This window comes from Streptomyces sp. 147326 (assembly GCF_045000215.1).
Taxonomy (GTDB): Bacteria; Actinomycetota; Actinomycetes; order Streptomycetales; family Streptomycetaceae; genus Streptomyces.
This window is the reverse complement of record NZ_CP134201.1, coordinates 1,238,839-1,354,181: the sequence shown is the minus strand read 5'-3', so window position 1 is coordinate 1,354,181 and position 115,343 is coordinate 1,238,839. Positions and strand designations below refer to the sequence as shown.

The following is a 115,343-nucleotide window of genomic DNA, read 5'->3' as shown; positions in this document are numbered from 1 at the left end:
ATCAGGCTGACCAGGGTGGAAACGAACAGCAGCGCGACCAGGGCGAGTGTCACCGAGGCCAGCACGTAGACGGGGGAGCCAACCGCGCCGCCGATCTTGAGCGTCTGCCCGGCGCTGACCCACACGGCGGTGAGCCGGCCGGAGAGGCTCGTCGGAGCGCCACGGTCGGCCCAGACGAGCACGGTGCTCGCCGGGATCACGACGGCGAGGCAGGCCAGGGCGAGCCAGCCGATGAGTGCGGTCGTGCCCCCTGCCACCAGATTGTCGAACCGGTACCGCAGGCGCAGGCGCAGGGACTTCGTGTGGTGCTGTGCCATGCGGACTCCCTCGTCTTCGCGCTGCTAACCCACAGGAGTGCTCCCGGTTACGGGTGAACCCCCCTCGGCATCGGAGCGGGCGGCCGGCGCCCGCTTAGGAAGGGGACCGCAGGGCCGCGATGACCTCGTCGGTGCTGCTGACCTTGCCGATGCGCGGGAAGATCTTGCCGAAGGTGTGGGCGTGCGAGTCGGGGTCCGTGTCGGCGGTGGCGTCCTCCGCGAAGACCAGGTCGTAGCTGAGTTCCCACGCCGTACGGGCGGTGGACTCGACTCCCGCGCTGGTGGAGATGCCGGCCAGGACCATGCGGTGGATGCCGCGGCGGCGCAGCTGGAGGTCGAGCTCGGTACCGGTGAAGGCGCCCCAGTGCCGCTTGGTGACGACCGCGTCGCCGAGGGCGGCGAGTTCCGCGGGGATCTCGGAGAACGCGGGCGGCGGGGCGGCGGCCGGACCGGGACGGTCCACGTTGGCGGTGGGCAGATCGCCGCCGTCGGGGGACCAGGCCACTTTGACCAGGACCACGGGCAGCCGGTGGGCGCGGAACGCCTCGGCGAGCGCGATGCCCTTCTTGAGGATCTCGGGGGCGGGCCTGGCGATGGGCATGCCCAGGATGCCCGTCTGGAGGTCGATGAGGACCAGGGCCGTGTCCTCGCCGAGGGTGAGGCGGTTCGGGTCGTCGGTCATGGGGCCTCCGTCGGGGCGACTGGACTGGACATGTCCGAAGATAAGGGACATTGCGTGGAACCTATGGGTTGGCTCCATGGTTCCGCCGCCGTGTTCACCACCCGCCCCGCGCCCCTAGGATAGGAACGTGAGTACGAATACAGGGGAATCCAGGCCGACCCTGACGGCGGAGCTGGCCGGGACGGAACTGCTGCGCTGGTACTGGACGCTGGCCGAACTGAGCGCGCTGGCACGTCGGATGGGCCTGTCCGCCGGGGGCGGCAAGGCCGCCGTCACGGCCCGGCTCGCCGCCGCGCTCGACGGTCTCCCCGTGCCCGCCGCCCCGGCGGCCCCCGCGCCCCGCCGCGCCGGGCACCGGCTCGCCGCTCCCGTCGACGGTTCGACCGTGATCCCGCAGGGGCAGCGGTGCAGCCAGGTGCTGCGGGAGTACTTCGTACGGGAGATCGGTCCCGCCTTCCATTTCGACGCGTTCATGCGGGAGTACGTCGCCCAGCACGCGGGGCACACCCTCGCCGAGGCCGTCGCCCACTGGCACGCCACCCGCGCGCAGGCGGCCGAACCCCGGGAGTTGGGCGCCCAGTTCGAGTTCAACCGTTTCCTGCGCGACTGGCATGCCCGGCACCCGGGCGGAGCCCGCTCCGGGGCCCTGGCCGCCTGGCAGACCCACCGGTCCCGCCCCCGCGACTGACGCGGACGGATCCCGAGGTCCCCGCAGGGCGTTCGGGCAGACGCCGGGAGCCTACGGGCGGCCGTAGTGCAGGAGCACGACGCCGTTGCCGAAAGTGTGGGTCTGTTCCAGGCGCAGGGGCACCGGGCCGCCGTCGACGGGCGGGAAGAGCGGTTTGCCGCGGCCGATCCGCACCGGGTGCACGAGGATCCGGTAGGCGTCCACCAGGTCGTGGCGCAGGAACGACGCGGCGAGGTCCGCCCCGCTCAGGACCAGGTCGCCGCCGGGGGCGGCCTTGAGCGCGGCGACCTCCGCCGGTACGACGTCCCGCACCACCGTGGTGTTCCAGCCGGCCTCCCGCAGGGTCCGCGAGTACACGTACTTGGGCATGGACCGCCAGATTCCGGCGAATTCGGCCTCGGGTCCGCTGCTCGCCGGGTCGGCGTCGGCCGTCGGCCAGTAGTCCGCCATCAGCTGGTGCGTGACGCGCCCGCTGAGGAACCCGCCCGCCGGACGGAGTGCGTCGTTGAGGTACTGGTGCAGCTCGTCGTCGACGACGTGCCAGTCGATCTGCCGTTCGGGACCCTCGATGTACCCGTCGAGGGACACCGACGACATGAGGATGATCTTCCGCATAGCTGCCGACCCTACGCCGCGGACATACTGATCGCTGTGAAGAGCGAAGACGACACCGCCGGCAACTCCGGCACCAGTGACAGCATGGTCCTGCTCCACGCCGAGGGCCGGACGGGCGTGGTCACCCTCAACCGCCCCAAGGCCCTCAATTCCCTCACCCACCCCATGGTGCTGCGGATCGACGAGGCGCTCGCCGCCTGGGCGGAGGACCCCGCCGTCCACCAGGTCCTGATCCGCGGGGCCGGGGAGCGCGGGCTGTGCGCGGGCGGGGACATCCGGGCCATTCACGACGACGCCAAGGCCGGCACCACCGCTTCGGCGGACTTCTGGCGCGACGAGTACCGGCTCAACGCCCGCATCGCCCGCTATCCCAAGCCGTACGTGGCCCTCATGGACGGCATCGTGATGGGCGGCGGCGTCGGCGTCTCGGCCCACGGCTCCGTCCGGATCGTCACCGAGCGCTCCCGCGTCGCCATGCCGGAGACCGGCATCGGCTTCGTCCCCGACGTCGGCGGGACCTGGCTGCTCGGCCGTGCCCCCGGCCGGCTCGGCACCCATCTCGCCCTCAACGGCTCCGCCGTGGGCCCCGCCGACGCACTGCTCTGCGGGCTCGCCGACCACTTCGTCCCCGCCGCCCGGCTGCCGGAACTGACCGCCGCGCTCGCCGGCGCCCCCGCCCACGAGGTGCTGCCGCGGTACGCCGCCACGCCCCCGCCCGGTGAACTCGCCGGTCGGCGGCCCTGGATCGACCACTGCTACGCGGCGGACACGGTCGAGGAGATCGTGGAGAGGCTGCTCGGCCAGGGGGAGCCGGCCGCCAAGGAGGCCGCCGAGACGATCCTGGCCAAGTCTCCGACCGCGCTGAAGGTCACCCTCGCCGCCATGCGCCGGGCCGCCGGCCTCGGCACGCTGGAGCGGGTGCTGGCCCAGGAGTTCCGGGTCTCCTGCAACGGGCTGGGCTCGCCCGACCTGGTGGAGGGCATCCGCGCCCAGGTCATCGACAAGGACCGGCGCCCGCGCTGGTCCCCGCCGGCCCTGGCCGAGGTCACCGGCGCGGACGTGGAGCGGTTCTTCGCCCCGCTCGGCGAGGGCCGCGAACTGCGCCTTCCGCAGGGGGACGTCAGCCGCGGCTGAGCCGGGCCTCCAGACCGTCCAGGACCCGCTGGAGTCCGTAGTCGAAGTTCTCCTCGCGCATCCGCGCCGGGTCCGTGCCGCGCTTCGCCGCGGCGTGGTCGCGCGTCAACGGGTGCTCCTCCAGGGCCTCCTGGGCCGCGGGCCGCAGCGACTCCAGCCACTCCGCCTCGCTCTTCCCGCTGCGGGCGAGGAGGGAGAGGTAGGAGGCCTCGCTGATGGTGGCGCCGATGACGTAGGAGATGACGGCCTTCATCGCGAGCTCCGCCTCGGCGGGCGGGAAGCCGCCCGCCTGTGCCAGCCGCAGCATCCGCTCCGACAGGCGCATCAGGTTCGGGCCCAGGTGGGCCAGTCCGACCTGGCCGAGGACGGAGGCCACCCAGGGGTGGCGCAGGACCATGTCGCGCAGGCTGTGACCGCTGCGCGCGAGGGCCTCGCGCCACTCTGCGGGGTCGCTGATCTCCGGCACCTCCAGCTCGCCGTAGACCTCGTCCACGACCAGCTCGATGAGCTCGTCCTTGTTGGCCACGTGCCGGTACAGGGAGGTGGCCGCCGCGCCCATCCCGGTGCCGAGCTTGCGCATGCTCAGCGCCTCGATGCCCTCGGCGTCGAGCAGTCGCACGGCCGCCGCGACGATCTGGTCCCGGCTGAGCGCCGGCTGCTGCTCCTTGCGGCGCGGGCGGGTCCAGACGGAGGGGACCGGGGAGGCGGTGGAGGCGCCGGGACTCTGCTGCTTCTCATCGGCTGGCATGCCACCACCCTAGCGCACGTGCGAACGCCGTACGCGTGACGCGTACGGCGTTCTCGGCGCCTGCCTGGTCCTACCCGGGGACGGAGACGTACTCCCGCAGGTGGCGGGCGGTCAAGGTGTCCGCCTCGGCCACCAGTGTCGCCGGAGTGCCCTCGAAGACGACCTCGCCGCCGGCGTGCCCGCCGCCCGGCCCGATGTCGATCAGCCAGTCGGCGTGCGCCATCACCGCCTGGTGGTGCTCGATGACGATCACCGAGTTCCCGTCGTCGACGAGCCGGTCCAGCAGGGCGAGCAGCTTGTCGACATCGGCCATGTGCAGACCGGTCGTCGGCTCGTCCAGGATGTACGTCGAGGCCTTCTCCGCCATGTTGATGGCGAGCTTGAGCCGCTGCCGCTCGCCGCCCGACAGGGTGTTGAGCGGCTGGCCGAGCCGCAGGTACGACAGGCCGACGTCGGCCAGCCGTCCCAGGATCGCCCGCGCCTGGCCGCCGGGGAAGAAGGCGTGCGCCTCTGCGACCGGCATGTTCAGCACCTCGCTGATGTTCTTGCCGCGGAGCTCGTACGTCAGCACCTCAGGGGTGAACCGCCTGCCCTCGCACTCCTCGCAGACCGAGGCCACCCCGGCCATCATCGCCAGGTCCGTGTAGACCAGCCCGAGGCCGTTGCACTTCGGGCAGGCGCCCTCCGAATTCGCGCTGAACAGCGCCGGCTTGACCCCGTTGGCCTTGGCGAAGGCGGTCCGGATCGGGTTCAGCAGTCCGGTGTACGTGGCCGGGTTGGACCGGCGCGAGCCGCGGATCGCCGACTGGTCGGCCACCACCACCCCGTCCCGTCCGGCCAGGTAGCCGTGGATCAGCGAGCTCTTCCCGGATCCCGCGACCCCCGTCACCACCGCCAGCACCCCGAGCGGCACCTCCACGCTGACGTCCTTCAGGTTGTGCAGGTCAGCCCCCTTGACCGACAGGTGCCCGCGCGGGGTGCGCACCGATTCCCGCAGCCGCGCCCGGTGTCCGAGGTGGCGGCCGGTGAGCGTGCCGGAGGTGCGCAGTCCGGCCACGTCCCCGCTGTAGCAGAGCTGCCCGCCGGCCGTGCCCGCGCCGGGACCGAGATCGACGACGTGGTCGGCGATCGCGATGACCTCGGGCTTGTGCTCCACGACGAGCACGGTGTTGCCCTTGTCGCGCAGCCGCAGCAGCAGGTCGTTCATGCGCCGGATGTCGTGCGGGTGCAGTCCGGTGGTCGGCTCGTCGAAGACGTACGTGATGTCCGTGAGCGAGGACCCCAGGTGGCGCACCATCTTGACGCGCTGGGCCTCGCCGCCGGAGAGCGTGCCGGAGGGGCGGTCCAGGCTGAGGTACCCCAGGCCGATCTCGACGAGGGAGTCGAGCAGGTCCCCCAGGCCGGCGAGCAGCGGGGCCACGCCCGGGTCGTCGATCCGGCGGACGAACGCGGCGAGCTCACTGATCTGCATGGACGCGCAGTCGGCGATGTTCACCCCGTCGATGCGGGAGGAGAGCGCGGCCGCGGAGAGCCGGGTGCCGCCGCAGTCCGGACAGTCGGCGAAGACGACCGCGCGGTCCACGAAGGCCCGGATGTGAGGCTGCATCGACTCGCGGTCCTTGGACAGGTACGTCCGGGTGATCTTGGTGATCAGGCCCTCGTAGGTGAAGTTGTTGGGGCCCACCTTCACCTTCACCGGCTCCTTGTGTAGGAAGTCGGCCCACTCCCGCTCGGAGAAGTCCTTCAGCTTCGTCCCGGAGGAGTAGAAGCCGGAGTTGGCCATGACCTGCCAGTACCAGGAGTCCACGGCGTAGCCCGGGACGGTGATCGCGCCCTCGTCGAGGGAGAGTTCCCGGTCGACCAGCTGGTCCACGTCGATGTCGGAGACCTGGCCGACGCCCTCGCAGCGCGGGCACATGCCCTCGGGGGTGTTGAAGCTGAAGGCGCTCGACGTGCCGATGTGGGGCGAGCCGAGGCGGGAGAAGACGATCCGCAGCATGGTGTAGGCGTCGGTAACGGTGCCCACGGTGGAGCGGGAGTTCGCGCCCATCCGCTCCTGGTCGACGACGATGGCGGCGCTCAGGTTGTGCAGGCCGTCCACGTCCGGCCGGCCCAGGCTCGGCATGAAGGACTGGATGAAGGCGGTGTACGTCTCGTTGATCATCCGCTGCGACTCGGCGGCGATGGTGCCGAACACGAGCGAGGACTTCCCGGAGCCGGAGACGCCGGTGAAGACGGTGAGGCGGCGCTTGGGGATGTCGAGCGATATGTCCGCCAGGTTGTTCTCCCGCGCTCCGCGGACCTGGATGACCTGGTGACTGTCGGCGGCGTTCTGCACGGAACTCCTCGAGTGGCGGCGTCACGAGCTTACTTTCTACACTGTACTTTATACGCTGTAGAGAGTTCGTGCCCGAGTGGGCGATCGTGCGGAGGGACCGGAACGTGGCGAAGGACCGGAGCGGGGCGGGCGACCCCGTCCGCACACTGGAACTGCTGTGGCGCGAGCCCCGACAGCAGGCGCAGCCCGGGCGCCGCGGCCCGCGGCAGGGCCTCAGCGTGGACGCCGTGGTCCGCGCCGCGACCGCCCTCGCCGACGAGGAGGGGCTGGCCGCGCTGACCATGCGGGCACTGGCCCAGCGCCTGGGCGTGACACCCATGACCCTCTACACGTACGTCCCCGGCAAGGCCGAACTGCTCGACCTCATGCTGGACGCGGCCTACGGCCACATGGACCGCAGAGCGGTGGCCCCGGGCGAGCCCTGGCGGGTACGGGTCGCCCGCGTCGCCGACGACAACCGCGACCTGTTCGACCGGCACCCCTGGATCGCCGATCTGGCGGTCACCCGCCCGCCGCTGGGCCCCGGGGTGATCGGGAAGTACGAGTACGAGCTCGCGGCCTTCGAGGGCATCGGGCTCACCGACGTCGAGATGGACGCCGGCCTCACCCACCTCCTCGGCTTCGTCCACGCCCACGCCCTGGCCGCCGCCGACGACGCCGCCCACAACAGCCGCCAGAGCCAGGAGGACTGGTGGGCCGTCAGCGCACCCCTGCTGGAGCGGGTCCTGGATCCGGAGCGCTACCCGCTCGCCGGCCGCGTCGGCAGCGAGGTCGCCGGATACCACCCGGAGACGATCTGGGCCTTCGGCCTCCAGTGCGTCCTGGACGGACTGGCCCGCCTGATCGACTCCCGGCCCGGCCCCGACGGCACCCCGTGACGTCCTCAGAGTCCGTGCGCGAGGCGGTGCAGCCGCAGCGCGAGCTGTATTTCGAGGGTGCGCGCAGGGGAGTTCCAGTCCTCCCCGAGGAGCCGGCCGACCCGGTCCAGACGCTGCACGACGGTGTTGACGTGGACGTGCAGCGCCTCCCTCGTCCGGGTGAGGCTCGCGCCCTGCGCGAAGTACGCGTCCAGGGTGTGGACCAGGTCCGTGCCGCGCTGGGCGTCGTAGTCGAGCAGCGGACCGAGCGTGTCCCGTACGTATCCGAGCAGGTCGGCCTGACCGCCGAGGAGCACGCCGACGAAGCCGAGGTCGGACAGGGCCCCGCCCCGCCCGGTGTGGCCCAGCGCGCGCAGGGCGGACAGGCAGCGGTGGGCCTCGGCGTGGGCGGCGGACAGCCCCGCGGGCCCCGTTGCCGGGCCCGCGGCGCCGACGGTGACCGGGGAACCCACGGCCTGACTCAGCTCGGCCGCGAGCGCCTTGGCGGTCGGGCCGGGCGCCTCCACCGGAGCGACGAGCACCACGTGGTCGTGGTGGAGCCCGGCGAGAGCGCCGCGCGCCACACCGCTGCGGGCGGCCGCCGCGAGGAGGCGGTGGCGTGACGCCACGTCACCGTGCATGACGAGGACGGAGTGCTGCCGGGCCAGGTCCACCCCCAGCCGCTGCGCCCTGGCCGTCAGGGCGCCCGGGTCCGTGGTCGCGGCGAGGAGATCGGTGAGGAGTTCACCGCGTACCCGGTCCTCGGTCTCCGCCACGGACCGGCGGAGCAGCAGCAGCAGCGCGGTGACGACGCTCGCGCGCTCGAACAGCAGCCGGTCGGTGTCCGGCAGAACGGCTCGCCCGGTGAGGGCGATGCTGCCGAGCAGCTCCGGTCCGGCCAGTACCGCGCACACCCAGGTCCCGTCCTGCGGGACGGCCCGGCCGCTGGCCCGGGAAGCCTCCACGGCCGGGGCGGGCGGGGGCACGGGCCCGGTTCCGGCACGGGCGAGCTCGGCTCCGTGGGAGTCGTGGATGACGATCGCGCCGTCCAGGATGGCGGCGATGGCGGCCGCCACCTCGTCGGCTCCGCCACCGCGCAGGACGAGGTCGGTGAGCTGGTCGTGGGCCTGCTCGGCGCGGCGCACGTCCGCGCTGTGGGCCCGGATGGTCTCGGAGGCGGAGTTGAGGTCGGCCAGGGCGGCCCGGGTCTCCTCCAGCAGCCGGGCCCCGTCGATCGCGATGGCGGCGTGGTCGGCCAGCGAGGAGAGCAGCGCCACCTCTTCCGGGGAGAACTCCCTCGGGGCGCGGTCCGCCGCGTACAGCACGCCGATGATCCGGGCGCCGACGCGCAGGGGCACGCCCAGGATCGCCCGCAGCCCCTCCTGCCTGACCGCGCCGTCGATGGCGGACGTGTGGTGGAACCGGGAGTCGGCCTGGTAGTCGTCCGTGGCGTAGGGGCGGGCGGTCTGGGCCACCAGGCCGCCGAGCCCCTCGCCCATGCCGAGCCGCACCTGCTGGAACGCGGCGGCGACCGAACCGTCCGTGACCCTCATGTACGTATCGCCGGCGGCCTCGTCGTTGAGGGAGAGATAGGTGACGTCGGTGCCGAGCAGCAGCTTGGCCCGGTGCACGATCGCCCGCAGCACCGCGTCCAGATCGCGCAGCGCGGCCAGGTCGCTCGCCGTGTCGAACAACGCCGTCAGTTCCGCCTCGCGCCGCCGGTGCTGGCTGAGGGTCCGCCGGATGCGCAACGCCACACCGGTGGCTTCGGCGATGTCGGCCAGCTCGCCCGCCGGGGCACCGGCTTCCCGGGCCTCGGCGGAGGGGCGGCCGTAGTCCTCGGCCGGTGCCCCCTCCGCCAGCAGGTCGAGCAGCCGGCGCACGGCGGTGTGGGAGTGCGGGGTGCCTGGTGCTGTCACGGCGGGGAGCATACGGGGATCAGCCGGCGATCGGCTCGGAGTCCCACCGGCCGCGGCCCGGCTCCGCGGCGGAGGGCAGGCCGTCCTCGGCCAGGTCGCGGCCGCGGGTCTCCTTGGCCGCCCAGACGGTCACGGCGGTGACGAGCGCCGCGAGGCAGAGGTAGAGGGAGACCGGGGTGGAGGTCCCGTACTCCTTCAGCAGCTCCACCGCGATGATCGGGGCGAGCGCGCCGCCGACGACGGAGGCGAGCTGGGAGCCCATCGAGGCGCCGGAGTAGCGGACCCTGGTGTCGAACATCTCGGAGATGAAGGCGGCCTGCGGGCCGTACATCGCGCCGTGGAACAGCAGGCCGACGGTGACCGCGCACGCGATGGCGGGGAAGGACCGGGAGTCGAGCAGGGCGAAGAAGGCGAACGCCCAGCCGGCCATGCCGAGCGCGCCGATCAGGGTGACCGGGCGGCGGCCGAGGCGGTCCGAGAGCGCCCCCCACATCGGGATGGTGACGAAGTGGACCGCGGAGCCGATCAGCACCGCGTTGAGCGCCTCGCTCTTCGGGAGCTGCAGGTGGACCGTGACGTAGACGAGCAGGAACGCGGTGAGGACGTAGTAGGAGATGTTCTCGCCGAAGCGCGTGCCCATCGCGGTGAGCACCTCGCGCCGGCTCGTGCGGAACACCTCGAGGACCGGGGGCTCGTCCTTGACGCCCGCCGCCGCTCGCTCGGCCGCCTTCTCCCGGGCTTCGAGGAAGACCGGGGACTCGGTGACCGAGATGCGGATCCACAGGCCGATGACGACCAGTACGCCGGAGAGCAGGAACGGGATGCGCCAACCCCAGGCGAGGAAGGCCTCGTCGGACTGGACCGCGGCGAGCAGCGCCAGGACACCGGTGGCGAGCAGGTTGCCGCCGGGAGCGCCCGCCTGCGGCCAGGAGGCCCAGAAGCCGCGCCTCTTGTCGCCGCCGTGCTCGGACACCAGCAGGACCGCGCCGCCCCATTCGCCGCCCAGGGCGAAGCCCTGGACCAGGCGCAGCACGGTCAGCAGGACGGGAGCGCCGACGCCGATGGAGGCATGGGTCGGCAACAGGCCCATCGCGAAGGTGGCTCCGCCCATCATCAGCAGGCTGAGCACCAGCAGCTTCTTGCGGCCGATCCGGTCGCCGAAGTGGCCGAACACGACTCCGCCGAGCGGCCGGGCCGCGAACCCGACCGCGTACGTCAGGAAGGCCAGCAGGGTTCCCACCAGCGGGTCACTGGAGGGGAAGAAGAGCGTGTTGAACACCAGCGCGGCCGCCGAGCCGTAGAGGAAGAAGTCGTACCACTCGATGGTGGTCCCGACGAGGCTCGCGGCGACGACTCTCTTGATGGATCCGGTGGCCGGGGGAGCGGTCTCGGTGGAGGCCATGAACACCACTTCCAGGGGGTCTGCGGGGACGATCGGTGTCGCCACAACGTAGAAGTCCCCAGATCAGCGGCATATGTGGCTGCCCATCACATTCAGGCCTTCCCCTATGTGCCCGGCCGCCATATCAACGGGGGCGACCCGCTCAATGGCTCCTGCAGCAGTGGCGACAGGCCCTGCCGGAATTGCAGGGCTGCACCCGTCGTCATGTCACGGCCGATCCCGCGCTACCGCGGACCGAGTCGTTAGGCTCGGAGACATGACTCTTCAGCGGATGGACAACGTCGCCATCGTCGTCGACGATCTGGACGCGGCTGTCGCCTTCTTCACCGAACTCGGCATGGAGCTGGAAGGCAAGGCACAGATCGAAGGCCTCTATGCGGACCGCACCGTCGGACTCGACGGCGTCCGGAGCGACATCGCGATGATGCGGACCCCGGACGGCCACAGCAAGCTGGAGCTGACCAAGTACCACACCCCCGCCGTATCCGACGCCGAGCCGCGGAACCCTCCGCCCAACACGCTGGGCCTGCATCGCGTCATGTTCGCCGTCGACGACATCGACGACACCATCACCCGCCTGCGCGCCCACGGCGCCGAACTCCTCGGCGAGGTAGCGCAGTACGAGAACACCTTCCGGCTCTGCAACCTCCGCGGCCCCGCAGGCATCATCGTCGCCCTGGCCGAACGGATTGGCTGACGCGGGCCCGCCGCGCGGAGCATGTCGACGGTCAGCACCGCTCTGACGCATCCGCGATGGGGGCGGTGCGTGCTGCTGTACGAGCCCCGACCGTCCTGGCCGGGGGTCGCCGCCCCGTGAACTTCTACGAGCCCGACCGCATCAGCAACCTCCACTCCGACCTCGCATACGCCGGCATGCTCACCGACGCCGGCGTCGTCGCCACCCGGACCGCTCCCACGGGGCTGGACCCTGCCGGGGCCGACACCGTCCTGGAGGAGTCCGGACTCCTCCGGGACTGCTACGAGCGCTACGGTCCGCCCGCCACCCCAGAGACCGCCGTCCCCACCGGAGGCTGCCACCGATGAATTCCCGTCCCGAGACCGCCCGCACCCTCGACCTGGAGCCCCACCCCGAAGGCGGCTGGTACCGCAGGATCTACACCTCTCCCCTCACCGTCCCGCACCCGGCCGGCCGCGGTCAGCGGCCGTCGGCCACCCTCATCCACTTCCTGCTGGCACCAGAGGAACGGTCCCAGTGGCACACGGTGGCCAGCGACGAGATCTGGCTCTGGCGCGAGGGCGGCCCCCTCACCCTGTACATCAGCCCGCCCGGGCCGACACCGACCACGGTCACCGAGTACCGCCTGGGATCGCACCGTTCCCCCGGCACCGAGCTCGAAGTGTGCGTGCCCGCCGGCCACTGGCAGAGCGCCTGCCCCGCCAGCGACGAAGAGGTCCTGGTGAGCTGCCTGGTGACACCCGGGTTCGACTTCGCCGACTTCACCCTCCTCACACCGACGTAGGGGCAAGGCTGCCCTCGTCCGTCCGGCCGGCATCACGCCCTGGCGTTGTACTCGGAACCCGGCTACCACGAGATCACCCTCTCCAAGGCGTCGGCGTCGATGCGGCCCAGCAGCCTCCGCACCGTAGCCTCCGGAGTCGGCGATCCGCGTCCATGCGGTCCACGTGCCGTGTCACGGGCCGGTGGTGCGGGCGTTTCACGCCAGCGCTGGGGCACGTCATCCGCCGGTGGCGTCCTCGGCCTCCCAGCGCAACAGGTCGCCCGGCTGGCACTTGAGCACCTCGCAGAGCGCGGCGAGCGTCGCGAAGCGTACCGCCTTGGCGCGGCCGTTCTTGAGCACGGCCAGGTTGGCGGGAGTGATCCCGACGCGGTCCGCGAGCTCGCCCACGGACATCTTCCGCCTGGCCAGCATCACGTCGATGTCGACGGTGATCGGCATCAGATCACCTCGTCCAACTCGGCCTTCATCTGCGAGGCTTCGACGTCGCGCGCGACGGCCTGGGTGAGCAGCATCCGTAGCACGAGGACGATGAGCGCGACCCCGAGGATGGCCAGGCCGACCCCGCCCATGATGACGGTGACGCCCGGGTCTTCGCGCTGGCCCGGCGCGTTGACGGCCGTGACCGCGAACCACAGGAGGGCGGCCGCCACGATCGCGCCGATCACGCCGTCCACGTACCGGAAGGCGGCGTGGGAGAACACGGTTCCGCGTCGCACCATCGTCACCAGCCGCCATACGCAGACCAGGGCGACCTGTGCCGACACCATGCCCAGGATCGTGATCACGCGCAGCGGGGTCAGCGGGAGCGCCCCATCCTCCGGGTCGGTGAACAGCGCCCACACCATCAATGCCTGCACGAACACGGTGCCGGCGAGCACCACCGCGAGCACGGCGCGCAGCGCACGCACTGTCAGCTTCCCCATGACCCATCCTTCCATCGAATTACGATGGGAATCTATCGAATTTCGATAGGTGAAGCAAGGGTCCGCCCAGGCCCGCCCAACGACCCTGTGGGCGCGCTGCCACCGCCGGGTCAGCGGTACAGCACGACGAGGGAGGAGAGGAGGAGGGCGGCCGCGGCCGAGAGCCCCGGGATCCGGTAGCGGCCCCACGCGGACAGTGCCAGAGCGCACGACCACGCTCCGCCTGCGAGGGCGGCGGCCCACCAGCCGGCCGTCGTCTGTGCGGCGGCGAGGGGGAACACCCCGAGCACGACCGTCGGCAGGACGACGGCGAGCCGGGGCCCGATGCCCAGCCGCCCGTAGACGATCATCAGGACCGCGAGGGCGGTCGTCAGGGTGACAGGTACGGCTGCCCAGTCCCACCAGGTCCAGCAGAGGCCGTCCACCGTCTCGCACGCCCGGGCGTCGTGATGCTCCAACCAGGAGAAGAACAGCACGGCGCCGTAGGCCAGGACCGCACCGGTGACGGCCGCTCCGAACGCTCTCGGTATGACGGGCGGGTTCTCCGCGTGCGGTGTACTCATGCCAGGGCCTTTCCTCTTGTCGCTCCGTCACTGCGTCCGGACGCACTCGATCAGATAATCGCCGTTCTCCGGATCCACGGTGACCCCGTGGGCCTCGCTGTGGAATCCCGGGAAGGCCCGGTCGAAGGCCTCCAGCGCACGCAGGTAGCGCAGCAGCGGCCCGTCCGGAGTGCCGGTGGACTCCCCGGGCATCAGGACGGGGATCCCCGGCGGGGTGACGGTCACCATCGCCGCCGCGACCCGCCCTGCCGCCTCGGCCAGCCGTACGCGCTCGGTACCGCCGCGGACCAGCAACTGGTAGCAGTGGCGTGGCGGGGCCACCGGCTCCGGGAGTTCCTGGAAGGCCGCGTCGAGGGCGTCGATCAGCTCGGCGCGGGTGAGGTGTTCGTGCATCTGCCGGCACAGACCGCCCAGGGTGGTGTGGCCGTAGCGGCGCGGGAACCGCTCGACCAGGTCCGGCAGGACCCGGTCCAGCGGGGCGTCCGCGTCGTAGAGGGCCTTGAAGTCCATGAGGGCGTCCATCAGGGTGCCCCACTTGCCCTTGGTGATGCCCATCGAGAACAGGATCAGCGTGGTGTAGCTGTCGGTCTTCTCCACGACGATCCCGCGTGCAGCCAGGTACGCGGTGAGGACCCGCGCGGGGATGCCCCAGTCACCGGTCTCGCCGGTGGCCGTCACCCCCGGGCAGGTCAGGGTGACCTTGACCGGGTCCAGCAGGCAGTAGCCCTCGCTCAGCCCGGTGAAGCCGTGCCAGGCGGCGCCCGGCTCCAGGTGCCAGCAGGAGGGCTCGCGGCTCAGCAGGGACGGCGGTGCGTCCGCGAACGCCATGCGCGCCCCCGTCGCCGGATCGGTGACCGACTCGGGCTGCCACACCCCGAAGAACCAGTCCGGCCGGTCCCCGGCGGCGGAGATGCGCCGCCCGGTGCGGACCACGGCCTGACGGAAGCGGATCGCCTCGGTCACGGCCTCGTCGATCAGCCACTGTCCCTGCGGGCCGTCCATCATGGCGGCGGCCACGTCCAGGGAGGCGATCGCCGGATACAGCGGCGAGGTCGTGCCGTGCATCATGAACGCCTCGTTGAACCGCTCGTGTTCGACCGGGGCCCGCGGCGCCGACCGGACGTGGACCATCGCGCACTGGGAGAGGGCGGCCAGCAGCTTGTGCGTGGACTGGGTCGCGAAGACCGTGGGACGGGCCGGCGCCCCGTCGTCGTCCGGGAGGGGGTCCGGGAAGGTGTCCGGTCCGACGGCCATGCCGTACCGGCCCGCGTACAGCGGATGGAAGCGGGCGTACGCGAACCAGGCCTCGTCGAAGTGCAGGCGCGGCGTGCTCGGCGCGAACGCGCGGGCCGCCGCGACGGTGTCGTAACAGAGCCCGTCGTACGTGGAGTTGGTGACCACAGCGTACTGGGCGGCGGGGGAGAGCGCCCCGCCGGTGAGCGGGTTCGCGGCGATCCGCTCGGCCACCGCCGCCGGGTCGGTCACGGCGGGCGGCAGGGGGCCGGCGAGCCCGTAGCCGTTGCGGGTCGGCACCAGGTAGACGGGGCGCGCCCCGGAGATCACGAGCCCGTGCAGCACCGACTTGTGGCAGTTGCGGTCCACCAGCGCGATCTCGTCGTTCGTCACGCAGTAGTGGCCGACCATCCGGTCCGCCGTGGAGTCGCCGTGCAGCACGAAATAGGTGCGGTCGGCGCCGAAGACCCGGGCGGCGTTGCGTTCGGCCTCGCCGATCGGACCACTGTGTTCGAACAGCGACCCGAGCTCCCCGACCGAGATCGACAGGTCGGTGCGGAACAGCCGCTCCCCGTAGTAGTCGAAGAACGCCCGCCCGGCGGGGGACTTGAGGAACGCGACCCCGCCGGAATGGGCCGGCGTGTGCCAGGAGTACTCGTGGGAGTCCTCGAACCGGCGCAGGGCCCCGAAGAACGGCGGCAGGAGATCCCGGTGGTACCCGCGGGACGCCGTCGCGACGCGGCCCGCGATGAAGGACGGCGTGTCCTCCAGCGGCCAGATGTAGCCGACCACCGTCTCCGAGACCCACAACGGCAGCCGCTCCAGGTCGTTGTCGGAGTCGTCCGCCATGACCAGGAAGACCGGCAGGTCCTTGAAACGCCGGCCGATGTGGCGCAGGACCTCACCGCCGCCGCCCTCCTCGCCCGCGCCCCCCACCGTACGCGGCAGGTCCCAGGCGACCACGGCCGCCGCGAGACCGGCCTCGGTCTGCAGGGCGGCCCGCGCATCGCGCGCACTCGGCGCCCACCGCAGCTCCAGGCCCCTGTTCTCCAGCTCCTTGCCGATGCGCCGCAGCTGCTCGGCGCTGACGCCGCCGCCCATCGGGTTCTCCCGCAGTGCCAGCAGGACCGTGCCGTTGGCCATCGCTTGTGCTCCCCGTGTCAGGGGTACGGCCGCCCGTACCGGGGCACAGTCTCCCGGTGCCGCAGGCGTCTTCGCCGATCTTCGACGGGGGTTCACCCGCAGGTGGGCGTGGCGGCGAGCCGCCGTGGACGACCGGACGCGACTCGCCGTTCCGCCCGCCCTCCCCGCCCCGGAGCGTCAGTGCGCGCCCCAGCCGCCGTCGACGGGGAGTGAGGCGCCGGTGATGTAGCCCGTGAGCGGACCGCAGAGCCACACCGCCACCGCGGCCACCTCTTCCGGCTCGATCAGCCGCTTGATCGCGGTGCGTTCCAGCAGTACGTCCGTGACGACGTCCTCGTGGGCGATGCCGTGGGCGGCGGCCTGCGAGGTGATCTGGTGCTCGACCAGGGGGGTGCGGACGTAGCCGGGGTTGATGCAGTTGCTGGTCACCCCGTGCGGGGCGCCCTCGAGGGCGGCGACCTTGCTCAGGCCCTCCAGACCGTGCTTGGCGGCGACGTAGGCGGACTTGAAGGGGCTGGCCCGCAGGCCGTGCACGCTGGAGATGTTCACCACCCGGCCCCAGCCGCCCGCGTACATGTGCGGCAGGCACTGCCGGATCAGCAGGAACGGTGCGGTGACCATCACCTTCTGGATCAGCTCGAACCGGGCCGGCGGGAAGTGCTCGATGGGCGCCACGTGCTGCAGCCCGGCGCTGTTGACCAGGATGTCGACCTCGTCCGGGAGCGCACGCACCGCCTCCGCGTCGGCGAGGTCCACGGTGTGCGGACGGCCGCCGACGGCCGTGGCCACGGTCCTGGCCGCCTCGGCGTCGATGTCCACCACGTGCACCAGGGCTCCGGCCTCTGCCAGCGCCCGCGCACAGGCCCGCCCGATGCCGCTGGCGCCCCCGGTCACCAGGGCGGTGCGCCCCGAGAGGTCCACGCCTGCGGCACCGTGCGCGAAGGATCCGGGAGTTGCGCGAAATTGGCTCGTCATGGCCGGAACGCTAGAGACGCATCGCCGGACATCCCATGTGCACGACCGCCATAGTGGGCCGCGGGGCAGTGTGCCCCGACGCCATGCCGCCCCGGGGCCGGCGCCCCCTAGCGATAGCCGGTGGTGTCCGCCGGGAGGTCCGGGTCCTGGACCTCGACCATGTAGCGCCAGGCGTCCGGGCGGCTGCCGTCGAGGTCCGTGAATCCGTAGACGCGCGCGAGCTGCCCGCTCGAGAGGGACTGCCCGTTCCAGCGTGCCACCTCCGGGTCCGCGGCGAGCGCCGCGACCGCCCGGCCCACATACGACGGGGTCTCGGAGATGGCGAAGTGCGGGACCTTGGCCAGCGCGTCCCGCCAGTTCTCCTCCGTCACCCCGAAGTTGTCCAGCATCATCTCCGAGCGCAGCCAGCCCGGGGTCAGCGCCACCGCCGTGACCCCGCGCGGCCCCAGCTCGTGCCCCAGAGCGAACGCCATGCGCAGGACCGAGGACTTGGCGATGTCGTAGAAGAAGGAGACCCGGTAGCGGCTCGCGTTGTACTCGGCCGTGCCGTCCGTCATCTCCACCACCAGACCGCCGGGCTCGCGCAGCATCAGCGGCAGCGCGAAATGGCTGGTGACGGCGTGGGTCTCCACCGCCAGCCGCATCAGCCGCAGCCCGTTGTCCAGGTCGTGCTCCCAGACCGTGCTCTCCCACTCGAAGAGCCGCTCCCCGCCCCAGACGTCGTTGACCAGGACGTCGAGCCGGCCCTGCTCGGTGTCGATCCGCCGCACCAGCGCCTCGACCTCGGCCGGCACCAGATGGTCCGCGGCCACCGCGATGCCCCGGCCGCCCGCCGCCGTGACCAGCTCGGCGGTCTCCTCGATCGTCTCGGGGCGGTCGTACTCCGAGCGGCGGCCGGCGGTGCTCCGCCCGGACACGTACACCGTCGCGCCCTGTGCGCCCAGCTGGACCGCGATGCCGCGGCCCGCGCCCCGCGTCGCCCCGGCCACGAGGGCCACCCTGCCTTCGAGAGTCCGCTGCGTTTCCGGCATGGGCCGACCCTACGACGACTGCCCCGCCCGCGTCCCGCCGGACACGGCGACCGCCGCCAGGGACAGCAGCAGCCCGCCGGCTGCCAGGCCCAGCGCCTGGCCCGGCCCCCACAGGGTCCAGGCCGCGCCGAAGAGCAGGGAACCCGCGAACCGGGCCAGTGCCTGCGCGGTTTGGAGCACCGCGAGCCCGGTCGTGCGCAGCTCGGCCGGGAGCAGCGGCCCGGCGGAGGCCATCAGCACCCCGTCGGTGGCCGCGTAGAACAGGCCGAGCAGGGCCAGCACGCCCACGACCAGCGGCGCCCCGGCCGGAACCGGGGCCAGGAGCAGCAGGCAGGCGCCGAGCAGCAGCACGTGCCCGCCGAGGAAGACCCGATCGCGCCCCAGCCGGTCGGCGAGCCGGCCCACGGGCAGCGCGGCCAGCAGGAACACGGCCGCCGTGCCCACGGGCAGCAGCGGGAAGTACGCGGCCGACAGGTCGAGCCGGCGCTGGAGCAGCAGGTAGAGGAAGGCGTCGCCGACGGTGAACAGGCCGAGCACGGCGGCCGTCAGGCACAGCCGCCGCAGGCCGGAGAGCCGTAGCAGGGTGCGTACGGGGGGCGGCGGGGTCCGGGGCGCGGCCGGGGCGGGCGCGGGGGCCTCCCGTACGAAGAGGGCGAGCAGCACCACCCCCAGCACGGCGATGCAGCAGCTCACGGTGAACACGGCCTCGTACCCGTCCACCGCCACCCACAGCACCCCGAACGCGGCCAGCGGTCCCAGCAGCGCGCCCGCCGTGTCCAGCGCGCGGTGCACCCCGAAGGCACGGCCCTGCTCCTCCGGCGGCACGGACAGCGAGATCAGCGCGTCGCGCGGGGCGGTGCGCAGGCCCTTGCCGGTCCGGTCGGCGGCCAGCACCGCGGCGACCGACCAGGGGGTGGTGACGGCGAGCAGGGCGGCCTTGCACACGGCGGAGAGCGCGTAGCCGGTGCCCGCGACGAGCTTGCGGCGGTGGGTGCGGTCGGCGATCCGGCCGCCCGCGAGGCGCAGCAGCGCGGTGGCGCCCTGGTGAAGTCCGTCCAGGGCGCCGAACGCGAGCGGGGACATGCCGAGTCCGGCCATCAGGTACAGCGGCAGGACCGCGGTGACCATCTCCGCGGAGACGTCCGTGACCAGGCTGACCAGTCCGAGCGCGAACACCGTGCCGGGGACGGCCCGCAGCGGGCCCTTCGGGGCCGGGGTGTCCCCGGCGATGTCCGCGGCCCGGCTGGTCGACAGGTACACGGATGCCTCCTCGGGAGCGGCTAGAACCAGTTGATGGTGAGCGGGAACGCGGCGGTGACGGTGGTGCCGGTGGTGTCGGTGGCGGTCGCCGTGACCTGGACCGTGCCGCTGCCCCAGGGCTTGCCGGAGATGCGTCCCGAGCCGGCGTCGACGGTCAGGCCCCAGGGCAGGCCGGTGGCCGCGTACCGGTAGGCGGGCTTGCCGCCGGTGGCGGAGAGCTGGATGGTGCAGGACTGGTTGAACTTGCAGGTCTGCGGGCCGGGGTTGGCCAGCTTCAGATCACCCGGAGTGGGTGTGGGGGTCGGCGTGGGTGTCGGTGTCGGTGTCGGGGTGGGAGTCGCAGTGGGCGTGGGGGTCGGGGTTGGCTCCGTCGAGGTGTCGAACACCTCGCTGATCGGCGGGACGTTGGCCGCGTTGCCCGCGTGCGTCGCCGTGCCGAAGAGGTCCTCGAAGGTCCGCAGCAGGTGGTGGTGGTTGAAGGCCGTGGCGTATTTGCCCGTCTTGACCTTCGCGCCGTAGAAGACGGTGGCGATCTGGTTCGAGCCGAGGTAGTTGTCCTCGTCCCAAGTGAGCACCAGCAGGCTGTTGTTGGCCTTCGCCCACTGGGCGTAGGCGTCGATGTTGTTCCTCGTCCAGGTGTCCCCCGTGTTCACGGAGCACGAGTGCATGTCGTTGCACTGGTTGGGGACCACGAAGGAGAGGTTCGGCAGCGCCGCGAAGTTGTTCTGCGGGAACTGCGCCCACGTCTTGCCGGTGTTCAGCGGCACGTTCTTGAAGGCGAACCACGGGTTGTGCTTCTGCGCGTACTGGCCGTTCGTGCAGGCCGTGGACCCCTCGCTCGGCAGGTCCTCGTTGTACGTCGCGAAGGTCTTGCCCGCGGCGATCAGCTCCTGGCCGAGGTTCGGCGCCGTCATCGACTGCGGGGTGTAGCAGCCGTCGCCCGTGATGCCCTGCGTGGCACCGGAGAAGAGGTTGAAGTAGTTCGGCTGGCTGGGGTGGGTCAGCGCCTTCATGCCGGTCAGGCTCGCGCCGCCGTTCGCCAGCTGGTTGACGTACGGGGCGTTCGCGCTGCCGATGATCTCCCCGTACTGCTTGTTCTCGTACACGACGACCACCACGTGGTCGTACGTGGGCAGTGCGGCCGCGGCCGCCGCCGGAGCGGCCGGACCGCTCTCCGCGGCCTGCGAGTTGGCCACGGTGAAGGCGCCCAGCAGGCCGAGCGCGCCGAGCCCGGCCACGAGCGCCGACCAGCGGGCCCGGCGTCTCATCCCGGCCCTGGTCGCGGGTGATGGTGAGGGGGTGGGCATGGGTGTTTCCTCCCTGTCGTGGGTCCAGCGACCCGGTGTCATTCCTCGCGCCGCGCCGCACCGGCCACGGCGATGTTCAGGAAGCGCGGTACGGGCCGCCCCCGGCCGCGGAAGTCCTCCGCGACCGCGGACCGCACCGCCGTCAGTCGTGTCTCGGGCAGCAGCACCAGCACGCTCCGCCCCGGCCGCGGCCCGGGCTGCCAGGCGCTCAGCGCACCGGCCCGCCGGGCGCAGGACACGGCCCGCGCCAGCTCCCGCGACCGGTCCGCGGCCTCGCCCCGGACGGCGACCAGCACCAGCCGCGCTCCCGAGGACGCCGGATCGAAGGGCACGTACCGCTGTCGACGCCGGGGTTCCGGACCCACCAGCAGGGCCCGGCCGGGCCGGGCGAAGAGCACCGCCCGGCGCAGCCCGTCGTCCCCGTCCGGCAGCGCGTCGGCCAGCAGCCGGGCCAGGTCCGCACGGTCCGGCCGCTCACCCGCCGCCGCGTGTACGTCGGCCACCGCCAGCGCCACCGCGCACTCGGCGGGCTCCGCCGTGGCCAGGCCGGCGGCCCCCGTGAGCGAACCCTGCACGTGCAGGTCCGTCCCGCCGCGGCCGTGACCGGCGCGGGCCAGCGCCCGCAGCACGGTGTACGGACGCACGGCCCAGTCGGGTGCGGCGGGCGGCGGCCCGGACAGCGTCAGCGGCAGATCGCAGCTGTCCGCGGGGTGGGCGAGGGAGCTGAGCCGCACCAGAGCGTCGGTGCGCGGCGCCGCGGCGGCGGCCGTGGGCCAGCCGGCCGCCGCGACCAGCCCGGGGGAGCCCAGGTGGAAGGCGTACGGCGCGCTCCACACGGCGGCGGGGGGCCGCCCGTGCGCGGCCTCCAGCGCGTAGGCGACGAGCCGGAACAACGGATCGGCGGTGGCCCGCCGAGCCAGTCCGCCTCCGGCGAGGCCGACCGGTTCCCCTCCGGCCCGGTCTGTGAGGTGCCCGGTGCCCGGTTCGCCTGCCGTGGACTGCGGCCCGGAGGCTTCCGCGCTCGTCACAGGACGTCCTTGCGGGCCAGCATCCGGTAGGCGTTGCCGCCGTCCGTGCGGTGGGCCGCCGCCGTGCGCAGGGCGTCGAGTACCGCCGCGCCCGCGAAGGCCGGCAGGGCGGCCAGCCGGACGGCACGGGCGAGGGCCCGGGCGCCGGCCGTGGCCGGGGGACCCCACGGGCGGTCCGGGTCCGGGGCCAGCCGCGTCGCCGTGAGCGCCACCGCGCCGAAGAAGTCGTTGCCCTGGTGGGCCGGTCCGTGCTCCTCGGCGAGGACGGTGAACCCCCGGTCGGCCAGCGCCTCGCGCAGGTTCGCGGCGGGCACCAGGTGCTGGTGCTGCGGCTGGAACCAGGGCAGCCACGCCGGGCCGAGCAGCCGGGCCATCCGGGACTCCGGGTCGGGCAGCTCGATGGTCAGGAACCCGCCGGGGGCCAGGACGGCGGCCGCCGCGTCCAGTTCGGCGAGCGGATCCCGGGTGTGTTCCAGGTAGTGGTACATGCTGACCACCTCGTACTGGCCCGCCAGCTTCGACGCGAACTCCGGGAACTGCCCCTGGTACCCGGTCTCCACCCAGCCGCGGCGCTCCGCCTCGCGGACCCCGTCGCCCATGTCGAGCCCGTCGAACCGGGTCCGCGGCCAGACGGCCCGCGCCGCGTTGCAGAAGTGGCCGTGCCCGGTGCCCACATCGAGCCACGACAACGGGTCGGCGTGCGGCAGGAGCATCTCGGCGCGCCCCCGGTAGGCGGCGCCCAGCCTTCCGAAGACCGTGCCCGCGCCCTCGCCGCCGCGTCCGTCGTAGAAGTCGCGGTAGTAGAACTCCAGGCCCTCCGGGGTCAGCCGGGGGTTCTGGAAGACGTGCCCGCACTCCCCGCACTGTTCCAGGGTGAAGAGGCCCGGCTTGCCCTGGAGCAGGTCGGGCACCCGGACCCGGACGGAGAGCCGGCCGGAGCCGCACCACGGGCAGTCCGGGCGGCGCGGCTCGAGGAAGTGTGCGACACCCGCGCGCAGTTCGGCCTGATAGGCGGCGGCCCGGGTGGAGTCCCGCGCGCGGTCCTCGCCGGTTCCGTCCCGCCCGGCCGCCGCGGCCGTACGCAGGGCGGCGCCGAGGGAGCGCAGCGGCCGGGCCGCGGTGGCCCGGGCCAGATCGGCGGGCCGCAGCGGGGAACCCGGCCCGCCCAGGGCGAGGTACGGCTGGAGCCAGTACAGCCCGGCCGCGGCCGCGCCCCACCGGCCCTGGCGCAGCGCGACGCCCGCCAGCAGCGCCAGCCCGCCGAGCTGCGCGGCGGCCAGCGCCCCCGGCGGCAGCCCCTGGGCCCGCAGCTCGGCGACGCGCGCCGGTCCCCGGGGCTCGTCGGGTGCTCCGCAGCTCAGGCCGGGGGCGATGGCCAGGCCCGTCGCGTCGGCGGCGTACTCCTTCAACCGGCGGGTCAGCGCCAGGAGTTCCGCCGGTTCCGGGCGCGGCCCGACCGGATCCGCCCCGGCCCGCGCCAGCACCTCCTCGGCGACGAGCACGGCGAACCCGGCCCCGCGCCCCTCGCCGAGCCGGTCCCACCGGTACCGGGCGGGATCGACCAGCCGCAGCAGCCCCAGCGCCCGCTCGGCGGCCAGGTCCGCGGGCAGCAGGTCCAGCACCCGCAGGCCCTCGCCTTCGGCGAGCGCGCAGGCGGCGAGGAAGGTGGCGGCGTCGGGCTCGACGCCGCGGGCGGTGAGCAGCCGCCATCCGGCCGGCCGCGGCACGCCGGCCGCCGCGGGCGGGGTCACGGGCAGCACCGGGATCGCCCGCAGCCGGCGCCCTGCGCGTACGGTGCCCGCGGCGAGTGCGGCCAGTAACACCGCGGAGGTCCACCGGACCCGGGAGAGCGGGGGTGGCGTCATAGCAGTTTCTCCAACCGGTCGGCCGCGGCGGCAGCCCCGCCCGCCGCGGCGAATGAGGCCTGGATCCGCCGGGCGGCCCGGCGGGGGCCGGGATCGTCCAGCACGGCCGTGAGCGCGTCGCGCAGTTCCTCGGCCCGGGTCCTGCCGAAGCGCACCCGGATTCCGGCTCCGGCCTCGACCACCTGCCGGGCCACGATCGGCTGGTCGTCCCGGATCGGGGCGACGACCAGCGGCAGCCCGTGCGCGAGGGCCTCGCAGACGGTGTTGTGGCCCGCGTGGCAGACCACCGCGTCCAGGTGCGGCAGCAGGTCCAGCTGCGGGACGCTCTCCTGGAGCAGTACGTGGCCGGGCACCGGCCCGATCAGCGCGGAGGGCGCCGCGAGCACGAACTGGACTTCCTCGGAGAGCCGTTCGGCGGCTCCCAGCACCGCCCCGTAGAAGCGGGCACCGGCCTCCTGGTTGAGGGTGCCCAGGGACACCAGCACCCGCCGCCGCGCCGGGTCCAGCCGCTGCCAGGGGAATCCGGGCGGGACCGGCCGGGCTCCGAAGGCCGGCCCGACGTAGGCGTGGTGCGCCGGGAACTCACCGGCCGTCCCGACGAGTTCAGGGGTGGAGAAGACCAGGACCAGCCGCTCCGAGAACCGCGGATCCCAGCCCCCCGGTTCCCGCGCCGCGTCACCGAACTCCGCGAGCAGGCCGGAGATCTGCCCGGCCACCCACTCCCCGACCTTCGGGAAGTCCGCGAAGGGCCGGGTCAGTTCGGCCGAGGTGCTGGCGGAGGTCGCCCACGGGACGCCGAGCCGCCGGGCGACCAGCGGCCCGGCCAGGGCCTGCTGGTCGGCGACCATCACGTCCGGCCCGAACGCCCGGACGGCCCGTTCCACCCCCGGCACCATCGCCCGGGCCAGCGGCACCAGCGCCTCCTCCCACAGGAACCGCAGTGCCCCCACCCCGCGCAGATCGCGCCACCGCTCGTGCAGCGCCGCGTACCCGCCGCCCGCCTCCTCGCCGGCCGGCAGGATCCGGGCCTGTGCGGGCAGCAGCCGGGCCAGTGCGGAGGCCGGCCCCGCCCAGGCGATCTCATGTCCCCGGGAGGCCAGTTCGGCCCCGACGGCCACGGTCGGATTGACGTGCCCCGCGAGCGGGGGCACGGTGAACAGCACCTTCACCGGACCAGCGCTCCCGCCCGCGGCCGGACCGCTGCCGCTGCCGTCGCGGCGGACGGGTTCGCCGGAGCCTTCGCGGCCGTCGCGCCGAGATGGGCCAGCACGGACTCCCGCAGCACCCCGCTGCTCTCCTTCAGGACGTCGTGCCCCAGACCCGGCAGGATCCGCAGCGCGCCCCCCGGGGCGTGGTCGGCCAGCTCCCGGGCCCCCGCGACCAGTTCGGAGTGCTCGCCGCAGACGGTCAGGACCGGGCAGCGCAGCTGGGCGTAGTCGGCCGGGGTGAAGGTGCGGCTCGCGGCGATGTCGTCGATGAGCGTGGTGCGGTTGAGGAGGGCGTCGGCGATGGCCGTGAGGTTGGCGGCCTTGCGCAGGCGCAGGGTGAGCAGCTCGGCGGGGACCGGGCTGTCCTCCAGGCTGAGCGCGGCCGCCGACAGGGTGTCCACCATGTTCTCCACCCACGCCCCGCCGAGCGGTGGTTCGAGGAGGGTGAGCCCGGCGACGAGGTCGGGCCGGGCCAGGGCGGCGTGCAGGGCGAGGGTCCCGCCGTAGCTGTTGCCGACCAGGTGGACCGGGCGCCGCCCGAGGCCCAGCGCGCCGAGCAGGGCGAAGAGGTCCCGTACGGCGGTGCGGCTGTCGTAGCCGGAGGCCGGGCGCTCGGTACGGCCGTGTCCGCGCAGGTCGTAGAGGACGGCCTCGTGCCCGGCCCGGGCCACCGGCACGGCCAGGGGGCAGTAGAAGGAGGAGAGGTTGTCGACGACCAGCCCGTGCAGGAAGACCACGACGGGGCGGTCCGGGGCGTCGGCTCCGTCGGCGGCCGGGAGCCGCTGGACGTGGAAGCGCAGGGAGTTGGCGAGGACGACGGCCATGGCGGGCTCAGCCGGCCGACGCGGGCGCGGTGCCCGCCGAGACCCGGGCCAGGGAGGTGTGCGTGATCCGGCCGATGTGGGTGACGAGCTCACCGACGGACATGGCCAGGATGGCGTCCATGTCCTTCTCCGCCAGGAAGCCCATCAGGTCCACGTCGGCGCCGTAGCGGTGGTGGAGCAGCTCGGCGAGGGCGACGAACTCGATGCTCTCCAGGGCGAGGTCCTCGTTGAACGTCGTCTTCATCGTGACCTCCTCCGCGAGGAGGTACTCGTCGCCGACGATCTCCACGAGCATGCCCGTGATCTCGGCGAGGATGTCAGTTGCCATGACGGTTCTCCGTGAGGTGGAAGGGGACGGGGGAGGGCGCGGTCGGGTGGGCGGTCCAGGCGACGACGTGCTCGGGCGGCGCCGGGTCGGCGGGCGCGGGGCCGGCGGGCGGCGTGCCGGTGACCGGTGAACCGGTGAGCGTGGTGGCGAGCGGTGTGTCGGTCAGCGGTGTGCCGAGCCGTGTCGTGCGGACCGGGTACGGGTGCCCGTCCGGGGACGTCACGAGCAGGGCGCCGGAATCCGGATCACCGCTCACCCGCCAGTCCCGCGGCCGGCCGCCGAGTCCGCCGCCGTCCGCCTTCGCCGCGGCCTCCTTGGCGCACCACAGGGCGGTGAGTGCGGCCGGCAGACCGGTGCCCCCGCGGGCCGCCAGCCGTTCGGCGAGGCGGAGTTCGTCCGGCCCGAGGGCGATCCGGATCAGCGCGTCCGGGTCGGCGGTCACCGGCTCCACGTCGATGCCGACCGGCCGCGCCGGGTCGGCGAGGGCGACCGCGATCCGGTCCTTGTGGGCGATGGACAGCCGGTGGCCCCGGGCCAGCGGGCCCTCGGCGAGCGGCCGGCCGGCCGCGTCGTTGCCGATGGGCACCTCCGCCGGGAACACCGGCCCGGCTCCGCCGTCCCACAGGAGCCCGCGCAGGGCGTCCTTGGCCGCGATCCGGCCCAGCAGCCAGGGCGCCCGGGCCCGCGGCGACAGCCGCTCGTAGGCGGCCCGCTCGGCGGCGCCCAGGTAGCGGCGCATCACCAGCTCCTGCGAGGCGGGATCGGTCCAGCGGCGCCGGGCCAGGCACCAGCCCTCGGGCCGGGGCTCGCCGATCCCGCAGACCTCCGGGGTGAACTTCATCGGCCAGACCCGCTCGTCGGCGCCGAACCGGCGGTACGTCCACCCCTCGATCCGGGCCCACACCCCGCCGGAGGCCCGGCGCAGTTCGAGGTCACCGCGCACGGTGACGTCGTGCACCTCGCGGATCCGGGCGGTGGCGGTGACCAGCTCCTGCGGGGCCGGCGGCGGCCCGAAGAACCGGATGCGGTCCACGGTGGCCGGGAAGACCAGCCGGTCCACCGGGAGCCGCAGCTGCATCCAGTGCCCGAAGAGCTGTCCGGCGGCGTCGAGCAGCGCGCCCGGGTCGGGCAGGGCCCGCAGTACGCCGTGGATGCCGTCCGAGCCGACGGTCCGCACCTCGTGGACCCCGGCGAAGCGCGGCCCGTGGAACATCCAGCGGTCCCGGTACAGGGCCGCGGCGCTGACGGGCGCGGCAGCGGGGTCGCGCAGCGGCGTGCCGTCGGGTGCGGGCGGCTCCCCGTACCGCTCGCCGAGCAGCACGACCACCGAGGCGTACTCCCCGAGGGCGACGCGCAACCGGCCGGGCCCGTCACCGCGGACGCGGACCTCGACGTCGACGGCCGGCTCGACGGCGAGCCACCGCAGGGCCCGTACGTCCTCGTAGCCGACGACGGCGAGGCCGGGCGGGGCGTGCCGCCGGGCGGCGTCGGCGGCCAGCTCCAGCATGGTGGTCATGGGCACGACGGGGAACCGGTCGGAGTCCTCCGGCCAGCCGTCGGGCTGGAGGTACACGCAGTGGTCGCGTACGGAGGGCAGCGCGGCGAGGGAGAGCCGCAGGATTTCCTTCCCCGGGGCCCTGGGCGGTCCTACGGCCGACCAGGCGTCGGTGACGGCCCGGGCGGCCGAGCCGGTGTCGGCCAGCACCGCGTCCAGGGCGGAGAGCAGCACCGGCCGTACCGCGGGGGGAGGTTGTGTCGTGGGCGCCGCCGGTGCCGGGCCCGGGGCTGCGGCCGGTTCCGGGCCCGGGGCGAGGAGGCCGCTCAGGGAGGTGCGGGCCGCCTCGCCCAGGCGGACCAGCGGGGACCCCAGGTCCAGGGGCATGCGAAGCCCCGGTCCGGCGGGTGCCGGCTGCGGCGCGGCCGGGCCGGGGCGAACGGCCGAACCGGCCTCCGGGGCCGCCTCGGCCAGGAGCCCCCAGCGCGGTGCGTACCCCTCGGCCCACAGCGCGGCGCACGTGCGGCTCAGCGCCGCCAGGCCCGGCAGACGGGGGGAGGAGGTCGACACCGAAAGGTGGGGACGCTCGCGCAGGGTGTCCTCGACGAAGCCCGGCAGGCTGCCCGGCCCCAGCGTGACGAAGCTGCGCACGCCCTCCTCCTCGTACAGCCGCAGCGTCAACTCGCGGAAGCGGACCGGCTCCAGGAGGTGGCGGACCACCAGGTCCCGCACCTCCTGCGGGGCGGACGGGAACGGCGCGCACGTGGTCGCCGACCACACCGGGAGCGAGCCGGGGCGCAGCGGCAGCCGGCCGAAGGCGGTGCGGACCTGGCCGAGGTACGGCTCCCACATGGGGGTGTGGAAGCCCGAACGGAACGGCAGTTCCTGGCCGAGCACCCCATCGGCGCGCAACCGCTCCATCACCGACGCCACCCGGTCCGGGTCCCCGCAGATCACCGACTGGTGGGGGCAGTTGTCGTGGCTGACCACCACCGCGTCCAGGCCCTGCAGTGCCGCCTCGGCCCGCCGGGCGCCGCAGCCCAGTGCCGCGTACACGAGGTCCGGGACCCGCAGATCGTCCGGCCGCAGCGAGTCCAGGAAGGCGTCGGCCGCCTCCTGCGGATACATTCCGGCAGCCACCATCGCCGCCCACTCGCCCAGGCTGTGGCCCGCCAGCACATCGGCCTCGATGCCGAGTCCGGGCAGCACCCGGGCGAAGAAGCGGCCCGTCGCGATCGCGTCCAGGGCCCGTTCCACGAGGGTCGCGCCCCGGGTGAGCCGGGGCGCCGCCAGCGCGAGCCGCTCCGCCACGTCGTCGACCACCGGGGCGAACTCCGGCTCCAGGCCCGGGAACAGGAACGCCACCCGGCCGCCCAGCGGCTCCGGCGTGAACCACACGTCCCCGCGCCCCCGCCACGGCCGGCCCCGCGCCACCGCCTTCGCGGCCAGCGCGAGCCGCTGCGGCGTCGGGCCGACCACCGCGACCCGGCAGGGCCCGTCGCCACCGGACACGGGGGGACCGGACGCCAGCCGGGCCGACAGCTGCGCCGGAGTGTCCGCGCCGATCAGGAGTACGTCGGCCCGTGCGGCCGGCCCCACCGGCGCGGCCGCGGCTCCCAGCGGCAGGAACCGCCGCACCGGAAGCGGCGGGCGCGGAGCCGCCGGGGCCTCCTCCAGGACCACGTGCGCGTTGATCCCGCCGAAGCCGAACGCGTTGACCCCGGCCCGGCGGGGCTCCGGCCCCCGCTCCCACGGCTCCGTCGCCGCCACCGGCCGCATCCGGGTCCGGGCCAGGTCCGGGTGCGGCTCCTCCAGGTGCAGCGTCGGCGGCAGCACCCCCTCGTGCACCGCGAGCGCGGCCTTGATCAGCCCGGCCATGCCCGAGGCCTGCATGGTGTGCCCGAGCATCGACTTCACCGAGCCGAAGCCGATGCCGCGCCGGTCGCCCGGCTCCGGCGGGCCGAACACCTGTGCCAGTGTGTCCAGTTCGGCCGCGTCACCGACCGGGGTGCCCGTCCCGTGCGCCTCCAGCAGGCCCAGCGCGCCCGGCGCCCGCGGATCCAGCCCCGCCTCCCGCCAGGCCCGCTCCAGGGCCTGCACCTGGCCCGCGACCAGGGGGCTCATCAGGCTCGCCGCACGGCCGTCCCCGGCCACGCCCGTCCCGCGGATCACCGCGTACACGCGGTCGCCGTCCCGCTGCGCGTCAGCCAGCCGCTTCAGCAGCACCACCCCGGTCCCCTCGGACAGCAGGGTCCCGTCGGCCCTCCGGTCGAAGGGCCGGATCCGCTCGCTGGGACTCAGCGCCCGCAACTGCGTGAACACGCTCCACAGCGTCGCGATGTGGCAGTGGTGCACCGCCCCCGCGACCACCGCGTCACAGCGGTCCGAGGCCAGCAGCCCCACTGCCTGGTCCACCGCCAGGAGGGAGGAGGCGCAGGCCGCGTCCAGGGTGTAGGCGGGGCCGCGGAAGTCCAGCCGGTTCGCGGTCCGCGCGGCCGTGAAGCTCGGCACCAGCCCGATCGAGGCGTCCGGCCGCTCCGGCCCCAGCGCGTCCTGGAAGGCCGAGCGCACCGCCGCGATCCGCCGCTCGCCCAGCTCCGGCGCCAGCTCCCGCAGGGTCTGCGCCAACTGGTGTGCGGTACGCACCCGTTGGTCGAGGCGGGCGGTGGCCACGCCCATGAACCCGCCGCGGCCCAGCACCACCCCGATCCGCGAGCGGTCGGCCGGCAGCCGGTCCTCGCCGCCCGCGTCGGCGATCGCCTCCGCCGTCGCGTGCAGGGCCAGCATCTGATCCGGCTCGGCCCCCTCCACGGCGGCCGGCATGATTCCGAACCGGGTCGGGTCGAAGGCGGCGAGGCCGTCGACGAAGCCGCCCCTGCGGCAGTAGAAACGGTCTCCGGCGGCGGGTCCCGGGGCGGATCCGGAGGTGGGTCCCGAGGTGGGGTCGTAGTACACCTCGGGGTCCCAGCGGCCCGGGGGGACCTCGCCGATGGAGTCCGTACCGGCGAGGAGGTTGCGGCGGTACGCGGCCAGGTCGGGAGCGCCGGGGAAGACCGCGCCCATGCCGACGATGGCGGCGTCGGTGGGGCGGGGGGCGGTGCCGTTTCGTCGGCTACTCATGGACTCCGTCCTCCTGTGCGCTTGCCATCAGGACCACCTGCACCTCGGTCCCGTGCGACAGTTCGGCGAGGAACGCGGCGGTGCCGGCCGTCGGATCGATGAGCGGGATGCCGCGCCGGGCGTACGCACGCTCCAGCTCGGGGGTGACCATCCCGCCCGCCTCCGCGGCCCAGGGCCCCCAGTCGACCGACAGCACCCGGCCCGGGAAGGACTCCGCCCAGCTGTGCGCGAGGCCGTCGAGGGCGTCGTTGGCCGCGGCGTAGTCGGTCTGGCCGCGGTTGCCGTAGACCCCGGCCACGCTCCCGAACAGGGCCAGGAAGCGGGGGGCGGGCGCCGAGCCGTGTTCGGCGGCCGCGGCCGCCAGGTGCCGGGCGCCGGCCACCTTCGTGGTGAACACCTGGGTGAAGTCGGCCGGTTGCTTGTCGCTCAGCAGGCCGTCGCGCAGGACTCCGGCGCCGTGCACGATGCCGTCGAGCCGGCCGTGGCGCTCCCGTACGTCGGCCACGACGGCCCGTACGGCCTGCTCGTCGGTGACGTCCGCGCAGTGGTAGCGGACGGAGGCGGCCGCCGCGGTGAGCGCGGCCAGGGTGGCGCGGACCTCGCGCTCGGCGAGGATCCGCGAGGCCGCGGCCTCGATCTCCGCGGGCGTACGGAGCCCTGCCGCGATCAGGGCGGCGCGGAGGGCGACCCGGTCCTGGGCCTGGGCGAACTCGTCCGCGGAGGGGGCGGGTTCGGGGGTGCGGCCGAGGAGTTCGATGTGGCACCCCGTGGCGCGGGCCAGGGCCAGGGCGGTGCGGGCGGTGATGCCGCGGGCTCCTCCGGTGAGCAGGACTACGGAGTCGGGGCCCAGGGGCTGCGCGGTGCCGCCGGCTGGGGTGAGTGGGGCCGGGGCCGGGGTGCGGGTGGTACGGGTGCCTTCGGTCGTGTAGCCGACGGACGTGCCCGTGTCGCAGCTCAGTTCTGCCAGGAGCTGCGCGGCGACCTGTTCGGGGGCCTCCTTGGGGTGGACGTCCACGGCGCGGACGACTGTGCCGGGGAATTCGAGGGCGGCGCTGCGGGCGAAGCCGTGCAGGCCGGCGGCGGGGGCGCCGGGTGTGGTGACGAGGAGCAGCCGGTGCGTTCCGTCCGTCAGGGTGCGGCGCAGTGCGGGGAAGAGCTGGGGGAGGACGGGCTCCGAGCCGGTCCGCAGACCGGTCAGGTCGACGACGGCGTCGAAACCGGGCTCGGGTTCGGTGAGGGGGTGCGGCTCGGCCCCGTACGACTCCAGTGCCGTGGAGAGCGCCTGGGCGAGGCCCTGGCCGTCGTCGACCACTCCGATCCGCAGGCCGCGGAGGACTTCCGGGTCCGGGGTGGTGGGGGGTGCGGGGACGGTGTCCACCCGGAGGCGGGTGAGCGGGGGTGTGGACGGGGCGGGGGGTGCTGGATGCGGGGCCGGCTGCTCTTCGGTCGTGTGTGCGGTGATCCAGTCGACTATGGCGCGCAGGGTCTTGATCCGGGACAGCTCCTCGACCGCGGACTCGGCGGAGCCGCCCGGGTCCTGGGGGAGGCCGATCCGGTCGGCCAGGGCGCCGATGATCTCCACGCGCTTGATGGAGTCGATGGAGAGGTCCGCCTCCAGGTCCAGGCCGGGGTCGAGCATGTCCAGGGGGTATCCGGTCCGGGTGTGGACGATCTCCAGGACGACCTCCATGACCGCCTCGGGGGACCGGGCGGGGGTCGCGGCTTCGGCGGGGGCCGCGGGAGGGGTGGGGCCGGGCGCGCGCCGGGCCGTTTCCTCGGGCGCCGAACGTGGCGGGGGGCCGGAGGGCCGGGGCACCTTGCGTTCGGCGCCCTGCGGGGAGCGCCCCGGCACGCTCCCGGCCCCGGCGGAAGCGGCCTCTTGCCCGTGTGCGGGCAGGCCCAGGTAGCCCAGCAGGACGTCCCGCTGCGCCGCGACCAGTTCGCGGGTGCTGCGGAGGTATTCCAGGACCGCCTCTTCGCGACCTGCCGTCGTGCCCGTTGTGGTCCAGCTCGCGGTCATATCCGCATCTCCGTTCGCACCGGGTTCCGTGGGCGGGGCAAGGCGTGGGGTCGGCGCGGCCACGCGTTGGGCGGGGCGGAGGCCGCCGGGGACCGGGGTGCCGGCCGCCGTGCGGACCAGGTGGCCGTCCACCAGCCAGCCCGGGCGGCGCGGGGCGCGTTCCGGGAGGCGGGAGGTGCGGCCGCGGAACAGGGCCTCCGGTGTGATCGACACGCCTGCCGCAGTGAGTTCCGCCAGCGCAGTGACCAGCCGGAGCAGGCCGTGTTCCCCCGGGACGTCCAGGGGGACCACCGTGTGGGGGCGGTCGGACAGGATGCGGCCGATCAGGGCGGTGAGGACCCGCCCGGGGCCCGCCTCGACGAACGTGCGGACGCCGGCCGCGTACATCGCCTCCACCTCGTCGACGAACCGGACCGGCTCCGCGACCTGGCGGGCCAGGAGGTTCTGGATCTCCGCAGGTGATGTCGGATACGGGCCGCCTGTGGTGTTCGACCAGACGGGGATGGTCGGGGCCGTCACGGGTGTGTCCGCCAGTGCCGCGGCGAGGCCCTTCGATGCCTCTGACACCACTTCGCTGTGGAAGGCGCAGGCCACCGGGAGGGGCTCTGCTGAGAGTCCCGCCTCGCGGAGCGCGGATACCGCCTCCTTGACGGTGGGCGTGGGGCCCGAGATCACGCACTGGCGGGGGGCGTTGTGGTTCGCGACGGTGCATCCGGTGCGTGCGGCGACCTCGTCCGGTGTCGCCGATACGGCCGCCATCGAGCCCGGGTCCGCGCCGGCGGCCGTCAGGATCGCCTCGGCGCGGCGGGCGCTCAGCCGTAGCAGGCTCTCGGTGTCGTAGACCCCGGCCGCCCAGAGCGCGGTGAGCTCCCCGTACGAGTGTCCGGCCACGCAGTCCGGCCGTACGCCGAGCTCGCCGAGCAGCAGGTGCGCCGCTGCCCCGGCCAGTCCCAGGGCCGGCTGGGCCACGCGGGTGTCGGTGACGGAGGTCTTCTGGGCCGCCCGTCCTTCGGCGGTGAAGGCCGCCGGCGGGAACATCGCCGAGACGACGGGAGGCGGAGCCGAGTCCAGGAGGGTGCGCAGGGCGGGGAAGGAGGTGAACAACTCGTTCAGCATGCCCGGCCGTTGGCTGCCCTGGCCGGGGAAGAGGAAGGCGGTGAGCCCGGATGGTTCGTGTCTGGTGTGGATGCCCGGGCCGTGGGCGAAGGTGCGGGCCTGTTCGAGTCGGGTCGCCAGTTCGTCGAGGTCGGCCGCGACGATCGCCACCTGGACCGGGTCGGAGCCGGTGGCGGTTTCCGCCGCGAGGTCGCGCAGGGGCCAGGGACGTCCGGCCGTGTCGTTCTCCTCCAGGCGGGCCGCGAGCCGGGCCATCGCGCGGCCGGCCGCCTTCCGGTCCGCGCCGCGGAAGCAGAACAGCTCGGCCGGCCACTCCTCCAGGCCGTGCCGGGGCTCCTCCGCCCCGCCGTAACCGGCGAGCACCGCGTGGTAGTTGGTGCCGCCGAAGCCGAAGGCGCTGACTCCGGCTATCCGCCGCTCCGCGGGTACGGCCCAGGGGCGGGCCTCGCTGTCGAAGGAGAAGGGGCTGGTTTCCGCCTGCCAGGCCGGGTTCGGTGTGCCGATGTGCAGGGTGGGCGGCCGGACACCCGTGTGGACGGCCCGTGCGGCCTTGATGAGCCCGGCGAGTCCGGCGGCGCACTTGGTGTGGCCGAGCTGGGATTTGACGGAGCCCAGGGCGCAGGATCCGGCGGGCGCTCCGGAGGCGGTGAACAGGTCGCTGAGGACGGCCAGTTCGGTGCTGTCGCCGACCACCGTGCCGGTGCCGTGCGCCTCGACCAGGCCCACCTCGGCCGGGGCGATGCCGGCCCGTGCGTAGGCCCGCTCCAGGGCCCGTCGCTGTCCTTCCGGGCGGGGTGCGGTCAGGCCGAGGGAGCGGCCGTCGCTGGCGGAGCCCACCGCCTTGATCACGGCGTACACCCGGTCGCCGTCCCGCTCCGCGTCCGCGAGCCGCTTCAGGACGAGCACCCCCACCCCCTCGCCGAGGGCGATCCCGTCGGCGGCCGCGTCGAAGGGCCGGCAGCGGCCGCCCGGTGAGAGCGCGCGCACGGAGGCGAACATCAGGTAGTCGTTGATCCCGTTGTGCACGTCGGCGCCCCCGCACAGCACCATGTCGCTGTCCCGGTCGCGCAGTTGGCGGCAGGCGAGGTCCAGGGCTGCGAGGGAGGAGGCGCAGGCGGCGTCGACCGTGCAGTTCGCCCCGCCCAGGTCGAGCCGGTTGGCGACCCGGCCCGCGATGACGTTGGCGAGGATCCCGGGGAAGGAGTCCTCGGTGAGCCGCGGCAGTTGCTCGTCCAGGCCGGGCGGCAGCTCGCCCAGGTAGGCGGGGTGCAGGGCGCGCAGGCCGTACGAGCCCGCGAGTTCGGTACCGGCCTCCGCACCGAAGACCACCGAGGTCCGCGAGCGGTCGAAGGCGCGCCCCTTGCCGTAGCCGGCGTCGCCGAGGGCCCGCGCCGAGATCTCCAGGGCCAGCAGCTGCACCGGCTCGATCCCGGCGAGGGAGGCGGGCGGGATGCCGTGCGCGAGGGCGTCGAAGGGCACCGGGCCGAGGAAGCCGCCCCAGCGCGACGGCGTGCGCTCTCCGGCCCGGGCCGGGTCGGGGTCGTAGTAGAGCGCCGGGTCCCACCGGTCGGCCGGCACCTCGGTGACGGCGTCCGTCCCGGCGAGGACCATCGCCCAGTAGGCGGCGAGGTCCGGCGCGCCGGGGTAGGCGCAGGCCATCCCGACGATGGCGATGTCGAGCGGGTCGGCCGCCTCCGCTGCCCCGCCGTCCGCGAAGTCGCGGGCCCGCCGCTCCAGCAGCGCGGTGGCTCCCCCGGTGACCTGCGCGTGCAGTGCGGCGATCGTGGTGGTTCCGGTGCGCAGGGTCGCGGCCTGCCCGAGCATGAACAGCCCCTCCGCGTACTGCTGTTCCTCGTCGACGGCCTCCAGCCGGTCCGTCGCGCGCCGCAGGCCCTTGCTGGCGATCCGCAGCCGTCCCAGGTTGAGCCGCTCCAGCTCCTCCCACATCGCGCGCGGTTCCACGCCGCTCTCCGCGAGCCGCCGCCGGGTCGCCTCGAAGGTCTCGGCGTACGGGGTGTCCGCGCAGCGGGTGGCGTGTCCGGGCGCGGTGCGCAGCAGTACGGTGTCCGCGCACTCCACCGCCGCCCGCTGGAAGCCCGGCAGTACCGCGCCCGCCGCCACGGCCTCCTCGGTGAACAGGTACGCGGTGCCCATCAGCACGCCGATCCGCGCGCCGCGCCCGGCCAGCGGAGCCGCGGCCGCCAGCGCCATCGCGGCGGACCGCTCGTCGTGGATCCCGCCCGCGAACAGCAGGTCCAGGGCCTCCGGTTCGGGGCAGGACAGCAGCCGCTCGATCTGCTCCTCCCACAGCGGGAACGAGGCGCGCGGCCCGACGTGCCCGCCGCACTCCAGCCCCTCGAAGACGAACCGCCGCGCCCCCTCGGCGAGGTACCGCTCCAGCAGGCCGGGCGAGGGCACGTGCAGGTGGGTGCGGATCCCGGCCGCCTCCAGCGGGGCCGCCTGCGCCGGGGTGCCCCCGGCGATGATCGCGTGCGGTGGACGGGCCCCGGTCACGGCCGCCAGCTGCGCCCGCCGCAGTTCCGGCGGTGCGAAGCCGAGCAGCCCCACGCCCCAGGGGCGTTCCCCGAGCCGTTCGGCCGTCTCGGCCAGCAGCCGGCGTACGTCCGGGCCCTCCATCACCGCGAGCGCCAGGTACGGGACCCCGCCCGCGGCGGCGACCGCCTCGGCGAAGGCCGCCTGGTCGCTCACCCGGGTCATCGGCCCCTGCGCGACGGCCGGCGGCCCGGTCCGGGCCGCCGCCTCCAGGTGCCCGCGGACGGCCGCCCGTACGGCGAGGAGCACACCGCCGGTGGTCCGGTGGCGCTCGGCGAGCCGGGCCGCGCAGGCTCCGTCCTGCCCGACGGGCAGCAGCTGCGCCCGCAGGTCCCGGGCGCCGAGCAGCAGGTGCGCCGGACCCTCCGGCGGGGTGAGGTCGGGTCGTGCGAACACCCGGTGCCCGTCGGCGAGCCGGGTCTCCGAACCGTCCATCGCCCGCAGGGCGTCGGCCACTTCCGCCGGCATCCCGGCCTCGCCCTCCACGGTCAGGGCCAGTTGTGCGTCGAGGAGCACCCCGGCGGCGCCGCCCGCGACGGCCGCGGCCGCCGTGTGCGGGCCGATCCCGCCGCAGGCGCGTACGGGAACCCGGATCGAGGGGTCCCCGAGCAGCTGCTGGAGCAGTACGAAGGTGGTGGCCGGGCCCACCCGGCCACCGGCCTCGTGGCCCTTGGCGACGAGCGAGTCCGCCCCCGCGGCCACGGCGGTCGTGGCCTCCGCCAGGCTGGTGACCTCGGCCCACACACGGGGCCGGCCCGCCGCCGCCGCCCACGCGGCCACCCACTCCGGGGTGTGCCGGGCGGGGTCGGCGAGCAGCACGGTGTCCACCTCGGCCGGCAGTTCCTCCGGTCCGAGCGGGCAGCCCGCGGGCACCCGCACTCCGTACCTGCCGCTGCCGCCGAGCCGGCGGCCCGACTCCGCGAGGCCGTTCCGTGCGGCGTGCGCGTCCCGGCCGAGGTCGAGCAGTCCGAGGGACCCCGCGCGTTCGGCGGCGGTCACGATCCCCGGACGGGGCTCCTCGAAGGGACTGACCGCGACGACCAGATCGCGGGTGGCGGCGGACTGTGGGGGATGGGGGGTCACGGGCGCTCCTCTTCCAGTGCTGGGTGACATGGCGGAGTGCGGGACGGAAGAACGGCAGAACGAGCGGAAGGAAGCGGCAGAGCGCGAGGAGGGGAGTGCGGCGGTCTCGCACCTCGGCCGGCGTGCGGCGGCAGGCTTGAACAGTGGTCAAACACCCTCATGCCGCGATGCATCGTGCGGTGACCGCCGTGCACTGTCAACAGCTATGCGGAGTGCGGTACTTCGCTCCCTCGGCGCGTGCGGACCGCCCGGCGCGCCCTCCGGTGGGACCCGCGATCCGCCCCGGCCGAGCCGTGGCCTGCGACGTTGCCCGCCGCGGTGGGCGGACCCCGCGGCCCGGCCCGGCGCACTGCGTCCTCGCGGGCATGCCGCATGGGCATGCCTATCCGCCGGCCGGGCATGAACGCGAAGTGACACCCGGTCAGTTGTTCACCCGACGAGCCCTTACAGGTACAGCCTCGCGAGGTTACCGTCCGGTCATGACCCCCACGCTGGCGCAGCTCCGCTACCTCGTCGCCGTCGCCGACTGCCGGTCCATCACCGGCGCCGCCGCCTCGGTCTTCGTCGCCCAGTCCGCCCTTTCCCGGGCCGTCCAGGCCATGGAACGCGACCTCGGCGTCGAGCTCCTCGCCCGCCGGGGAAGGGGGGTGGACCTCACGCCGGAGGGGGCCCGGGTCGTCCGGCTGGCCCGCACCGTGCTCAACGCGGTGGAGGCCATCGACGACATCGGGACCCCGCACGGCAGGGACACCCGGGCGGTTCTGACCCTCGTCACCACGCCCACCCTCGCCCTCGACCTGGCCTCCGACCTGGTCGCGGCCTTCACCGAGCGGCATCCGGCGGTCGACGTCCGCCTCCAGCAGCACGACAGCAGAGAGGTCCTCGTCGAGGAACTGAGCCAGGGCCGGGCGGAGTTGGCCCTCGTCGACCTGCCCGTCGACAAGGAGCTCTCCACCCACTTCATCCAGGAGCGCGAGGTGGTACTGATCTCCCCGGTCGGCTCCCGGCTGCCGCATCCGATGCCGCTGCGCATGCTCGACGGCCTTCCGATGGTCCTGCCCACCCCGGGGACCGGCCGGCGCACCGAGATGGAGGCCATGTTCAGCTGCCTCGGGGTACGGCCCGTTCCCTCCCTGGAGGTCGACGAACGCCTCGCCTGGGTGACCGGGGTGACGGACGGCCGCGGCTCGCTCATCTGGTACCGCGACGTGGTGCTGAGGGCCTTCGGAAGCCGGGCCGAGATCCGCTCCTTCACCCCGCCGCTGCTGCGTCCGGTGGGCATCGCCCACGCCCGTCGGCCGCTGAGCCGCGCGGCCCGCGCGTTCATCGCGCAGGCCGGACACAAGGGGCCGGTCCGGGAGCCGGTGCGCTGACGGGACATGCCACTTCGGCATTGAACGATGCTCGAACGGGAGGGGATTGGGCCTGGCACCCCCATTGATGTCCCATCACATTGTGCGCATGTCCCGACTTCCGACACCTCCACGGGCCGCCGCCCTCGCGACCGCGGCCCTCGCCACGATCCTGCCCGCGGTCGCCTGGATGACCAGCGCAACCGCCTCCCCGGCCCCGTCCGCCGCGGTGGCGGCCGCCGGAACCCGAGCGCTCGCGCCGGAGAAGAAGTGCACCCTCCCCGGCGGCCTGACCGAGTTCAGCGGCCTCGCCATGAGCCGCAAGCACGCCGGCGTCTTCTACGCCGTCAACGACAGCGGGAACACCAACCAGGTCTTCGCCGTCGACTGCAACGGCGCCACCGGCCGGCTGCTGGCCACCTTCACCCTCTCCGGCGTCGGCAACACCGACTGGGAGGGCCTCGCGCTCGGCAAGGACGCCTCGGGCGGCCCGGCGATCCTCGTCGGCGACATCGGCGACAACTTCAGCGGCCGCGCGGAGATCACCGTGCACGGCTTCGCCGAGCCCGACCAGCTGGCCAACGCCACGGTCACGCCGGTGACGTACCGCTTCTCCTACGCCGACGGCAAGCACGACGCCGAATCCCTGCTCGCCGATCCCGTGACCGGCCGGCTCTTCGTCGCGAGCAAGCTCATCGGAGCCGCCGGCCAGCTGTACCAGGCCCCGCTCCCACCCGTGACCGGGCAGGTCAACACCCTCACGGCGGTCCGGCCCGGCCCGGTGTTCGTCACCGACGGCGCGTTCTCCCCGTCGGGCGCCTCGTACACCCTGCGCAGCGGCGGGCCGCTGGGCGCCAACACGGCCTCCGTGTACGACACCGCGGGGGTCAAGCTCGCGGACGTCGCCCTCCCGGCCCAGTCGCAGGGCGAGACGGTGACGTACGCGGACTGCACGAGCCTGCTCGTCGGGTCGGAGAACGACATCCAGGTCTGGCGGGTCCCGCTGCCGCCGGAGGCCACCCCGGGCTGCGGTGCGACGCCGACCCCCACGCCGACTCCCACGCCGACTCCCACTCCTACGCCCACTCCGACTCCCACTCCTACGCCCACTCCGACCCCGACTCCCACCCCCGGTGACCTGAGGCTGACCAACCCCGGGCCGCAGACGTGCAAGTTCAACCAGTCCTGCACCGTCCACCTCACCACCACCGGCGCAAAGCCCCCCGTCCGGTACGCCGCCACCGGTCTGCCCTGGGGCTTGACCCTCGACAGCGCCTCCGGCCGGATCACCGGCAAGCCCTGGGCCGTCGGCGCGGTCCAGGTCACCGCCACCGCGACCGACTCCACCGGGGCCACCGCCGGCACGGCCTTCGCCCTCACCGTCAACTGGTTCTGAGACGCGGGGAAGGCGGGGTTGTCCAACCCGCCCCCGAGGCCGCACTGTTGACCGAGTTTCGTCCATCAGGTCAGGAGAGCCGGCTTGTCGTCCCCCATGTCACCCGCCCCGTCCGCCTCGGCCGCGCACGTCATCGACCCCGCCGGGGGCTGCCCCCACGCCCTCAACGCCCGGCTGCGCGCCGAGCACGGCCCGGTGGCGGAGGTCGTACTCCCCGGCGGGGTGCCCGGAGCGGTCGTCCTGGGCCATGACGCGCTGAAGGAGTTCCTCGGCCACCCCGAGGTGGCCAAGGACGCCCGGCACTTCCCGGCCCTGCACGACGGCACCATCCCCCGGGACTGGCCGCTGCGGGTCTTCGCCAACGCCCAGGGCATGCACACGGCCGACGACGAGGACCATCGCCGGCTCCGCGCCCTGGTCGGCAAGGCCTTCACGGCCCGCCAGGTGGAGAGGCTGCGGCCGCGCGTCGAGGAGCTGACCGCCGAACTCCTCGACGACCTCGCCCGCGCCGCGGCCGAAGCCCCCGACGGGGTCGCCGACCTGCGCGAGCACTTCGCGCTCCCGCTCCCGATGAGCGTCATCTGTGAGCTGCTCGGGGTGAACCCCGAGCACCGGGGCCGGCTGCACCACCTGTCCAACAAGGTGATCATCGCCACCGACACCACCCCCGCCGAGGCCATGGCCGCCGTACGGGAGCTGGTCGAGCTCATGGGGACGATCGCCGCCACCCGCCGGGAGACGCCGGGCGACGACCTCACCAGCGCCCTGATAGCCGCCCGCGACGACGACGGCGACCGGCTCAGCGAGGCCGAACTCATCGGCACCATGCGGCTGGTGCTCGTCGCGGGCCACGAGACCACCCTCAACCTCATCAGCAACGCCGTCCGCGCCCTGTGCACCCACCGCGACCAGCTCTCCCTCGTCCTGGAATCCAAGGCGACCTGGTCGGACGTGGTGGACGAGACCCTGCGCTGGGACGGCCCGGTCAGCTGGTTCCCCTTCCGCTACCCCACCCGCGACCTGACCGTCGACGGCGCCGTCATCCCGCAGGGCACCCCGGTGCTCGCCGGTTACACCGCCGCCGGCCGTGACGAGGCCTTCCACGGCCCGGACGCCGACCGCTTCGACGTCACCCGCCCCACCGCCGCCCGCAACCTCTCCTTCGGGCACGGCGCCCACTACTGCGTGGGCGCCCCGCTCGCCCGCCTGGAGGCCGTCACCGCCCTGGAGCGGCTCTTCACCCGCTTCCCCGACCTCGACCTCGCCACCCCCGAGGCCGAACTCCCTCACCAGCGCAGCTTCATCGGCAACAGCGTCGAGACGCTCCCGGTCCGCCTGGCCGGAAACTAGCGCGCCCGCCGCCCGCCGCCCGCCGGGGGACCGTCATCCCAGCGTGAGGGGCCGTTCCGGGGCCAGGTGAGCGGCGATCGCCTGCAGCACGTCGGAGCTCGCGTTCTGGACGGAGCTGCCGGGGCCCTGCGTCGCCACCGTCGCGATGGCGATCTTCCTGGACGGCAGGTAGGCGACCGTGCCCTCGTAGCCGGCGAGGACGGGTTCTGGACGATCCAGGTGTTCTGCACGGGCAGGCCCAGCGCGAACCACGTGTCCCCCTTGACCTTGACGACGCCGGTCAGCTGGGCCACGTGCGACTCGGGCGTCAGCAGTTTCCCCTCACCGATCGCCGCGAAGGACTTCGCCATGTCCTCCAGGGTTCCCGTCATCACCGCGCCGGGCGCCAGCGTCCACGACGGGTTCCAGTAGGTGGCGTCCTCGAACACGCCCCGCTCGTTGTCGAAGGAGTGCAGCACCGGCTCGGGGATGTCCGCCCTCGACGAGATGACGGTGTGGCTCAGGCCGAGCGGCTTGAGGACGTCCCGGACCGTCACCTCGTCAAGGGGCTCGCGCCTCACCTTCGCGATGATGTCGCCCAGGATCACCCAGTTGGCGTGCGAGTAGGCGAAGCCCGAACCGGGTGGCAGCACCAGGGGCTTGGAGACCGAGATCTTCACGCGCTCCTCCGCCGTCCAGGTCCGGAAGGGGTTCTTGTAGAGATCGGCGATGAACGTCTTGTCCGTGACGTAGTCCGCGTACCCGGAGGAGGTCGAGGCCAGCATCCGCAGCGTGATCTCGTCCGCGTGCGGGAGGTCCGGGCGCCAACGGGAGACCTTGTCGTCGAGCGCGACCTCGCCCTCGTCGACGAGCTTGAGCAGCGCGGTCGTCAGATAGGGGATCGCGACCGACCCGATGCGGAAACGCATGTCCGTCGTCGCGGGGAAGCCCGTCATCGTCTCCCCGGCCGCGGCGGCCGAGACGCGCTCCCCGTCGACCCACACCTCGGCCATCGCCGCCGTCAGCCCGTACTTCTTGAGCGCGTCGGCGACCTGGCGCCCGGTGAAGTCCTCCGCATCGGCCGGGAGGCACGTGCCGCCCCGGGAGATCTGGCCGGCCGGGCACTCCTTCGCGACGCTCTCGGCGCGGCCGAGGGTGCATCCGCCGGCCAGCGAGGCGCCCAGGAGCAGCTGCAGACAGGTGCGGGCGAGGATCATGGAACTGCGCACAGTGGTGCCTCCATGCGGGTCGAGGCGAAGCTTCCCCGGTTCCCCCACCTCGCGGTTGCAGGCCCCGTCACGCAGGCTAACGGGGGGTGTCACCCGTCGCACTCCGGAAGCGTTCCGGGAGTGACGCGCCCGCCCGGCCGTCAGCCCGCGCCCGGCGGCGTCAGTTCCGTGCTCAGCCAGCCCAGTGCGTCCGGGTACATCCCGGTCCAGGTCTGGAAGTTGTGCCCGCCCGCCGGACGGACGAGCGTCTTGACCCGGACCCCGCTGCCCGCCGCAGCCCTGGCGAAGGCCTCCAGCTGCTGCGGCGGACTGTCCTTGTCCTGGGCGGAGGTGGCCAGGAACAGCCCGACGTCCGCCTTCTTCGTGTGCTCCACCAGCCACATCGGGCTGTTGCGCTCGCGCAGCGTCCGGTCGGCCAGCACCTCCGGGTCACCCGTCAGCGGATCCGGGTCCAGGGCCGCGCCCGCCCGGAACGCCTTCGGGTACTGCAGCGGCAGCTTCACCGCGCAGAAGCCGCCGGTGGAGACGCCCATCAGCCCCCAGCCGCCCGGGGCGGGCAGCGTACGGAAGTTCCGCGCGACCAGATCCGGCACGTCCAGCGCGAGCCAGTCGGCGATCTTGCGCTGCGGGGTGTTGCTGCAGTCGGTGTTCACCCCGCCCGGGTAGATCTCCGGGATGACCACGATGAAGGGGTGCGCCGCACCCAGTTCCACCAGCTGCGCCAGCGCCCCGGGCATGTCGCCGAGGTCGATCCACGTGCGGGGCGTGCCCGGATAGCCGTGCAGCAGCATCAGCACGGGGAAGCGCGTCCGGTCCGCGCCCGGCGCGCTGTACTCCGGGGGAGTCCACACGGTCACCTGTCCGGCGAGCTTCGCGTGGGAGCCCCGGAAGAAGGTGGTCCGCGTGCCGTCCCCGTTCTGCGTGAACCGGGCCCGGCCCACCGCCGGCCCGGTCACCGCGCCCGCGTCCTGCGTGGTGTCGGTGCCCAGCAGGTCGTCCCAGGACGAGTAGAGCCCGTGACTGCCGTTGATCCAGGTGGCCACCACGCAGATGGCGGTGAGCTGGCACAGCCCGATCATCAGCACCCGCGCCGGCCAGCGCACCCACCCCGGCCCGGGGATCCTGTTCCACAGGAGCAGCGCGGCGAGCACGGCCAGCGCGGTCACGACGACGAGCGTGACGAGGAACGGCGTACTGGTCAGTTCCACGGCGGCCGGCTCCTGTAGTGCGGGGCGACATGCGAATGATGTACGGATTATTCCGCGGATGCGCCGCCGAGGCAGTTCAGCCGAGGGCCTTGACCTGTACCTCCACCGAGTGCCACCCCGTCGCCCCGTCCGGCACGGTCCCGGTGCGGACCCCGGTCTGGACGGCGCCCGCGCCGTCCGTCGCGCGCACCTCCAGCGTGTGCCGCCCGGGGGTCGCCTCCCACGGCCACACCCACTGCCGCCAGGTGTCGACGCCGTCCGCGGCCCCGAGCCGCGCCTGCTGCCAGGGGCCGCCGTCCACCCGTACCTCGACCGCCTCGACGCCGCGGTGCTGCGCCCACGCCACGCCGGCGACCGCCACCCGGCCCGGCGCCAGGCCGGCGTACGGGCGCGGGGTGTCGATCCGCGACTGCGTCTTGACCGGGGCCTGCTGGGCCCAGGACCTGCGCACCCAGTAGGCGTCGTACGCGGCGAAGGTGGTCAGCCGCAGCTCGGTCAGCCATTTGCAGGCGGAGACGTACCCGTACAGGCCCGGTACGACCATCCGGACGGGGAACCCGTGCGCGAAGGGCAGCGGCTCGCCGTTCATGCCGACGGCCAGCAGCGCCGCCCGGCCGTCCATGACGGCCTCGACGGGCGTGCCGAGCGTCATGCCGTCCACCGAACGCGCCACCAGCTGGTCGGCCGGACCTCCCTGGGACGGCGGGCGCACGCCCGCCTCGCGGAGCAGGTCGGCGAGGCGTACGCCGAGCCAGCGGGCGTTGCCCGCGTACGGGCCCCCGACCTCGTTGGACACACAGGTGAGGGTGATGTCGTGCTCGACCAGCGGCCGGTCGAGCAGCTCCCGGAGTCCGAGGGCGAGGGGCCGGGGGACCCCCTCCCCGTGGATGCGCAGCCGCCAGGTGTCCGCGTCCACGCGGGGGACGACCAGGGCGGTGTCCACCCGGTAGAAGTCGCGGGAGGGGGTGAGGAACGGGGAGAGCCCGGGCACCCGCAGGTCGGCTCCGGCCGGCACCGGCGGCGCGGGCACGGTGGGCCGGGGGAGGACGAAGCGGGCCCGGGAGGCGGTGGCCCCGGCCGAACCGTGGGCCCCCAGGCGCCGCCCGGCGAAGCCCGCCGCGGCCGAGCCCACCAGGACGGCGGTGACCAGCCGGCCGAAGCCGCGCCGGTCCATCGCCCAGGTCCCGGCGGGCGGCGCCCCGGCCGGCCGGGGCCGCGTCGCCGCCGTGACCAGCAGGTACAGCATCCCGGCGGCGGTCAGTCCGCCCACCAGCGAGGGCAGTGCGTCCCGCCAGGAGGCCTCCGGACGGCTGAGCGCGGCCGCCGCCCCCAGCAGCCCGAATGCGCCCGCGACCGCGAGCCCGGCGGGCAGGTGGCGTACGGCGAGCAGTCCGGCCAGGGCCGCGACCACGGCCAGGACGGCGATGATGCCGAGCATCAGCACCAGCTTGTCCGCGGTGCCGAACAGCCCGATCGCCCATTCCCTGACGGCCACCGGTGTCAGATCGACCAATGTCCCGCCGACGGCCGTGACCGGCGAGGCCTCGGGCCGCACGGCGGCCGCGGCCAGCTCCGCCACCGCCAGCCCGGCGACGGCCGCGACGAGCCCGCTGACGGCGCCCAGCGTGCGCCGCGGCCGCGCGGAACGGCTCGGGTCTGCCTTCACACGGCCAGTGTGCCGCGCCCGGGCGGTCCCGCGGCGGCGCCGTGCCGCCGTGCGGGGTGGCGCCGGCCTCTTGCGCCCAGGGTGAAAGGACCACGCCCGGAGTGAACGGACCGCGAAGACGGTGGGGTGCGCGGCAACGATGACGGCATGAACCCCCTTCACTCCCCGGGAGCGTGGATACCGTGCCTCTGAAACCCGCCCGGACCATCGGCCCCTCGCCCTACTGGCCCGTGATCACCCACTCGACGCTGCGACGTCTGTTACCGGGGTTCACCGTCTCGTCCCTCGGCGACGGCATGGCCGTGGTCGCCGTGAGCTGGCTGGCGATCGAGATCGCACCGGCGGCGGAACGCGGGATGTGGGTCGCGCTGGCGGCCGCTGCCTACACGCTCTCGGGCGCCGTGGGCGCGGTCCTCCTCGGGCGGCTCCTGCGACACCGCTCCCCGGCCCGGCTGGTCGCCTGTGACGCCCTGCTACGCGCCACGGCCCTCGGCGCGATCCCCGTGTGTCATGCCCTCGGGACGCTGAGCATCGAGCTGTACGTGGTGTTGCTCGCCGCCTCCTCCGTCCTCCATTCGTGGGGCCAGGCCGGCGTCTACACCCTGCTGGCCCGACTGCTGCCAGAGCGCGACCACCTGGCCGGCAACGCCGTCCTGTCCGGCATCGGCTCGCTCTCCACCGTCTTCGGCCCGCCGCTCGCCGGCGCCCTGATCCTGCGGGGCGGCGCCGCGACCGTGATCGCCGTCGACGCGGCGACCTTCCTCGTCCTGGCCGCCACCTTCCTCTTCGGCGTGCCGCACGACGACGCGCCCGCACCCGAGGAGAGCGGTTCCCGCGTCGCGGGCTTCGCCGTCATCCGGCGCACCCCGGCCCTGTCGGGCCTGCTCGCTCTGAGCTTCGCGTTCTTCTGCCTGTTCGGTCCCGTGTACGTGGCGCTGCCGCTGTACGTGTCGGACGGGCTGGGCGCATCCGCCGGTCTGCTGGCCGCCTTCTACACCGCGTTCGGTGTCGGCGCCGTCCTCGGCTCCGTCCTGGCCGGATACCTGGGCCGGCTGCCGATGTGGCCGGCCATGACCGGCATCGTCGTCGCCTTCGGCGTCTTCCTGCTGCCGGCGGGGCTGGGAGCGCCGACGGCCGTCGCCGTCGCCGGGTTCGCCGCCGCCGGGCTGCTCTGGCCTCCGTACGCCTCGCTGTCCACCGCCCTCTTCCAACGTTCGGCCCCGCGGGACCTGCTTCCCCAGACCCTGGCCGCGAGCTCCGCGGTCCGCGTGCTCGCGGTGCCGCTCGGTACCGCGCTGGGCGGCCCGCTGGTGGCCGGACTCGGAGCCCGGGAAACCCTGTTGGTCTCGGCCGCCTCGATCGCCGTCCTCGGTCTGGCCGCGGCCGGGGCCGCACGGGCGGCGCGGCGGCGCAGGTCCTGACCCCTTCCCACGGGCCGGCCCGGACACCGGGGGAACCGGTGTCCGGGCCGGACGGTGGCGCGGGTCAGCCGCCGGCGGCCGCCGGGGGCAGGGCCGCCGCGATCTGCGCGGCCAGCCGGTACGGGTCCCCGCTCGGCCGGTCCGGATGGCGGGTGGTCCGCCCGGCCCACTCCGCCTCGAAGGCGTGCCAGTCGATCTCCCGCGGCGCGGCCTTCCGTACCAGCGCCTCCTCCAGCGAAGCGAAGTAGTGCTCCCACCGGGGGGCGTACAACTCCGAGATCAGGCCGCTCCATTCGCGGTTCGCGTAGTCGTGCAGGAAACCGCCCTCGCTGGTGCCGCGGCGGCCCCACACGCTGAGCAGGGAGCGGGTGTCGTACTCGTACCGGTCCTGCTCGGCCCGGCCGGCGCCCCAGGAGCGGGCCCCGGCGAGCCGGCTGCCGAGGAGGAAGTTCGGGTCGGAGCCGGTCACCGCGTCCAGCCTCGCCCCGCTCTCCCGCCATTCGGCCGTGAGCGTGCGGAAGAGGGTCAGGTCCTTGGCCTCGTACGCCGCCCTGATCTTCGGCAGCAGTACCCGCGAGTGGTTGGCGAGGGCCTGCCGGGCGGTGTCCACCAGGTCGAAGCGGTAGGCACTGGAGCCGCGCAGCTCCGGAGCCACCTTCAGCAGGTGGTCCAGCGCCCTGCGGACCGAACCGGCCGGGTAGCGCATGGACTTGGGGCTCCAGTACGCCGCTCCCGTCGCGGTCAGGCCCGGCCGGGCGGTGAACAGGCTGTCCTGCGACTCCGACCACAGCCCCGAGGACGTGCTGTACGGCCCCTTGCGCAGCTCCTCCCAGGCCGCGGCGGCCGCGGCGTCGGGACGGCCGTAGCGGCGGGCCGCGAAGGCGGCGAACCACTCGCGCTGGTCGATCCCGCCCGGCTCCCAGGCCAGGTCCGTGAAGAGGTCGAAGGCGGCCGGGTTGGTCCCGGTGGCCTCCGGCAGATAGGCGATCCCGGCGAGCGCGCTGTTGCTCTTGGCGCGCCAGGGTCCGAACCGTTCGAGCCACACGGAGGTGTTCGCGCCGATCGTGGTGTGCCCGCCGAAGTTGTAGATGGTGCCCATCGCGTACGGGGCACCACCCCAACGGGCCTCGCGGTCCAGCCGGTTGTACCGGTCGGACAGCCCGTCCAGGATCAGCAGCTTCGAGGTGTCCACCCCGGCCAGCAGCTCCGGGGCCGGGTCGTCCTGCCAGCCCAGCACCGCCCACAGCGCGCCCGGATGGGCGGCGTGCAGCGCGGCCTGGATGGCGCCCGCCGCGGCGCCGACGTCGACCGACCCGGTCTGACCGCCCTCGTGCAGCGGGCTCATCCGGTACATCGTGCTGTCCCCGAACACCGCGTGCTGCTCCGCGTAGTACGCGGCGGCCAGCTGCCGGAACGCGGGCGAGGCGGGGTCCAGCCAGTCGGGGCGGTCGAAGCCGGCCCAGTCGCCCTGGGGCACCGTGGCCGCTCCGGGGTTGCGCGCGGCGAACTCCGGCGGCACGGTGCCGAAGTAGCCGGGCAGCACCGGGGTCATGCCGAGCCCGCGCAGCTGCTCGGCGATCCGTCCGCCCAGTCCGGCGCGCTCCCGCATCAGCCGCTCGGTGACCGGACCGCCGAAACCGCTGAGGTTCTGCAGCAGCCACCAGCTCTGGTGGCCGGGGCCGGGGATCCACTGCCGCAGCTCCTCGGCGGAGTAGCCGAAGCCCTGGAGCGCCCGGTAGTACGGGTACTCCGCCCCCACCTGCACGAACACCTCGTTGATGCCGTGCAGGGCGAGCAGGTCGATCTGCCGCTGGTGCTCCTCGAAGGTGCGGTACGGGCCGGAGTACCCGTCGTCGGTGTCGTTGAGCGCGTACCGGTGGGGGACCTGCGCGCTGCGGGTGACCGGCGCGGGCACGGCCGGCAGGCGGGCGGGCAGCATGCCGATGCTCTCGCCCGGCCAGCCGATGTCGGCCCCGGCGACGTGCTGGAGGTACCAGCCGACCCCGGTGAGCAGGGTGGCTCCGGTGCTGCCGCGCACGGTGATCGCGCCGGCGGTCCCGGACACGGTGAAGGTGTCGGCGTCGCCGGCCGTGTCGGGCACCAGGGTGAACTGCCCGGAGTGGCGCGGAAGCAGCCGCTCCAGGGCGGCCCGGGCGGGCGCGGTGTCGAAGCTCCGGCTCCCGGGCGCGCCCGCCCGCCCGGCACTCCGTAGGCCGGCCGGCGCACCGGCCCGCACGCCGTCCCGCACGTCGGACCGTACGTCGGCACGTGCGGGCGAGCCCGTGCCCGGGGCGGTGGCCCCGGGCGCGGGCCCCGCGCAGATCAGCGCCAGCAGCGCCGCGGGCAGCGCGGCGAGGGCGAGCGTGCGGGGGGCGAGCGGGCGGCACCGGCTTCGCGGCATCGTGTTCCTCATCGGTCGGCTCGGGCCGTCAGACCGGCAGGGCCCAGGCCTGGTCGACCCGGTGGTCGCCGCAGGCGGTCAGCCGCAGCCGGGCGGCCGGGGCGTCCGGGGTCGCGGCGGCGGCCGGCGCCGTGAGGCACATCCCGCTCGACGGCTCCACGAGGGCTCCGTCGCGGCGGTGCGTCCAGCTCTGGCCGGGCTGACGGTCCTGCGGGGGCGCGCAGTCGGCCAGTTCCACGAGCCCGTCCTCGCCCGCGGAGAGGCATTCGCCGGCCAGCCGCAGGCTCGCGTCGTCGCCCAGGGTCCACCGCTGGTCGGGGGCTCCCGTGCAGGCGGCCATCACGACCGCGCCGACGCCCGTGGTGCTGGCCCCGTCGGCGCACCGGGCGCCGTCACCGACGACCTGCCCGGTCGGGACGGCCTCGGCGCAGCCGCGCGGGCTGAGCCGCCAGACCGCGGTGTCGTGCCCGGCCAGCCTTCCGGTGAGCGCCTCGGTGACCTCCCGGCGCGTTCCGCTCCACAGGTCCTGCGCGTCGGCCGTGCAGTTGCCCAGGCCGATCTCGTCGAGCGGCACCCTGATGTCCCGGGTGGTGGCCGAACGGTTGAGCACGGCCACCGCGCGGTCGCCGTTCGCGAGCGGCCGGGCCAGGATCTCGAAGGTGGCGTTGGAGGAGACCACCGCGCCCTGACGGCCCATCGGGTCCTGGTCCAGCTCGATCATCCGGGTGTTGCCGAGGGCGGCGAGCCCCTGGGGGGTCAGTTTGGAGACCTCGGAGGACAGGATGAACGGGGACGCCATCATGGCCCAGAGTGCGACCTGGCTGCGGCTCTCGGCCGCCGTGAGCCCGGGGGCGCCCGCGATCAGGAAGTCGGGGTCGTTCCAGTTGCCGGGGCCCGCGTACCGGCCGAGCCAGCGGTTGTATCCGTAGTTGCCCATGACCGAGCTCCACCGCGAGGTGGCGGGCGTGGCCGGGTTGTAGACCTTGATGTCCTTGCCCTCGCGCCACAGCTGGCCGGTCTCCCCGACCCAGCCGAGGACCTTGTGCCAGTCGGAGCCGCCCCACTCGCCCTGCTGGAAGTAGGCGGGCGCCGACGCCGACAGGACCATGTCCCGGCCGCTGTCCCGCAGCCCCTTCGCGACGGCGTTGTAGGCGTCCCGGTAGGCCTGCTCCTTGGTCTGCCCCGGTGGCACCCACAGGTTGCAGCCGTCCATCTTCACGTAGTCGACGTTCCAGGAGGCGAACTGCCGGGCGTCCTGGGCGTAGTGGTCCGCGCCGCCGCCCTGGGGCGCGCCGCTGCCGGGGTACTTCTCGCAGGTGAGCGAGCCGGCGTCCTGGTAGATGCCGAACTTCAGGCCCTTGGCGTGCAGGTATGCGCCGAGCCAGGCCATGCCGTGCGGGAACTTCGCCGTGTCGACGACCAGAGCGCCCTCCGCGTCGCGGCTCCTGGTCATCCAGCAGTCGTCGACCGTCACGGTGTCGTAGCCCTTGGCGGCGAGCCCGGTCGACACGAGCGCGTCGGCGTTGGCGACGACCTTGGCCTCGTCGATGTCGCACATGTAGTGCGCCCAGTTGTTCCAGCCCATGGGCGGGGTGAGCGCGAGCGGGGTGTCCGAGGTGGCCCGGGGCTCGGCCGCCACCGGGGCGGGGGAGAGCGCGAGGGCGAACAGGGCGGCCGCGGTCAGGCAGGGGAGCGACGCACGCAGGCGAGGCGGCACGGAGTCTCCTTGACGTGGGGGCAGGCGTGCGCCCAGTGCAGCGATGCGATTACCCACTGTCAACAAAAGTCGCTGACTGTCGGCCAATGACCAGCAATATGGCTGCAATAGCTGTCACACGAAAGAGGAGATACATTGTATGTTACAATGTATCTCATGCCTCGCAGATCAGATGCCCTGGACCGTGCGACCCCCGAGGCCATCGCCGTCGCCGCCCTCCGGATCCTCGACGAGGAAGGGCCGGGACGCCTCAGCTTCCGCACCCTCGCCGACCGGCTCGACGTCTCCCACGCCACCGTCCAGCGCCGCTGCACCGACCTCGCCGGGCTGCTCGACCTGTGCACCGAGCACCTGGCCGCGCAGCTCCCCGAGATCCCCGCCGGCACGGACTGGGCGCAGGCCACCGAGCAGCGGTTCCGCGCGCTCTACCTGCTGCTCACCGCCCACCCCGGGCTGCTGGTGCTGCGCGGCGGCCGGCCCTGGCTCGGCCGCCAGCTCCTCGCCCGGCTCGTCGAGCCGGCCCTCGCCGACAGCGTGGCCGCCGGGATGACCGCCGCCGAGGCGATGACCGTCTACCGCCGCATGTACCTGCTCACCCTGGGCAGCGCGGCCTTCGTGGACCACCGGGACCCGGCCGGGGCCACTGCCGCCTCGCGGGCGGCCCTGGCCGCGCTGGATCCGGCGGAGTTCCCCGTGCTCTGCGGCGGACTGGCCGACGTACTGCCGCCCCTGACGGACCACGAGGTGTACTACGGCGCCCTGCGCCAGCTGATCGAGGCCGCCCGGCCCACCACCTGATGGGGGAGACAGCCCATGCAAGCAGCACCCGCACAGCAGCTCGACTACGCCGCCGTCCGCGCCGCCGCCGACCGGATCGCCGGCGGGATACGGCCCGTCGCCCTGGCGCCCGCGACCGAAGCGGGGGTCTGGTACGCGCTGGAGTACCTCCAGCACACCGGGAGCTTCAAGGCGCGCGGCGCCCGCAACTTCCTCGCCGCCCACCACGAGGCCGGCGCCCTCCCGGCCGCGGGCGTCACCATCGCCTCCGGCGGCAACGCCGGGCTCGCCTGCGCCTGGGCGGCCCGCGCGCTGTCCGTGCCCGCGACCGTGTTCCTGCCCGCCAGCGCCCCGCGCGTGAAGGTGGACCGGCTGCGCGGATACGGGGCCGAGGTGCGGCTCGTCGGCGACCGGTACGCCGAAGCACTCGCCGCCTGCGAGGAGTTCGCCGCCGACAGCGGGGCGCTGAGCAGCCACGCCTACGACCACCCGCTCATCGCGGCGGGCGCCGGCACGCTGCTCGACGAGATCCGGGCCGCCCTGCCCGGGCTGGACACCGTGGTCGTCGCGGTCGGCGGCGGCGGGCTGTTCGCCGGGATCGCCACCGCCGCGCGCGAGCACGGCGTACGGGTGATCGCGGCCGAGCCGGAGAACTGCCGGGCCCTGAACGCGGCCCTGGCGGCGGGCCGGGTCGTGGACGTGGCCGTCGACTCGGTCGCCGCCGACTCCCTGGGGGCCACCCGGGTCTCGGCGGACGCGCTGGCCGCCGCGCAGGACGAGCACGTGACCTCCGTGCTCGTGCCCGACGCGGCCATCACGGCCGCCCGGCGCGCCCTCTGGGAGGAACACCGGATCGTGGTGGAGGCGGGCGCGGCCACCGCCCTGGCGGCGCTGCGTGGTGCGCCGGAGCCGCTGGGTGAGCGGGTCGCCGTCATCCTGTGCGGAGCCAACACGGACCCCCGGGACCTGGTGGCCCATACGGCCTGAGCCCGCCGCCGGGTCGGGACGTCGGGGGACAGCCCGACCGCCGACCGCGACCGCCGACCGCCGACGTCCGTCAGTCGTCCTCGTCCTCGACCTCGCGGACGACCACGACGGTGCCGGCGGCGTACTGCACGACCTGCTGGCTCACCGACCCCAGCAGGGCGCCCTTGAACCCGCCGTACCCACGCGTGCCGACCACCGTCAGGTCCGCCTCCTTCGAGGCGTCGACCAGGACCTGAGCCGCGGAGCCCTGCTCGACGCGACGGAACACCGGCACACCGGGTGAGGCGCCGACGGCCGCCTTGACGGTGTCCGCCAGCTTCCGCCGGGCCGCCTCCTCGACCGTCCCCGCCTCGGCGTCGAAGACCTCGGCGGCCACCGGAGCGATGGAGAACGGATTGCGGTTCCACTCCCAGGCCATGACGGCGTGCACCCGGCCGCCCGTCATCCCGGCCTGCGCGACGGCCCAGCGCAGGGCCTCCTTGGAATGGTTCGAACCGTCCACGCCGACGACGATCAGGGGCTCGACGGTGTCCTGCTCACTCACGGGGGGTTCCTCTCGCTTCGCCCGAATAGTCGACCTCCTCCCTGTATACCCGGAACGCGGGTCGGACCTCGAACGACGATCGTTGCGGCGCCCGACGACTTTCGAGGACAGTCCGGGACCCCCGCCCCTTGCGAGGGTGTGATCGTCCAGGCGACCACCGCCGGACACGGAGCGACATGGAGGAACGGGCGTGGCTCAGCGCAAGGGTTGTCTGATCGGGTGCGGCGTGGCGCTGGTGCTGGGCGTGGGCCTTCTCGTGGCCGTGGTCTTCGGCATGGGCAAGGTCCTCGACATGGCCGACAAGACCCTGGTCGACCCGGCGGTCTACGAGTCCGTGAAGACGGGCGACGCGGAGAGCGAGGTCCGCGGCAAGCTCCCGTCGGGCGACAGCTTCGTCAAGGGCGCCCTCAAGGAAGGCGGACCGGCCGAGCCCGAGGGCAGCACCTGCTCCTGGTACATCTCCAGCGGCGACACCAAGAACGGCAAGGAGACCGTGCTCCGCTTCTGCTTCAAGGACGGCAAGCTCGCGGAGAAGGCGGAGTACCCGATGCAGTAGGTGCTGCGCCCCCCCGCACGCGGATGCCCCGGACCGGTCCGGGGCATCCGCGGCGTCCTGTCATGGCGCAGCTCTACGGAAGCTCTTTCCCCGACCTGTTCTTCACGAGTTCGACGTTTTCGAGGAACAGCTGGAAGAGCAGCTGACTCGCGCCGAGCTCCCTGCCGTTCTTGCCGTTCGCCCCCTGGGCGATGCCCAGGCTGTAGGGCTCCTTGTCCTCGGCCTTCACGCCGATGTACCCGCCCAGGGTGCCCTCGTTCGAGCTCGCGTTCTTGTAGACCCCGCCGCTTTCGTTCGCCTTGCGGATCAGGTCGTTCTTGTAGCCCGGTCCGAGAGCCATGTGGTCCTGGTTGAAGAGGAGTTCGTGGGCGCCGGGCTTCAGCGTGAACTTCAGCTGGACCGCGTAGGGATCACCCAGGGTGTCGTAGTACCCGTCGGCCTGGCCCTGGTCGCCGAGATGGGCGCCTATCGTCAAGCCCCCGAACTCCTGCTCCCTGAAGTCCTTTCCTGAGCCCTGACGGGAGGCTATGTACGCCACCAGCGCGTTCCGTGAGGTCTCGTCGCCCCAGTAGGTCAGGGCGCTGTGGGCCTCGTCGAAGCTCATGGACCTGAACAGCTCCATCCTCCCGGCGTCCTCCCCCTTCTGCGCCAGAGCGTCCAGGAGCTGGGGGCCGACGATCTTGACGATCTCATCGATCGTGCGCGGAGGCTTGTGAGCCTTGAACTTCTTCGCGCTCGCCTTGGACGCGTTGATCTGCTTGGCCCGGTCCTTCGCGGCGCTGCTGCTGGCTCCGCCCAGTCCCGCCTTGGCCTCCCAGTACTCGACCGTCATCCGGTCCTGAGGGTTCTCGACGCGCTGCACGGAGGGGCGGGAGCCGGAGGCGGATGGGGGTGCCGCATGGCGCTGCACGTCCGTGGCGGCTCGGGGGCCGGCCGCCATGGCCCGGCGGGCGTTCGCCTCCGCTTCGCGCTCGAACCGGTCCGACGGGTCGGAGACCTTCAGTCCCGATCCGTTGTCGGTGCCCGCCACGGGGCCCTGGCGCTGCTGGATGACGTGGGTGAGTTCGTGGGCGAGGGTGTGCTTGTCGTGGCCGCCGTCACCGATGACGACGTGGCTGCCGGAGGTGTAGGCGCGGGCGCCGACTTCGGCCGCCGAGGCTTTGGCCGCGCTGTCGCTGTGGATGCGGACGTCGGAGAAGTCCGCGCCGAGCCGGGCTTCCATGTCGGTACGGGTGGCGTCGTCCATCGGGCGTCCGGGAGTACGCAGGACGTTGTGGACGGCGGACCGCTGCACCGCGGGCCGTCCGGTCTGCTGGTGTCCGCACCCGTCGGTGTGCTGGTGCTGTTCCTGGTCCAGGGAGTGACCGGCCCGACGGAGCATCTGCACGACCGCGGCGTTGCCCGCACCGGCTTGGAGTGCCATCAGCCCCACCGGCGGCGCCGCCGCCGCCCGCTGCGGATTCGCGGCCGAGCGGGAGGAATGCAGTAATTGTTCGTCGGTCTTCTGCGCCGGGCGGGGGTGCTTGGGGCTCACGCGATCGCCTTTCCCATACATCAGGGCAGCCGCTTCGCGCCGCTGCCGGCCACACCCCCGAGGGGCGGTCACCGGTCGTGACCAGGGGGTCTGAAGTATTATCAGCTAGCGTGCGGGCGCGAAGCCAACGACCGGCCACCGCAGCATGGAGCGAACCCGGCGGCGTACACCGCGCGGTGGCGCAAGCAGTGGCGCCGCCGTCGGTCAGCCGCGCACCCAGTGCAGCTTCACCCTCTCGATGCCGGGCTGTTGGGCGATCTGCCTCCTCAACTCCGCGCGCCGGCCCACCGGCCCGCGCGTCGCTCTTCCGTCCGGCGCTCACGGCCGCCCCCTCGAGTCCGTGAACGCGTTCAACTGAACGCGTTCAAGCTACCGGGTCCGTCCATCGGCGGGGGCGCCCCGCCGCCATAGCGGTTTCGCGGCACGGTGGTAAAGCGCATTAGTGCGCGCCCTCGCGAACCGGCCATAAGTGGTTGTGGGTTGACGGTGGATCGGGCTTCGTTATCGAATCGATATCACGTCCGACGGGCTTTGTACTAAAGCGCATTAGTCCAGGTCGACCTTGGTGCGATGAGGGCATCTGGCCCCCCGTGCAGGCCTGTTGGGGCATTCGGCACCCGGGTGCCACCGGCCAATGGGAGGTCTGCCTCATTGACGGGATCCTGACTTCGGGCGACGGTGGGCACCGCCTCCGGCAAAGAGGCCGGACTTCTGCAAAGGCGGCGACGATGACCCGTTCGAACCCGACCCGTATTGCCGTGGCCACGCTGGTGACCGGCGCGCTCCTCTCCACCGCCGCGTGCGGCCTGAGCGGTGGCGCCGGTGACGCGAAGGAGGCCGAGAGGACGGGCAGGGTGGCCGGTGAGATCACCTTCCGGACCCTCCAGCTGAAGCCGACGTTCACGGCCTACGTACAGGGGGTCATCGACGCCTTCGAGCAGAAGTACCCCGAGGTCAAGGTCAAGTGGGAGGACGTCCCCGGCGACGGCTACAACGAGAAGCTCGTCGCGGACGCCCAGGCCGGGGCCCTCCCCGACGTGGTCAACCTCTCCACCGACTCCTTCCAGCTCCTCGCCGACCGCGGCATGCTCGCCGACGTCGCCAAGCTCGACGGGGCGGCGGCCAAGCAGTACGTGCCCGGTGCCTGGGAGCAGTTCAAACTGCCGGGCAAGGGGGACAGCGTGTACGCGTACCCGTGGTACGTGACCCCCGAGATCCTCACCTACAACAGAGAACTCTTCGAGAAGGCCGGCCTGGACCCGGCGAAGCCGCCGACCGGCGTGGAGCAGTTCTTCGACTACGCCGAGAAGATCGCCGCCACGTCCGGGGGCCAGTACTCCGCCTTCATGGCCGACCCCAAGGGCCGGCTGCCCGGGGACTGGCAGAAGATGGGCATACCGATCCTCAGCCAGAAGCAGGACCGGTTCACCTTCGACACCGACCAGGCCGTCGCCTGGGTGGAGCGGATGAAGGACCTGTACGCCAAGGGCGCCATGCCCAGGGAGTCCCTGCTCAAGTCCGACGACATCAACCAGCTCTACGGCGGCGGCAAGCTCGTCTTCGGCCCCGGGTCCCCGGGCTTCGTCAAGGACGTCAAGCAGAACGCCCCGCAGGTCTACGCGAAGACCCAGGTCGCGGGAGCCGTCACGGGCAAGCTCGGCCACATCGGCATCTACGCCCAGTCGCTCGGCATCAAGAAGGACACCAAGCACCCCGACGCGGCCGTCGAGTTCGCGAAGTGGGTGACCAACGGACCCAACCAGGTGGAGTTCTCCAGGAAGGCCACCATCTACCCGTCCAACGCGCAGGGCCTCGCCGACCCGTTCTTCTCGGACAAGGGCGACGGCAAGGACGCGGAGACCCTGGCCCGCGCGGTCGGCGCCGAGCAGCTGAAGACCGCCGCGCTCGACGCCAACACCCCCGTCCAGTGGACCAATCAGGTGGGCGACGCCGTCGTGCGCGAGGTGCAGAAGGCCATCACGGGTGAGCAGGACCCCCGGACGGCGGTGAAGAAGGCCGAGGAAGCGGCGAACAAGCTCCTCGCCGCCGCGGCCGACAAGTGACGGCCGTGGGCGGGCCCGCCGGCGCCCTCGCGCACAGGCGGCGACGCCGGGCCGCGCAGCGTGCCATGGAGGCCGATACGGGCCTGGTCCACCGCAAGTGGTGGACCCCCTACCTCTTCCTCGCCCCCGGTCTGGCGATGGTGGCGCTCTTCAGCCTCTGGCCGTTCGTCAACACCGTCGTCCTCTCCTTCACCGACGCCCAGATCCTGCGCGGCGGCACCTTCGTCGGCCTCGACAACTACCGCCGCGCCTTCGACGACCCCGACTTCTGGGTCGCCACCGGCAACAGCGTGCTGTACCTCGCGGTCGTCGTACCGTGCCTGGTCCTCCTCCCGCTGGCCCTCGCCGTCCTCGTCCAGGCCAAGGTCCCCGGCATCGGATTCTTCCGCTCCGCCTTCTACACCCCGGTGATCGCCTCGGCGGTGGTCGTCGGGCTGATCTGGCAGTGGGTGCTGCGCAGCGACGGTCTCGTCAACACCGTCTTCCAGCGGCTGAACCTCGTCTCCGAGCCGATCCCGTTCCTGACGGACTCCGCGATGCTGCTGGTCTCCGCGATGCTCGTCACCGTGTGGAAGGGTCTCGGCTACTACATGGTCTTCTACCTTGCGGCCCTCGGGAACGTCCCCGCCTCCCTCTACGAGGCGGCCGCCATCGACGGCGCCGGCCCCGTCCGCCGCTTCTTCAGCATCACCGTCCCCCAGGTGAAACCGATGATGCTGCTGGTCGGCACCCTCTCCGCGATCTCCGCGCTGCGCGTCTTCACCGAGATCTACATCCTCGGCGGTGAGAGCGGCGGCCCCGGCGGCGGCGCCCGCACCCTGCCGTTCCTCATCCGGCAGGTCGGCCTCGGCTTCTCCGGCGAGACCGGCTACGCCTCCGCCATCTCCATCCTGCTGTTCCTCCTGACCCTGGTCTTCAGCCTGCTGGGCCGCCGCCTGTCGAAGGGAGACGAGAGTTGAGCACCCCGCCCTCCCCGGGAAGCGAGCCGCCCCGGCGGCCCGGCGCCGCCGCCCGCAGGCGCCGGTGGCTCGGCCCGGCCGCCCGGTACGCCACGCTCCTGCTGATGCTCGTCGTCATGCTGGGCCCGATCGTCTGGCAGTTCCTCACCTCGATCCGGGGCCGCACCGAGAACGTCTACGACGGCGTGCTGCCCTCGCAGCCCACCCTCGACAACTACGTCCGGGTCGCCGAGTCCTTCCCGCTGCTCCAGTACGTCGGCAACACCCTCACGGTCGCGGTCCTCGCGATCACCTCGAACATGCTCTTCGCGGCGATGGGCGGGTACGCCCTCTCGCGGGCCGCCTGGAAGGGCCGCCGGGTCGTCTTCACCGTGCTGGTGGCGACCCTGATGTTCCCCTTCGAGTCCGTGATGATCTCGATGTTCCTCACGGTCCGCGAGATGGGTCTGGTCGACACCCTCATCGGCGTCTGGCTCCCCGGCGCGGTCTCCGTGCTCAACATCATGATCATGCGGGCGGCCTTCCTCGCCGTGCCCAAGGAGGTCGAGGAGGCCGCTGTCCTGGACGGGGCCGGCGAATGGACCCGCTTCACCCGGGTGTTCCTCCCCGCCGCCAAGGGCGCCCTCGCAGTCGTCTGCATCACCAGCTTCATGGGCGCCTGGGACGACTTCCTCTGGCCCCTGCTGGTCCTCACGAACAGCGACCACTACACCCTGCAGCTCGGCCTGAAGACCCTGGCCGGCGCCACCACCGTCAACGACCAGCGGCTCATCGCCGCCGGCGCGATGGCCGCGCTCCTGCCGATGATGCTGCTCTTCTTCGCCCTCCAGCGTTTCTTCTTCAAGGGCGTGGGCGAGGGAGCAGTCAAGACCTGAGCCCGCCCGCTCCACCATCCGTACCGACCACCCAGTCCCTGGAGCAGCCGTCATGCACGACGACCGCAGCATCACCGAGCACCGTCTCCGCCGGGTCCTGAAGGAGCGGATCAAGCCCGCCGTCCACTCCCGCCCGCTCCCGCTGACCGTCGAGCGCTGGGAGGCCCCGGGGGAGCCCGTCCCCGTCGCCGAGGGCCTGGCGGCCCCGTACGAGCCCTGCGCGATCGGCGACCCGTGGGGCCCGGCCTGGGGCACCACCTGGTTCAAGGTCACCGGCACCGTCCCGGCCGACTGGGCGGGCCGTACCGTCGAGGCCGTCCTCGATCTCGGCTTCGACCGGATGATGCCCGGCTTCCAGTGCGAGGGCCTGGTCCACCGGGCCGACGGCGGTGAGATCAAGGCGCTCAACCCGTACAACGACTGGGTCCGCGTCGCCGACCGCGCCGAGGGCGGCGAGCGCGTCGAGTGGTACGTCGAGGCCGCCTCCAACCCGGTCCTGGTCGACCACGCGGTCACGTACGAGGGCGACCGGATGACCAGCGGCGACCAGCCGCTCTACCGGCTCGCCCGGATGGACCTCACGGTCTTCGAGGCCGAGGTGTGGGAGCTGGTCCAGGACCTCGAGGTCCTCTACGACCTGATGATCCAGCTCGACACACGGGACGCCCGGCGCCACGGGATCCTGCACGCCATCGGCTCCGCCCTGGACGCGGTGGACCTGACGGACGTGCCCGGCTCGGCGGGCGCCGCCCGCGCCGAGCTCGCCGGGGTGCTGGCCGCCCCGGCCGGCGCCTCCGCGCACCGGATCAGCGCCGTCGGTCACGCCCACATCGACTCCGCCTGGCTGTGGCCGCTGCGCGAGACGGTGCGCAAGGTCTCGCGCACCGCGTCCAACATGGTCAACCTGATGGACGAGCACCCCGAGTTCGTCTTCGCGATGTCGCAGGCCCAGCAGCTGGACTGGATCAAGACCTACCGGCCGGAGCTCTTCGAGCGGGTCAAGAAGAAGATCGCGGACGGGCAGTTCGTGCCGGTCGGCGGGATGTGGGTGGAGTCCGACACCAACATGGTCGGCGGCGAGGCCATGGCCCGGCAGTTCCTCTACGGCAAGAAGTTCTTCCTCGACGAGTTCGGCATCGAGACGAACAACGTCTGGCTCCCCGACTCCTTCGGCTACACCGCCGCGATGCCGCAGATCGTCAAGCTCTCCGGCTCCCAGTGGTTCCTGACCCAGAAGATCTCCTGGTCGCAGGTCAACGCCTTCCCCCACCACACCTTCTGGTGGGAGGGCATCGACGGCACCCGCGTCTTCACGCACTTCCCGCCCGTCGACACCTACAACTCCGACCTCGGCGGCGCCCAGCTGGCGCACGCGGCGCGCAACTACCGCGAGAAGGGCCGCGGTTCGCGGTCGCTGGCCCCCTTCGGCTGGGGTGACGGCGGTGGCGGCCCCACCCGCGAACACCTGGCCCGCGCCAAGCGCCAGCGGGACCTCGAAGGATCCCCGAAGGTCCGGATCGAGCGCCCGGACGCCTTCTTCGAGAAGGCCCGCGCCGAGTACGAGGACGCTCCCGTCTGGGCGGGCGAGCTCTACCTGGAGCTGCACCGCGGCACCTACACCTCCCAGGCCAAGACCAAACAGGGCAACCGGCGCAGCGAATCGCTGCTGCGGGAGGCCGAGTTGTGGGCGGCCACCGCCGCGGTGCAGGTGCCGGGGTACGGGTACCCGTACGAGGACCTGGAGCGGATCTGGAAGACGGTGCTGCTGCACCAGTTCCACGACATCCTGCCGGGCTCCTCCATCGCCTGGGTGCACCGCGAGGCGCGCGAGACGTACGCGAAGCTGCGCGAGGTACTCCAGGGGATCACCCTCGCCGCGCAGCACGCCCTCGCAGGGGAGGGCGGCGAGGAGCTGGTCTTCAACTGCGCCCCGCACGCCCGGCGGGGCGTTCCGGCGGGCGGGGCGGGCCGCCCGGCCGAGGCCGGGGAGCCGGTCACCGTGGAGGAGCGGCACGGCGGCGGGCACGTGCTGGCCAACGGCCGGCTGCTGGTGGAGATCGACGGCCGCGGGCTGATCGTCTCCGTCTACGACCTGGAGGCGCGCCGCGAGACGCTCGCCCCGGGGGCCGCGGCGAACCTGCTGCAGATCCACCCGGACTTCCCGAACATGTGGGACGCGTGGGACATCGACGCGTTCTACCGCAACCGGGTGACGGACCTGGTGGGCGTGGACGGCCTGGAGGTCGCCGAGAGCGGGCCGGCGTCCGCCACCGTCCGGGTCACCCGCTCCTTCGGCGCCTCCACCGCCGTCCAGTCGGTCACGCTGCGGGCCGGGGCCAAGACGGTGGACATCGTCACGGACGTGGACTGGCACGAGACGGAGAAGTTCCTCAAGGCCGCCTTCCCGCTGGACGTGAAGGCCGAACGGACCGCCTCCGAGACGCAGTTCGGGCACGTCCACCGGGCCACCCACACCAACACCTCGTGGGAGGCGGCCAAGTTCGAGATCTGCGCCCACCGCTGGATCCACGCCGAGGAGCCCGGCTGGGGGGTCGCGCTGCTCAACGACTCCACGTACGGGCACGACGTCACCCGGGACGTGCGGCCCGACGGCGGCCAGACCACCACCGTCCGGCTCTCCCTGCTGCGGGCCCCCCGCTACCCCGACCCGGAGACCGACCAGGGCGCCCACACCCTGCGGTTCTCCCTCGCGCCCGGCGCGACGATCGGGGACGCGGTCCGCGAGGGGCACGCGCTGAACCTGCCCGAGCGCACCGTGACCGGCGCGGGCCCGGTCGCCCCGCTGCTCGCCGTCGACGAGGACGCGGTGGTCGTGGAGGCGGTGAAACTGGCCGAGGACCGCAGCGGTGACGTGGTCGTCCGCCTCTACGAGTCCCGCGGGGGCCGTGCGACGGCGGTCCTGACGGCGGCCTTCCCCTTCTCGGCGGCGGTCGAGAGCGACCTGCTGGAGCGCCCGCTGGCCGGCTCGGCGGTGGGCGCCCCCACCCCGGCGGGTGCGGTCCCCCTGACCCTGCGCCCGTTCCAGATCGTCACGGTCCGCCTGCACCGCGCCTGACGGCACGCCCGGCCCCGCCCGCTGTCCGAGGGCCGGGCCCCGGCCCTCGGAAGTGGGGCGGGGCCCGGCCCGACCCGGACAGTGGGGACCGTCTGCCACACCCGTCAGTGCAGCCAGCCGTGTTGGGCCGCCTTCAATCCGGCCTCGAAGCGGCTCGACGCGTCGAGGCGTTCCATGAGGGCAGCCATCTGCCGGCGTACGCTGCGGGCGGAGATGCCGAGGCGTCGCGCCGCGACCTCGTCGGTGAGGCCGGACGCGAGGAGCCTGAGCAGTTCCTGCTCGGAGGCGGTGAGGCCGCTCCGGGCGTCCTTGGAGCGGTCGGCGCCCAGCGGGACGGCGGAGTTCCACGTCTGCTCGAACAGCGCGACCAGGGAGGCGACGATCCCCGCCTCGCGGGTGCACAGCGCCCCGCGCTTCGTGTCGGCCGGATCGATGGGGATCACGGCGACCTTGCGGTCGAAGACGAGCATGCGCGGCGGAAGCGTCGGGCAGGTACGCACCGTGCCGCCGCCTTCGGTCATCCACCGTGCGTAGGCGAGCGTCGCGGGATCGTGGCGCACGCTGTCCTGATAGAGCGTCATGAGGGTGATGCCCCTGCGCATGGCTGCATCGTCCAGCGGCCTCGACGCATCGAGGCTGGCCTGCGACTGCGCTCCGCCCGGCATGACGGAGAGGCATTCGTCGGCCACTTCCCGTGCGAGGACCTCCAACGTCGTCTGGATGGCGTCGAGACCGACCAGGCGCTGCGTGTCCGTGGCCGGGGAGGCCGACGTGACCGGTCGCAGGTCGGCGTATTCGGCGATGGCCAGCGCCGCGGCGGCCTTGCTCAGTTCGAGCTCCTGCCGTCGGCGCAGGAGCTCCTCCTCCTGTCGTTGCAGCAGCATCTCCAGGCCCAGCTCCGGGCTGACCGGCCGCATGACACCGAGCACGTCCCGCGAGGCGCGCAGGAGTCGGAGGTCGGCGAGGGTGTCCAGGGCTTCGCGCACGGTTTCCTCCGGCACCCCCAGTTGCTCGCAGAGATCCTGCACGCTGCCCTCGGGATCGCAGAGCATGGCCCGATACACCGCTTCCGATGCGCCGTCCAGCCCCAGCATGTCCAACATCCGCCAGCCCCCCTTGGCTACAGGACGATTAAAATCGCCGCGAGTCTAAGGTGTGCTCGGGGATTGATCAAACGACTCGCCGCGCCATCGGCGCCCCACGGGAGTGTTGTTGATGGACAATCAATTTGAGCCGTGGGGAGGTGGCGAGTAAAATCGTTGGCTTGGTGTACGGAGGTATGGTGATGGCCGACTGATCGGAGCTGACCGGGATGGACACAGGAGAAGCCGGTGACCCCCACCACCTGCCTTCGCCGCCCGACCGTGCCCACAAGATCTCCGAAAGGCTTTCCGCGCTGATCGCCCAGGAGGCCGCCCGGGCCGGGGGGAAGGCGCCCGCGTACCGGGAGCTGGCCGAGCGGGTCAACCGGATCGCCGGACGCAATGTGATCTCCAGGGACACGATCCGCAATCTGCACCAGGCCACGACGCAGAAGGGGCAGGCGCCCAACCCGACGGTCGAGACACTGGACTGGCTGGGCCTGGCGTTCGGCATCCGCTCCGGGGCGACGTACTTCCTCGACGACGCCAAGGCCGCCGCCGTGGACGAGCAGCTGCTGGCCCTGAGCAAGCTGGCGGATATCAATGGGGCCGTGGGGAACAGCGGGGTCATCGGCCTGGCGCGGCGCGCCTCGGGGCTGTCCGACAACAGCCTCCACATGCTGGTCGCACTCGCGGACCGCCTGAGCGCCCTCGAGGCGGAGGCCGCGGGCGAGTCGGGCGGGGGAGTGCGCTAGCCGCCACGTAGGGTGGGCAGCGAATTGACGGCTGACCGAAGGATCCCTCTCCACATGCCCGTACCGCGGGGCCTGCGCAGGCGTTGCGAGAGCATCCTGGCCGAGTTCGAGCTGCCCGACCCCTTCACGGTCGACTCCTTCCGCGACGCGTTGGCCCGGCATCGTGGACGTCCGATCGTCATGGAGCCGCTTCCCGAGGCCGGCCTCGGCTCCCCCTGCGGGGCGTGGATCACGCTGCCCAGCGTGGACGTCGTCCTCTACGAGCCGCGAACCAGCCCGGCCCACCAGGATCTGATCAAACTCCACGAGCTCGGTCACGTCCTGTGCGGTCACACCCCGTCGCTCGAACTGGCCCGGCTCGCCGAGGCCCTCACCGAGCTGACGCCGGAACTGCTCACCCGCACGCTCGGCAGGGCGCGCAGCGATTTCGACGCGGTCGAGGAGCAGGAGGCCGAGATGATCGCCGTGCTCCTGTCCGACCTTGCCGGCGCCGACCAGGTCGGCACCCCCTCCTCGCGCAGGCTGGCAAGCAGTCTCACGCACCCCATACGCCGCCTGCGCCGCTGGCGAGGAGAATGATGTACGCGATATACGGGTTCACTCTTCCCGCTCTGCTGTGGGTGCTGGTGATCTGGCGCGCTCCCTCCGCCTTCGGCGGCTCATCTCCCTCGAGGTACCTCTGGGGCTTCCTCGCCTCGCTCACCGTGGCGGTGACGACCAGACCGCCTGCCGTGGAGCACCTCATCCGGGTCGCCACGGGATCACCCGACCTGTCGGTCCTCATCAAACACCTCGCCGGCCTGACATCGACCTACTTCATCCTGGAGTACGTGATCACGGTCCACGGCCGAAGACCACGAGGGGAGACGGCCGCACGCCTGCGGATCGCCGCGGCCCTGACGGCCGCGGTCGCCCTCACCGTTCTGTTCGTCTTCTTCTTCGAGCACGACCCCGCAGCTCCGGCGACCCGGGTCACCGATGCTCACCTCGGTGACCCGGCGGTGCGCCTGTACGAAGGCATCGTCTACGCCTACCTCGGCACCTCGACCCTGCTGTCGGCGAGGCTCTTCTGGTCGAACCGGCGCAGCGTGCCCCGAGGCCTCCTGCGCGCGGGAGTCGTGTGCATGGCCGCCGGGTCCGCGCTGGGCTTCGTCTACACCGTCTACCGGGTGGTCTTCCTCGCAGGCCAGGAGAGCCAGCCGCACAATCCGGAGTCGGGGCCCTCGGATCCCCTCTCCGAGATCCTGCCGGCGATCACCCTCCTGGTGCTCGTGACCGGCCTGTCCCTGCCGCCCCTGAGGACGCTGGGCCGCTACCTCCACGACCAGTACGCGCTGTGGCGGTTGCATCCCCTGTGGTCCGAGGTGCTCCACGCCGCACCGACGGTGGTGTTCGGCCCACGCGTGAGCCGCACCCGCGACCTCCTCGTCCTCGGCGACCGAACCCTGGACGTGGCCCACCGGGCGTTCGAGATCCGCGACGCCTGTCTCGTCCTGCGCGACCGCTCCGCGGCCATGCGTCCCGAGGCATCAGGGTCAGGACCCGACGCGCTGCCGGCCGGCGGTGGGCCCGACGCGCGCGCGGAGGCCGCGTGGCTGTTCGCAGCGCTCCACGGGGCCCCCGACGCCGGCCGCATGCCCCTCCCCTCGCAGGCCAGGACACCCAGCGAGGAGGTCGCCTGGCTGCTCCAGGTGGCCTCCGCCTACCGGCAGTTGTCGCACGGCCAGGGCACTGCCCTCAAGGGCCGCGACGGCGGATCGGTGACGTCCGCGTCCTGATGCGGCCAGGCCGGATGCTGACGGGCCGAGTGCCTTCCGGGGGGTGTCCGGGGTCGGCAGGATGGTGATCACCGGAACGGCGGGGGACACCGAGTCCCAGCCGGCTCCCGGGGGAGACCAACGGCCCGATTCCCGGTCCCCGTCATCCGCACCGATGCCACCAGTTTGGGGTACCGCCATGTCCAGAACCGCTCGCCTGCTGACCACCGCCCTCCTCGCCTCCGTCCTGTCCGGCGCGGTGGCGTCCCTCGCGTCGACCGCCTACGCCGCGACGAGCCCGGGCGGCATCGGCTGGGACGTGGCACCGGCGAACTCGGCGGCTTACGCGAGCGGTTCGCCGGCCGACGGCATCGGCTGGGACTGACCCACGATGGTGCCCGTCCACCTCATCCTCACACCGACGGGGGGCGGAACACCCGACGAGAGTCAAGCCCACGCCTTGGTGGACGTGCTGTGGGCCCATTCCACTCCTGGACACGGCACGGAACACATCCGGGCACGCACCGGTCCGGCCGACATCGGGATCATCCTCTTCATCCGCGCAGCGAGCGCTGACATCGCGCAGGCCAAGGCCGTGCGCCTGATGACGGACGCCCTTGCCTCGGGCGCCGTAGGAGACCGCGGGTACTCCGTCACGCTCCACAGCTGAGACGCCGTCACGACCGTCGGCATTCCGGTCAGCCCCTCACAAGACACCCTTAACCAAGGAGATTTGCGTTGTCCGTCAAGACGAGCACCGTCCGCGCCGCCGGCACCCTGGTGGCCCTCTCCATCGCCACGGCCCTCCTCGCCACCGCACCCGCCGGTGCCGAACCCCTGCCGTCCAGATCCACCGCCGGCGCCGCCGCCGATGTGGAGCGCCCCCAGGGCCAGCCCGTCCCCCTCAAGACCGAGGGCGCCGAGAACTCGATCGCCGGAGCCGAGGCCGCGCAGACCGCCGGTGCCCCGATCGCCCGCAGCGAGGTCATCGCCCGGGCCAAGACGTGGGCCGACGCCCAGGTCCCGTACAGCCAGAGCAGCTACCGCGACGGCTACCGCACCGACTGCTCCGGCCTGGTCTCCATGGCGTGGAACCTGGGGACGAGCGCCTGGACCGGCAATCTCGACACCTTCGCGGACCGGATATCGAAGAACGAGCTGCGCAAGGGCGACATGCTGCTCTTCCACAACTCCGCCAACCCGGTGAACGGCTCGCACGTCGTCCTCTTCGAAGCCTGGACCGATGCGTCGAAGACGTCCTACATCGGCATCGAGCAGACCCGGCCGCACGGCGTGCGCCACGTGATCCCCTACGCGTACTTCAACAACTCCAGCTCCTACATCCCGTACCGCTACAAGAACATCGTCGAGGACTCGGCCCCGGCGACTGCGGGTGTGTTCCGGCCGGGTGAGTCGGTGTTCTACGTGTCGGACCGCAATGGGGGTCTGTCGGGGTATGCGGGGTTCGGTGCTGCGGGTGATGTGCCGTTGGCGGGTGACTGGAACCGGGACGGGAAGGACACCTTCGGGGTGTACCGGCCGGAGAGTCAGACGTTCCTGCTGACGAATGACAATGCGTCGGTGTCGATGGAGAGCCGGTTCGGTGATGTCGGTGATGTGCCGGTGGTGGGTGACTGGGACGGCGACGGGGTGGACACGATCGGGGTTTACCGGCCGGGTGACCAGACGTTCTATCTGAGCAATGACAATCTGTCGGTGGCGTTCGCCCGGAGGATGGGGGTCGAGGGTGACAAGCCGATGGTGGGTGACTGGAACGGTGACGGCAGGGACACCGTTGGTGTCTACCGTCCTTCGGACTCGACGTTCTACCTGAGTGACTCCAACACGTCCGCGAACGTCGATCACCGGGTGACGTTCGGCAACCCGGGTGATGTGCCGGTCAAGGGTGACTGGAACGGCGACGGGACCGACAAGGTGGGTGTCTACCGTCCCGCCGAGTCGGACTTCTTCGGGGCGGCCAAGGACTCCAGCACGGTGATCTACGAGGCGCGTTTCGGCAACCCGGGTGACGTGCCCCTCACCGGCCAGTGGTAGTCGCAGACATGACCAGGACAACGCACCCGCGTGCCCGAACGACCGCTGTGGCCCTGGGTATTGCCGCTCTGCTCCCCGTTTCCGTCGTCCAGGCCGACGCGGCCTCCGTCTCGACGTGGGACAAGGTCGCCCAGTGTGAAAGCACCGGCAACTGGAGCTACTACCGGGCTGGTTGGCCGTACTTCGGCGGTCTGCAGTTCTCCCTGCCCACCTGGCGCGGCTTCGGTGGCGAGCAGTACGCGAGCTACCCGCACCAAGCGACCAAGCAGCAGCAGATACTCATCGCCGAGAAGGTCCTCGCCGTGCAGGGAGAGGGCGCGTGGCCCAACTGCGGCCGCCCGGCGGGCCTGGGCTCCGACCACGCCGATCCGTACCCCGCCCACAAGCGCTCCACGGCCGGCGTCTACCGGCCGTCCACCCAGGTGTTCTCGGTCTCGGACGTGAACGGGAAGCTCGCGGGCTGGGCCGGCTTCGGCGCCCAGGGCGACGTGCCGTTGGCGGGGGACTGGAACGGTGACGAGAAGGACACCTTCGGGGTGTACCGGCCGGAGAACCAGACCTTCTACCTGACCAACGACAACGGGTCGGTGGCGGTGGAGAGCACGTTCGCCAACCCGGGTGACGTCCCGGTGGTGGGCGACTGGGATGGCAATGGCACGGACACCATTGGTGTCTACCGGCCCGGGGACCAGACGTTCTATCTGACGAATGACAACCTGTCGGTGGCGCATGCGCGACGGATGGGGGTCGAGGGTGACACCCCGATGGTGGGTGACTGGAACGGTGACGGCAAGGACACCGTCGGCGTCTACCGCCCCTCGGACTCGACGTTCTACCTGAGTGACTCCAACACGTCCGCGAACGTCGATCACCAGGTGACGTTCGGCAACCCGGGTGACGTGCCGGTCAAGGGTGACTGGAACGGCGACGGCACCGACAAGGTGGGTGTCTACCGTCCCGCCGAGTCCGACTTCTTCGGTGCGGCCAAGGACTCCAGCACGGTGATCTACGGCGCCCGCTTCGGCAATCCCGGTGACGTGCCCCTCACCGGCCAGTGGTGACAGAAGTCCGACCTCAGGCCTGCTCTTTCGCCGAGCAGCCTCCAAAGCCGCGGTCCCGCTGACACCAGCGGGACCGCGGCCCCGCGCCGCGAACCGCTGCTGCGGCTCCCTTCTGCTCCTCACAGGAGACCTCCATGCCCCAAGCACGTCCTTCTCTGACACCCCTAAGACGGAGCCTCGCCGTACTGGCCGCCACAGCCGCCGTCATCGGCCCGTCCGCCGGATCGGCTCAGGCGGCGACGCCCGCCAGCGGTGCCGGCTCCAAGACCGTGGCCTTCCAAGGCCACCAGTTCAAGGTCCCCGACAGCTGGGACGTCGTCGACCTGGGCGCCGACCCCACCGCATGCGTCCGTTTCGACCGCCACGCCGTCTACCTCGGTACCCCCGGGGCGCAGCAGAACTGCCCGACCCGGCTGGTGGGCCGGACCGAAGCGCTGCTCTTGGAGCCGGACACGTCGGGCAGTGCCGCTCAGGACGCTGCGGTGCGCGCCATCGACCACGAAATCGTCAGCGGGGCCAAGGGTATTCGCGTGACGGCCACCTACGGCGACGACGAGCCCCTGGTCCGCACCATCCTCACCGCCGCCGGAATTCCCATCACGGCGCCGAAGCGGCAGCCGGGCGTCTCCGAGGCGCCGGCCGCGGCGCTTCCGGCCGGGTCCGCGAACGCCACGGCCGCGTCGGGGGCCGACCTGACGAACTACACCGGCAAGGGGTTCGACGCCTGCGCCGCTCCGGATTCCTCGACCATGAACGCATGGCGGTCGAACTCCCCGTACAGGGCCGTCGGCATCTACATCGGTGGCAGCAACCGGGGCTGCTCCCAGCCGAACCTGACCGCCGCTTGGGTCCAGCAGCAGGCCGCGGCGGGCTGGCGCTTCATGCCGCTTTACGTCGGACTGCAGGCCAACAAGATCAACTCGCCCGCCTCCGAGGGCAGGAGTGCCGCGGACGACGCGGTGGACAAGGCCGCGGCGCTCGGAATCGGACCCGGAGCCCTGCTGTACTACGACATGGAGGGCTACAACCGGGCGGCGTACGCGGGCAAGGTGCTCGCCTTCCTGTCCGCCTGGACCGAACAGCTCCACGCCCGTGGATACAACTCCGCGGTCTACAGCAGCGCCGAGTCCGGGATCGCCGACCTGGTGGCGAACATCGGCAGCTACACGATGCCCGACGTCGTCTTCACCGCCAGGTGGAACCACCCCGCGAACACCGACGATCCGGTGTTGCCGAGCTGGGCGTGGGCGCAGCACCAGCGCGTCCACCAGTACGACGGAGAGGTCACGGAGACCTGGGGCGGCAAGCAGATCAACATCGACCGGGACTACCTGGACGTCGCACTCGGCAGCCCCCGGACCCCGGCGACTGCGGGTGTGTTCCGGCCGGGTGAGTCGGTGTTCTACGTGTCGGACCGCAATGGGGGTCTGTCGGGGTATGCGGGGTTCGGTGCTGCGGGTGATGTGCCGTTGGCGGGTGACTGGAACCGGGACGGGAAGGACACCTTCGGGGTGTACCGGCCGGAGAGTCAGACGTTCCTGCTGACGAATGACAATGCGTCGGTGTCGATGGAGAGCCGGTTCGGTGATGTCGGTGATGTGCCGGTGGTGGGTGACTGGGACGGCGACGGGGTGGACACGATCGGGGTTTACCGGCCGGGTGACCAGACGTTCTATCTGAGCAATGACAATCTGTCGGTGGCGTTCGCCCGGAGGATGGGGGTCGAGGGTGACAAGCCGATGGTGGGTGACTGGAACGGTGACGGCAGGGACACCGTTGGTGTCTACCGTCCTTCGGACTCGACGTTCTACCTGAGTGACTCCAACACGTCCGCGAACGTCGATCACCGGGTGACGTTCGGCAACCCGGGTGATGTGCCGGTCAAGGGTGACTGGAACGGCGACGGGACCGACAAGGTGGGTGTCTACCGTCCCGCCGAGTCGGACTTCTTCGGGGCGGCCAAGGACTCCAGCACGGTGATCTACGAGGCGCGTTTCGGCAACCCGGGTGACGTGCCCCTCACCGGCCAGTGGTAGTCGCACCCTGAGGCGTCCGTCCTCGGCGCGGTCACGGGCGTGAACTGTGCCACAGACGGGGCCGCCCTCCCCGGGAATCCGGGGGAGGGCGGCCCCCACCCGTTATGCACTTAGTTGCAAAACCTGTCTCCCCTCGCTAGAACAGGTTCATCACCCCCGCGCGAGGAGGCGCCCCTCATGAGTTCCCAGAGCCGGTACCCGCACCTGCTGAGCCCCCTGGACCTCGGCTTCACCACCCTGCCGAACCGGGTGATCATGGGGTCGATGCACACCGGCCTCGAAGAGCACGCGGGCGGCTTCGAGCGCCTCGCCGCCTTCTACGCCGAGCGCGCCCGCGGCGGCGCCGGCCTGATCGTCACCGGCGGCATCGCCCCGAACGACGCCGGGCGCCCCTTCGAGGGCGGCTCCCGCCTCACCACCGAGGACGAGGCCGCGGAGCACCGGGTGATCACCGAGGCCGTGCACGCCGAGGGCGGGAAGATCGCGATGCAGATCCTCCACTTCGGCCGCTACGCCTACCACAAGGACCTGGTCGCCCCCAGCGCCCTCCAGGCCCCCATCAGCCCCTTCGTACCGAACGAGCTCACCGACATCGAGGTCGAGCGGACCGTCGAGGACTTCGTCCGCGCCGCCCGCCTCGCCAAGCTCGCCGGCTACGACGGCGTCGAGATCATGGGCTCCGAGGGCTACCTCATCAACGAGTTCATCGCCGCCGCCACCAACAAGCGCAACGACCGCTGGGGCGGCGCGTACGAGAACCGCGTCCGCTTCCCGCTGGAGATCGTCCGGCGCACCCGCGCGGCCGTCGGCGAGGACTTCATCCTCATCTACCGCCTGTCCATGCTGGACCTCATCCCCGGCGGCTCCACCCTCGACGAGGTCGTCCACCTCGCCAAGGAGATCGAGGCGGCGGGCGCCACCATCATCAACACCGGCATCGGCTGGCACGAGGCCCGCATCCCCACCATCGCCACCTCCGTCCCGCGCGGTGCCTACACCTGGGTCACCAAGCGGCTGATGGGCGCGGTGAGCGTCCCGCTCGTCACCAGCAACCGCATCAACACCCCGGAGATCGCCGAGGAGCTGCTCGCCGACGGGCGCGCCGACCTGGTGTCGCTGGCCCGCCCCTTCCTGGCCGACGCCGACTTCGTCGCCAAGGCCGCGGCCGGCCGCTCCGAGACCATCAACACCTGCATCGGCTGCAACCAGGCCTGCCTCGACCACACCTTCAGCGGCAAGATCACCAGCTGCCTGGTCAACCCGCGCGCCTGCCACGAGACCGAGCTCGTCCTGTCCCCGACGCGCACGAAGAAGAGCGTCGCCGTCGTCGGCGCCGGCCCGGCCGGTCTCGCCTGCGCGGTCTCCGCCGCCGGACGCGGCCACGCCGTCACCCTCTTCGAGGCCTCCGGCCACATCGGCGGCCAGCTCGACGTCGCCCGCCGCATCCCCGGCAAGGAGGAGTTCGAGGAGACCATCCGCTACTTCGGCACCCAGCTCGTGGAGAGCGGTGTGGAGGTCCGCCTCGACACCCGCGCCGACGTGGAGACCCTGCGCGGCTTCGACGAGGTCGTCGTCGCCACCGGCGTCACCCCCCGCACCCCCGACATCGAGGGCGTGGACCACGCCAACGTCGTCAGCTACCTCGACGTGCTGCGCGACGGCGCCCCCGTCGGCGAACGCGTCGCCGTGGTCGGCGCCGGCGGCATCGGCTTCGACGTCGCCGAGTTCCTCACCGACAGCGGCGAGGGCGCCTCCCAGGACCCCGAGGTCTACTTCCGCCACTGGGGCGTGGACACCGAGTACACCGGCCCGGGCGGGCTCGCGAAGCCCGAGCGCCCCGCGCCGCCGCGCCGCGTCCACCTGCTCCAGCGCAAGGCCACCAAGGTCGGCGCCGGCCTCGGCACCACCACCGGCTGGATCCACCGCGCGGAGCTCAAGCACCGCGGGGTCGTCTCCGTCGCCGGGGCCGCGTACGACCGGATCGACGACGAGGGCCTGCACATCACCGTCGACGGGGAGCAGCGCCTCGTGCCCGCCGACACGGTGGTCCTGTGCACCGGCCAGGAGCCGCGCCGCGACCTGTACGAGGCGCTGCGCGCGGCCGGTGTCGAGGCGCACCTGATCGGCGGCGCCGACGTGGCCGCCGAGCTCGACGCCAAGCGCGCCATCCGGCAGGGCACGGAACTGGCCGCCGCGCTCTGAGATCCGCAGGCCGAAGGGGATTGTGGCGGTCCGGCCGGGCCGCCACAATTCCCCGGTGACGTTCTCTCCCGCAGACGCAGACAAGATCCTCGCCGACCACTTCGCCCCCTGGGTGCTCGCCCTCGGACTGACCGTCCAGGAGACGGGCGAGCGGCACGCCGTGCTGCGCCTGCCCTGGTCCGGGGAGCTGGCCCGGGACGGCGGCGGCCTCTCGGGACAGGCCATGATGGCGGCCGCCGACACGGCCACCGTCATCGCGATCTCCGCCGCCCGCGGCGGCTACGGGCCGATGACCACCGTCCAGCAGTCCACGAGCTTCCAGCGGCCGGTGGTCGGCGCCGACGTGCTGATCCACGTACGGATCACCAAGCTCGGCAAGCGGATGGCCTTCGCCGACATCACGCTCACCCCCGAGGGCTCGGACGAACCGGCCGCCGCGGCCTCGACCGTCTACGCCCTGCTCGGCTGAACCGTCGCCCTGCCGGATCAACCGTCCAGCGACAGGGCGTTCTTGGCGTGGGCGACGGAGTCCTCGGAGGCGGGTCCTCCGGGGTTCTCGGTGGCCAGGGCCTGGTTGAGGGTGACAAAGGGGCGCATCCGCCGCTCGTAGCGCGCGTACGCGGCGCGGTGGTCGCCCTCGTCCCGGGCCAGGCAGTCGGCCAGCACGTGGGCGCCCACGAGGGCCAGGCTGGTGCCCTGCCCCGAGAGGGGGGACGGGCAGTAGCCGGCGTCTCCGAGCAGGGTCACCCGGCCCCGCGACCACTGCTCCATGCGGATCTGCGCCATGGCGTCGCAGTAGAAGTCGGGGGCCGTCCGGGCGGCCTCGGCCAGGCGGGCGCCCTCCCACCGCATCGACGCGAGCCTGTCCACGACGCGCTGGCGAAGGGCGCCGCCCTCGCGGAGCTCGGGGGCGAGGGGGCCGGACTCGAAGCCGAAGGCGACCCTGAGCTCCGTGTTGTCGCGAACGGCCATGATGCCGAAGCCCGCGTCCCCGTCCCGCAGCCACATCTGCCAGTCGTCCAGGCCGAGGAAGTTCTCCGCGCTGAACACCGAGAGGTAGCTGCCCAGATGGTGGGCGAAGCGCTCCTCCGGGCCGAAGGCCAGGCGCCGTACGGTGGAGTGGAGGCCGTCGGCCCCGACCACGAGGTCGAAGGTGCGGGACGGCCCGTGCGCGAAGTCGACGCGCACGCCGCTCTCGTCCTCGTCGAGCGCGGTGATGCTGTCGCCGAAGAGGTACTCGACGCCTGAGCGCGTGTGCTCGTGCACCATCTCCACCAGGTCCTCGCGCAGCACCTCGATGTCCTCGCTGTCGAGCCGGCCGCTGCTGAAGGTCGCCTCGGTGGAGCGGTCGACCTCCTGGCCGTCCGGGCCGAGGACCGACATGCCGCGCATCCGGGTCCGTACGAGGCGCGCCTGCTCCAGCAGGCCCATCCGCTCCACGACTTCGAGCGCGACGCCGCGGATGTCCACGGCCTGGCCACCGGGGCGCCGGCCCGGAGCGCGTTCGACGACGGTGGGCGCGAAGCCGTGGCGGCGCAGCCAGTAGGCGAGGACGGGGCCGGCGATTCCGCCGCCGGAGACGAGTACGGTCCGCATGAGGGGCTCCTCCGTGTGTGTACGGTGTACGAGCTCTGAACGTACGCCGTACGCGCAGCCCCTTCAACTGGCCTTATGTGGCAGGTGTACTAGGACAGAAACGCCCCCGCTCGGCGTTGCCGCTGCTACCCTCTGCACTAGTACAGGACAGGGGGGCGGCAGGACGTGACGAAGACCACAGGGGCAGCGGGGGATCCGCCCTATCTGCGCATCGTCGCCGCGATCCGGCAGCGCATCGCGCAGGGTGAACTCGCCCCCGGGGACCGGGTTCCCTCGATCCGGCAGCTCGCCGCGGAGTGGGGCGTCGCGCTCGCCACCGCCACCAAGGCGCTGACCACCCTGCGCCTGGAGGGACTCGTCGAGGCCCGGCCCCGGATCGGGACGGTCGTCGCCGGAACCGCACCCGCACCCGCCTCCGCCGCGCCGGCCCGCAGGCGCCCGCCGGCCGCCCCGGACCCCGAGACGGAGCTGAGCCTCGACCGGATCGTCCGTACCGCCATCGAGATCGCCGACGCCGAAGGGCTCTCGGCGCTCTCCATGCGCGGCGTCGCGGCCCGGCTCGGCGTCGCGGCGATGTCGACGTACCGGTACGTCCCGAGCAAGGAGGACCTCGTCCTGCACATGGCCGACGCCGCGTTCGGCGAGGAGTCCTACCCCGCGGACGCCCCCGGGGACTGGCGTGCCCGCGTCGAGGTGGGCTGCCGGACCCTGTGGAGCCTGTACCGGAAGCACCCGTGGCTGGCTCAGCTCGGTTCCCTCACGCGCCCGTTGCTCGTACCCAACCTGATGGTGCACGGCGAGTGGATGCTGGGCGCACTCGACGGCCACGGCCTCGACCCCACCACGCTGTTCGACATCCACGTCCTGCTCTACAGTCACGTCCAGGGCCTGGCGGCGCACCTGGAACTGGAAGCGCACGCCGAGGCCGCCACGGGCCAGTCGGAAGAGCAGTGGATGGACAGCCGCGCCCCCGCCCTGGGGGCCCTGGTGGAATCCGGCCGCTTCCCGACCTTCACCAAGGTGGTCGGGTCCTTCGAGGACGGCTACGACCTGCGGCTCGACGCGCTCTTCGCCTTCGGTCTCAAGGCACTCCTCGACGGCCTGACCCCCCTCGTCGAAGGCTGAGCCGGGTGGGCCCGCGAGGCTCTCGCGGGCCCACCCGCGGCCTCAGCCGTGGACGAACCCCGGCGGGCGCTTGTCCACGAAGGCCGCCATGCCCTCCTTCTGGTCGGCGGTGGCGAACACGGCGTGGAACAGCCGGCCACTCGAAGCGCACCCCCTCCGCGAGGGTGGTCTCGAAGGCCCGGTTCACGGATTCCTTGGCCATCATCGCGACCGGCTTGGACATCCCCGCCACGGTCCCGGCGACGGCGAGCGCCTCGGCGAGCAGCTCGCCCGCCGGCACGATCCGCGACACCAGCCCGGCCCGCTCCGCCTCGGCGGCGTCCATGGTGCGGCCGGTCAGGCACAGTTCCATCGCCTTGGCCTTCCCGACCGCCCGGGTGAGCCGCTGGGAGCCGCCGATGCCGGGGATCACCCCGAGCTTGATCTCGGGCTGCCCGATGACCGCGGTGTCGGCGGCCAGCAGGATGTCGCACAGCATCGCGAGCTCGCAGCCGCCGCCCAGTGCGTAGCCGGACACCGCCGCGACCGTCGGCGTACGGACCTGGCCGAGCCGGTCCCACGCCGTGAACCCTGCGGGAGCGGGAGCTGCTCACCTCCCTGCCCGGCTGGGGCGAGCTGCCCGCCGTACGCTCCGGCGCCGTCTGGGTCCTCGACGGGTCGGCGTACTTCAACCGCCCCGGGCCCCGCGTGGTGCGGGGCGCGGAGGTGCTCGCCCACGTGCTGCACTCCGTACGGGCCGGTGAACCGGTGACCGCGGCGGAGGCCCGGCGGCTGGACTGAGCCGCCCCGCGGCGCCGTTCAGCCGCGCTCCGCGGTGACCGGGTACGGGATGAAGGTGCTGCTGTTCTCGTCGACGGCGAGGGTGCGGCCGAGCGGCGGGACCGCCCGCTGGGGGCAGTCGAGGCGCTCGCAGAGGCGGCAGCCCATGCCGATGGGCGTGGCGGCGGCCGCGTTGTCCAGGTCGAGCCCGTCGGAGTAGACGAGGCGGGACGCGTGCCGGATCTCGCAGCCGAGGCCGATGGCGAAGGTCTTGCCGGGCTCGCCCCAGCCACCCCGGTGGCGGGTGACGGCGCGGGCGGTCCACAGGTGGCGCTGCCCGTCGGGCATGGCCGCGACCTGGACGTGGATGCGGCCGGGCGCGGCGAAGGCCTCGTAGACGTTCCACAGCGGGCAGGTGCCGCCCGCGCGCGAGAAGTGGAAGCCGGTGGCGGACTGCCGCTTGGACATGTTCCCGGCCCGGTCCACGCGTACGAAAGAGAAGGGCACCCCGCGCAGCCTGGGCCTTTGCAGGGTGCTGAGGCGGTGGCAGACGGTTTCGTAGCCGAGGCCGAAGTGGTCGGTAAGTCGCTCGATGTCGTAGCGGAACTCCTCCGCGGCCGTGTGGAAGGCGCGGTACGGGAGGATCAGCGCCGCGGCGAAGTAGTTCGCGATGCCGATCCGGGCCAGGCCGTGGGTCGCGGAACCGGGCGGGAAGTCCTCGGCCGCAAGCCCGTCCAGCTCCTCGCCGTACTCCAGCAGGGCCAGTTGGGTGGCGAGCCGGAAGGCCTGCTGGCCCGGCCGGAGCCGGCTGGAGATGTGCAGGACGCGGGCGCGCCCGTCGTAGTGGTGCAGCCGGTCCGAATCGGCCGAGAGGCGCACCCCGTGCCGGTCCGTGAGCCGCGCCGACAGGGCGCGTACGACGTCCCCCGGACGGATCCCCACCTCGCGGGCCAGCTCCTCGGCGGCGAGGTCGGCGTCGTGCAGGTAGTTCTGCCGCCGGTAGAAGAACTCGCGGATCTCCTCGTGCGGTGAGCGCGGGATGTCGAGCGTGCCGTCCCGGCCGTCCGCGGCCCCGGCGAGCCGCTCGGCGAGCAGCTGGCCGCGCCGGCCGAGGTCGAGCAGGACCGAGGCGACGGCGGGCATCCGCGTGGCGAGTTCCGCGAGGTCCGAGGCGGAGACCCGGGCCTCGGCGACCTCCGTGGCGAGCGCCTCGCGCAGGTCGGCCACCAGCCGGGAGGTGTCGCGCTCCGAGAAGAAGCCCGGGTCGACGCCGAACGCCTCGGTGAGCCGCAGCAGCACCGGGACGGTGAGCGGGCGCGAGTCGTGCTCCATCTGGTTGAGGTAGCTGGGCGAGATCGCGAGGACGCGTGCCAGCTCGGCCTGGCTCATCCGCCGTTCCTCGCGCAACCGCCGCAGCCGCGCGCCCGCGTACGTCTTGCTCACCGTGCTCCTCGCCTGCTCCTCGTGTGCCGGGGACAGCCGTAACCCTACGTGGGATCCGCGCCCCGCCAAGGTTTGCAAGCTTGGCAAAACCGCCTGTGAAGATTCGCAGAACTTGGCATTCGTCCCTCCTTGATGGCACTCGGTGCCACTGTCAGAGTCTGTCCTGCGGCCCGCCGGACCCGGCGGCCGAGACGGACGCTCCGGGCGCGATTCATGCCCTGATGTCGGAGATCCCGGCGGTCCGGGCTCGGTGGTTCGGCAACATTGCTCGGTTCGGCCCACGGGTCGGTCCGGCAGCCGCGATCCCAAGTTGAGGCACACGGTGCCAGCACCTTGCACAGCTGACCAGAACATTGGCAGATCAAGCGATTCATGGAGACGGTGACGGTCATGGCAGAGGCGAACACGACGGCGGCGGCCCAGCAGCTCGAACAGCGGTGGGCCACGGACCCGCGGTGGGCCGGGATCGAGCGCACCTACACCGCCGAGGACGTGGTGCGGCTCTCCGGCAGCGTCCGCGAGGAGCACACCCTGGCCCGGCGCGGAGCCGAACGCCTGTGGCGGCAGCTGCACGAGCGGGACTACGTCCACGCACTCGGCGCGCTCACCGGCGGCCAGGCCGTCCAGCAGGTCCGGGCCGGGCTGCAGGCGATCTACCTCTCGGGCTGGCAGGTCGCCGCCGACGCCAACCAGGCCGGCCACACCTACCCCGACCAGAGCCTGTACCCGGTCAACTCGGTGCCGCAGGTGGTGCGCCGGATCAACAACGCGCTGCTGCGCGCCGACCAGATCGCCACCGCAGAGGGCGGCACGACAGGTTCGTCTGATGGGGGGACGGACTGGCTGGCGCCGATCGTCGCCGACGCCGAGGCCGGTTTCGGCGGCCCGCTCAACGCCTTCGAACTGACCAAGGCGATGATCGCGGCGGGCGCGGCCGGCATCCACTACGAGGACCAGCTGGCCTCCGAGAAGAAGTGCGGCCACCTGGGCGGCAAGGTGCTCGTGCCGACCGCGCAGCACATCCGCACCCTCAACGCGGCCCGCCTGGCCGCCGACATCGCCGATGTCCCCACCCTGGTCATCGCCCGTACGGACGCCCTCGCCGCCAACCTGCTGACCAGCGACGTCGACGAGCGAGACGCGCAGTTCGTGACGGGGGAGCGCACGGCGGAGGGCTTCTACCGCGTGCAGAACGGCATGGCGCCCGTCATCGCCCGCGGCCTCGCCTACGCCCCGTACGCCGACCTGATCTGGGTCGAGACCGGCACCCCGGACCTCGCCCAGGCCCGCGAGTTCGCCGAGGCGATCCACGCCGAGCACCCGGACCAGATGCTCGCCTACAACTGCTCGCCCTCCTTCAACTGGAAGGCGGCGCTGGACGACGACCAGATCGCCAAGTTCCAGCGGGAGCTGGGCGCGATGGGCTACCGCTTCCAGTTCATCACCCTGGCCGGCTTCCACTCGCTCAACCACGGCATGTTCGAGCTCGCCCGCGGCTACGCCGAGCACGGCATGACCGCCTACGTCGACCTCCAGGAGCGCGAATTCGCCGCCCAGGAGCAGGGGTTCACCGCGGTCAAGCACCAGCGCGAGGTCGGCACCGGCTACTTCGACCTGGTCTCCACCGCCGTCAACCCCGCCTCCTCCACCACCGCGCTCTCCGGCTCCACCGAGGAAGAGCAGTTCCACTAAGAGCGCGATGCCGGTCGTTCCCGCCGGCGCCTTCCGATCGCCGTCCGACGGCGCCCGGGGCCTGGCCGGCCCCGGGCGCCGGCCGCCCCACGCCGAGGAGTAGAACCGCATGTCACACACGCCCCTGACCAGCAGTGTCCAGGTCCTCGGCGCGCAGGGTGAGCGCCACGAGGAGATCCTGACCCCTGAGGCCCTGGAGTTCATCGGCCGGCTCGATGCCGCCTTTGCGGACCGCCGCCTGGAGATCCTCAAGGAGCGCCGTCGCCGCGCCGCCCATCTGGTCTCCGGGTCGCCCCTGGACTTCTCCCGCGCCACCGTCGGCGTACGCACCGACCCCGACTGGCGGGTCGCCCCGCCCGCGCCCGGGCTGGCGGACCGACGGGTCGAGATCACCGGCCCACCGGAGCGCCGCATGGCGGTCAACGCCCTCAACTCCGGGGCGAAGGTGTGGATGGCCGACTTCGAGGACGCCACCGCACCCACCTGGGACAACGTCATCGGCGGCCAGCTGAACCTGCTCGATGCCATCGAGCGGCGCATCGACTTCACCACCCCGGAGGGCAAGGAGTACCGCCTCGGGACGGAGCTCGCGACCATCATGGTGCGCCCGCGCGGCTGGCACCTCACCGAGGAGCACCTGGAGGTCGACGGTCGGCCCGTGTCCGCCTCGCTCGTGGACTTCGGCCTGTACTTCTTCCACTGCGCGCAGCGCCAGATCGACGCCGGCCACGGCCCGTACTTCTACCTCCCCAAGCTGGAGAACCGGTACGAGGCCCGGCTCTGGAACGACGTCTTCCTGTTCGCCCAGGATCTGTTGGGCATCCCGCGGGGCACGGTCCGGGCGACCGTTCTGATCGAGACGATCACCGCCGCGTTCGAGATGGAGGAGATCCTCCACGAGCTGCGCGAACACAGCGCCGGGCTGAACGCGGGCCGCTGGGACTACCTCTTCAGCCTGATCAAGACCTTCGGCCACCGCACCGACTTCCAGCTCCCGGACCGGGCCAAGGTCACCATGACCGCCCCGTTCATGCGGGCGTACACCGAAGTGCTCGTCCGCACCTGCCACAAGCGGGGCGCCCACGCCATCGGCGGCATGGCCGCCCACGTGCCCAGCAAGGATGCCGATGCCAACACGGCCGCCCTCGCCAAGGTCCGGCTCGACAAGGAGCGCGAGGCCGAAGCCGGCTTCGACGGCTCCTGGGTCGCCCACCCCGGGCTCGTCCCCGTCTGCCGTGAGGTCTTCGACGGGGTGTTGGGTGAGCGGCCGAACCAGCTGGAGCGGACGCGCGAGGACGTCGAAGTCGCCGCCGCCGATCTGCTGTCGGTTCGCCGGATCGCCGCTCCGCCGAGCTCCGAGGGGATCCGCTCCAATGTGGCCGTGGCCCTGCGCTACTTCGACGCCTGGCTGCGCGGCAGAGGAGCCGTCGCCCTGTACGGCCTGATGGAGGACGCCGCCACCGCCGAGATCGCGCGCGTGCAGATCTGGCAGTGGCTCCGCCACGACCGCGTCGACCGGCGCACGCTCACCGATCTCCTCGACGCCGAGTGCGCGGCCCTTGAGGCTGAGGACCCGCAGGCCCTGGTCCTCGAAGCACGCGAGGTCTTCGTCGACACCGCGCTCTCGGTGCAGCTGCCCGCGTTCTTCACCCCCGAGGCCTACACCCGTCACCTGGTCCGCAACGCCGCCGTGCAGGTGACCGCGTGAGCGCCCCGGCACAGCGGCCGGCCCGCGTCCTGCGCGTCGGGGTCGTCGGCGGCGGACAGATGGGAGCAGGCATCGCCGAGGTCTGTGCCCGCGCCGGCCTCGACACCGTCGTCGCCGAGGCGGATGCCACCGCGGCCCGCGCCGCCCGTGAGCGGGTGGCCGTCTCCCTCGAACGCGCCGTCCAGCGCGGCAAACTGGACCGGTTCACCGCCGAGGACGCAATGGCCCGGCTGGTGTTCACCGGAGACCTGGAGGACCTCGCCGACAGGCAACTGGTCATCGAGGCCGTCACCGAGAACCCCGAAGCCAAGACCGAGATCTTCACCGCCCTCGACAAGATCGTCGAGGACCCCGAAGCCATTCTCGCCACCAATACGTCCGCCATCCCGATCATGCGGCTGGGCATGGCCACCGGCCGCGCCGACCGGGTCGTGGGACTGCACTTCTTCAACCCCGTCCCCGTCCTGCCCCTGGTCGAGGTGGTCTCCTCCCTGCACACGTCGGCGGACACACTGGCTGCGGTCGAGTGGTTCGCCCGGAAATCCCTGGGCAAGACCACGGTCCGGTCCCAGGACAGGGCCGGCTTCGTCGTCAACGCGCTGCTGGTCCCGTACCTGCTCTCGGCCATTCGGATGGCCGAATCCGGGTTCGCGAGCGCCGCCGACGTCGACACGGGCATGGAACTGGGCTGCGCCCACCCCATGGGCCCGCTCAAGCTCGCCGACCTGATCGGCCTGGACACCGTCGCGGCCATCGCGGAATCCCTGTACGAGGAGTTCAAGGAGCCGCTCTACGCCCCGCCCCCGCTGCTGCAGCGGATGGTCCAGGCGGGGCTGCTGGGCCGCAAGAGCGGCCGCGGGTTCCACACATACGACCGGGGCTGATGAGGGACCCGGTGGTGCCGCTGCGGGGTTGAGGGACCCCTGGTGGCACGGACAAGGAGCGCGGAGCGGCCCGGTGAGCCGCTCCGCGCTCCTGTCGGGAGGCGCTCCGTCCTGACGGACGCGGGCTTTCGGCCCGGACCGGAGGCCGGACTGGAAGCCGGACTAGAAGGCGGTCCAGGTGAAGGCCACCTCGTCGCCCGCCCTCAGCTTGAACTGGCAGCCGCCGACCGGGGTCGGGGTGCCGTTGACGGATATGGCCCAGTAGGCCGAGCCGCCGCCGCTGACGTTCTTGACGGAGTCCACGGAGAAGTCGTCGAAGGACGCGTACCAGGTGCCGTCCCACGCGAAGTAGTTCCGGCGGGCGGCGTCGTCGAGCGCGGCCGTCGGGGTGGGCACGGCCGTCGGGTTCGCCGCCCCGTTGGTGCCGTCGCACTTGTGCGTGCCGCCGGTCGCCGTGGTGACGTCGTGCCCCTTGGTGTTGACCTTCCCCTTGAACAGCAGCCCGTCGGGCCCCTGCACGGTGAGGGCCACGTTGACCTTCTTGTTCGTGTCCGGGGCGGTCTCGGCGTGCGCGACGGCCGGTGCCGTGGCGAGGGCGAGCCCGAGGGCCGCCGTGGTGATCAGGGCGCGGCGGGCGGGAGTCTGGCGCATGGGTGCCTTCCTGGCGTGAACTCGAGGTCGTGCGCCGCCGGCCCCGGTCGCCCCGGGCACACCGCGGTCCCGGGCCCGGGGAAGCGGACACAGGTGATCGGTGAGCCTGGGGCTCAGGGCTTCGTGCTGCAGACCGTGACAGTGGGAAGCCGTACGCACCACACGCTGGGTCGTCCGACTCGCGACGCGGATGCGCCGCACACGGTTGCAGGTCAGCGCCGGAATCACACCGGCTTCCCCCAGTCGCGCAGGCATTCAGTTATGGGTCGGGCATGTACCTGACCAGAGGCATCGTAGGGGCAGCCGCCCCGTCCCACCAGCACTCACCGGGACTCACCCGTCCGCACCAGGATCCACCCGTCCTCGCCGGCACGGCGGCGGCCGGCCGCCCGGTCGTCGGCGCGCGCACGGGGTGACGTTCTGGGATCGTGGACCACAGGTGCAGTCACACCGAGGAGCCGACATGTCCGGACAGTTCGAGGCGAGCGTCGAGATCGACCGGCCGGTCGAGGAGGTCTTCGCCTACCTCGCCGACGGGCGCAACGACCCGGATTTCAGCCCGCGCGTCCAGGAGATCACCAGGACCCCGGACGGCCCCACGGCCCTCGGCACGGTCTTCCGCAGCACGGTCAAGGACGCCGGGATGAAGACCGCCCGCGAGTTCCGCATCGTCGGCTTCGACCCGCCGCACCTGATCCGCTGGACCGAGCAGAGCAAGAACCTGGTCACCGCCGAGGGCGGCTACGACCTCGACGCCCTCCCCGGCGGCCGCACCCGGGTCCGGATCTTCAACACCCTGCACGGCCACGGCCTCGGCAAGCTGCTCGCCGGTATCGCGGTGAGCGCCGCGCGCAAGGACGCCCCCGATTTCGGCCGCCGTATCAAGGCTGCCGCAGAGGCGTCCCGCGCTTGACCGGCCGTCCGGCCGACCATCATCCGGGCGGTGTCAGAACCGCCCGGGCCCGGCCGGGATCGGCAGCGGCTTCGACGGGGCCAGGGACCCGCGCTGCTCGGCAGCGCTCGCCGGGTTCTGGCAGGTCACGTCCTGGGCGGGCAGCTTGCCCGTGGTCAGGTACGCGTGGACCGGCGCGTTGGCGCAGGAGGCGGGGTCGGCGAGGTACACCCCGTGGCCCTCACCGCCGGCCGCCAGCACCATCCGCGAGCCCTTGAGCGCGCGGTGCAGGCCCTGCCCGCTGACGAGCGGGGTCTGTGAGTCCCACTCGTTCTGCACGGTCAGCACGTTCGCCTTCTTGTTCATCGGCGTGGCCGCCTCGACCGGCCGGTCCCAGAAGGCGCACGGCTTGATGTTGGACGCGAAGTCCCCGTACAGCGGGTACCTCGCCTTGTCCTTCGCCGCGTCCCGCTCGTACTGCTCCGTGTAGCGCGGCCAGCTGCCGGTGTCCCCGCACGCCACCGCCCAGAAGACGGCCGTGCCGTTGTCCGAGGCGGGCTCGGCCGCCGCGCCGCCGGTCAGCAGCCGCTTCATCTCGGTCAGGGTCGTGCCCGCGGGCAGCGGCTTGCCCTCGGCCGCGGCCTTCAGGGCCACGATCATGGGAGTGGCCTGCGCCGGGTAGAAGAACACCGCGCGCGCGGAGCGGATCATGTCGCCGTCGACCTTCATGCCTTCGAAGTCGATGGGCTCCTTGTCGGCGCGCGCCACCAGCCCCCAGAACGTCTCGGACACGGCCTCCGGGCTGTCACCCAGCTGGTGTTCCGCCGACCGCTGCGCCGCCCACTGGGTCCACCGCGCGAACGCGGGCTCGGCCTCGGTGGCCCAGACCTGGATCATGCCGCGCCAGATCCGCTGCGGGTCCACGCCGCTGTCGAGCACGAAGCGGTCCGTGCGGTCCGGGAACATCTGCGAGTACACCGCGCCGAGGTAGGTCCCGTACGAGTAGCCCAGGTACGAGAGCTTGCGCTCGCCCAGCACCGCGCGGATCGTGTCCATGTCGCGCGCCGTGTTGCGGGTGGTGATGTACGGAAGCACCGAACCGGCCTTCTCGCGGCACTTGTCGGCGACGGTGCGCGCCCACGTCACGTCGGCGTCGAAGGTCTCCGGACGGTAGGCCCGGTTGAAGTCCTGCTCGGCGTCGTCCAGTCCGCAGGTGATCGGGCTGCTGGCGCCGACCCCGCGCGGGTCGAAGCCGATGAGGTCGTACTGCTCGCGGACCTCCTTGGGCATCGCCTCGTTCATCATCAGCGGCAGGTCCAGCCCGGAACCGCCGGGGCCACCGGGGTTCAGCAGCATGGCGCCGTGCCGCTTGGCCGGATTCTCGCTCTTCATCCGGGATATGGCGAGGTCGATCGTGCGGCCGTCGGGACGCCGGTAGTCGAGCGGAACCTTGAGCGTGGCGCACTCGTACGAGGCCGGCAGCTCGGGGCTGCAGCGGTGCCAGGCGGGTTTCTGCCGCAGGTGGTCCGATGCCGGGGCGGCCGATGCCTGGGTCGCGGACAGCAGGGGCACGGTAGACGCGACGAGTCCGGCGGCGGCGAGCAGCGGTGCGAAGCGTTTCAGGCGCACGAAGGCGGTTCCTTTCGGTGAAGTCGCTTACAGGTCAACCCTGTTGTATGCGGGCGCCTGCCGAATCATCCCGAAGGGCCGTGCCTCGTGCTCCTCACGAATGAGCTGAAATCAGAACAACTGGCCGACACGCCGTGGAGGTTCAGGGACGAGCGGAGTGGTCGGCGTGTGCGGAGGGGGCGCCGTGTTCGGAAGGGCCGGCGTGCTCTGCGGGGCTGCCCGCGTGCTCGGACGGGCCGGCGTGCGTGTCGCCGGTCTCCAGGGAGCCGCCGAGCCGGCCGCGCACCACGGCCAGGGCGTCCTCCGAGCGGGCGGTGACGATCCACCGGTCCCCGACCAGATAGATGCCGCCGTAGTTCCGGGCCTCGGCCAGCCAGGAGCGCAGCCCCTGCTCGGCGGCGAAGGTGACCATCCGGTAGGGGCCGCCCGGCCCGGTCTCGCAGCCCCCCTGCCGCAGTTCGTCGGCCTCCACGCTCACTTCGGCGGTGCAGCCGATGGCCGTGGCGATCTCCTCGATCGAGGTCTGGTGCGCGGAGGCCGGGGTGCGGTGCGCGGCAGCCTTCCCTGTGCCGCACCCGCCGCACAGGAGGGCCGTGACGCACAGTGCGGCGAAGGCCGCACGGGACGAGCCCGTCCGGCGGGTGCGGCGGTAGGTGGACGAGGGCATGGCGACCTCACTGGCTGATCGGGGCGGGGGTCGTGGTGCCCGGGAGGGGAGGGCCCGGGCACCACGCGTAGAGGGGGCAGGGGGGCGGGGGCGCCGGGAGGGACCGGTCCGGTCCTAGCCGACTACCTTCGCCTTCTTGCCCTTGTCGGTGACGGCGAACCAGAGGTTCTTGTTGTTGTGCCCGCTGATGTCCCCGGGTTCCTTGTCGCCGGTGAACGTATAGACCGGCCAGCAGTCGATCGTCAATTGCTCACTGCCGTCGGGCCGCTTCACCTTGCCGATCAATTCGGCGGCAATTCCCTTAACATTCGCCTTGTCGACCGGCTCGGCGGGCTTCCAGGTGTCCGTGCAGGCGTCCACGCAGCCGATTTTCATGGGCCAGGCGCTGTCCTTGTCGAACCGGTAGAGCGTCCGGCCCTCCGCGTCCGAGAGGATGGGGCCGAGTTCGGCATTCTGATTGACGGCGAGTTCGGTGAGCTGCTGCGCCGCGCCGTCCTTCCCGGTCTTGTCCGCCCCGCCCTTGTCCGCCCCGCCCTTGGCCGGAGCGGCCGGCTTCCCGCCGGGTCCCAGCACGTGCCAGGTTCCGCCGACGCCCTCGCCGAGCGTGTCGCCCGCCTTGGCGTCCTTCGCGTAGCGGTACACGGGCCATCCCGCGAGCGTCAGCTGCCGGGTGCCGTCGGCTCGTTCGACCGAACCGAGGAGGGTCTTGTCGATGCCTTCACCGGCCTCGGCGTCGTCCGCGGCCACGGGGGGCCAGGTCGTGGCGCAGTCCCCCTCGCAGTTGGACTTGGGGGGCTTGGGCGTGTCCTTGTCGAACCGGTAGAGGGTGAAGCCCTGGCTGTCGGTGACCCCCGCGCCGAGCTCCGCGATGTCCTGCACCTTCAGCTGCCCGGCCGGGCCGCTCTTGCCGGCCGCGCCCGGGTCGGCCCCGGATCCGCTTCCGTAGACGTCGTCGTAGCCGTTCCCGACCTGTTTGCTGTCGCCCACCGGCTGGACAGAACTCCCCTTTCCCGAGTAATTGTCTCCGGTGCCGCATGCGGCGGTCATCAGAATTACCGCGACCGCCGACCCGGCGAATATCTCACGACGCATCCTGTTCACGATCTCTCCTTCAGGTTCGGTTCCGCGTTTTCTTGCCCCCGGTAATTGATACGGGGCTCCGGGCGGTGGAAGCGGAATTCCCTGGGAATTTGTCAGATCGCGCCAAGATTGAACCCGGCGCAATGGTTCAGTCCTGGATGCGCAGGGCGAGGGCCGGGCAGCGCCGCACCGCGCGCAGCGCCTTCGGCCGCAGCCGCCCCGGCACGGGCATGGACGCCTGCGCCGGAAAGCCGTCCGCGTCGAGCCGTACGACGTCGGGCAGGATGTCCACGCACAGGCCGTGCCCCTTGCACAGGGTCCAGTCCACGACCAGCCGCTCCGGACTCTCGTCCTGCGGCAGCGGCAGCGCCCCCAGCACCCGTCGGCCGCACCCGCTGCCGAGGGCGTGGTCCCGGAACTCGTCCGGGAACACGCTGAGCGCCGAGGCCACGAAGCGCGAGGTGCCGTCGGGATGACTGCACGCGCCGCGGCCCAGGACCGCCTTGAGCCGCGCCTCCATCGTTTCGAGGGCGCTCGCGCCCCCTCCCCGGATCGCGTCCTCCAGTACGTCGGCCAGTGCCGGCAGCCCCCGTACGCAGGGGCCGCACTGGCCGGCCGACTCCTTCGCCATCCAGCGGGTCACCCGTGCCACCTCGCCGGCCGGGCAGGTGTCCTCGGGCAGCGGCAGGACCGCTCCCGCGCCCAGCCGCGCGCCGAGCGAGTCGAGGGACTGCCGGGACACCTCCGCGGCGCGGGCGGACCCGGGATCCAGCCATTTGCCGTGATAGCCGCCGACCAGTACGCCCTGGCCGGGACCGGTGCCGCACAGTTCCAGGATGTACGACAGCGCGGCCCCGGTCGGTGTCTCGACGACGGTGGAGCCGGCGACGGTCAGCAGGACGGTGCCCGGCTCGGCCGGCAGGCCGGCCGTACGGTAGTCCAGCGCGCCGAGCCTGGCGGCGACGGCGAGTTGGGCGAAGGTCTCGGTGTTGGACAGCAGGGTGGGCACGCCGTTCAGGCCTCGCTCGCTGGTCCGCACCTTCTGCCCGGACGGCAGCGTCTCCCCCCCGTTCAAACCGTTGATGTGGGCGGTTCCCTCTCCGGTGACGAAGCGTTCGGGGAGCAGCGCCACCCGGACCCGGCGTCCGGCCGGGCCGCGTTCCGCGACGGCCGCCCGTACCGACTGCTCCACGTCCGTCCTCGTGACCCCGACCACGACGTCCTCGGCGGAGATCGCGGCGGCGGCCAGCAGGGCCCCGTCGAGCACCAGGTGCGGGGCGTGCAGCAACAGCGCGGTGTCCTTGAGGCAACTCGGCTCGCCCTCACTGCCGTTGACGACGACGGCGGTCTGTCCTTCGCGCGCCCGGGCGGACCGCATGACCGCGCGCAGCTTCCGGGAGAAGGGGAAGCCCGCCCCGCCGCGACCCCGCAGGTCGATGTTGTCGGCGAGGTCGACGAGCTCTTCCGGCCGGTACCGGGGCAGCGAGCCGTGCGTGGTGAGATGGGCGACCCGGTCGAGCCGGGGGGCCTGGTCGAGCCCGGCCAGCAGCCGGGGGGCGCCCACGCAGCCCAGGCTGGGGGTCGGGTCGCCGGTCACAGCCGCTGCTCCCGGGTGGCGAACTGCTCCTCCACCGGGCCGCCGCCGGCCCGGCTCCGCGCGTACACGGCGGTACGCGGCGGGTCGTCGGGCCCGGGCGGCGCCGCCGGACGGTCGAACGGGACCGGACGGGTGCCCCGCCTCGGCCGGGGCACGGCCGCCAGCACAACGGACGGCTGCGCCACGGCCTGTGGTGCGGGCGGCCGGGACGTCACGTCGCTCATCCGGGACTTGAGACGGAAGGCGAGCACTCCGGCGACGCCGGCCAGGCACAGGGCGTAGGCCGCCGTGACCCAGAGGTCGGCGGGCCGGCCCGCCTTCAGCCCGTGCACCAGGGACGCGCCCCATGCGGGATAGGCCCCGAAGTGCAGGGCCCGCCACCACAGGGAGCGGCCCTTGGTGGCGAAGGCGCTGCGCACCGCACCGGAGACCGCAACGGCGAGGAAGAGGTATCCGGCCAGCGAGCCGAGGCCGATCAGGACCGGCTGGCCGACGTCCGTGAACGGCACCGCCGCCGAAGCCGCCGTCGTCCGCTGTTCCGCGATCTTGACCCAGATGTGGAGGGCCAGGAAGCCCAGCCCCGCCACCGCGAGGCCGCGGTGCACGCCCTGGGCGAGCAGCCGGTGGCCCGACCCCAGCAGGAGCCGGTCGCTGGCCACCAGCCCCCACAGGACGGTTGAGGTGAGCGAGACGAGCGAGAGCACGCCCGCCCCGTAGTCGAGGAAGTCCCACAGATGGGTCAGGGCGCCCGCGCGGGCGGCCACGGCGAGGGAGACGATGGCCGCGCCGGCGGCGCAGATCACGCCGGGGCGCAGTCTGCCGGCGGTGGGAAGGAGGGAGGGCCGCCGGACGGCCCGCCGGCCGGCGGCCGGTGCCGCTGCCGCGTGACGGCTTCTGCGGCGGGCTCTGTGTGAGCGGGGCATGTGAGGCTGGGGCAGGGGCATCCAGTTCTCCTGTGCGCCTGGGCTCCGAGCACTCCACCTGGCGCTCGGGCACCCGGGGGTCGTTGTGTCCTCTGTGCCCGGCAGCGCTGTGAAACTCCGCGCCGGCCGAGGGAACTTGGGGCCGGAGTGCAGCAGCATCGTGGAGCTGCACACCAGCTCCACGGGATTTATCGAAACGTGATAATTTCTCGCACCGCGTCTCCGACGCATCGAACAACACCGGAAGATTCCCCTCCAGCGGAGGTTGCGACTGGCCACCGCGCCGCCTGTCACCTACGCGTCCCCGACGGCAAAATTACCGCAAAATCACGGGGCCGTAAGTGGCCGGACCTCTCCAGGAGGGAGTACGAGGGCCGCAACTCCTGTGCCAGACAACGTTGTTGGCGCGGGGGGCAACCTCGGCGGGCTTGTCGCTCTTCCCCGGACAAGCCTCACCCCGGCACGAACGAGGAAACGATGTGCGAACTTCTGAACCGCATCTGGTCCCGCCCGCGTGGCGAGTGGACCCGCGTCCTGCGCAAAGAACTGCCCGCGCTGGCCGCCGAGATAGTGGAGGAGCTTCTGCATGGAATTCCGGAATTTTCCGCCCTTATCGATGACAACGATGCCATCGATGACGAGTTGCTCAGGCAGTGCGTGGAAGAGGCTCTCCTCACCGCGCTCGGCTACCAGAAGCAAACCCGGGAACAGACACCGGACAAGTACGAGGACCAGGACCGGGACGAGGACCCGGACGAGGGCCCGGACGAGAGTGAGGACGACATCGCGGACACGGACACGGGCGAAGTCGCGGCCGAGCCCAGGCGCGAGACCAGGGCCGAGACCAAGGCCCGGATCAAGGCCGGAATCACGGTCGAGAGGAACGACGCGTGCGAGGTCACGCACGAGGGCCGCTACGAGGGCGTCCGCGAGGGCGTTCGAGCGGATACGCGCGAGAGCGTCGGTGACGGCGACCGCGCACGCGAGGACCTCTTCAAGGCGCTCACCGATGACCGGGCGGCTTCCGAGAGTTCACTCGCCGAGCTCGCCGAGGCGGCCGGCTGGCCCCTCCCGCCGGCCGTACGGGCCATCGTGCCGGCCACGCCCGTCGAGGCCCAGCAGCTCGCCTCCGTACTGCCCGAGGCCCTCGCCGGCTCGTTCGCGGGCCGGCCGTGCCTGCTGGTCCCCAGCCCCAGCCCCGACCCCGACAGCCGCGCCCCTCTGGACCAGCTGCTGCGCGGCCGGTTCGCGGCCGTCGGCCACGCGGTCCCGCTCCGGGACACGGCCTCCTCGCTGCGCTGGGCACTGCGGCTGTTCGCCCTGACGCCCGCCCGCCCGGGCCTGGAGCTGCGGGCCGTGTTCGTGGACGACCACCTCTCGACCCTGCTGCTGCTCCAGGACGAACCGCTCGCCCACGCGCTGGCCGCCCGGTGGCTGCGGCCGCTGGCCGACCTGACCCCGCGCCAGAGCGAGCGCCTGGAGGTGACCCTGCTCGCCTGGCTGGAGGGCGGCGGCGCCCCCGAGGCCGCCAAAGCCCTGAGCGTGCACCCGCAGACCGTGCGCTACCGGATGCGCCAGCTGGAGAAGCTCTTCGGGACCGGCCTGCGCGACCCCCGTACCCGCTTCGAACTGGAGATGGCCCTGCGCAGCCGCCGGCTGATGGCCCAGGTGCGGCGCCAGCACTCGCGCGTGAGCCGCAGGGCGGCGCGCGTGATCACCGCGGACTTCACCCCCGTCGTCGTCGGGCGCATGGCCCGCGTCAACGGCCTCTGAAAGGCCACTGAACCGCAAGAGCCCGGCCCGGCCCCGTCGTCACGGGGCCGGGCCGGGCTCTTGTGTGCGGTGTTGGCCCGAAGCCGGCTCCGGGCCAACACCTTTCCCGGGCCGGGCGCGGTGGTGGGGGAGGGGAGCGCCCGGCCCGGGAGCAAAGGGGTCCGCACCGGCCCGGATCGCGAGGAACCGGACCGGTGCGGACCAGGGAGGAGGGAGGTCAGCGGCAGGTGCGCCCGTCGTTGATGCAGCTCACGGCCTTGTTCATCAGGCCGTTCGACATCACGTTGATGAAGTCGTCGTGGTCGGTCACCGGCTTGTGCAGCTGCTCGGGGAAGCTGTCCACGGCGAAGCGGGCACCCGGCGCCACCCCGTACGTGAGGCGCATCACCAGCTGCGGGATGGCCTTGAAGCCCTTTTGGCAGCGGCCGTTCTTGTCCGGGAAAGCCACGTGCGTCCGGTGGTTGGCGCTGTCGACGTTCTTGCCGTCCCAGCAGCTCTGGAAGGTGAAGCTGCGCACCACGTCGCTGCCCTTGGGGCAGACCGGGTACTTGTCCTTCAGCTGGCGGTTCTCGAATCCGGTGCAGCTCCACGAGGCGTTGGCGTTGGCATTGCCGTTGGTGAAGGCCTTGGCATCACCGGTGATGATGCGCAGGAACCGGGGCATCGCGGTGACCTTGTCGGCGGGACTGCCCTTGAAGGTGATCGACACCTGCTTCGGCTGGAGGATGGTGCCCACGTTGGCGTCCTGGCCGCCGCCGGGAGCCTTGGCGTCCTTCTCCGCCTTGCCGTCGCGCAGCCGCAGCACGGGCCAGTAGTAGCTCGACTGGTCACCGTTCCCGCAGGTGGTGCCGGAGGCGGCGAGGCTGTCGTTGGTGGAGAAGGCGTCGGTGGTCTTGTTGCCCACGTAGTCGTGCATGTGGTGGGCGCCGTTGGAGACACCGGGGGCGACGATCACGTTGTCCGGGTTGAAGTGGCCGTTCTCGTTGCGGCCGCACTGGGAGCTGAAGGACCCCTTGGAGGCGTTCCCCGCGTTGGCGGGGGTGCGTACGTTCGGCTTGATCTTGGTGATGTTGACGAAGTCGCTCCGCGCGGGACCGCCCTTCTGCCCGGCGCCGTTCTTGGCGGCGGCACCCTGCTCGCCGCCCCCGCCCGCCTGGACGTCGTCCGCGGCGGGCGCCTTCTTCATCGCGCAGCCGCTCAACTGCTTTATTTCCGCAGGAGGTTGGCCGGAACGGCCGATCGCGTCGGCCATGCCGTTGATGGTCTTGTCCCGCTGTTCCTTGAGCTCGCCGAGGAGGGCGTCGCCCTTCGCCTCGCCGGCGGCGAGCCGCCGGTAGGCATCGGCCACCTGGTCGTCCAGCTTGGCGAGGCCCTCGTCCACCTCGGCCTTGGCCTGCTCGGGCACGGCGGTGATCTTCTCCCCGACGTCGGGGCAGTCGATGGTCGCCGTCAGTTGCGCCGAACGGCCGCCCTCCTGCCCCGCGGACGCGTTTCCGGCGACGATGGCGACCCCGCCACCGCCCAGCACGAGGGCGGAGACCACGGCCAGGAGCTTGTTCGACAACCGGGGGCGTTTGTGGCCCTTTTGACTCATGCGATCACTTCACTTCGTCGGTGGGACATTGTCGGAGAGCGAGTCGAAGTCGACCAGTCCGCTGTCTTCGAGGACCGTGATGTGGTCCAGGACCGTGGTGTTGGCGGACGTGGCGAGGGCTCGCACCATGGAGTTGCGGGTCTGCGCCCGGATCACGGCCACCAGTCCGAAGACCTTTCCGTGCGCTCGGCGCAACAGTTTGATGAACAGTCGTTCGTATTCATCCCCCTTGGCGCGGGTCATCTGGCCCAGCCATTCCTGCTGCTGGGCGGAGGGCTGGTTGGGCAGATCGACGCCGAGGGCCTGGCCGACCTGGATGACTTCCCGGTCCAGCTTGGTGTGGCCCTCGACGAGGTGGTCCCCGGCCGTGCGGATCGGGGGACGCGTCCCGCGCTGCTGGGCCTGCCGTCCTGCCGGCAGCTCCCAGAGGCCGGCGAGCCGGACCTTGCGGATGAAGTCCCGGTCCGCGGCCGTCAGCGGCCCGTAGGCCGTGCTCATCGTTCCGAGGCCGTCGTCGTCGCCCGCGGGCGCCGCGGTGGCGGCCGAGGCGCTGCCGCCGAACCGGTCCACGGGTATCAGCAGTGCGATCAGGGTGAGCGCAAGCGCGGTGATGACGACACCGCTTCCGATCGTGTATCTCGTGGCCACCGACAAGCTGCTGAAGGATCTCCGCCGCAATGACAGCACTGTGCCTCCTCGCTCCATGGGCCGGGAAAGGTGGCGGGGCAGGAGGGTCCGCACGAGCCGTGCGGTGCACACCCGCATTCCCGGGGTGTCACGGGACGCTAGTGCCAGGCGTTGCGCCGCTGCGGGAGGACATCACCATCGGACAAACATCCCGGCGGTCCCGCGAAAGGCTGCTATCTTGCCGCGGCCGCCAACCGGGAGCCGGACTGCGGGACTTCCCGCTCGTTCCCGTAGTAGGCCAGTGCCCGGGCCGGGGGCGCAAGGTCGAGTCCCGGCCGCAGCGGCAACCGGCCCGCAAGCCGCACGGCGTCGCGGCCGTGGCCATCACGCCCGGCTTCCTGCGCTCGGAGGTCCTGCTGGAACACTTCGGCGTCACCGAGGAGAACTGGCGCGACGGCGCTGCCCAGGACCCGGACTTCGCCCACTCCGAGACCCCCGCCTACCTCGGCCGGGCCGTCGCCGCGCTGGCCGCCGACCCCGGCATCATGGCCAAGACCGGGCGGGCCCTGGCCACGTGGGGCCTGTACCAGGAGTACGGCTTCACCGACTCCGACGGCACGCAACCGGACTTCGCCGCCCACTGGGCCCGGAGCCTGGAAGAGGAGTACGGGCCCCTGGGCGACCCGCTCTGACGGCCGCCCGGGGCCGGGGGCGCTCGCACCGGCAGGGGCCAGCCGGGCGGGTGGTTCCGGCCTGCGGATGCGAGGGGGTCCGTGCGAGCCGGACCGAGGGGCCCTACGGTCGATCTCGGGCGGTTCCCTCCGTACCGCGACGTGTCCAGGCAAGAGGTCGAACCTTCATGAGTCTCAGCATCCGCAACCAGATCGCAGGCACCGTCACCGCCGTCACCGTCGGCGAGGCCATGGCGACGGTCAAGGTCCGTCTGGACGGGGGGCAGGAGATCACCGCGGCCATCACCGCCGACGCCGTCAAGGACCTCGGCATCACCGCGGGCTCCGGCGTCAAGGCGCTCGTCAAGGCCACCGAGGTGGCCCTGGCCACCGGCCCGGTCGAGAACATCTCCATCCGCAACCAGCTCACCGGCACGGTCTCCGACGTGGCCGCCGGCCCGGCCATGGCCGCCGTGAAGGTGAACGTGAACGGCGGCCACCTCACCGCGGCCGTTACCGCCGACGCAGTCGAGGCGCTCGGTCTGTCCGCCGGCTCGCAGGTCGTCGCGCTGATCAAGTCGACCGAGATCTCCCTCGCCACCGTCTGATCCCCGGTCGGAGGCCGGGCCGGCCGGCCCGGTCAGAGGTCCGGCGCCGCCAGCGCGAGCCGAACCACACGTGCGTGACGGCGCTGACGTAGCGCGCCCCGCACCGGTCCGAGGGGACCACCAGCTGCGCGCCCGCCTCGTCGAGCTCCTCCCCGTCGAGGCGGGTGGCCAGCAGTACCGGGCTGTCGCCGAAGTCCTCGTCGAGCTCGGCCCAGGCGAGGACGGTGTGGTGCCCGTCCCCGCCGCTGACGGCGAGCAGGAAGCGCGAGCGGTCCTTGCGCCGCCGGGCGTCGAAGGCAGGACCGGCCCCCGCGACCACGTCGCGCAGCAGCGCGCCCTCGAACACATGGTTCTGCGGGCCGTCGGCGGCGCAGTCGAACACCACCTCCATGCGGTGCTGGGTCCATTCCCGCAGGTCCGCGACGCTCAGGGTCGCCGGGTGGTCCAGGTCTCCGTGCAGCATGAGTTTGGCCATACGGGTCCGATGCCCAGACTTCGTCATCTTGGGAACGACGTTCTGGCCGCAGCCGACGGTCACGGTCGCGCCGCTGGTGGCGGCGGTGGGGCCGCTGACCTCGCTGAAGCGGACCTCGACGGTGGTGCCGCCGATGTTGGAATCGGGGTTGGTCTCACCGTCGGCCGCGGTGGGCCGTGGTGTGGGTGGGATGCCGGAACGGCGCGCGGACGCGGCGACGTCGGCGAGAGCGCACGAGGGCAAAGGAAAAGGCAAGGAGGTAGAACCGCTCCTTGCCACTCTCAACTTATAGCGCACCGGGGGGCTTGCGGCAAGGCCCCGGCCGTGAGGCAGACTTCGCGGACCGAGGTCCGACCTGCAGAAACGGGAGATCCACCACGTGTGTGTGCTGTTGTCGAGTTATCCGTCGTACGACCTCGGATCGGAGCTGATGCCGTGAACTCCCTCACCACCACCAGTGCGTTCGACCTTCCCGAGCGCCTCGCCGCCAAGGCCGACGCGGCACTGATCGAGCGCGACGAGCAGCACTTCGCGGCCATCTCGGAAAGCCTCGCGCAATCGATCGCCGAACTGTCCGACCGCCTTGAGGCCGCCCGCAAGGCGCCCGGCGGCATCGGGCGCGAGGCGATGGACCGGGATGCGGAGATCCACCGCCTGACCAGCCGTCTGCGCACCTTGCGCCGCTTCGGCCTGGACCTGTGCCTGGGACACGTCGTCGGCGCGGACGGCGCCGAGCCCGTCTACATCGGACGCCTCGGCCTCACCGACAGCACCGGGCGCCGGCTGCTGGTCGACTGGCGTTCCCCCGCGGCCGAGCCGTTCTTCGCGGCGACCCACGCCAACCCGATGGGTCTGGCGAGCCGCCGCAGGTACCGCTGGACCCGCGGCCGGATCAGCGACTACTGGGACGAGGTGTTCACCGCCGACGGACTCGAAGGGCACGCCGCGCTCGACGACCAGTCCGCCTTCATCGCCAGCCTGGGCTCCAACCGGTCGGCCCGGATGCGCGACGTGCTCGCCACCATCCAGGCCGACCAGGACGCCGTCATCCGGGCGGGATCCCGCGGCGCCCTCGTCGTCGACGGCGGTCCCGGCACCGGCAAGACCGTCGTCGCCCTGCACCGGGCCGCGCACCTCGTCTACTCCGACCCCCGCCTCGGCCACCGTCGGGGCGGCGTGCTGTTCGTCGGTCCGCACGAGCCCTACCTGGCCTACGTCGCCGACGTCCTGCCCAGCCTCGGCGAGGAAGGCGTGCAGACGTGCACCCTGCGCGACCTCGTCGCCGAGGGGGCCGGAGCGTCGGTCGAGACCGACCCGGGCGTGGCCCGGCTCAAGGCGTCCGCCGGCCTGGTGAAGGCGGTCGAAGCGGCCGTCCGCATCTACGAGGAGCCGCCGACCGAGGGAATGGAGGTCGAGACCCCCTGGTCCGACCTCTGGCTGAGCGCCGACGACTGGGCGGTGGCCTTCGACGCGGTGGAATCCGGTACCCCGCACAACGAGGCGCACGACCAGATCAGGGAGGAGCTCGCCACGATCCTGATGGACAAGGACGACAGCGATGCCCCGCCCCACCTGCTGAGGAGGGCGCTGCTGCAGGACCGGCAGCTGCTCAAGGCCCTCCACCGGGCGTGGCCGATGATCGAGGCGACCGACCTCGTCGCGGACCTGTGGTCGGTGCCCGCCTACCTGCGCAAATGCGCTCCCTGGCTCGGCCCCGACGAGGTGCGCGCGCTGCAGCGCGCGGACGCGCAGGCCTGGACGGTGTCCGACCTGCCGCTCCTGGACGCGGCCCGGCAGCGGCTCGGCGACGCGGAGGCCTCCGTACGCAAGCGCCGGCACGACGCGGCCGTCGCCGCCGAACGCGCGCGCCGGTCCGACGCCATCGACAGCCTGCTGCAGAACGTCGTGCTCGACGAGAGCGAAGGCGCGGTGGGAATGCTGCACGGAGCGGACCTGCAGGACACCCTGGTCGACGAGGACGCACTGGCCCGCACCGAACCGGACCTGCTCGCAGGCCCGTTCGCGCACGTCGTCGTCGACGAGGCCCAGGAACTGACCGACGCCGAGTGGCAGATGCTGCTGCTGCGCTGCCCGTCCCGCAGCTTCACCATCGTCGGCGACCGCGCCCAGGCCCGGCAGGGGTTCACGGAGTCGTGGCGGGAACGGCTCGAGCGGGTCGGGCTCGACCGGATCGAGGTGGCCTCCCTGAGCGTCAACTACCGCACGCCGGAAGAGGTCATGGCGCACGCCGAGCCGGCCATCCGCGCCGTGCTCCCGGACGCCAACGTGCCGACCTCGATCCGCAGCAGCGGCATCCCCGTCGCCCACGGAACCGTCGCGGAGCTGGACTCGGTCCTCGACACCTGGCTCGCCGCGCACGCCGAAGGGGTCGCCTGCGTCATCGCCACGGGCGACGCCGGTGACGGCGGCAGCGGCGACGCGTTCCGGACCTCGTCGCGCGTCCGGAAGCTGGCGCCGGAACTGACGAAGGGGCTCGAATTCGATCTGGTCGTCCTGATCGACCCGGAGACGTTCGGCGAAGGCATCGAAGGAGCCGTCAGCCGCTATGTCGCGATGACCCGGGCGACCCGGCAGCTCGTCATCCTCACGAGCCCGTAGCCCGTAGCCCGTAGCCCGTAGCCTCCGGGCCGGGGCCTCGCCGGCGCCCTGGCCCGGGGGCCTCCTGGCCGGGGCCCCCGGCAGGGTCAGCGGCCCGGTGCCATGTCGTAGGTGACCCACATGGTGCGGGTGGCCACCTGGTCGTACTTCGACCGCGCGCGGTGGTTGTCGTCCGCGGTGATCCAGCGGACCACGCTCCAGCCGCGCTCGGCCGCGAGCTCGCGCAGGGCGCCGAGCAGCCGGTCGGCGGCGCCCGATCCGCGGTGTTCGGGCGCCACGAACAGGTCGTCGAGGAAGCAGCCGACCGTCGCGGAGAGCGGCCGGGCGAACGGGCGGTAGTGGGCCAGGCCGACGAGGCGGCCGGAGGCGTCCTCGGCGACCAGGGCGCCGACCTCGTGGCCGGGGTCGTTCACCCAGGACCACACGGTGGCGGCCGCTTCCTCGGTCTGCTCCACCCGGTAGAAATCGGCGTAGCCGCGGTAGAGGGCGCGCCACTGGGCGAAGTCCTCGGCCCGTACGGCACGCACGCTGATGTCGGACATGTGGCGGGCTCCCGTGATCGAAGGAATGCGGTGGGGGAGGAGCGCACGCGTTCCTCCTTCGGTGCAGGGAATCGATCATGCGGGAGCCGGACGGCGGCGGCAGGTGCCGGGGTGGAGCAACGCGGACCTCCGGAGCGCCACCGTGGAGGGGTGGCCCGGAGGGTCCGGGCTGGTAGCGGAGCCGGCGTCGTCGGGTCAGCCGTGGGGCTGGACGATGTTCACCATCCAGGTGACGCCGAAGCGGTCCGTGCACATGCCGAAGACGTCGCCCCACATCTGCTTCTCCAGCGGGACCGTGACCGTGCCGTCGCCGGAGAGCTTGGCCCAGTAGCCGCGCAGTTCGTCGGCCTCGTCCCCGCTCACGCTCACCGTGATGTTGTTTCCGGGCTTGATCTCCGACCCCGGCGGGTTGTCGGCGCCCATGAGCGTGAAGCCGTTGTCGGTCTCGAGCATGCTGTGCATGATCATGTCGTCGGAGCCCCCGGCCTCCTTCCCGCTGCCGAAGTCGCCGTACGTGTTCACCGTCAGGGTGCCGCCGAAGACCCCCTTGTAGAACTCCATGGCCTGCCGGGCGTTGCCGTTGAAGCTGATGTACGGGTTGAGGCGAGAAGGCACGGGATTTCCCCTTCGCGATGATGCGGCAATTTTGTGCCAGATTAGGTGAAGCCCCGCCGGTGATGCGGCCCGACTCCCCGGCCCCCGCGGCTGCTCTGCCGCGAGGGGATTGCGTCGTGTATGCAAATGGATCCCATTGTCATATCGGTGGGGTCCTCCTGCCTGCCGCCGCGCAATCACGGTGGCGTCCGCATAATGGGTGGAGGTACCGACGGGCGGAAGGGGTCGTCTCGTGCCATCGGCTCGGCCGGGGGGCGAGGAGGCTCACGGCCCGTTCTGGTCCGAGCCGGGGACGCTGCTGGAGCACGTGCGCGTGGCTGTCTTCGGCATCGACGACCGCGGCCTCGTCTGCTACTGGGGCCCCGGCGCGGGGGAGCTCTTCGGGTACGAATCCGCCGCCATCCTGTCGAAGCCCGCCGCCCTCCTCTTCGCCGACGAGGCCGGGGGCGAATCCGCCTCCGGTGCCGGGCTGGCGGAGAAGGGCCGGACCCTGGGGTACTGGAGGGGCCAGCTGGCGGCGCGGCACCGTGACGGCACGGCCTTCGACTGCGGCTTCCGGGTCTTCCCCGTCACCGGGGCCGGCAGCCGGCCCGTGGTGATGGGCCTGGCGAGCCGCAGCGACGAGCTCGACCGGGTCAAGACCAACCTCGCCTTCCTCGACGCCCTCTTCGAGACCTGCCCGATCGGTCTGGTCATGCTCGACCCCGACCTCCGGTACATCCACCTCAACCAGGTGCTCGCCGACATGGACGGGCTGCCCATCGAGGCGCACCTGGGGCGCCGCATGGACGAGATCATGATCATGTCCGACGGCGGCGAGTACGAGAGCATGCTCCGCGCCGTCGCCCAGGGCGGAGAACCGGTCGTGGGGGCGCTGGTGGGCATGCGCCCGCAGGGACATCCGGACCGTGACCAGGTGCGGTCGGTGAGCTTCTTCCCGCTGAGCGAGGCGGTCGGCTCGCGCCCCGGAGTGGGCGGGCTGATGGTGGACGTGACGGACCGGGAGCAGGCCATTCTCGAAGCCACCGCCAGCCGCAGGCGGCTGGCCCTGCTGGACGGGGCCTCCACGCGCATCGGGACCACCCTCGACGTGAACGTCACGGCCCAGGAGCTGGTCGACGCGTCGATGCCGGACTTCTGCGACGGCGCCGTGGTCGAGGTCGTGGAGTGGATGGACGAGTCGGAGGACTTCGACCCGGAGCGGCCGCTGTTCACCCGCAGGATCGCCTCCGGGACGATCCTGCCCGGGCCGGCGATCGAGCTCGTCAGCGGGGTGGACAAGGTCCGGTACCCACCCGGCTCCGTCATGCACGACATGCTGCGCACCGGTCACGCCGTCTCCGCCGTGGTGAACGAGGAGTTCCTGGCCCGGACCGTCACCATCGAGTCGCGCGCCCGCCTCTTCGCCGAGAGCGGGGTGGCCGGCGTCCTCGTCGCCCCGCTCATCGCCCGGGGCACCGTGCAGGGCATCGCCATGTTCGGCCGGTCCGCGAGCCGGCCGCCCTTCACCCAGGACGACGTCAACCTCGCCGGCGAGCTCGCCTCGCGCGCCGCGATCTGCCTCGACAACGCCCGTCTCTACTCCCGTGTCCAGGACATCGCCCTCACCCTGCAGCGGGCGCTGCTGCCCACCGCCCTGGCGAGCAGCCCGTACGTGGACGTCGCCCACCGGTACGTGCCCGGCAGCCGGATCACCGAGGTCGGCGGCGACTGGTACGACGTGATCAACCTGCCCGACGGCCGGATCGCGCTCGTGGTGGGCGACGTGATGGGGCACGGGGTGTCGGCGGCCGCCGCCATGGGCCGTCTCCGCATCACCGCCCAGGCCCTGTCGCGGCACGACAGCGAGCCCGACGACCTGCTCACCGAACTCGACGAGTGCGCCCAGGAGACGGGCATCGAGCTCGCGACGTGCCTCTACATCGTCTACGACCCGCAGAGCGGACGCGCCCGCATCGCCAGCGCCGGACACCCCCCGCCCGTGGTGCTCCACCCGGACGGGACGGTGGAGACCGTCGACGAGGTCCTGGGAGTCCCGCTCGGCGTCGGCGGCTGCCCCTTCCGGGCGACGGAGGTCGAACTGCCCGAGAACGCGACCCTCGTGCTCTACACCGACGGCCTCATCGAAGCGCGCGGCCGGGACATCGAGACCGGCCTGGACGCGCTGCGTGCCGAACTGGGCCGGGGGCAGGGCACGTTGGAGGAACTCGCGGATCACATCCTCGCGCGCCTCCTGTCCGCCCCGCCGACCGATGACACCGTCCTCGTCCTCGCCCGGGTCCACCGCACACCGTGAACGCGGACTACGATCATGTGACGGCAGGAGCGGCCCCCGCCGAGGCGGGAGCCGCCGTCACCCACGGCCGAGGAGACTGCTCTTGTCCGACGCGATCACGCGCTGGTTAGCCGCGAACGCGCTGCCCCTCAGCACTCTTTCCGCCGGCGAACCGTACGAGGACCTCCAGCCGTTGCACGAGGTCCTGAAGGGCGTCCGCGTCGTCGGCCTCGGCGAATCCACGCACGGCGGCATCGACCCGCAGCGCTGCGCGGACTCGCCCGCCAGCCGGCCGGATTCCCGGCGGAGCACCGCGAGGGCCTCGCCGCCCGCACGAGTCCCGAGACGGCCGATGACGCGATCCGGCACGCGGGCATCCTCGTGCTGCGCCGCTCTGATCACCCGGCCCCTGCGGGAGGGCCCCGGCGAGGAGAGCCCGTACGCCGTCCGGGACCGCCACATGGCCGAGGCCGTCCACGCGCTGGTGGACGGCACGGCCGGCCGGGTCGCCGTATGGGCGTACAACGGGCACATCGCGAAGGGCACGTACGGCCCGGACGTACCCGCACTCGGGAGCCTGCTGCGGCGCCGCCACGGCGAGGCGTACTACGCGCTGGGCCTGCTCTTCGGGAAGGGACAGTTCCGGGCCCGCCGGGGCGGCGACACCACCGGCCCGGCGGGCGGTCCGGCACCGGATCGGCGGCGCAGGCCGCTCGGTCGAATCCCGGCTCGGCCCCGGCCTCCAGCGCAGCTTCGGCGCCGGCGTCCCCCGGTTCACCTACCGCTTCCACCTCGCACCCCTCGTACCCGCCGAGGATTACGACGGGCTCGCCTTCGTGGCGGAGTCGACGTGCTCCCGCCCCCTGCCGTGATCTCACCCGTGACCGACGGACGATCACGCAACCACCCGTTCCCGTACCACTGCTCCTGGAGGTTCCCCGTATGACCGGCCCGGCCCTTCACCCGTTGTTCTCCTACGGCACGCTGCAGTTCCGCGAGGTCCAGCTCGCGCGGTTCGGCAGGCTGCTCGAAGGAACGCCCGACGCACTGCCCGGACACCGGATGACCTACATCGAGATCACCGACCCCGAGGTGATCGCGGCCAGCGGAACCGACCGTCACCCCCTGGTGGTCGCCTCGTCCGACGAGGGCGAGGCCGTCGAGGGCACCGTCTTCTCGATCACCGACGAGGAGCTGGCATCGGCGGACGACTACGAGGTCGACGACTACGCCAGGACCCGGGTCGTCCTGCGCTCGGGCACGAAGGCGTGGGCCTACCTGGAGGCACCGGCCGCGTCCTCCTGAGCCCCGCCCGTTGCCGCAACGGGCCGGCCGTGACAACGGGTGGGTGCGTGGCTGCATGCCGGCAGCGGGAGGAGGCCGCTCGCCCGGACAGTGTCAGTGGTGTGCGTCACAGTTGAGGGAAGTGGCAGCACGTACCCCGCGTCCGAGGTGATCTCCATGAGGTACGCGATTCGGGCCGAAGGCCTGGCGAAGCGGTTCAAGCAGACCCGTGCACTGGCCGGTGTGGACCTTCAGGTGCCGGCCGGCACCGTCCTCGGCCTGCTCGGTCCCAACGGAGCGGGCAAGACGACCGCCGTCCGCATCTTCGCCACCCTCCTGCGGCCGGACGGCGGGCGGGCGGAGGTCGGCGGGTACGACGTCGTACGGCAGGCGGGCCTGGTCCGTTCGATGATCGGGCTGACGGGCCAGTACGCCGCCGTGGACGAGAACCTGACCGGCACGGAGAACCTGCTGATGATCGGGCGGCTGCTCGGCCTCCCGCGCGGCCCGGCCCGGGCCCGCTCGGCCGAGCTGCTCGCCCGCTTCCAGCTGGGCGACGCGGCGGGACGGGCCGCCAAGACGTACTCCGGCGGCATGCGACGACGCCTCGACCTCGCGGCCAGCCTGGTGGGGCGGCCGCAGATCCTCTTCCTGGACGAGCCGACCACCGGACTCGACCCGCACAGCCGCGGTGAAGTCTGGGACATGCTGCGCACCCTCGTCGCGGAGGGGGTGACGGTCCTGCTGACCACGCAGTACCTGGACGAGGCGGACCGGCTGGCCGACAGGATCGTCGTGATCGACAAGGGCCGGGTGATCGCCGACGGCACCCCCGACGGGCTGAAGTCGCAGGTCGGCGGGCAGGTGCTGCAGCTACGGCCGGCCCGTGCCGCCGATCTCGGCACCGCGCACACCCTGCTCTCCGAGGAAGCGGGTCCACTGGCCAAGATCGAGGGCGACGAGATCACCGTGCCGGTCAAGGACCCGGAGCTCATGCCGAGCGTGGTGCGCCGGCTGGACCAGGCGGGCATCGCGGTGGCCGAGCTGACCCTGCGGCGCTCGTCCCTCGACGAGGTGTTCATGGTCCTGACCGGCCACCGGGCCGAGCCGGAGGCCGAGGAGGGCGAGGGCGACGACGAGCAGTACGCGACCGCGGGGAGCCTGTCATGACCACCGCCTCCGCCTCCCCGGCCGGCACCCTCGGCGGCAGCGGCCGGGTACGTCCCCTGGCGGCCCTGCGGCAGACCGCGACCCTGGCATGGCGCAGCCTGGTCTCCGTCAAGCACAACCCGCTCGAACTCGTCGACTACAGCATTTCGCCGATCATGTTCGTGTTCCTGTTCACCTACGTCTTCGGCGGACAGATGGCCGGATCCCCGCAGGAATACCTCCAGTACGCACTCGCCGGAATCATCGTCCAGAACACGCTCTTCATGAGCATGTACACCGCCATGGCCTTGAACACCGACCTCACCAAGGGCGTCTTCGACCGCCTCCGCAGTCTGCCCATCGCCCGCGGGGCGCCGCTGTTCGGGCGGATCACGGCCGACCTGGCCAAACAGCTCTGGGCGATGCTCCTGATGATCGGCCTCGGCACCCTGCTGGGCTTCGAGGTCACCGGCGGCGCCGCCGGCCTGTTCGCCGGGCTCCTGCTGCTCCTGACCTTCGCCGCCGCCGTCTCGTGGACGGCGGTGCTGATCGGGATGCTCGCCGGCGACGCGGAGAAGGTGCAGGTCTTCGCCTTCACGCTGATCTTTCCGATCACCTTCACGAGCAGCGCGTTCGTGCAGGTCGACACGATGCCCGGCTGGCTCCAGGCCTGGGTGAACGTCAACCCCGTCACCTACCTGTCGGACGCCTTCCGCGGCCTGCTGCTCGGCACCCCGGCAGGCCGGTCGATCATGTGGTCCCTGATCTGGGCGGCGGGCATCACGGTGGTCTTCATGCCCCTGGCCATGCGCGCGTACCGGTCCAGGGCCTGAGCCGGGGTCAGCTCCGGGCCGGGGCCAGCACCACGAAGTCCGCGTTCGACGGGTCGAGACAGACGGCGAGCCGGCCGACGCCCTCGGAATCCTCCGGCCCCATCTGCAGGCTGCCACCGTTCCCGGTGACCTTGGCGACCGCGTCGTCGCAGTCGGTGACGGCGAAGACCGGGTGCCAGTACGGCCGCCCGTTCGTCAGGGCGAGGTGCTCTGCGGGCAGCTCCATGAGGCCGCCGTGCATGCGCTCCTCGGGAAGTCCGGCGGGGGTGATGAGGGAGTACGCGCCCCCGCCGCCCGGCAGCGGCATGTCGCTGAACGTCCAGCCGAAGAGGCCACCGTAGAAGTCCTTGGCGGCCGAGGCGTCACGCGTGTAGAGCTCCGTCCAGGACAGCGAGCCCGGCTCGTCCACCAGCTGGACCCCGGAATCCTTGCCCGGCTGCCACACGGCGAACTGGCCCCCCAGCGGGTCGTCGTACTGAGCCATCCGCCCCCACTCGTCGAGGTCCCTCGGCGGCACCCGCACCGTCCCGCCGGCGCGCTCGACGGCCTGGGTCGTGGCGTCCGCGTCGGCGACGCTGAAGTAGATCATCCAGGCCGAGCGCGCCCCCTCCTCGGTGAGCTTGCCGAGCCCCGCGACGATCTTGCCGTCCTTCCGGAACATCCCGCCTTCCATCTCCTCGCTCTCGCCCATGGACTCGTAGTCCCACCCGAGCGCGGCGCCGTAGAAGGCCGCGGCGGCAGGGACGTCGGGGGCGCCGAGGTCGATCCAGCAGGGGGAGCCGGGGACGAAGTCGGTGGTGATCATGATCGATCCCTTTCGCTACTGGAGCTCGGACAGGTCGACGGAGTCGGCGGGGGCGGGGGGCTTGGGCCGGACGGGCTCGTCGAAGGCGGAGAACGAGGCCTCCACCCGCTCGCCGGACTCGTCGGTGCCCTGAATCCGCAGGAGGTACGGCTCGTCCTCGGTGGAGACCTGGTAGGTGCCCGTCCGGTCGTCCTGCCGGCTGTTGACGGTGATGGCCGGCCGGCCGTCCACGGTGGTGCGCGAGCCCTTTTCGAGCTGTTCGTTCACCGGCTTCCTGGTGAACTCCTTCTTGTAGAAGTCGAGATCGCAGAATTCGGCGAAATCGCTCAGGAGCGGGCTGCTCGTGGTGCCGTGCAGATAACGGCCGTTGATGAGCGCGATCGCGTCATCGGCCGTGCCACCCGGCACTTGGGCCCGCAGAAGTTCGTCGTCGAGCTTCATCCACACGTCGTCGCCGCGTTTGACGACGTCGGCCGTGCCGGAACCGCCGGGAGCGGTGACCGTGCCGACGCAGTTGCCCCGCCCGTCGAACCGGAGGTCCAGAGCGGTGGTGCCCGACCCGTCGGTCACCTTGGCCGCCATGCGCATGGACGTGAGCTCGGACATGGCCTTGCGGGCGGCCGCCGCGATGGCCGGGGCGCTCTTGTCGGCGACGCCGTTGTCATCGGCCCTGGCGGCGCCCGTGCCCGGGCCCGCGAACATGAAGAGACAGACGGTTCCCACGGCCGCACGTCGGGCCGCGGCTGCCCGGGGTGCAGACATCGGGCATCACCTCCCTCTGGCAGCGTAGGTCCGGGCGGCGGCGGGCGCAGTCCGGGCGCGGTGCGGGGCGGTCCGGGCAGTCGCCGGCCCCTCGTGCCGCCCGCGCGATTGCTGCAGAGTGGGCGTGCGCACACCACTCGACCCAGGGAGTTCCGCTGTGGCCACGACCGCCGAAACACCGGGGACGACGCCCGCCGGCCCGTCCGCGGTCCGGACCGAAAGCGATGGCCCGGTGCGTACGGTGATCCTCAGCCGCCCCGGGGTCCGCAACGCGGTCGACGGCCCGACGGCGGCCCTGCTCGCCGATGCCTTCCGTGCGTTCGAGGAGGACGAGGAGGCGTCCGTCGCCGTGCTGTGGGGCGAGGGCGGTACGTTCTGCGCGGGCGCGGACCTCAAGGCCGTCGGCACCGACCGCGGCAACCAGGTGCTGGCCGGGGGCGACGGGCCGATGGGCCCCACGCGGCTGAGCCTGACCAAACCGGTGATCGCCGCGGTCAGCGGTCACGCGGTGGCGGGCGGTCTCGAACTGGCCCTGTGGTGCGACCTGAGGGTGGCCGAGGAGGACGCGACCTTCGGCGTGTTCTGCCGCCGCTGGGGCGTGCCGCTGATCGACGGCGGTACGGTGCGGCTCCCGCGCCTGATCGGGGAGAGCCGCGCGATGGACCTGATCCTCACCGGCCGCCCCGTGACCGCCGCCGAGGCGTACGGGATCGGCCTCGTCAACCGCCTCGTGCCGCCCGGGGAAGCCCGCCGGGCGGCGGAGCGGCTCGCCCACGAGATCGCCGGGTTCCCGCAGTTGTGCCTGCGGCACGACCGGCTCTCCGTACGGGAACAGCACGGTCTGGACGAGCGGGAAGCGCTGGCGGCCGAATACCGGCACGGCCTCGTGCCGCTCACCGCGGGGGAGACCCAGGCCGGCGCCGACCGGTTCGCGGGCGGCGCCGGCCGCCACGGCTCCTTCACCGGCTGAGAGGCACGGCCCCGACCGCGTCCGGGGGCATCATGGCCATGTGAACGGGTTCCCGACCACCGGTGGCGGAGCCGGTGTCCCAGGATTCCTCGAGGTGGCCCCCACACCCCGGACCGCGGTCGTGTGGCTTCCCCCGGCCGTACTGTGGCCCCCCATCCAGAGCATCCGGGCCGAGCACGACCCCCAGATCCGCCGCTGGCCCCCGCACGTCAACCTGATCTTCGGCTTCGTCCCGGAGACCGACTTCGCCGCGGCGGCCCCGCTGCTGGCCGCCGCCGCCACCGGGATCCGGCCCTTCGCCGTCCGTCTCGGCGGAGTGCACACCTTCCGGCACCGCGCCTACGCCACCGTGTGGCTGGATCCCGCCGCGGCCGGCCCCGCCCCCTGGACCGAGCTCCAGCGGGCGCTGGCGGAACCCTTCCCCCTGTGCCGCGGCAGGTTCCCGTCCTTCACCCCCCACCTGTCGCTGGGCCGCACCCACGATCCGCGGCACCTGGCCGCGAAGTGCGCAGCCCGCCTGGGCACCATGCCGGCGGAGGTCGGCGAGATCGTTCTGCTCGCCCGCGGGGGCGAGGAGCCGATGCGGCCGCGGGCCACGATCAGCCTGGGCACGGGCGAACTCCACTGGCACGGCGGCCAGTGCTGCCCGCCGTGACCCTCGCCCGCGATGAGGAGTCACTCACCGCCTCCGCGAGGACGGCGCGGGCCCGCTCCCGGACGTGGTCGTCGACGGCGGCGAGGACCACGCCGTGCCGCCGCCGGCGGCGCCGCTGTGGCGTGAGGAGGTGAAGCTCACCGGCGCCCGTCCCGAATTCTTCTTCGCCGGACCCGACTGGGACGACGAACGCCCGCCCTGCCCGCCGGCGTCCAGGCTACGATCCGGCACGGCGCCGGTCACGTCACGACGTCCTCATCCTGCTCAGGCCCTCGTCCGCCGCGTGACCCTCGCACCGCGGGGGGTCGCGGTCCTCGGCAGCGGCGGCAGCTGAGCGAACCACCGCGTCACCGCTCCACCGCTCCACCCGCACGTGCCATCCCCCAGGCCCCCTCGGAGGACACTGTGAGAAGAGCCCTCATACCAGCGTTACTCGCCGCGGCGCTCGCGCTCGGCGCGCTCGGCGCCTCCCCGACCACCGCGTCCCCGACGACAGCGTCCCCGACGACAGCGACGAGTGCGGCTCCCACGACTTCGGCCGCGTTGGCCGACTCCTGGACCGCGCCCCTCAGCACCCGCGGCCGCTACGTCGTCGACGCGGGCGGCAACCGCTTCAAGCTCAAGTCCGCGAACTGGCACGGGGCCCAGGGATCGTGGAGCGGATCCGGTGACATCAACGACCCGGCCAGCCATCACGACGGCGAGAAGGCCGACCAGATGCCGCTCGGCCTGGACCGCGCGCCGATCCCGCGGATCCTCGCCGGATTCCACGAACTCGGCATCAACAGCATCCGGCTGCCGTTCTCGAACGAGATGCTGCACGACCAGCGCCCGGTCCCCGACGCCTCGGTCGCCGCCAACCCGAGTCTGCGCGGCAAGACCCCGCTCCAGGTCTTCGACGCCGTCATCGCGGCCACCACGGCCGAGGGCTTCGCGGTGATCCTCAACAACCACACCATCACCTCACGCTTCTGCTGCGGTCTGGACGGCAACGAGCGCTGGAACACCAGCCAGTCCACCGCGCAGTGGGAGGGCGACTGGATCGCCCTCGTCCGGCGCTACAAGGACAACAAGCGCGTCGTCGGCGCCGACCTCTACAACGAGGTCCGCCGCACCGTCACCGACGACGCCAACTGGAACTGGGGCAACGACCACGACTGGTGGGCCGCTTCCCAGCGCCTCGGGGACCGGCTCCTCACCGAGGCCAACCCCGACCTCCTGGTGATCGTCGAAGGCATCAACTGGCAGGGCATCCCGGCCGACGGGCTGCCCCACGGGCGTCCCACGCTCGAACCGGTACGCACCCTCTCGCACACCCTCGTCGCCTCGAACAAGCTGGTGTACGCGGCGCACTTCTACGGCTACACCGGACCGAACCACACCGGTGCGACCGGCATGGGCGAGACCCACGACCCGCGCTACCAGGAACTCTCCCGCGAGGAACTCTTCGCGACCCTGCAGCGCCAGGCGTTCTACGTCACCTCCGAATCGGGCAGCCACTTCACCGCTCCCCTGTGGATCAGCGAGTTCGGCATCGGCAGCGACGAGACCGACCCGCAGGCACGTGCCTGGTTCGGCCATCTGGTGGACCACCTGATCGCCAACGACACCGACTTCGCCTACTGGCCCCTGGTCGGCTGGACCGGACACGGCACCTGGTCCATCCTCAACTTCGATGCGACGGGCCGCCGTTCCGGCCTCCTGGACGGTGGCGACTGGCGCGCCACTGACTGGAACCGGCTGGTCACCTCGCCGCAGAAGAGCGGCCAGGTCGCCGTCTCCGACACCTGGGACATGCTCAACCTGGACCACGCCGACGCGGTCCAGTCGGTACGCGTACGGGCGCTCGGGGACTGGGACGCGGGAGCCCGCAAGGGGACCTGCCCCGACGGGCAGCGCCTCGTCGGCCTCGCCCACCGTGACGGGCGCGGGCTGTGCACCGATGCCGGGGCCCCCGGCCTGGCGGCCACCGGCCCGGCGCCGACGGCGGTGAGCGACGAACGCCACGTACAGCAGGGCGACTGGGCGGGCGGCTACACCAAGTACCAGTGCGGGCCGAACCAGTTCGTGACCGGCTACAGCGTGCGCGGCCAGGCGGTCTCCGCGGTCCTGTGCGCCCGGGCGGCCCGGACCCTCGGGACCAACGGCCGTACCGTCTGGTTCGACCGGGGTGACAGCCGTCCGGGCGGAGGCCCGGGCGGAGAGTTCGCCCACGGCAACTACAAGGGGCAGTGCGGCACGGACGAGTACGCAGCGGGCATCGCCTTCACCGGTGCATGGGCCAAGGGCAGGACGCCGGACGCCCTGCTGTGCCGCAAGCTGTGACGCCCGGCGCCTGACGGCGCCGCGGGCCGGGGAGCCGCGGGCTCCTGCGCCGGACGTGCGCATCCGCCGGGTATGCGGAGCCGCGTCCGGTGTTGCTCCGGGTGCCCGGTCCGGCCGCGCCCTACGGTGGGTTCCGTGACGGACCACGCGGCGGGTGCACCGGACACGGAGACGGCCGCGGCCCAGCTCAAGGAGCGGCTCTACGCGACGATCACCATGATCTCCGTGGTCATCGGGCTCGCCGGCAGCAGCCATGTGACCGCTCCCGGAGCCGCGGCGACGATCGCGACCGCCTCGGTCGGCCTGTGGCTGGCCGCGCTGGTCGCCGATCAGCAGGCCCATCGCGTGACGCACGGCGCCCTCGCCCGGGGACGGGAACTGCGCGCGATGCTCTTCGTCAGCAGCCCGCTGCTGCTGTCCGCGGTGGGCCCGCTCGTGCTGCTCGGCGTCTCGGCACTGGGAGCGATGGGCCTGGAGACGGCGCTGCTCACGGCGGCCGGGGTCAACGTCGCCACCCTGTTCGCGTGGGGGTGCTACGGAGGGATCCGGATGGGCGGCGGGACGGCCTTCGCGCTGCTCGCCGGCGTGATCGACGCGGCGATCGGGACGGCGGTCGCACTGGTCAAGGTCGCCGCCGGCCACTGACACTCAGCCCGAGACGGCCTCGGCCCAGCCGCGGTTGACGGTCTCCCTCGCCTTCTCCGTCTGCCCCTCCGTCGGAAACGTCGGCGTGCCCTCGACCGTCGGCAGCTTCTCCGCGGCGGTCCTGTCGAGGGTGCCGTCCTCCGCCATGGCGTCCATGAGGACGGGGCGCGCGAAGGCGCCGAGCCGGAGGTTCTGGCCTTCCGGGCTGAAGACGTACTCCTGCCACAGGCGTGCCGCCGCGGGGTGCGGGGCGTCCTTGTTCACCCCGTTCGCGTAGTACTCGGCGAAGCTGCCGTCGAAGGGGATGGCGGTCCGCCAGTCGACGTCCGCGCCCTTCTCCCGGAACTCGTCGGCGTATCCGAGATTGAGGAAGTCCCAGTCGATGCTGATCGGGGTCTGGCCCTTCGCGATCGTGTCGGGTGAGGATTCGACCGGGTTGAAGTTGCCGTTCTTGCTGAGCTCGGCGAAGAAGTCGATGCCGGGCTGGATGTTGCCGAAGGAACCCCCGTTCGCCAGCGCCGCCGCGTACACGCCGGCGAAGGCGGAGCCGGACTTGGTGGGGTCGCCGTTGAGGGAGACCTGGCCCTTGTACTCGGGCCTGCGCAGATCGGCGAAGGTCGAGGGGCAGGTCTTCACGCGCTTGGCGTCGCAGCCGATCGAGATGTAGCCGCCGTAGTTGTTGTACCAGCGGGCGTCGGGGTCCTTCTGCTCCTCGGGGATCTGGTCGAAGGCGGCGACCTGGTACGGAGCCAGCAGGCCCTGCCGGGCCGCGGACTGTGCGAACGAGCCCCCCACGTCGATCACGTCGGGGGCGCGCCCTCCGGTCCTGTGCTCCTTCAGGGCGTTGATCTCGTCCTGGCTGGTGCCTTCCGGATTCTCCACCGTGACCTTGATCCCGTACTTCCTCTCGAAGCCGTCGATCAGGGCGCCGTAATTGGCCCAGTCGCGGGGGAGCGCGATCGTGTTGAGCGCGCCCTCCTTCTTCGCCGCCGCGGTCAGTGCCGCCATGCCGCCGGCGTCCGCGGCGGAAGTGGCCACCGCGGGTGCCCTGGGCGCGGCGACGGGCTTGTCCCCGCAGGCGCCGAGGGGCGCGGCCGCGAGGGCCAGGAAGGCGGCGACGAAGGCTGTCCGGAGACGGGGTGCGGGCACAAAGGCTCCATAACGGGCGGTCGGTACCGATCGAGGCCAGCGTACGTTCGGGGGCCACCGCGGCGCAGTCCCGGACGGTGGTGTCCGCCGTCTTCCTTGCGGCCCCCACCGGCGCGATCTCAGAACCCCTCGTCGTCCCACCCGGCCAGGAGCGCCTCCCCGAGATCCATCGCGGCCGGTGCGGCGCCGTCGTGGAGCGTCTGCTCGCTCCAGATGATCTTGCCCCGGGCGGTGTAGCGGGTGCCCCAGCGCTCGGCGAACTGCGCGACGAGGAACAGGCCGCGGCCGCCCTCGTCGGTGTCCGCGGCCCGGCGCAGGTGCGGCGAGGTGCTGGACCCGTCGGAGACCTCGCATACCAGGCAGCGGTCGTACAGCAGCCTCACCCGGATGGGCTCGGTGCCGTAGCGGACGGCGTTGGTCATCAGCTCGCTGAGGATGAGTTCCGTGGTGAACGCGATGTCCTCCAGGCCCCAGTCCGCCAGTCGGCGGGCGCACGCGTTGCGCACCGGGGACACCGCCGCAGGTTCGGGGGACACCTCCCACTCGGCGATCCGCGCCGGGTCCAGCAGCCGGGTGCGGGCCACCAGCAGCGCGACGTCGTCGCTGGGTCTGGTGGACAGCATCGCGTCGATCACCGCGGTGCAGGTTTCCTCCGGGGTGCGGGCGGGCCCGGACAGGGCGGCGCGCAGCGCGGCCAGGCCGGCGTCCGGATCGCGGTCGCGGCTCTCGATCAGTCCGTCGGTGAAGAGCGCCAGCCGGGAGCCCTCGGGCAGGGTGAGCGACATGGTCTCGATGGGCAGACCCGCGCCCAGGCCCAGCGGCGGGGAGACCGGCACCTCGGGGAAGGACACGGTCCCGTCGGGGCCGACCAGAGCGGGGCCCGGATGCCCGGCGGTGGCGGCGGTCACCTGCCCGGAGACGGGATCGTAGATGGCGCACAGGCAGGTGGCTCCGGTGATGCCCTGCCACTCCTGCTGGTCGGTGTCGATGTGGGCGACCAGCTCGTCCAGGTGGCTCAGGAGTTCGTCGGGCGGCAGGTCGAGGGTGGAGAAGTTGTATACGGCGGTGCGCAGGCGCCCCATGGTGGCGGCGGCGTGGAGACCGTGGCCGACGACGTCGCCCACCACCAGGGCCACCCGGGTGCCGGGCAGCGGGATGACGTCGAACCAGTCACCGCCCACCCCGGCCTGCGCGGCCAGATAGCGGTGTGCGACCTCGACGGCGGACTGCTCCGGTACGCCCCGGGGCAGCAGGCTGCGCTGCAGGGTGACGGCCATGGTGTGCTCGCGGGTGAAGCGGCGGGCATTGTCGACGGACACGGCCGCACGGGCGGTCAGCTCCTCGGCGAAGGACACGTCCTCCTCGTCGAAGGTGGGGGAGTCCTGCCCCCGCCAGTAGCCGGCCATGCCCAGCACCACGCCCCGGGCCCGCAGGGGCACGACGATCAGGGAGTGGATGCCGCGGTCCAGGATCTGCAGGGCGTTGGCCTGGTGCTGGGCCCGCCAGCGGTGGGTGGCGCGCAGGTCGGCCTCCAGGACCGCGTGGCCGCCGGCCAGCCCGACGGCCATGGGACCGGTGGGGGCGAACCGGATCAGCTCGCCGACGGGGGTGAGCGGGTGGTCGCCCTGCAGGCCGACGACGGCGGTGCGGCGCATTTCGGTTTTCGCCTCGGGAGGCTCCTCGCCGCGCAGCACCGGGTCCAGCAGGTCGACCGTGACCACGTCGGCGAAGCGCGGGACCGCCACCTCCGCCAGCTCCTGCGCGGTGCGTTCCACGTTCAGCGTCGTTCCGACCTGCACCCCCGCGTCGTAGAGCAGCTTCAGCCGCTCCCGGGCCACCTCGGCCCTGCCGGAGAGCGCCCGCAGCTCGGTGGTGTCCCGCAGGGTGACGACGGTCCCGGCCTGACCGTAGGGGGCGGTGGGCCGGATGTTCACCGCCACCAGCCGGTCGCCCGCCATGTGCAGCTCGTCGGTCGCGGAACGGCCCGATGCGATCAGCTCGGCGATCGCCTCCTCCAGTCCCAGGTCGGCGACGGGAAGCCCTTCCGCGTCCCCCGGCAGATCCAGCAGCCGCCGCGCCTCGTCATTGGCGAGCAGCAGCCGTCCGCCGTCGCCGACGATCAGTACGCCCTCGCGCACCGCGTGCAGCACCGCGTCGTGGTGCTCGTACATCCGCGTCATCTCGGCCGGTCCCAGACCATGGGTGCGGCGCAGCAGTCTGCGGCTCACGAGCGCGGTACCGCCCGCGGACAGGGCGAGCACCGCGGCCGCACTGCCGAGGACGACCGGCAGCTGCCGGTTCACCATGGTCTGGACGTTCTGGACCGTGACCGGGGAGGCGACGACGGCGATGACGCGGTCGTCGGGGTCCTTGACGGGGACGACCGAGACCACGGACTGGCCCAGGGACCCCTCGAACGTCTCGGTGAAGGACTTGCCGGCCGCCGCCTTGGAGAAGGGGCCGACGACGTGCTTCCCGATCTGCCGCGGGTCGCTGTGGGTGAGGGTGACCCCGTCGAGGCTGTACACGTTGATGCCGTCGACTCCGGCGACCTTCCGGGCCGCCTCGGCGCTCGGCTGCAGCACCGCGCTCGGATCGGGACTGCGCAGGGCCTCGACGATCCCCGGGGATTCCGCGTACGTTCCGGCGGCGGCGAGCGTACGGTGCCGGGCGTCCAGCATGGCGGCGCTCCGGGCCTGCACGACGAGCGCCGCCACCGCCGCGGCGACGAGGAGCACCACGACGGCCAGCTGCAGGAGGAACACCTCGCCGGCCACACTGCGCACGCTCAGCAGGGAGGACAGACGCTGGGGCCGCCGCGCCCTTCCCTTGCGGGGCTGGACGCGCTCCAGATGGAGGTCGGTCATACTCCATCTTCTAACCTCTAGGGTCCGTCGGCAGCGGGGAGCGGCCGTCGGTCCGCTGCGCCGCCCCTGTCGCCTTCCGCGTGGCGGTCCTCGGGGAGGCACCCGAGAATGAGATGGCCGGACGAGATCCAGAGGTGACGAGCGAGCTCGTTGCCACAGC

92 protein-coding genes, 2 pseudogenes and 1 riboswitch (1 of these 95 running past the window's edge) are annotated in these 115,343 nt (G+C 72.6%); of the genes and pseudogenes, 46 read left to right on the top strand and 48 right to left on the bottom strand.

The window, feature by feature from the left end:
• Nucleotides 1–317 carry the 5' end (the start) of a CASTOR/POLLUX-related putative ion channel gene (locus tag RIU97_RS06230; RefSeq protein WP_404953959.1) on the bottom strand. It extends 1,621 nt beyond the left edge of the window, so only the first 317 of its 1,938 coding nucleotides appear in the window; the start codon lies at nucleotides 315–317; the stop codon falls past the left edge of the window.
• Nucleotides 318–411: 94 nt separating this feature from the next.
• Nucleotides 412–999, bottom strand: a complete 588-nt coding sequence (locus RIU97_RS06225) for an isochorismatase family protein (RefSeq protein WP_404953957.1) — start codon at nucleotides 997–999, stop codon at nucleotides 412–414.
• A 127-nt stretch (nucleotides 1,000–1,126) separates the two neighbouring features.
• Between RIU97_RS06225 and RIU97_RS06220 the strand changes: the two genes are divergently transcribed.
• Complete coding sequence (locus tag RIU97_RS06220) at nucleotides 1,127–1,687, top strand: DUF6434 domain-containing protein (protein WP_404953955.1); 561 nt, start codon at nucleotides 1,127–1,129, stop codon at nucleotides 1,685–1,687.
• A gap of 51 nt (nucleotides 1,688–1,738) precedes the next feature.
• Here RIU97_RS06220 and RIU97_RS06215 read toward each other — a convergent pair whose 3' ends face one another.
• Nucleotides 1,739–2,302: a dihydrofolate reductase family protein gene (locus tag RIU97_RS06215; protein WP_404953953.1), complete on the bottom strand. Its 564-nt coding sequence runs from the start codon at nucleotides 2,300–2,302 to the stop codon at nucleotides 1,739–1,741.
• A gap of 84 nt (nucleotides 2,303–2,386) precedes the next feature.
• Here RIU97_RS06215 and RIU97_RS06210 point away from each other — a divergent pair, with 84 nt between their 5' ends.
• On the top strand, nucleotides 2,387–3,436 hold the full coding sequence (locus RIU97_RS06210) for an enoyl-CoA hydratase/isomerase family protein (protein WP_404962773.1): 1,050 nt from the start codon (nucleotides 2,387–2,389) through the stop codon (nucleotides 3,434–3,436).
• Here RIU97_RS06210 and RIU97_RS06205 read toward each other — a convergent pair.
• Entirely contained in the window at nucleotides 3,423–4,184 is a 762-nt protein-coding gene (locus RIU97_RS06205; protein ID WP_404953951.1) for a TetR/AcrR family transcriptional regulator, read from the bottom strand. The two genes, RIU97_RS06210 and RIU97_RS06205, sit on opposite strands and share 14 nt — an antisense overlap.
• Before the next feature lie 70 nt (nucleotides 4,185–4,254).
• Nucleotides 4,255–6,522 carry an ATP-binding cassette domain-containing protein gene (locus RIU97_RS06200; protein WP_404953949.1) on the bottom strand — a complete coding sequence of 756 codons (2,268 nt, stop codon included), beginning with the start codon at nucleotides 6,520–6,522 and terminating at the stop codon, nucleotides 4,255–4,257.
• Between the two features lie 104 nt (nucleotides 6,523–6,626).
• Between RIU97_RS06200 and RIU97_RS06195 the strand changes: the two genes are divergently transcribed.
• Entirely contained in the window at nucleotides 6,627–7,400 is a 774-nt protein-coding gene (locus RIU97_RS06195; RefSeq protein ID WP_404953947.1) for a TetR/AcrR family transcriptional regulator, read from the top strand.
• Between the two features lie 5 nt (nucleotides 7,401–7,405).
• Here RIU97_RS06195 and RIU97_RS06190 read toward each other — a convergent pair whose 3' ends face one another.
• Both RIU97_RS06190 and RIU97_RS06185 read right to left on the bottom strand, forming a co-directional pair.
• On the bottom strand, nucleotides 7,406–9,310 hold the full coding sequence (locus RIU97_RS06190) for a helix-turn-helix domain-containing protein (protein WP_404953945.1): 1,905 nt from the start codon (nucleotides 9,308–9,310) through the stop codon (nucleotides 7,406–7,408).
• 7 nt (nucleotides 9,311–9,317) lie between these two features.
• Entirely contained in the window at nucleotides 9,318–10,700 is a 1,383-nt protein-coding gene (locus RIU97_RS06185) for an MFS transporter (protein WP_404953943.1), read from the bottom strand.
• A gap of 256 nt (nucleotides 10,701–10,956) precedes the next feature.
• On the opposite strand from RIU97_RS06185, the gene RIU97_RS06180 reads away from it, so the two are divergent.
• The 3 genes from RIU97_RS06180 (at nucleotide 10,957) to RIU97_RS06170 (ending at nucleotide 12,181) form a co-directional block, all read left to right on the top strand.
• Complete coding sequence (locus tag RIU97_RS06180; protein ID WP_404953941.1) at nucleotides 10,957–11,397, top strand: VOC family protein; 441 nt, start codon at nucleotides 10,957–10,959, stop codon at nucleotides 11,395–11,397.
• Between the two features lie 116 nt (nucleotides 11,398–11,513).
• Nucleotides 11,514–11,744 (top strand): hypothetical protein, encoded by a 231-nt coding sequence (locus tag RIU97_RS06175; protein ID WP_404953939.1) that lies wholly within the window; start codon nucleotides 11,514–11,516, stop codon nucleotides 11,742–11,744.
• Nucleotides 11,741–12,181, top strand: coding sequence for a cupin domain-containing protein (locus tag RIU97_RS06170; protein WP_404953937.1), 441 nt, complete (start codon nucleotides 11,741–11,743; stop codon nucleotides 12,179–12,181). Before RIU97_RS06175 ends, RIU97_RS06170 begins: the two co-directional genes overlap by 4 nt.
• Nucleotides 12,182–12,397: 216 nt before the next feature.
• Here RIU97_RS06170 and RIU97_RS06165 read toward each other — a convergent pair whose 3' ends face one another.
• The 15 genes from RIU97_RS06165 to RIU97_RS06095 form a co-directional block, all read right to left on the bottom strand.
• Entirely contained in the window at nucleotides 12,398–12,619 is a 222-nt protein-coding gene (locus RIU97_RS06165; RefSeq protein ID WP_389427277.1) for a helix-turn-helix domain-containing protein, read from the bottom strand.
• Complete coding sequence (locus RIU97_RS06160; protein WP_404953934.1) at nucleotides 12,619–13,104, bottom strand: DUF2975 domain-containing protein; 486 nt, start codon at nucleotides 13,102–13,104, stop codon at nucleotides 12,619–12,621. Before RIU97_RS06160 ends, RIU97_RS06165 begins: the two co-directional genes overlap by 1 nt.
• 110 nt (nucleotides 13,105–13,214) lie before the next feature.
• Entirely contained in the window at nucleotides 13,215–13,667 is a 453-nt protein-coding gene (locus tag RIU97_RS06155; RefSeq protein WP_404953932.1) for a hypothetical protein, read from the bottom strand.
• A gap of 27 nt (nucleotides 13,668–13,694) precedes the next feature.
• Nucleotides 13,695–16,043 carry an Orn/Lys/Arg decarboxylase N-terminal domain-containing protein gene (locus tag RIU97_RS06150; protein ID WP_404953930.1) on the bottom strand — a complete coding sequence of 783 codons (2,349 nt, stop codon included), beginning with the start codon at nucleotides 16,041–16,043 and terminating at the stop codon, nucleotides 13,695–13,697.
• A 177-nt stretch (nucleotides 16,044–16,220) separates the two neighbouring features.
• Complete coding sequence (locus RIU97_RS06145) at nucleotides 16,221–17,018, bottom strand: 3-hydroxybutyrate dehydrogenase (protein ID WP_404953928.1); 798 nt, start codon at nucleotides 17,016–17,018, stop codon at nucleotides 16,221–16,223.
• A gap of 107 nt (nucleotides 17,019–17,125) precedes the next feature.
• Complete coding sequence (locus tag RIU97_RS06140; protein ID WP_404953926.1) at nucleotides 17,126–18,049, bottom strand: SDR family oxidoreductase; 924 nt, start codon at nucleotides 18,047–18,049, stop codon at nucleotides 17,126–17,128.
• A 9-nt stretch (nucleotides 18,050–18,058) separates the two neighbouring features.
• Nucleotides 18,059–19,309, bottom strand: a complete 1,251-nt coding sequence (locus RIU97_RS06135) for an MFS transporter (RefSeq protein WP_404953924.1) — start codon at nucleotides 19,307–19,309, stop codon at nucleotides 18,059–18,061.
• 20 nt (nucleotides 19,310–19,329) lie between these two features.
• Nucleotides 19,330–20,616 carry an alkaline phosphatase family protein gene (locus RIU97_RS06130; RefSeq protein ID WP_404953922.1) on the bottom strand — a complete coding sequence of 429 codons (1,287 nt, stop codon included), beginning with the start codon at nucleotides 20,614–20,616 and terminating at the stop codon, nucleotides 19,330–19,332.
• A 38-nt stretch (nucleotides 20,617–20,654) separates the two neighbouring features.
• Nucleotides 20,655–21,644: a galactokinase gene (locus RIU97_RS06125; RefSeq protein WP_404953920.1), complete on the bottom strand. Its 990-nt coding sequence runs from the start codon at nucleotides 21,642–21,644 to the stop codon at nucleotides 20,655–20,657.
• Nucleotides 21,641–23,509, bottom strand: a complete 1,869-nt coding sequence (locus RIU97_RS06120) for a methyltransferase domain-containing protein (RefSeq protein ID WP_404953918.1) — start codon at nucleotides 23,507–23,509, stop codon at nucleotides 21,641–21,643. Before RIU97_RS06120 ends, RIU97_RS06125 begins: the two co-directional genes overlap by 4 nt.
• Nucleotides 23,506–24,672 (bottom strand): glycosyltransferase, encoded by a 1,167-nt coding sequence (locus tag RIU97_RS06115; RefSeq protein WP_404962772.1) that lies wholly within the window; start codon nucleotides 24,670–24,672, stop codon nucleotides 23,506–23,508. Before RIU97_RS06115 ends, RIU97_RS06120 begins: the two co-directional genes overlap by 4 nt.
• 2 nt (nucleotides 24,673–24,674) lie before the next feature.
• On the bottom strand, nucleotides 24,675–25,541 hold the full coding sequence (locus tag RIU97_RS06110) for an alpha/beta fold hydrolase (RefSeq protein WP_404953916.1): 867 nt from the start codon (nucleotides 25,539–25,541) through the stop codon (nucleotides 24,675–24,677).
• A 7-nt stretch (nucleotides 25,542–25,548) separates the two neighbouring features.
• Complete coding sequence (locus RIU97_RS06105; protein WP_404953914.1) at nucleotides 25,549–25,869, bottom strand: acyl carrier protein; 321 nt, start codon at nucleotides 25,867–25,869, stop codon at nucleotides 25,549–25,551.
• On the bottom strand, nucleotides 25,859–30,484 hold the full coding sequence (locus RIU97_RS06100; protein WP_404953912.1) for a beta-ketoacyl synthase N-terminal-like domain-containing protein: 4,626 nt from the start codon (nucleotides 30,482–30,484) through the stop codon (nucleotides 25,859–25,861). Before RIU97_RS06100 ends, RIU97_RS06105 begins: the two co-directional genes overlap by 11 nt.
• Nucleotides 30,477–37,256, bottom strand: a complete 6,780-nt coding sequence (locus RIU97_RS06095) for an SDR family NAD(P)-dependent oxidoreductase (protein ID WP_404953910.1) — start codon at nucleotides 37,254–37,256, stop codon at nucleotides 30,477–30,479. Before RIU97_RS06095 ends, RIU97_RS06100 begins: the two co-directional genes overlap by 8 nt.
• 479 nt (nucleotides 37,257–37,735) lie before the next feature.
• On the opposite strand from RIU97_RS06095, the gene RIU97_RS06090 reads away from it, so the two are divergent.
• From RIU97_RS06090 to RIU97_RS06080, 3 genes are all read left to right on the top strand, one after another.
• Nucleotides 37,736–38,629, top strand: a complete 894-nt coding sequence (locus tag RIU97_RS06090) for a LysR substrate-binding domain-containing protein (RefSeq protein WP_404953908.1) — start codon at nucleotides 37,736–37,738, stop codon at nucleotides 38,627–38,629.
• Between the two features lie 88 nt (nucleotides 38,630–38,717).
• The gene (locus tag RIU97_RS06085; RefSeq protein ID WP_404953906.1) at nucleotides 38,718–40,004 is read left to right on the top strand and encodes a putative Ig domain-containing protein; all 1,287 of its coding nucleotides are present in this window, start codon (nucleotides 38,718–38,720) and stop codon (nucleotides 40,002–40,004) included.
• Between the two features lie 96 nt (nucleotides 40,005–40,100).
• Nucleotides 40,101–41,354: a cytochrome P450 gene (locus RIU97_RS06080; RefSeq protein ID WP_404962771.1), complete on the top strand. Its 1,254-nt coding sequence runs from the start codon at nucleotides 40,101–40,103 to the stop codon at nucleotides 41,352–41,354.
• On the opposite strand, the gene RIU97_RS06075 is transcribed toward RIU97_RS06080, so the two are convergent.
• The 3 genes from RIU97_RS06075 to RIU97_RS06065 form a co-directional block, all read right to left on the bottom strand.
• A complete protein-coding gene (locus tag RIU97_RS06075) occupies nucleotides 41,351–42,562 on the bottom strand; it encodes a serine hydrolase domain-containing protein (protein WP_404953904.1) in 1,212 nt (403 codons plus the stop codon). The two genes, RIU97_RS06080 and RIU97_RS06075, sit on opposite strands and share 4 nt — an antisense overlap.
• Nucleotides 42,563–42,702: 140 nt before the next feature.
• Entirely contained in the window at nucleotides 42,703–43,770 is a 1,068-nt protein-coding gene (locus tag RIU97_RS06070) for an alpha/beta hydrolase (RefSeq protein ID WP_404953902.1), read from the bottom strand.
• Between the two features lie 76 nt (nucleotides 43,771–43,846).
• On the bottom strand, nucleotides 43,847–45,436 hold the full coding sequence (locus tag RIU97_RS06065; RefSeq protein ID WP_404953900.1) for a molybdopterin-dependent oxidoreductase: 1,590 nt from the start codon (nucleotides 45,434–45,436) through the stop codon (nucleotides 43,847–43,849).
• 182 nt (nucleotides 45,437–45,618) lie between these two features.
• Here RIU97_RS06065 and RIU97_RS06060 point away from each other — a divergent pair, with 182 nt between their 5' ends.
• Nucleotides 45,619–46,857, top strand: coding sequence for an MFS transporter (locus tag RIU97_RS06060; protein ID WP_404953898.1), 1,239 nt, complete (start codon nucleotides 45,619–45,621; stop codon nucleotides 46,855–46,857).
• 64 nt (nucleotides 46,858–46,921) lie between these two features.
• Here RIU97_RS06060 and RIU97_RS06055 read toward each other — a convergent pair whose 3' ends face one another.
• Together RIU97_RS06055 and RIU97_RS06050 are read right to left on the bottom strand one after the other, a co-directional pair.
• Entirely contained in the window at nucleotides 46,922–49,258 is a 2,337-nt protein-coding gene (locus tag RIU97_RS06055) for an alpha-N-acetylglucosaminidase (protein ID WP_404953896.1), read from the bottom strand.
• Nucleotides 49,259–49,286: 28 nt separating this feature from the next.
• Nucleotides 49,287–50,975: a ricin-type beta-trefoil lectin domain protein gene (locus RIU97_RS06050; protein ID WP_404953894.1), complete on the bottom strand. Its 1,689-nt coding sequence runs from the start codon at nucleotides 50,973–50,975 to the stop codon at nucleotides 49,287–49,289.
• Between the two features lie 156 nt (nucleotides 50,976–51,131).
• Between RIU97_RS06050 and RIU97_RS06045 the strand changes: the two genes are divergently transcribed.
• Nucleotides 51,132–51,773, top strand: a complete 642-nt coding sequence (locus RIU97_RS06045) for a TetR/AcrR family transcriptional regulator (protein ID WP_404953892.1) — start codon at nucleotides 51,132–51,134, stop codon at nucleotides 51,771–51,773.
• A gap of 15 nt (nucleotides 51,774–51,788) precedes the next feature.
• On the top strand, nucleotides 51,789–52,739 hold the full coding sequence (locus RIU97_RS06040; RefSeq protein ID WP_404953890.1) for a serine/threonine dehydratase: 951 nt from the start codon (nucleotides 51,789–51,791) through the stop codon (nucleotides 52,737–52,739).
• A 70-nt stretch (nucleotides 52,740–52,809) separates the two neighbouring features.
• Here the strand turns inward: RIU97_RS06040 and RIU97_RS06035 are convergent, their stop codons facing one another.
• Nucleotides 52,810–53,283 (bottom strand): universal stress protein, encoded by a 474-nt coding sequence (locus RIU97_RS06035; protein ID WP_404953888.1) that lies wholly within the window; start codon nucleotides 53,281–53,283, stop codon nucleotides 52,810–52,812.
• A 190-nt stretch (nucleotides 53,284–53,473) separates the two neighbouring features.
• Between RIU97_RS06035 and RIU97_RS06030 the strand changes: the two genes are divergently transcribed.
• Nucleotides 53,474–53,839 carry a hypothetical protein gene (locus tag RIU97_RS06030; RefSeq protein WP_404953886.1) on the top strand — a complete coding sequence of 122 codons (366 nt, stop codon included), beginning with the start codon at nucleotides 53,474–53,476 and terminating at the stop codon, nucleotides 53,837–53,839.
• 73 nt (nucleotides 53,840–53,912) lie between these two features.
• On the opposite strand, the gene RIU97_RS06025 is transcribed toward RIU97_RS06030, so the two are convergent.
• On the bottom strand, nucleotides 53,913–55,373 hold the full coding sequence (locus RIU97_RS06025) for a DUF4157 domain-containing protein (RefSeq protein WP_404953884.1): 1,461 nt from the start codon (nucleotides 55,371–55,373) through the stop codon (nucleotides 53,913–53,915).
• A gap of 728 nt (nucleotides 55,374–56,101) precedes the next feature.
• Here RIU97_RS06025 and RIU97_RS06020 point away from each other — a divergent pair.
• The 4 genes from RIU97_RS06020 to RIU97_RS06005 all read left to right on the top strand — a co-directional run bounded on the left by RIU97_RS06020 (nucleotide 56,102) and on the right by RIU97_RS06005 (nucleotide 62,346).
• The gene (locus tag RIU97_RS06020) at nucleotides 56,102–57,436 is read left to right on the top strand and encodes an ABC transporter substrate-binding protein (RefSeq protein ID WP_404953882.1); all 1,335 of its coding nucleotides are present in this window, start codon (nucleotides 56,102–56,104) and stop codon (nucleotides 57,434–57,436) included.
• Nucleotides 57,437–57,501: 65 nt separating this feature from the next.
• Nucleotides 57,502–58,395, top strand: coding sequence for a carbohydrate ABC transporter permease (locus RIU97_RS06015; protein ID WP_404953880.1), 894 nt, complete (start codon nucleotides 57,502–57,504; stop codon nucleotides 58,393–58,395).
• Nucleotides 58,392–59,270, top strand: a complete 879-nt coding sequence (locus RIU97_RS06010) for a carbohydrate ABC transporter permease (protein WP_404953878.1) — start codon at nucleotides 58,392–58,394, stop codon at nucleotides 59,268–59,270. The genes RIU97_RS06015 and RIU97_RS06010 overlap by 4 nt, the downstream gene beginning before the upstream one ends.
• Before the next feature lie 52 nt (nucleotides 59,271–59,322).
• The gene (locus RIU97_RS06005) at nucleotides 59,323–62,346 is read left to right on the top strand and encodes an alpha-mannosidase (RefSeq protein WP_404953876.1); all 3,024 of its coding nucleotides are present in this window, start codon (nucleotides 59,323–59,325) and stop codon (nucleotides 62,344–62,346) included.
• 104 nt (nucleotides 62,347–62,450) lie between these two features.
• Here RIU97_RS06005 and RIU97_RS06000 read toward each other — a convergent pair whose 3' ends face one another.
• Nucleotides 62,451–63,449, bottom strand: coding sequence for a LuxR C-terminal-related transcriptional regulator (locus tag RIU97_RS06000; RefSeq protein WP_404953874.1), 999 nt, complete (start codon nucleotides 63,447–63,449; stop codon nucleotides 62,451–62,453).
• Between the two features lie 209 nt (nucleotides 63,450–63,658).
• Between RIU97_RS06000 and RIU97_RS05995 the strand changes: the two genes are divergently transcribed.
• The 10 genes from RIU97_RS05995 to RIU97_RS05950 all read left to right on the top strand — a co-directional run bounded on the left by RIU97_RS05995 (nucleotide 63,659) and on the right by RIU97_RS05950 (nucleotide 73,763).
• On the top strand, nucleotides 63,659–64,183 hold the full coding sequence (locus RIU97_RS05995; RefSeq protein WP_404953872.1) for a hypothetical protein: 525 nt from the start codon (nucleotides 63,659–63,661) through the stop codon (nucleotides 64,181–64,183).
• 54 nt (nucleotides 64,184–64,237) lie between these two features.
• A complete protein-coding gene (locus tag RIU97_RS05990; RefSeq protein WP_404953870.1) occupies nucleotides 64,238–64,762 on the top strand; it encodes a regulator component in 525 nt (174 codons plus the stop codon).
• Nucleotides 64,759–65,961, top strand: a complete 1,203-nt coding sequence (locus RIU97_RS05985) for an MAB_1171c family putative transporter (protein WP_404953868.1) — start codon at nucleotides 64,759–64,761, stop codon at nucleotides 65,959–65,961. Before RIU97_RS05990 ends, RIU97_RS05985 begins: the two co-directional genes overlap by 4 nt.
• A 178-nt stretch (nucleotides 65,962–66,139) precedes the next feature.
• Nucleotides 66,140–66,325, top strand: a complete 186-nt coding sequence (locus RIU97_RS05980) for a hypothetical protein (protein WP_404953866.1) — start codon at nucleotides 66,140–66,142, stop codon at nucleotides 66,323–66,325.
• Between the two features lie 75 nt (nucleotides 66,326–66,400).
• Nucleotides 66,401–66,610, top strand: coding sequence for a hypothetical protein (locus RIU97_RS05975; protein WP_404953864.1), 210 nt, complete (start codon nucleotides 66,401–66,403; stop codon nucleotides 66,608–66,610).
• Nucleotides 66,611–66,678: 68 nt separating this feature from the next.
• Entirely contained in the window at nucleotides 66,679–67,995 is a 1,317-nt protein-coding gene (locus RIU97_RS05970; protein WP_404953862.1) for a hypothetical protein, read from the top strand.
• Between the two features lie 47 nt (nucleotides 67,996–68,042).
• The gene (locus RIU97_RS05965; protein WP_404953860.1) at nucleotides 68,043–69,056 is read left to right on the top strand and encodes a transglycosylase family protein; all 1,014 of its coding nucleotides are present in this window, start codon (nucleotides 68,043–68,045) and stop codon (nucleotides 69,054–69,056) included.
• A gap of 134 nt (nucleotides 69,057–69,190) precedes the next feature.
• Entirely contained in the window at nucleotides 69,191–71,092 is a 1,902-nt protein-coding gene (locus RIU97_RS05960) for a glycoside hydrolase domain-containing protein (RefSeq protein ID WP_404953858.1), read from the top strand.
• 177 nt (nucleotides 71,093–71,269) lie between these two features.
• Entirely contained in the window at nucleotides 71,270–73,294 is a 2,025-nt protein-coding gene (locus tag RIU97_RS05955; protein ID WP_404953856.1) for an FAD-dependent oxidoreductase, read from the top strand.
• Between the two features lie 55 nt (nucleotides 73,295–73,349).
• Entirely contained in the window at nucleotides 73,350–73,763 is a 414-nt protein-coding gene (locus tag RIU97_RS05950; RefSeq protein ID WP_404953854.1) for a PaaI family thioesterase, read from the top strand.
• 17 nt (nucleotides 73,764–73,780) lie between these two features.
• Here the strand turns inward: RIU97_RS05950 and RIU97_RS05945 are convergent, their stop codons facing one another.
• The gene (locus tag RIU97_RS05945) at nucleotides 73,781–74,890 is read right to left on the bottom strand and encodes an FAD-dependent monooxygenase (RefSeq protein WP_404953852.1); all 1,110 of its coding nucleotides are present in this window, start codon (nucleotides 74,888–74,890) and stop codon (nucleotides 73,781–73,783) included.
• A 165-nt stretch (nucleotides 74,891–75,055) separates the two neighbouring features.
• Between RIU97_RS05945 and RIU97_RS05940 the strand changes: the two genes are divergently transcribed.
• The gene (locus RIU97_RS05940; RefSeq protein WP_404953850.1) at nucleotides 75,056–76,015 is read left to right on the top strand and encodes a TetR/AcrR family transcriptional regulator C-terminal domain-containing protein; all 960 of its coding nucleotides are present in this window, start codon (nucleotides 75,056–75,058) and stop codon (nucleotides 76,013–76,015) included.
• Nucleotides 76,016–76,057: 42 nt separating this feature from the next.
• On the opposite strand, the pseudogene RIU97_RS05935 reads toward RIU97_RS05940, so the two are convergent.
• Nucleotides 76,058–76,583 (bottom strand): annotated as a pseudogene (locus tag RIU97_RS05935) (enoyl-CoA hydratase-related protein); the annotation flags it as partial.
• A gap of 230 nt (nucleotides 76,584–76,813) precedes the next feature.
• Nucleotides 76,814–78,217 carry a short-chain fatty acyl-CoA regulator family protein gene (locus RIU97_RS05930; protein ID WP_404953848.1) on the bottom strand — a complete coding sequence of 468 codons (1,404 nt, stop codon included), beginning with the start codon at nucleotides 78,215–78,217 and terminating at the stop codon, nucleotides 76,814–76,816.
• 390 nt (nucleotides 78,218–78,607) lie between these two features.
• Here RIU97_RS05930 and aceA point away from each other — a divergent pair, with 390 nt between their 5' ends.
• The 3 genes from aceA (at nucleotide 78,608) to RIU97_RS05915 (ending at nucleotide 82,501) form a co-directional block, all read left to right on the top strand.
• Nucleotides 78,608–79,909, top strand: a complete 1,302-nt coding sequence (gene aceA, locus RIU97_RS05925; RefSeq protein ID WP_404953846.1) for an isocitrate lyase — start codon at nucleotides 78,608–78,610, stop codon at nucleotides 79,907–79,909.
• Nucleotides 79,910–80,018: 109 nt separating this feature from the next.
• Nucleotides 80,019–81,617, top strand: coding sequence for a malate synthase A (gene aceB, locus RIU97_RS05920; protein ID WP_404953844.1), 1,599 nt, complete (start codon nucleotides 80,019–80,021; stop codon nucleotides 81,615–81,617).
• Nucleotides 81,614–82,501, top strand: coding sequence for a 3-hydroxybutyryl-CoA dehydrogenase (locus RIU97_RS05915; protein ID WP_404953842.1), 888 nt, complete (start codon nucleotides 81,614–81,616; stop codon nucleotides 82,499–82,501). The genes aceB and RIU97_RS05915 overlap by 4 nt, the downstream gene beginning before the upstream one ends.
• Nucleotides 82,502–82,663: 162 nt before the next feature.
• On the opposite strand, the gene RIU97_RS05910 is transcribed toward RIU97_RS05915, so the two are convergent.
• Nucleotides 82,664–83,152, bottom strand: coding sequence for a DUF4430 domain-containing protein (locus RIU97_RS05910; RefSeq protein ID WP_404953840.1), 489 nt, complete (start codon nucleotides 83,150–83,152; stop codon nucleotides 82,664–82,666).
• A 146-nt stretch (nucleotides 83,153–83,298) separates the two neighbouring features.
• Nucleotides 83,299–83,442, bottom strand: a riboswitch (cobalamin riboswitch).
• Between the two features lie 173 nt (nucleotides 83,443–83,615).
• Here RIU97_RS05910 and RIU97_RS05905 point away from each other — a divergent pair.
• Nucleotides 83,616–84,065, top strand: a complete 450-nt coding sequence (locus RIU97_RS05905) for an SRPBCC family protein (RefSeq protein WP_404953838.1) — start codon at nucleotides 83,616–83,618, stop codon at nucleotides 84,063–84,065.
• A gap of 33 nt (nucleotides 84,066–84,098) precedes the next feature.
• Here RIU97_RS05905 and RIU97_RS05900 read toward each other — a convergent pair whose 3' ends face one another.
• The 5 genes from RIU97_RS05900 to RIU97_RS05880 all read right to left on the bottom strand — a co-directional run bounded on the left by RIU97_RS05900 (nucleotide 84,099) and on the right by RIU97_RS05880 (nucleotide 89,820).
• A complete protein-coding gene (locus tag RIU97_RS05900) occupies nucleotides 84,099–85,673 on the bottom strand; it encodes an alpha/beta hydrolase (RefSeq protein WP_404953836.1) in 1,575 nt (524 codons plus the stop codon).
• A gap of 142 nt (nucleotides 85,674–85,815) precedes the next feature.
• Nucleotides 85,816–86,340, bottom strand: a complete 525-nt coding sequence (locus tag RIU97_RS05895) for a hypothetical protein (RefSeq protein WP_404953834.1) — start codon at nucleotides 86,338–86,340, stop codon at nucleotides 85,816–85,818.
• Nucleotides 86,341–86,454: 114 nt separating this feature from the next.
• Entirely contained in the window at nucleotides 86,455–87,432 is a 978-nt protein-coding gene (locus RIU97_RS05890) for an SCO0930 family lipoprotein (protein WP_404962770.1), read from the bottom strand.
• A 136-nt stretch (nucleotides 87,433–87,568) separates the two neighbouring features.
• Entirely contained in the window at nucleotides 87,569–89,017 is a 1,449-nt protein-coding gene (locus tag RIU97_RS05885; protein WP_404953832.1) for an NADH-ubiquinone oxidoreductase-F iron-sulfur binding region domain-containing protein, read from the bottom strand.
• On the bottom strand, nucleotides 89,014–89,820 hold the full coding sequence (locus tag RIU97_RS05880) for a hypothetical protein (protein ID WP_404953830.1): 807 nt from the start codon (nucleotides 89,818–89,820) through the stop codon (nucleotides 89,014–89,016). Before RIU97_RS05880 ends, RIU97_RS05885 begins: the two co-directional genes overlap by 4 nt.
• A gap of 597 nt (nucleotides 89,821–90,417) precedes the next feature.
• Here RIU97_RS05880 and RIU97_RS05875 point away from each other — a divergent pair.
• The gene (locus tag RIU97_RS05875) at nucleotides 90,418–91,713 is read left to right on the top strand and encodes a PucR family transcriptional regulator (protein ID WP_404953828.1); all 1,296 of its coding nucleotides are present in this window, start codon (nucleotides 90,418–90,420) and stop codon (nucleotides 91,711–91,713) included.
• Between the two features lie 217 nt (nucleotides 91,714–91,930).
• On the opposite strand, the gene RIU97_RS05870 is transcribed toward RIU97_RS05875, so the two are convergent.
• Nucleotides 91,931–93,307: a DUF1996 domain-containing protein gene (locus tag RIU97_RS05870; protein ID WP_404953826.1), complete on the bottom strand. Its 1,377-nt coding sequence runs from the start codon at nucleotides 93,305–93,307 to the stop codon at nucleotides 91,931–91,933.
• Between the two features lie 9 nt (nucleotides 93,308–93,316).
• Nucleotides 93,317–93,955 carry a DUF4142 domain-containing protein gene (locus tag RIU97_RS05865; protein WP_404953824.1) on the bottom strand — a complete coding sequence of 213 codons (639 nt, stop codon included), beginning with the start codon at nucleotides 93,953–93,955 and terminating at the stop codon, nucleotides 93,317–93,319.
• A 338-nt stretch (nucleotides 93,956–94,293) separates the two neighbouring features.
• On the opposite strand from RIU97_RS05865, the pseudogene RIU97_RS05860 reads away from it, so the two are divergent.
• A pseudogene (locus RIU97_RS05860) lies at nucleotides 94,294–94,626 on the top strand (short-chain dehydrogenase); the annotation flags it as partial.
• A 167-nt stretch (nucleotides 94,627–94,793) separates the two neighbouring features.
• Nucleotides 94,794–95,213 carry a molybdopterin-binding protein gene (locus RIU97_RS05855; RefSeq protein ID WP_404953822.1) on the top strand — a complete coding sequence of 140 codons (420 nt, stop codon included), beginning with the start codon at nucleotides 94,794–94,796 and terminating at the stop codon, nucleotides 95,211–95,213.
• Here the strand turns inward: RIU97_RS05855 and RIU97_RS05850 are convergent.
• Entirely contained in the window at nucleotides 95,179–95,715 is a 537-nt protein-coding gene (locus RIU97_RS05850; protein ID WP_404962769.1) for a molybdopterin-dependent oxidoreductase, read from the bottom strand. The two genes, RIU97_RS05855 and RIU97_RS05850, sit on opposite strands and share 35 nt — an antisense overlap.
• Nucleotides 95,716–96,123: 408 nt before the next feature.
• On the opposite strand from RIU97_RS05850, the gene helR reads away from it, so the two are divergent.
• Complete coding sequence (gene helR, locus RIU97_RS05845) at nucleotides 96,124–98,307, top strand: RNA polymerase recycling motor ATPase HelR (RefSeq protein ID WP_404953820.1); 2,184 nt, start codon at nucleotides 96,124–96,126, stop codon at nucleotides 98,305–98,307.
• A gap of 86 nt (nucleotides 98,308–98,393) precedes the next feature.
• On the opposite strand, the gene RIU97_RS05840 is transcribed toward helR, so the two are convergent.
• The gene (locus RIU97_RS05840) at nucleotides 98,394–98,849 is read right to left on the bottom strand and encodes a GNAT family N-acetyltransferase (RefSeq protein ID WP_404953818.1); all 456 of its coding nucleotides are present in this window, start codon (nucleotides 98,847–98,849) and stop codon (nucleotides 98,394–98,396) included.
• A 195-nt stretch (nucleotides 98,850–99,044) separates the two neighbouring features.
• Nucleotides 99,045–99,464 carry a VOC family protein gene (locus RIU97_RS05835; protein ID WP_404953816.1) on the bottom strand — a complete coding sequence of 140 codons (420 nt, stop codon included), beginning with the start codon at nucleotides 99,462–99,464 and terminating at the stop codon, nucleotides 99,045–99,047.
• Between the two features lie 232 nt (nucleotides 99,465–99,696).
• Between RIU97_RS05835 and RIU97_RS05830 the strand changes: the two genes are divergently transcribed.
• The 5 genes from RIU97_RS05830 (at nucleotide 99,697) to RIU97_RS05810 (ending at nucleotide 105,005) form a co-directional block, all read left to right on the top strand.
• Complete coding sequence (locus RIU97_RS05830) at nucleotides 99,697–101,760, top strand: SpoIIE family protein phosphatase (protein WP_404953814.1); 2,064 nt, start codon at nucleotides 99,697–99,699, stop codon at nucleotides 101,758–101,760.
• A gap of 331 nt (nucleotides 101,761–102,091) precedes the next feature.
• Nucleotides 102,092–102,685, top strand: a complete 594-nt coding sequence (locus RIU97_RS05825; RefSeq protein ID WP_404962768.1) for an erythromycin esterase family protein — start codon at nucleotides 102,092–102,094, stop codon at nucleotides 102,683–102,685.
• Nucleotides 102,682–103,044: a gamma-glutamylcyclotransferase family protein gene (locus tag RIU97_RS05820; RefSeq protein WP_404953812.1), complete on the top strand. Its 363-nt coding sequence runs from the start codon at nucleotides 102,682–102,684 to the stop codon at nucleotides 103,042–103,044. The genes RIU97_RS05825 and RIU97_RS05820 overlap by 4 nt, the downstream gene beginning before the upstream one ends.
• A 156-nt stretch (nucleotides 103,045–103,200) precedes the next feature.
• Nucleotides 103,201–104,193 carry an ATP-binding cassette domain-containing protein gene (locus RIU97_RS05815; RefSeq protein ID WP_404953810.1) on the top strand — a complete coding sequence of 331 codons (993 nt, stop codon included), beginning with the start codon at nucleotides 103,201–103,203 and terminating at the stop codon, nucleotides 104,191–104,193.
• Entirely contained in the window at nucleotides 104,190–105,005 is an 816-nt protein-coding gene (locus RIU97_RS05810; RefSeq protein ID WP_404953808.1) for an ABC transporter permease, read from the top strand. Before RIU97_RS05815 ends, RIU97_RS05810 begins: the two co-directional genes overlap by 4 nt.
• Nucleotides 105,006–105,012: 7 nt before the next feature.
• Here the strand turns inward: RIU97_RS05810 and RIU97_RS05805 are convergent, their stop codons facing one another.
• Together RIU97_RS05805 and RIU97_RS05800 are read right to left on the bottom strand one after the other, a co-directional pair.
• Entirely contained in the window at nucleotides 105,013–105,810 is a 798-nt protein-coding gene (locus RIU97_RS05805; RefSeq protein WP_404953806.1) for a VOC family protein, read from the bottom strand.
• 15 nt (nucleotides 105,811–105,825) lie between these two features.
• On the bottom strand, nucleotides 105,826–106,572 hold the full coding sequence (locus RIU97_RS05800; RefSeq protein WP_404953804.1) for a hypothetical protein: 747 nt from the start codon (nucleotides 106,570–106,572) through the stop codon (nucleotides 105,826–105,828).
• A gap of 157 nt (nucleotides 106,573–106,729) precedes the next feature.
• On the opposite strand from RIU97_RS05800, the gene RIU97_RS05795 reads away from it, so the two are divergent.
• The 5 genes from RIU97_RS05795 (at nucleotide 106,730) to RIU97_RS05775 (ending at nucleotide 111,167) form a co-directional block, all read left to right on the top strand.
• Entirely contained in the window at nucleotides 106,730–107,542 is an 813-nt protein-coding gene (locus RIU97_RS05795) for a crotonase/enoyl-CoA hydratase family protein (RefSeq protein ID WP_404953802.1), read from the top strand.
• Between the two features lie 94 nt (nucleotides 107,543–107,636).
• Nucleotides 107,637–108,197 (top strand): 2'-5' RNA ligase family protein, encoded by a 561-nt coding sequence (locus tag RIU97_RS05790; protein WP_404953800.1) that lies wholly within the window; start codon nucleotides 107,637–107,639, stop codon nucleotides 108,195–108,197.
• A gap of 64 nt (nucleotides 108,198–108,261) precedes the next feature.
• Entirely contained in the window at nucleotides 108,262–108,531 is a 270-nt protein-coding gene (locus tag RIU97_RS05785) for a hypothetical protein (protein ID WP_404953798.1), read from the top strand.
• A gap of 71 nt (nucleotides 108,532–108,602) precedes the next feature.
• Nucleotides 108,603–110,522, top strand: a complete 1,920-nt coding sequence (locus RIU97_RS05780; RefSeq protein WP_404953796.1) for a glycoside hydrolase family 5 protein — start codon at nucleotides 108,603–108,605, stop codon at nucleotides 110,520–110,522.
• A gap of 135 nt (nucleotides 110,523–110,657) precedes the next feature.
• Nucleotides 110,658–111,167, top strand: coding sequence for a hypothetical protein (locus RIU97_RS05775; protein ID WP_404953794.1), 510 nt, complete (start codon nucleotides 110,658–110,660; stop codon nucleotides 111,165–111,167).
• Nucleotides 111,168–111,170: 3 nt separating this feature from the next.
• On the opposite strand, the gene RIU97_RS05770 is transcribed toward RIU97_RS05775, so the two are convergent.
• On the bottom strand, nucleotides 111,171–112,316 hold the full coding sequence (locus RIU97_RS05770) for an ABC transporter substrate-binding protein (protein ID WP_404953792.1): 1,146 nt from the start codon (nucleotides 112,314–112,316) through the stop codon (nucleotides 111,171–111,173).
• 119 nt (nucleotides 112,317–112,435) lie between these two features.
• The gene (locus tag RIU97_RS05765) at nucleotides 112,436–115,183 is read right to left on the bottom strand and encodes a SpoIIE family protein phosphatase (protein ID WP_404953790.1); all 2,748 of its coding nucleotides are present in this window, start codon (nucleotides 115,181–115,183) and stop codon (nucleotides 112,436–112,438) included.
• Nucleotides 115,184–115,343 lie beyond the last annotated feature (160 nt).

Bases quoted from the DNA above. Each gene is read 5' to 3' on its own strand.
- RIU97_RS06185 (WP_404953943.1), bottom strand. From the start codon at position 10,700: ATGGCCTCCACCGAGACCGCTCCCCCGGCCACCGGATCCATCAAGAGA.
- RIU97_RS06055 (WP_404953896.1), bottom strand. From the start codon at position 49,258: ATGCCGCGAAGCCGGTGCCGCCCGCTCGCCCCCCGCACGCTCGCCCTC.
- RIU97_RS05875 (WP_404953828.1), top strand. From the start codon at position 90,418: ATGTGCGAACTTCTGAACCGCATCTGGTCCCGCCCGCGTGGCGAGTGG.
- RIU97_RS06205 (WP_404953951.1), bottom strand. From the start codon at position 4,184: ATGCCAGCCGATGAGAAGCAGCAGAGTCCCGGCGCCTCCACCGCCTCC.
- RIU97_RS06120 (WP_404953918.1), bottom strand. From the start codon at position 23,509: ATGACGCCACCCCCGCTCTCCCGGGTCCGGTGGACCTCCGCGGTGTTA.
- RIU97_RS06170 (WP_404953937.1), top strand. From the start codon at position 11,741: ATGAATTCCCGTCCCGAGACCGCCCGCACCCTCGACCTGGAGCCCCAC.
- RIU97_RS05805 (WP_404953806.1), bottom strand. From the start codon at position 105,810: ATGATCACCACCGACTTCGTCCCCGGCTCCCCCTGCTGGATCGACCTC.
- RIU97_RS06130 (WP_404953922.1), bottom strand. From the start codon at position 20,616: ATGCCCACCCCCTCACCATCACCCGCGACCAGGGCCGGGATGAGACGC.
- RIU97_RS05895 (WP_404953834.1), bottom strand. From the start codon at position 86,340: ATGCCCTCGTCCACCTACCGCCGCACCCGCCGGACGGGCTCGTCCCGT.
- RIU97_RS05825 (WP_404962768.1), top strand. From the start codon at position 102,092: ATGACGCGATCCGGCACGCGGGCATCCTCGTGCTGCGCCGCTCTGATC.
- RIU97_RS06180 (WP_404953941.1), top strand. From the start codon at position 10,957: ATGACTCTTCAGCGGATGGACAACGTCGCCATCGTCGTCGACGATCTG.
- RIU97_RS05990 (WP_404953870.1), top strand. From the start codon at position 64,238: ATGCCCGTACCGCGGGGCCTGCGCAGGCGTTGCGAGAGCATCCTGGCC.
- RIU97_RS06020 (WP_404953882.1), top strand. From the start codon at position 56,102: ATGACCCGTTCGAACCCGACCCGTATTGCCGTGGCCACGCTGGTGACC.
- RIU97_RS05855 (WP_404953822.1), top strand. From the start codon at position 94,794: ATGAGTCTCAGCATCCGCAACCAGATCGCAGGCACCGTCACCGCCGTC.
- RIU97_RS06160 (WP_404953934.1), bottom strand. From the start codon at position 13,104: ATGGGGAAGCTGACAGTGCGTGCGCTGCGCGCCGTGCTCGCGGTGGTG.
- RIU97_RS06080 (WP_404962771.1), top strand. From the start codon at position 40,101: ATGTCACCCGCCCCGTCCGCCTCGGCCGCGCACGTCATCGACCCCGCC.
- RIU97_RS06145 (WP_404953928.1), bottom strand. From the start codon at position 17,018: ATGACGAGCCAATTTCGCGCAACTCCCGGATCCTTCGCGCACGGTGCC.
- RIU97_RS06090 (WP_404953908.1), top strand. From the start codon at position 37,736: ATGACCCCCACGCTGGCGCAGCTCCGCTACCTCGTCGCCGTCGCCGAC.
- RIU97_RS05820 (WP_404953812.1), top strand. From the start codon at position 102,682: ATGACCGGCCCGGCCCTTCACCCGTTGTTCTCCTACGGCACGCTGCAG.
- RIU97_RS06155 (WP_404953932.1), bottom strand. From the start codon at position 13,667: ATGAGTACACCGCACGCGGAGAACCCGCCCGTCATACCGAGAGCGTTC.
- RIU97_RS06150 (WP_404953930.1), bottom strand. From the start codon at position 16,043: ATGGCCAACGGCACGGTCCTGCTGGCACTGCGGGAGAACCCGATGGGC.
- RIU97_RS05815 (WP_404953810.1), top strand. From the start codon at position 103,201: ATGAGGTACGCGATTCGGGCCGAAGGCCTGGCGAAGCGGTTCAAGCAG.
- RIU97_RS05850 (WP_404962769.1), bottom strand. From the start codon at position 95,715: ATGACGAAGTCTGGGCATCGGACCCGTATGGCCAAACTCATGCTGCAC.
- RIU97_RS06165 (WP_389427277.1), bottom strand. From the start codon at position 12,619: ATGCCGATCACCGTCGACATCGACGTGATGCTGGCCAGGCGGAAGATG.
- RIU97_RS05985 (WP_404953868.1), top strand. From the start codon at position 64,759: ATGATGTACGCGATATACGGGTTCACTCTTCCCGCTCTGCTGTGGGTG.
- RIU97_RS06085 (WP_404953906.1), top strand. From the start codon at position 38,718: ATGTCCCGACTTCCGACACCTCCACGGGCCGCCGCCCTCGCGACCGCG.
- RIU97_RS06005 (WP_404953876.1), top strand. From the start codon at position 59,323: ATGCACGACGACCGCAGCATCACCGAGCACCGTCTCCGCCGGGTCCTG.
- RIU97_RS05945 (WP_404953852.1), bottom strand. From the start codon at position 74,890: ATGCGGACCGTACTCGTCTCCGGCGGCGGAATCGCCGGCCCCGTCCTC.
- RIU97_RS05960 (WP_404953858.1), top strand. From the start codon at position 69,191: ATGCCCCAAGCACGTCCTTCTCTGACACCCCTAAGACGGAGCCTCGCC.
- RIU97_RS05800 (WP_404953804.1), bottom strand. From the start codon at position 106,572: ATGTCTGCACCCCGGGCAGCCGCGGCCCGACGTGCGGCCGTGGGAACC.
- RIU97_RS05980 (WP_404953866.1), top strand. From the start codon at position 66,140: ATGTCCAGAACCGCTCGCCTGCTGACCACCGCCCTCCTCGCCTCCGTC.
- aceB (WP_404953844.1), top strand. From the start codon at position 80,019: ATGTCACACACGCCCCTGACCAGCAGTGTCCAGGTCCTCGGCGCGCAG.
- RIU97_RS06225 (WP_404953957.1), bottom strand. From the start codon at position 999: ATGACCGACGACCCGAACCGCCTCACCCTCGGCGAGGACACGGCCCTG.
- RIU97_RS05995 (WP_404953872.1), top strand. From the start codon at position 63,659: ATGGACACAGGAGAAGCCGGTGACCCCCACCACCTGCCTTCGCCGCCC.
- RIU97_RS06210 (WP_404962773.1), top strand. From the start codon at position 2,387: ATGGTCCTGCTCCACGCCGAGGGCCGGACGGGCGTGGTCACCCTCAAC.
- aceA (WP_404953846.1), top strand. From the start codon at position 78,608: ATGGCAGAGGCGAACACGACGGCGGCGGCCCAGCAGCTCGAACAGCGG.
- RIU97_RS06045 (WP_404953892.1), top strand. From the start codon at position 51,132: ATGCCTCGCAGATCAGATGCCCTGGACCGTGCGACCCCCGAGGCCATC.
- RIU97_RS06040 (WP_404953890.1), top strand. From the start codon at position 51,789: ATGCAAGCAGCACCCGCACAGCAGCTCGACTACGCCGCCGTCCGCGCC.
- RIU97_RS06100 (WP_404953912.1), bottom strand. From the start codon at position 30,484: ATGAGTAGCCGACGAAACGGCACCGCCCCCCGCCCCACCGACGCCGCC.
- RIU97_RS06190 (WP_404953945.1), bottom strand. From the start codon at position 9,310: ATGCTCCCCGCCGTGACAGCACCAGGCACCCCGCACTCCCACACCGCC.
- RIU97_RS05870 (WP_404953826.1), bottom strand. From the start codon at position 93,307: ATGAGTCAAAAGGGCCACAAACGCCCCCGGTTGTCGAACAAGCTCCTG.
- RIU97_RS06110 (WP_404953916.1), bottom strand. From the start codon at position 25,541: ATGGCCGTCGTCCTCGCCAACTCCCTGCGCTTCCACGTCCAGCGGCTC.
- RIU97_RS06105 (WP_404953914.1), bottom strand. From the start codon at position 25,869: ATGGCAACTGACATCCTCGCCGAGATCACGGGCATGCTCGTGGAGATC.
- RIU97_RS05840 (WP_404953818.1), bottom strand. From the start codon at position 98,849: ATGTCCGACATCAGCGTGCGTGCCGTACGGGCCGAGGACTTCGCCCAG.
- RIU97_RS05955 (WP_404953856.1), top strand. From the start codon at position 71,270: ATGAGTTCCCAGAGCCGGTACCCGCACCTGCTGAGCCCCCTGGACCTC.
- RIU97_RS05765 (WP_404953790.1), bottom strand. From the start codon at position 115,183: ATGACCGACCTCCATCTGGAGCGCGTCCAGCCCCGCAAGGGAAGGGCG.
- RIU97_RS05910 (WP_404953840.1), bottom strand. From the start codon at position 83,152: ATGCGCCAGACTCCCGCCCGCCGCGCCCTGATCACCACGGCGGCCCTC.
- RIU97_RS06140 (WP_404953926.1), bottom strand. From the start codon at position 18,049: ATGCCGGAAACGCAGCGGACTCTCGAAGGCAGGGTGGCCCTCGTGGCC.
- RIU97_RS05905 (WP_404953838.1), top strand. From the start codon at position 83,616: ATGTCCGGACAGTTCGAGGCGAGCGTCGAGATCGACCGGCCGGTCGAG.
- RIU97_RS05810 (WP_404953808.1), top strand. From the start codon at position 104,190: ATGACCACCGCCTCCGCCTCCCCGGCCGGCACCCTCGGCGGCAGCGGC.
- RIU97_RS06215 (WP_404953953.1), bottom strand. From the start codon at position 2,302: ATGCGGAAGATCATCCTCATGTCGTCGGTGTCCCTCGACGGGTACATC.
- RIU97_RS06000 (WP_404953874.1), bottom strand. From the start codon at position 63,449: ATGTTGGACATGCTGGGGCTGGACGGCGCATCGGAAGCGGTGTATCGG.
- RIU97_RS06015 (WP_404953880.1), top strand. From the start codon at position 57,502: ATGGAGGCCGATACGGGCCTGGTCCACCGCAAGTGGTGGACCCCCTAC.
- RIU97_RS05890 (WP_404962770.1), bottom strand. From the start codon at position 87,432: ATGCGTCGTGAGATATTCGCCGGGTCGGCGGTCGCGGTAATTCTGATG.